The sequence below is a fragment of the Porphyromonadaceae bacterium W3.11 genome, from assembly GCA_030434245.1.
In the GTDB taxonomy this organism is placed as follows: domain Bacteria; phylum Bacteroidota; class Bacteroidia; order Bacteroidales; family Porphyromonadaceae; genus Porphyromonas_A.
The window spans coordinates 1-115,343 of the sequence record JAUISX010000006.1; the positions used below are offsets into that span (position 1 = coordinate 1).

Consider the following 115,343-nt stretch of genomic DNA (forward strand, 5'->3'; position numbering starts at 1 on the left):
ATTAACAAATACCACGCTCATACCAGTATCTTGGCAGAGAGGCTTCTTATTATCACGGGCGATTTCACTATTTTCTAGGAGTGTCCCAAGGATCTCTTGACCCAGAGGAGAACGATCAGAAAGCTTGGACTCCGTCATTCTTTTCTTGATGTCTGGCACCATATAATAGCAGGCATCAATACAAAGCTTCGCTACAAGCTTTGTGATATCTTTTGCTTCAATTTGTCGCATACGAGTAAATAATTAATAATTCTTGCTTAAGAAGTAATAAGAGTTACGATTGTCTATTTCGTTGTGGCTATTAAGATCTGAGTCCATTAAGCCTATCAAGCAGTAGGCACCATATCTGGCATCATAAATAAGCTCTTTATGAAGTGAGAAGTCTTCAATCTCACCAGTCGATCTCACATGAAGTCGGGGTCCATCACAAGGGACAATAGCGTCTCCAATCATGATATGATCTTCATCATAGTAGTCTATTCGGATATCTTCATTGATGATTTCTTTAATCCTATTTTCTAGGCGTTCCAAATCATTGTGATTCAGATTAGGCTTTTCATTGAACTTAAGCACAAATCCTTTGGGTATATCCGCACTATAATATTGAGTCATATCGATACTGAAAAGCTCGTCTAAAGCAAATGACGCTACCTCTTCACCAGAGTGAGCCATCTTTCTGTATTTTAGTGACTGATGAACAATATCATATAGTATTTGAGGTTGTGGACCAAATATTGAAGGGCGAGTAACAATAATCTGTTCGCCTACTGCAAAAATTAGATCCGCATTCCGACCCAAGGCCTGATTGAGAAGATTAAAGTGTTCAACAACAACACGCTTACCACGATCAAGTGCACCTTGAACAAAGTCAACAATCTCATACATTTGAGTGAAGGCTGTCTGAAACCTCATATCAATGTGATACGTTGATGCTTCACGCATTTGATCCAGCCCTCCTCTCACCTGCATTATCTTACGAGGGTTCAGAACATCGTCATCATTTGCCAGTTCAAGACCTGGAAAAATACCACGAATAAGAGACGATTTACCTGACCCTGAATCGCCTATGAAACCAATTAGGCGATCGGTAAAACTCAAGTGGAAATAAGATAATTGCTCCCCGAGCGTAAGGAGTCTCTCCTTACCTCGAGGGGCATAATATTGTGTAGAGACCCAGTGTTCCTGGACTCTCTTAGGTTTTGCAGAGTGTTTACTATGCATCGAATGTAAATCTTACTAAAGGTGCATGTTGCTGTGCACCATAAACGTCAGTTTCTCCTAGAGTACCACTAGGTATTGGGCGTTTGATAGTCGCTTTTACAGCTTTAGCAGGATCGAAGTAAATTACGTGGATAACGTCTTCTACAGGGATATGATACAATTCTGCAAACACTTCTGGAGTAATTGGCTCATGTTCCTTGAAGAAGTTATACTCTTCAAAAGTCTTAAAGATAACATCGAATGTCAATTCATAAGGTCCTGAGTTTTTACTCCGGATCACTGATGCCATATCGATTAGTTTATAAGTTTTCATATCTTGTTATTCCTTTCTCTGATTAATTTACTTTACCATTCTTGAATTCCTTATAGGTAATAGGGAATAGTGATACTGGATCTTCAACTTCCATCAAGTGATAGATATTGAACTCAAATACCTCACCCATGTGTGCATCAGATGGTGAGAATGGCAGTGCTAAGTTACCTGCAGTAGAGACACGACCTTCATAACCAAAGTGAAGCATAGTGCTTCGTGCAAAGCTACAGATGGTGTCTGCTTCTTGCTGAGTAGCTCCTACAGCCTCGATGATGATCAATAACTCACTTCCAGTCTCAAATTCAACCTTAGGGAAAAGTCCCATAGCACCACCTTTACCATAAACCTTAAAGTCTAGGAAATAGTCGCTAAACCCATAATCCTTAAAGTTATTATTGACTCTTGCCTTAACTGCTGCTACAATTTCATCGATCTTGCTGATAAAGATAGGATCTGTAGCTGCTGCACATGAGATGGTACGATATCCAACCTTACGAACACCTTCAAGCTTCACAAAGTAACCGTCAGTAGGTTCAAATACTGTACCTGCTACTCTTACACGGTTCTCAGCAATTTGCTCAAATGTTGTGTTGTGAAGGTTTAGACGACCTCCAGGCCCAGGGAGTAGATAAGGATTAGATTTCTCATATAGAGTATGAGCTGCGATAGATAGTGTAGTACAGATACGATCTGGAGATAGAGTCTCCAATTCGAAGTGATCCTTACGAAGGTATCCAAACATACAGTCACTACCACTACCAGGAAGTGCACAGATAGCTGCACACTCTAGGATCTTACCCATATGGATGGCTAAGCCTTTTGGATAGCCTTTTGAGATAGCTAGTGCAGAGAATACTGTTGGGTCATAAGCACGACCTGCAAGTATTACCTGTGCACCACCCTTTAGTGCTTCCATGAATGGCTCTTCACCCATTTGAGCTACGATACGTACTGATTCGTCTATATCTTTTTCCTGAAGCTCTTCAGCAGGAGCTAGTGGAGTTATTTTTCCATCCTTGAAGTACTTGCGTACCAGTTCTTTATCAAATTCAGATGAGATTTCAGCATACTTAAAGGATAAGCCCTTTGCTTCAGCAATCTCGCGGATGATTTCTCTATTTATCGCTACGTGAGGAGTTCCACCTGAACCACCAGAAGTACCAATGATGACTGGGATACCAGCTTCAATAGCTGCAGGTATCATAATCTCAAGGTCACGTTTCACTGAATTGCGATCTGTAAATGAGATTCCAGCACCAAGGTAGTAGGGACCCGGGTCAGATGAACCTGCATCAACAGCAATCACGTGAGGCTTACGCTTCATCCCTTCCTGGAATGATTCCATTGGGAAACCATATCCAAGGATAGCGGTAGGCGATAACACTCTAATTTCTTCCATCTCTCTTTTCCTTTCTTTATTTTAATTAAAGCACATCTTTAAGTGCTAGTATTCTGCTCATTTCATTGAAAACTAACATATAGCCTTCGTCCACACCCATACCAGGTTTAGCTAGCATTTGCTTAGGTTGAGTAGCCATTGCGATGTGAGCACAGATCTCAGCTGAGCGGTTAGTTTCGTTACATGTTCCACCAAGGTAAGCACCCATGTTGTGTTCCTTGCAATATAGGACAGCCTCGATGGCATTGTTGATACCGCCAAGGTCTGGGGTCTTAATTTGAGCCATGTGTCCAGCCTTTTCCTTAGAGAAGTCAATGATGTCCTCTAGAGTATTACACCATTCGTCAGCTACGATTTCAGCGTCAATACCCTTGTCATCCATAAACTTACGAATGTCATGAAGAGCTTTAATCTGTAGATCCTTATCTTCAACATCCACAGGTCCCTCTATTCTTAGGTGGAAAGGCTTAGCTGCTTCAGCAAGCTCACCAATGAAATCAGCGATCTTTTCCATATCGTTGTCAAATACGATACCAAGAGTACCATATACATCAATGTGGAATGTAGGATTGTATGATTCACTAACTCGTTTCTCAATGATACGATCACGTAGCCACTCAATGTAAGCTTTTAGCTTCTCGCCTTTCAGACCTGTTTTTTCTTCAACATGGTTGAATAATGCGTGAGGAAGTACTTCAGCACCCTTCATGATCATCTTATCCGCATTCAGATAACGGTCGTCACCTGACTGAGTAAAGATAGGAATCATAGTGTCAGAGATCTTAAGATCATACTCCTCTGCAATGACTTGTGCCATTAGTTTATTTTGAGATTTAGCTACTGCATCAAGGCAAGCTTGAGTCACACCATATCTAATAGCAGTATGGAAAGGCTTTCCAGTCTCAGGCTTAATGTACTTATCTACACGATCTGCCATTTCACGGAAAGTGGTAATATCCTTACCTTCATACATCGGTGCGATCTCTTTTAGGATCACAGGGATGAAGTTTTTGGCAAGAAATAAAGGGTCACGACCACCTGCTCCTGAGTATTGTACTGCTGCACAGTCTCCGTGAGCAATGGCTCCATTTTCTAGGATGAAAAGTACTGATATTGATTCACCAGCTTGGCGAACATCCACGAACCCTTCTGTTACTGGTGTGCCAGAGTAAAAGGCACCATCATTTTTCGCACCACGCTTGATTGCACGTTGGTCGTCGAAGTAAAAACCAGTCTTACCAGGTGCACATACTACTTTCTTAATTTTCATGTTTCTCTTTATTTTGTTGATTTTATTTTGTTGATTTTCAGGGTAAATGATTGCATCGTAATATTATTTACGACCAACTAAGAAGCCCTTACCGATTGCATATACGTCATCAATAACCATCTGGAAGTTCACCTCTCTATTTTCGAAGCGAGCTCTCTCTTCAAGTTTTTCCTTGTGTAGCTTTTTGATGTCATCGCTGAATGGTAGGTTACCGGTGTCTAGGAAGCGAACAGCACCAGTATTGTCACGTGCTGGCAGTACCGCTCCAGCATTGTATTTACTTGGGGCAAATGGGATATCAAGTACACCTGCCTCGAATGCAGCTATTGTACCTTGAGCCCAGTCTCCATTTCCAAGTTCTTCAACTTTTGCTAAGATCTGATCCACCTCTGCTTCGATAATCTCAGACTCATTTAGCACCATAGGAATGTTGGTGAAATCTTGGTCGCGAAGCATGCTGATCACCTGCTTTGTAGCACGAAGACCTGCTGCGTTTGCTTCTTTGGTAGGAACACCCATCGCTTCATGAGGAGTTTTCACGATCACCTTTGTTGCTTTCGCAAGTGCAGCAGTTGCTGAACCCCATGAAATTACACCAAATGCCTTAGCTTCGTCCTGTGGGAAACCACCCATCCATTGGTGGAATACTGTTGTTACCTTAACATCGTCATATCCATACTTAGCTAGATACTCCTGTGTTTGCTTCCTAAGTGAGCGAATAGCGGCAACGTCTTGGATTAAGTTACCACACTGTCCATATCCTACAGTGATATCCTTCACACCCTGGGTAGCTGCTAGTAGAGATTCTATAATAGCTACGGCATTAGAAATACATGCTGGGATCAATGTACCTGTTAGTGGACCAAATGGCTCACGGTTGATATCCACACCAGCTTCTGCGTACATACCGCAAAGACGGTCAGTGTACTGCCAATATCTAATAGTACGAGCTAATGAATAGTCTTTAGAGTATGGGATGTTATACGAAATACCTCCACCCTCATATGAAGTAAAACCGCCTGCGATAGAAAGCTCAGTCAGAAGACGAGCATCAGGGGTACCGTGTCGAACCTGTACAGGATTTTTAAGAGCTGATGTTACAGTACGGCAAATATCCACACCATAGTTAACGATTGGGAACCCATTTAGCATGGAGCGACCACTCTCCTTACTTTTTTCAATTCCCACTTCAGCCTCCTTGTAGCGATTAAGACGAGTGTAACTATCAACAGTTGAAGGAAGCAAGTCAGCCTCTCCTTCGTTCTCTAGGAATTGAAGAAGCTTGATGTGCTCATCATAAAGTGCCACACCAGCTCGAGGTTGAATTAAGGTTACTCCCTCTTCTTGTGCTTTTTGAAGTTTTTGGTCAAATCTCTTCTTTGCTGGAATAGACTTTTGGTATTCTACAGCTTCATTGAAGTCCACATGAGCACCTGTAGGCCAAGTGGCTAATACTTCTTTCCTTTCTTTTTGAAATTCGTCGTCGCTAATTCGAACGTTACGGATATCCATAGTTTGTATATTCTTAATAATAAATTTAATCTAATTTCTTTCTCTTATTCCTTTATAGGTACTTAAGCTCTTTTTTCATGATCTGAAGAGCCACATCAGGTAACTCAGCACTCAGAAGTCCCATAGATGCCATTATATATGTACTATCTAGTAGGAACTCTGGCTCCTTAGGTTTAGCAAATTCATAGCAAGCTAGATCATATTTAACTCCAGATAGAATAAATGCTGGGTCTTCGCTGTGTACGAGAGCCCCACCAATTCCTAATACCTTGGACACCTTAGTCAGGTCTTTACCATCAATGGTATAAGCCTGCCCCATAGGCGTAAATACAGAGGTCATTTTCCCAACGTGTCTTTCTGTTGCTATCTTGATGGCACCCTTAGCTAAAGCCATTTCGAACTTTGATTCATGGGTATTTTCAGCCCTTCTTGACTTAACCTCAATACAAGACTTTATCCAATCTTCAAGTTCTTCTTGATTGCTACCTATTTCTTTCGCTGAATCAAAAAGGTCTAGTTCTTCAGCTAGAGAGGATAAGCTATACCTCATGCCTAGATCTCCTTCCACTGTTCTCTTGCTTTCTGGCTCTGGAAGACCCCTCTGCATAATATTCGAGGCTGAAGGCTCTCCTTTCGCTATCGAATAGACATCGGTAGTCGCACCACCTAGGTCAACAGCTAGGAGCTCTCCAATTCCTTCTTCGGTGTGCGTGCCTTTACTGAGCAATTCGCAAGCATTAAGTACCGCTAGAGGTGTTGGGATGATCTCGTTAGCCGCAATGTCTTGAGCTGCTGTTAGTCCTTTTGCTTCGATGATAGAGTCGATAAAGAGCTGCATAATACATGCTTTGGCAGGCAAGATATTTAAAGTGTTAAAGTTGGGCATAACGTTGTCTGTTACGACGAATGGACGCCCAGCCTCCTTTAGTATCTCGCTTACCTCTTCCTCCGCATTCTTGTTTCCAGCAACGATAATGGTGAATTTCCCCTTTATACCAGCTAAGACTTTAGCATTCTTGATAATAGTCTCTTTATTACCGCCATCTGTTCCACCGCAGAGTAGTACTAAGTCAGGTGCAATCTGCTCAATCTCCTGAGCTTCTCTTTTACTGATTTCGAAGGAGTAGGTTTTCATGACCTTAGCACCAGCACTTGATGCCGCCATTCTAGCTGCTTTAGCAGTCAGTTCTGGTACGAGCCCAGATGCCACCATCTTAAGACCACCGGCTGCACTACTGCAGCATAAAAAACGATCGTACTCCCATGTGCTATTCAGCTTGGCATGCAAGCTATCAATCGCAGCATGTAGTCCCTCCATTACATCAGTTTCGATTGTGGTGAATGCAGCCCCCGTTCCAATTATTTCACTCTTTTCAGTGTCAATAGCTGTTACCTTGGTATACGTGCTCCCAAAGTCTGCCGTTAGATATCTCATAAAAAATAGCTTACTATGCTTTTGTACGCAATAAAGCTGAACAAATGTGATTATCTCTCGATTCCAAGAATCTTGTCTAGATCTTCTATAGTGGTCTCAATTGGAGTACCTGGAGGATAAACTTTATTGAAGCCCATATTCATGAATCTCTTTTCTACGTCGGCAAAATCTTGCTTTCCTACGACAAGGTTACCTCCTGCTAGAATAGGTATTTCCTTCAATCCAGCTTCATCACATTTCTCTCTCAGACCATTACAGTCAATTTCGCCATGACCATATAGGGAAGAAACAAGGATAGCGTCAGCATTAGTTTCGATTGCTGCAGAAATGTACTCTTCCTGAGTGACCATTACACCTAAATTTACTACCTTATAGCCAGCTTGCTGCAAAGCAAACGCAATGATCTTATTACCAACTGCGTGAGCATCAGCACCAATGACACCAGTAACTATGGTTTTTCCGTTCATAAAATGATTAACGCCTCTAAATAGCGTTATTATTTAAAGTAAATATAAAAATGAGGGTTAGATTTTGTATGGTTACAAACATACTGGGAAGATGAAGCTTTTTCATCTTTCCACTCGCAAAGGTACAGAAATTAACTAGATTAATACCACAAAAAATGACTGATTGTTACCGAACCTTGCTCAATAGCAACTTTTAGATTCTTAGGCTCTTATCTTCGTTTTTAACTATATTTGACTTATCTATAACCTAAACTAAAAAATTGTAGCGGATGATCCAAATGAGAAACCGAAATGTAATTATTATGCCGTTTTATTTTAAATGTTGTTTTTGAGGTTAGAGGTTATTATTTTATAAGTTTGTGATTTTTATAAAACTTACGTCCTGTTATTCGTTTTTTATTTTTGCCTTCATTACTATCATTTATTTAAGCTGGGTGTAACTTCTCTATTTGATATCTACTTTTGTAGTTATGGCTCTCATACTCTTATGCTCTTCTACTTTGTCGTTTAAACACTTAGCAGAAATATAAGATAAGTATCAATAATGGCATTTTATTTGAGCATTTTATGAGGTAAGTAAAGTATGGCCCTTACTATTTGTAATATAATACTGTGAAATTATTTAGAAAACTCGTATTTATAATGATATAATAGATTTAATTCGTTGATTAATAGTTGTTTCAAATTGGTGATGTTTTGACATCTTTACAATCATTCTAAAAGGCTAAAAGCAGTCAAAAATTAAGTTATATGAAAGAAAAATCTTTCTGATATAAAAAATATATTTTTCTTATGAGAAGCCAAGTGGTTTCTTACAGGAAGAAAAATAGCTGATTATTATAACCTTTTTTTGATGGTACTTTTTATTTAGTCATTGAATCGATAAGTTACAGGTGTTCTGAACTAAATATGTGTCATTTAGGGCTCTTGTGATGTACAGGATGTTTACGATCTTAAGTTTTTTAGCTGTGCTCTCATGCTTATCTATTCTTATTAATTGAATAGAAAAATATATGTAAATTTGCTTAGTCTCTCAGTTGAGACTAATAATATTATGAGATACAGAACAAACTTAAATTTTATTTCGTATTTAACCTTTTTCGCTCTACTTATTATAGTGGGGTGCTCTAGTTGTTCTACTTATAGCCGGTTTATGAGTCGGGATGCAGAGGTTCATAACGTCATCTCTTCTTTGGATCTTGGGATCAGTAGGCAGGATGCTCTGAAAGCTATCAAACACGAACCAGACTATGTAACAAAAGAGTTAATGTCTGATGGTAGTTACGTAGAGAGTCTGGTGTATAAGGGGACTTATTGTAAGGAGATATATGAGTGTACCCCATATATTTATACATTATTTTTTGAAAATGATAAGCTAGTCCTAGTAGATATGCAGGATGATATTGATAAACTTAGAATGGAAGAGTATTATCGAATAGCTAACCAACGGATGAAGAACTTGCGTAGATAAGCTTGTAGCGATTCTTATTGTTTATTATAAGTAATGAAGAAGGGTAAGATAGTTGTCCTTGATGACAATAAAAATGTGCTAAATGCTTTAGAGTTACTTTTTCGAACTTATTTCGAGGAAGCGACATTGATTACTTACCCTTTTGACCTGCTCGATACTATTCGAAAGTCTCAGCCTGATGTGGTACTTCTGGATATGAACTTTAAGGCAGGGATTAATACTGGTAATGAGGGATTGTATTGGCTATCAGAGGTAAAGAAACTTTACCCTGATTTACCCGTAGTCTTATTTACTGCTTATGCAGATATTGATTTGGCTGTTGAGGCATTGAAACGTGGGGCATCAGACTTCGTAGTAAAGCCGTGGGATAATCAGCGATTAATTGATAGCCTATACCAAGCTATGGGAGCAGAGAGTCGCAAGGGTAAGGCTTCGACACATCGTCAAGGTAGAGGTGCTCTAGGTAAAGTCTCATTAGGGCAATCTGCCGCAATGAAAAGGGTGGTGGAGTTGCTGAATAAGGTGGCAGCCACAGATGCTAACTTATTGATTACTGGCGAGAATGGCACAGGGAAGGAGGTCTTTGCTAATTATGTTCATGAGCAATCCTTGCGAAGCCATAAGCCTATGGTTCAAGTCGATATGGGGGCGATCACCGAGTCCTTATTTGAGAGTGAACTTTTTGGCCATGTTAAGGGTGCGTTTACTGATGCCCACTCTAATAGGGAAGGGAAGATTCAAGCAGCGGACGGTGGTACACTTTTTCTTGACGAGATAGGGAATCTGGCTCTGGATATGCAAGCAAAATTGCTTGTGGCACTTCAGAGACGTGAGATAGTAAGGGTGGGGGATAATAAGCCTATTCCCTTTGATGTACGCTTAATTACCGCCACTAATAGTCGTATTTTTGATGCTGTGGCAACAGGTAAGTTTAGAGAGGACTTATTATATCGTATCAATACTATTCACGTAGAGATTCCACCATTAAGAGAGCGTCCAGAGGATATACCTGCATTAGTGCAGCTCTTTTTACAGGAGTATGCTGAGGAGTATGCCAAAGATATATCTGGAGTGAGTGATGATGCTATGCAGAAGCTATGCACACATTCGTGGCGGGGTAATGTCCGAGAATTACGCCATGCTGTAGAGAAGGCTGTTATCTTATCCGAAGGGCAGCAACTAATGACCGATGACTTTCACTTTGAGTATATTCATCAGACTTCTGGTAGTCAGGTGCCTATTACGATAGAAGCCATGGAGTCACAGCTTATTCGTCAAGCCCTCGAAAGGACTAACTATAATATTAGCCTTGCAGCCGATGAGTTGGGTATCTCTCGACCTACGCTTTATTCTAAAATCAAGAAGTACAACCTATAGCTTTTGAAGGTATCATACCAATAGCTATAAATACTTAGAATTCAAGAGTAAAGGTGTTGCCGTGAGGCTGAGCATTATATCTAAGGTTTCCTCCATGTAGTCGCATGATGTAGCGTGAGAGGCTCAAGCCGATGCCGTTGCCATTCTCTTTGGTGGTGAAAAATGGGATGAATATATACTCCTTAATCTCCTCTGGAATAGGTGCACCACTATTATAGATTTTCAGTAAAGGTCGTTTGTTATTGGTATGGTCGGAACTAATAATGATTTCTCCACCGTCTTCTGTCGCCTCTGCGGCATTCTTTAATATATTTTGAAGCACTTGCATTAATAAGCTCCTATCCGCTTCTATTTGCTGTATATCTTGGTTAAGATGCACACTTAATTTGATTTCCTTTTTCAGAACCTCTTCTTGGATAAGAAGTGTCGCCTGGTTCAGTAATTCCTGTATGTCTATTGTTTCGGTGTGAGGTTGAGGGACGGAAGTGAATTTACGATAGTTATCCACAAATGTTATGAGGTGCTCGGAGGTATTATGAATGGTCTGTACCGCTTGGCGAGTAACCTCGTCATGTCCCTCTGGATTATTTAGTAACGTTTCTGAGATGGAGCGAATAGGAGCGATAGAGTTCATAATCTCATGGGTCATTACCCTAATAAGAGAGATCCATGAGTCCGTTTCACGTTCCTCCAGTTCGCTATTGATGTCATTGAGTGTAATGATTATAGCGGTCTCGTACGCTAATTCAGTTGTGTTCTTCTCAACGACTAGTTCTTGAATTTCCTTTTCAGTTTGGATACTGACGCTATTACTCTCATTCTCCTTCATCTCTACTATGGTAGAGTATAGCTCAGGGTACACTTGTCTGATGCGGTGGAGGTGGGTAACGACTGGAAGGGATAGGTAGGATAGTGCAGAGTGGTTAATGAATCGGATCGTGCCTTCAGGTGAAGTGATGATAATCCCTGTAGGGACCTGCTCAATGATTTGTGCAAGAAAGCGTTCGTGGTCCCGTACCTCATCTTGTGTGCGTTGGATCAGCTCCTTGATTTTATTGAGAGTATGATTGAAGTCCTTATTACGTTCGGAGCCACTGCTTTCCTTGAAGTAAAAGGAGTGGTCGCTATTTTCTATAGCTTTTAGGATCGTTATAATGTTTTGTTGAGACTTTTTGAGTGCCAAATAGCTCTTGATCATGAAGAGAATAGCGACCGTTCCACACAACAATGCCACCCACGTAGCTCCTTGGGTGGCAAGGAAGATACCTGCGATAGTAAGGAGTATGCTAATAATTGTATAACTCTTCATATATTATATATCTTTTTAGGGTGGCACGAAGTGCCATCATGTAGAACAAATATAGTGAGATTTTAATTACTATTTTAGGAATAACATGCAGGTATTCCTAAAAGGTTTTAATGTCACTTATGTAGGATTGAGTGATATTGATCGAAAAACAGATTCCAACGAGAGTGAAGGACATTATAGAGCTATTGCATTCAGATTTCGGATTCTAGTTTTGCCCCTTATCATTATTATTAAGAATCCAGTGAAAAAGTATGAATAGAGATAGAAGAGATAGATATATATGTCTTAATAAAAGCGAGGGTGAAAGCATCGCACCTCACCCTCGCAACAATAGACATAGACTCTTTTTTACACTAATCTTTTCTACTCTATGAAAATCATATCACTCTCTGTGTCGGCTTACTCTTCAGTGAGGTACTTTGTTGGGTTCTGATTGGCTGTAAAGTAGCAGTAGATCGCCATGATTAGGCAGGTTGCTACTAATACCCCTAGCCCTATGAGTATGAAATATAGGGGTGATAGGCTGACTTGCTCAGATTGTGTTTCGACCCATGAACGAATGGCAATAAATGCTATGGCCAATCCTAATGTAGTAGATAGGATACCAATCCTGAGGTATCTCGTAATGAATAGCTTCAGTATAGCTCCGAAGGATGCACCATTGACCTTGCGGATAGCTATCTCTTTGCGCCGTCTGGTTACTTCCTCCTCAGTGTATCCTATGATGCCAATGAGTGCGATAATGATGGCAATTGTAGCTCCGAATAGAGTATAATGTCCAAGGTTCTGAATGCCATTAAAGAGATTTCGCATTTCTCTTTCAAGAGAAATTAATTCTGTATCCCCAAAAATGGAGTATTCATTGATGATATCGGTAACTTTCTTCACACTTTCTGGCTCAGAATCTTTAATCCGAATGAGCATGATCTCACAGAAACGGTACCAAGCACCTCCAGCGATGACTACGCTCTCATCACTCAAAAATACTTTTCCAAACCTATTGGTCTTAAAGTCCTTACATACCCCTATGATGGTCATCGGGTTGCTGTGACTAGTGATATTGATTTCCTTACCGATAACTCCATCCGTCCATCCAAAGTCTTCTACTAGATGATGAGCAAAGGTCTCATTAACGATAGCATTCTTGCTGTGGCATGCTGCTGTGTCAAAGCCTTCTCCTTCTACAATAGGAATCTTAAATAGATCGAAGTAGTATTCGTCGCACCAGAAGTAATCCGATACGTTTCTTATCTCTTTGCCACTATCATCGAATAGATTATCACCACTTTGATATTTGTCTATTGGCGTTACTGATGCGAGCGAAACGCTCTCAACCTCGGGAAGGTTACGAAGAACCTCCACGCTATTCTTAATCCCTAAGCTGTCAATAGAGGCGGTGGAAACGCCATACACATTTTGCACATCATATCCCTTATCTAGACGTAGCATGTGGTTGTATTGCTTGTGTACGAAGTAAACGGTACAGAGTAGGAACGTAACGCCGAGTCCTTCAAGGAATAGAAGACCTATTTTCCATCGTCTGTTAGACTGCTGATGATTTCTGATGGTATTCATTAAGGGTTGCTTGGCGATAATTCGCCCTGGTCCCATACTGATGATAAGTCCTGAGACGAATAGTACTCCTAGCATTACTAATGCTGTGGTGGGTGTCAACATCGCTTCTAAAGGTGTATTAAGCATATCACCTATGGTCTTTTTGAAAATCAAGACAAATAGGATACCAGCCAAGAGAGCGAAAAAGAGGTGGGTGATGGTATCTGCTAAGATACCTTTCATGATATCTGACTTCTTCGCACCTAAGCTTTTCCGAATGCCAGTATTTCTGCTACTATTGATGATGGAGGTTATGCGTAGCAGTAAGTAGTTGAATAGTGACATAAGTAGGACTACAATACCTATGATGGCTACTAAGGATAGAGTCGTAGAGACTATATTGTCTTGAAAATGAAGTGACCTTATGGGAAATGGCGTATAAGTCCAGAATGCATTGTATTCTTCTTTTATCTTATCGATATCTTGATATTTCTGTTGCATCCTATAGATGGATTCTTTTATATCCTCTGGATTAGTCCCTTTTGTGAGCTTTATTAGACCAGTGTATCTATCATTGCCTAACCAGTTTTCTGAGCCATCCCAAGTGAAGTTCCCGATAGATGGCATCGAAATAATAATATCCATATCAAAGCTAGAGTTACTTGGTAGTGCCTTAAATACCCCGCCGACAGTGAGATATTTGCCAGGGAAATCTTTGAACTGAATTTGCTTCCCTATGACTTCACCATCAATCTTATCAGCTACCTCATCGCTAATCATACAGTACATAGACTGAGTGAGTATCTTTTTGGGGTCTCCTGATATGATGTCAGTAGTGATGAGGTCAAAAAAGTATTCATCTGCAAGGACAGCTGTATTAAAGGAGATACCACTCTTTTGGTCTGTGAAGATTTTAGAGTCGCCTGTGATACTCGTCCAGCGGGTAGCCACCTCTACCTGAGGGATCTCTTTTTTCATACTCGGTGCTACAGCACCAGATATGCCCATATACTCTTTTGTTTCGCCTCCATTTATAGAGCCGCCGGTGGTTTTCAAGAAGAATACACGGTCACTATCCTTAATATAATCATCATAGGATAGTTCGTAAGCGACCTTAGCCAGCAGGATAAAGCTAATAGCAAAGCCTAATCCCAAGCTAATAATCTTGATGATATTTAAGCGTCCTCCTTTGAAGAATCGCCTAATGGCAAATTTGAATTCATTCATGATACTATTCTTTTACAATGCTACCATCCAATAGGTTAATCACACGGTGTGCATAAGCGGCATCACGCTGAGAGTGGGTGACCATGATGATGGTGGCACCCTCTTTATTGAGGCAGGTTAGTAGCTCCATCACTTCGGTACCATTCTTGGTATCGAGGTTACCTGTGGGCTCGTCCGCAAGGATTAGGTTGGGGTTAACCACTGTAGCTCTTGCAATAGCGACACGCTGTTGCTGTCCCCCTGATAGCTGTCGTGGAAAGTGCTTGGCTCTATGGCTGATGCTCATACGGGACAATGCTTCCTCCACTTTTGCTTTCCTTTCGGCTGACTTCATTCCTAGATAAACGAGAGGTAACTCCACATTTTCCTCTACGGTCATTTCGTCAATAAGGTTGAAGCTCTGAAAGACGAACCCAATCTGACCTTTGCGAATACTTGTCCGTTGCTTTTCTTTAAGATGACCCACCTCATTTCCAGATAAGAGATAACTTCCTGATGAAGGATTATCAAGGAGACCTAAGATATTGAGTAGAGTGGACTTCCCACAGCCCGAAGGCCCCATTATGGCGATAAATTCACCTTTCTTAATTTCTAAAGAGACGTTATTCAGTGCTCTGGTCTCTATCTCATCAGTCCGGAATACCTTTGTAATGTTTTCTAACTTAATCATGATGCTATGTTATTTAATTATCAATTCCAATGCGTTGCCAAAGTCTCTGTATGTAGATACGATTACCTCTTCCCCTTCATCAAGTCCTGATAGTACTTCATAGTACTCTGGATTTTGCCGTCCGATGCGTACCTCTCGGCGATAAGCTTTCTTGCCATCCGAAGAGAGTACGAAAATCCACTGTCCCCCAGTATCTGAGTAGAATGCTCCCCGTGGGATAAGTAGTGCGGTGCTAGACTGCCCAAGCTCTAAGCTAATGTGATAGGTCTGTCCCGTCCGTATATTCTCAGGCTTTTCATCAACGAATACAAACTCAGTCTTAAAGGTCTTGTCTCGCACCTCTGGGAACACCTTTCGTACCCTAAGTTCGAATACTTGCCCTTGTCTTTCACAAGTAGCGGGAAGGTCAGCTCTTACTCTATCAATGTAGTGCTCATCTATCATCGCTTCCACCTTATGATTGCTTAGGACATTGACTTGCCCTATCTTAGAGCCAGCTGCTACCATCTGCCCAATCTCTACATCAAGTAGGCCTAGCTGACCATCGGCGGGTGCTTTGACATTGAGCTGCTGTGTTCGTTCCCGTACCAGTTCTAAGTTACGTCGCATATTGTGCAAGCTCTCCTCCATTTGGCTGACCTGAATACCCCTATAGATTGAGTCCTGCTTTTGTCTGTTACGAATGAGTTCGCCACTTCGTTTAGCAAAAGTATAGTCCTCTTGTGCCTGTAGGTACTCTTCCTTAGAGCAAAGCTCTTCTTTGTAAAGCTCCTCATACTGCTTAGCTTTGCGTAACTTCCGCTCAATTTCCAAATCCACTTGAAGGCTCTCTTTCTGGATATTAAGCTTCTCTTGCTCCATAGTAACTTGCGTGTTTCGTAGGAAGTTTTGCTTTTCAGCTAGCTGTGCTTCGCTATCCAATATGCTGAGGTTAAGAGAGGGGTTGGAGAGTCGTACTATGATGTCACCTTTCTGGACCATCGCACCCTCTTCTACCAGCTTTTCCTCTACCATCCCTCCTTCGAGAGCACTGACTTGAATGCTACTGAAGGGCTGTACTTGACCTTCTACCTTGACATAATCATTAAACTTTGCCTGCTCTACAGTTGCCGTAACTAATTGCTCTTTATTCACTTTTATGGTCTTGCTATTTAGCCCAGTCAATCCCCAGACGAATAGCCCGATGATGACAATACCGCCAAGGATGTATTTGCCATATTTCCCAAGAGGTTTCCTCTTTTGTTCTATTTTTGTATCCATTATATGATTGTCCTTTATGAACTTTGAAAATATTTATTGTATGTAATAGGCGAGCCACTCTTTCTGAATAAGGTATATCGTCAGCTTTCGTGCTACTTCAATCTCTGCATCCTTAGCACGAGTAGCCGTTATACTAAGTTCAACGCTACTGATGTTACCTACGGAATAGTTCTTGAGGGCAGCATCAAAGACCTCTTTTAGGTGATGAGCTTGCTCTGTCGCAGCGTTGAACTCCTCGACCGAAGCATTTAGATTGAGAATAGCTTCCTGAATATCTTTGTAGATCTCATTCCTAGTTTCATCTCTTCTGTTTTCTTCTGCATAATACTCGGCTTTGGCTCGTCTTAGACTGTTGCTTTTTTTTAATCCCGTGAATATATCAAAGCTAAGTGTGGCTCCAACGTATGCACCATATCTATTCTTTATTTGATCTCTGAAGGCTTCATGTGGTGTGCCGTCCATATAAAAAGAGTAGCTGGTATTGACTCCAGCGAAAAGATTAATGCGGGGAAAGAAGGTGCCAATTATACTTTTGTAAGCCGCTTTACTACTCATAAGTTTTTCTTCTGCAATCAGTGCTTTAGGGAGTTTGTGTAAGGCAATAGCATACACCTCATCTGCCTGTAATAGCGTGGGCGTAACATCAGTATATCTAAGGCTGTCATTGATGATTAGCTCCTGATCTATTGGATAGTTCATGATGGCCTTTAGTTGCAGCATTGCCATCTCGTATTGATTGCTTTGCTGTGCCAGTTTGAGTCTATCAGCCGCAGCAAGAGCTTTCATCTCTGATACATCTTGACGTGCTTTCATCCCAAGGTCATACATCTTTTCAACTTGTTTTCTTTGGTGTTCACTATTGGTAAGATGCTCTATCGCTAGTCTCTTGAGTTCCTTTGTGTAAAGAAGGTTATAATAAGCCTCAATGGTCGACATTCTCACATCTTGCTCAGTTTGCTTCATGGATTCTCTGCCTGCTATCTGTTCAAGTCGCTCTCTCTTAATATTAAAAACAGAGTATAGACCATCAAAAATTAATAGTTGGGCTTCGATACCATAGCCATTTCTAAATGAACTGGTATTGGTGTACGTATTAGTGGTAGGGTCAATCCCACGCCCATAACTTATATTTGCTGAGGTGCTTGCGGATATATTTGGCAATAATCGTCCGATAGCATCTCTATAATTTGCCGTGTTAATGTGATCTTGAGCCATAGAGAGATGTATTTTCGTACTATGCTCTAGTGCGTACGATATACAATCCTCATATGTATATATTTCGTTCTGTGCATATGACGAATAGAAAGTGAGAAATAGCAATAAGGTGCTGGTCACGATACGTCGTCTTTTTGTATGCTTCATGATACTCATATTTTAGTTTTCTTTTGTATCTCACTTAACGTACCACAATAGACGTGCCAAATTTATATTTTATTGATTATTAGGTCTTTTCGTTTTCTGTAACTTTCTTCGTTGTAAAGTTTCTTTACACTAAGTGTATCAATTTTTTACAGAGTTATTTTTGTAGTGATGTTTATTGTGATGACCTATAACTCTTATCTAAATTGAATGGTAACGAAACATTCATGATGCTTAGTTTGTGAATTTGAGTTATAAACTTAAGAAAAGCATGGCTGTTTTTCTGATTTATTTGGTTTTATCATTGTTTTTTTGTTACTTAGTACATTAATTTTATTAAAGAATAACATCAATATTATTTTAAACCATTCATAAATTTTAGAAAATGAAATTTTTACGATTTATCTTGGCTGTGATTACTTGTGTCATGGTCGGCACTTCTGTATGGGCTCAGACGATATCGCCTTCTTGGGTACGATATACGGCACTCAGTCCTAAGGGCGATGTGATCGCCTTCTCCTATAAGGGGGATATCTTTACAGTTCCTGTCGGTGGAGGTCTGGCTTCCCAGATAACATCTAATCCAGCCTACGAGAAAAGTCCAGTCTGGAGTCCTGATGGCGAAACATTAGCATTTGCTTCAGACAGAGAGGGCAACTTTAATGTCTATATCACCTCTAAGTTAGGTGGTAAGGCGACTAGACTTACATACAATAGTAGGAATCAAGTCCCAGTCGCATTTAATGGTAATGACAAGGTGATTTATGATGCTAATATTCGTCCTGATGTGAACATGGGGCTTTTCCCATCTGGTACTTTCTCTCAGCTATATTCTCAGGATGTCAAGGGTGGTCGTCCTGAAGTCTTCTCTGCTTGGTCTATGGTGGATCCATCTATAGGAGCTGATGGTAGAATCCTTTTCACAGACATCAAAGGGTACGAAGATCAATTCCGTAAACATCACACTAGTTCGATTACTCGCGATATTTGGATGTTCACCCCTTCGAAAGATGGTGTAGGTACTTATAAAAAATTGACTAGCTTCAATGGCGAGGATAGAAATGCCCTCTGGTTACCTGGTCAGAAAGAGTATCTCTATACTAGTGAACAAGATGGTACACTTAATATATATAAAGGATCAATTGATGGTGGAGCTCCTCAACAATTGACCACATTCACCAAGCACCCAGTACGCTATATGAGTATGGATGACAGGGGTAATGTGGCATTCTCATGGAATGGTAAGCTCTATTATATGCCTCTAGGTGGCACTCCTAAGGAAGTCCCAGTAAGTATCATTGCTGACTATAATGATAGCGAAGTGGACTATAAAACTCTTACTAGAGGAGCAACTGACTATGAACTCTCTCCTAATGAAAAAGAGGTGGCTATCATTGTACGAGGTGATGTCTTCGTGACCAACATAGAATATGGTACAACGAAGCGTATCACTAACACTCCAGATCAAGAGCGAAGCCTTACTATCAGTCCTGATGGACGGAAGCTTGTATATGCAGCTGAGCGTGACGGCCAATGGAACCTATACATGACTGAGTTAGTTCGTAAGGATGATAAGCTCTTCTCTTACGCAGTAGATCTAAAGGAAACTCAGCTTACTGATAGTGAATTGCCTTCATTTCAGCCTGTATTTAGCCCTGATGGTAAGGAGATCGCATTCCTAAGAGATCGCTCTGCCATTTATGTACTCAACCTCGATACTAAGAAAGAGCGTAAGGTGATGGATAAGAAGTTTAACTACTCTTATTCTGATGGAGACCAAGATTTTGCGTGGAGTCCTGATGGAAAATGGATTATTACAGAGTACATTGGTGTTGGTGGCTGGAATAATAAGGATGTCGCTATTATCAAGGCTGATGGTAGTGAAACAGCACATAATCTAACCGAAAGTGGATACTCCGAAGGTAGTGGTCGCTTTGTGATGGATGGCAACGCCATCGTCTTTATGTCTGATCGTGCTGGGTACCGTAGCCATGGTAGTTGGGGTTCTGAGTACGACCTCTATATGATGTTCTTAGATCAAGAAGCTTACGACCAATTCATGTTGGATAAGGAGGAGCGAGAGATCTTTAAGGATGATGAGGAGAAAGATGAAGATAAAGATTCAGAAAAGAAAGATAAAAAGGGAAAGAAAGATAAGAAAGAGGAAGCTAAGAAAGTAGCACCACTGAAATTTGAGTTGGATAATCGGGATAATAGAACTGTTAGATTAACCCGTACCAGCGGTCGCCAAAGTGACTTTGTGATGTCTTCTAAGGGTGATAAGCTCTATTACTTGGCTTACTTTGATAACTCTACTAATCTCTATAGCTTTGATCTCGCTGAGAAGAAGACTGAGTTAATGCTTGAGGATGTGGGATCGGGCAGCCTTGAATTAGGCAAAGATGACAAGACTCTTTATTTATTCTCATATCGTGGTGCTAAAAAGATTGAGGGTAAGAAGCAGACTCCAATTAACTTTGCAGCTAGGTTTGAACACCAAGCAGCAAAAGAGCGTGAGTACATCTTTGATCACGTTGTAAAGCAGACTGAGAATAAGTTTTATGACAAAAATATGCATGGCGTTGATTGGCAAGGTTATGCTAAAGCTTATCGTGAATTCCTTCCACATATCAATAATAATTATGACTTTGCTGAGCTCCTTTCAGAGCTGCTGGGTGAGCTAAATGCCTCTCATACTGGAGCTAGATATAGTGGCTCAAGTGCTAAGCTAGCTACAGCTTCTCTTGGGTTATTTTATGATGAGAGCTATCAAGGCGAAGGTGTTAAGATTGCCGAGGTGATGAAGGGAGGCCCAATGGATAAGGCTAAGTCTATCGCCAAACCGGGTGTGATTATTCTCAAAGTTAATGGAGAGGTTATTGCTGAAGATAAGCCTCTAGAGTTTTATCTCAATGGTATGGTTAATCGTTGGGTGCAACTGACATTGAAGGATACCAATGGCAAAGAGGTTGAGGAATTAGTACGCCCAATCTCTGTAGGTGGTGAAAATAATCTTCTGTATCGCAGATGGGTCGCTCAGCGTGAAGAGATGGTTCAGAAGTGGAGTGATGGCAAGATAGCTTATGTCCATGTTAGAGGGATGGATAGTGGCTCATTCCGTAGTGTGTTCAAAGATCTATTAGGAAAGTATCGTCATTGTGATGCCGTCATAGTAGATACCCGTTTTAATGGTGGAGGATGGTTGCATGAGGATCTTGTGATCTTACTAACAGGTAAGGAATACAGCCGCTTTACTCCAAGAGGACAGTACATAGGTAGTGACCCATTCGGACAGTGGAATAAACCATCTGCCGTTCTGATGAGCGAAGGTAACTACTCTAATGCTCATGGCTTCCCATGGGTTTATAAGACTCTAGGTATTGGTAAGCTGATCGGTGCTCCAGTTCCTGGAACTATGACCGCTGTATGGTGGGAAACTCAGGTGGATCCAAGCATCGTATTCGGTATTCCACAGACTACAGTAAGTGATCTAAATGGTAAGCCATTAGAGAATACTCTACTCGAACCAGATATTTTAGTTTATAATACTCCGGAAGAAAATCTTACTAATTATGATGCCCAGCTCAAAGCAGCTGTGAATGAATTGATGAAGTAAGGACTGATTTATCATACGACAAGGCGTATCAAATGCTCTCTGGGTATTTGATACGCCTTCTTTTTATATGATTTTTATGGGTATAGATTATAGGATATTTTTTATTGAAGTCCAGTAAAAATCAAAAAATCCCCCATAACACATTGGATTATTATATTTCATAAAACGAAGAAAAGAGAGCTTGTCTCATAAACTATTTTGATTCGCAACAAGTTATGTATCTTTATCGGACACCAATATAAACGAATCGTCAAAGAGGTCGGTGAGATCATCATGACATTTAGCTACTGTATCTCAAGTAGGTCAAGATGAACCACCCCTGACCATTCGTAAGCGACTTAATCGGAATAGGGGCCAATACAAACCTAAACATTCATTTTATGACGTCTTAATAATAAAAGAAGACTGCTAATATACCGCTGATAGTCATACATCTTGTTGCATTCCAAAATGAATAATACGAGCTTTCAAAACGCAACTCTAAGTGTAAATTTTGAGCTAAACGACGAGCTAAAAATTTAGTTATATGAAACATCAACGCTTCTCATAGGAAAAATATATTTTTCCTATGAGAAGCCGAACTGTTTCCTATAGGACGAAAATTCACCCTTAATAGGCACTCTTATATATGACGCACCTTTTATTTTGTCACTTGTTTTTAAGCTCGGCAAAGAGGCCATAAAATGTTCTAAATGGCACCAATAAAACCTATTTACAGAAGCAAAAACTCTATTCGCATAAAGTAACTTGAGAAAAGCCAAGATTAGACTCTATATTCAAAATTTCTTTGCCAAACAGCAATGAAGACAGTCCGCTAAAAGACGTACTTTGCTCCGTAGTTAGTTTAGTTTTTCATGAATTACAAGACTAAGCATAAAGGACTAATCCCTAGTAATGGAATCAGCCCTTTTCTTCTTGTGATATAAAACTTTTATCAGCCATCATTTGATATTTTTGAAGGTTGCGTACGCTGTTTGAGACACACACTATGTTTGCCCAGAAATTTGAATAACAACAACTTATTTTCTTAGAGATGGTTACTGTGTTTGATAAGTTATAGATTCTCTAATAAATCACTACTCTATTTCGATGATTGCTCTCTTTTTGACGGGAAGCGTACTTTAGATCGATGAATCTTTTGGGCTCTACACGAAATAGGAAATAGTTCTCTGAAAGAATCAATAAAGAATGATTGTATTTGACTCTTATAAGTAAATGAAAAATCGTTATCTTTGTCTTGTTGTGAATGAACCATTGTTCTGGGAATTATTATTAAGTACAATGGGTAACAAGTAAAGTGCAATTAATTTATGTTGACGACTAAATATCTCCTTGAGGAGACTGATGATGCGATTAAGAGACTAAGGATAAAAGGGGTGGATGCTCGCGAGACTATCGAAAAGGTCCGTGAACTTGATGAAAAGCGTCGTACCTCGCAAAGCCAATTAGATGATTTGCTAGCACAGCAAAATAAGATATCGAAGGATATCGGTCTCCTAATGCGTGAGGGGAAGAGAGAGGATGCTGAGAGTGCAAAGGCTCAAGTATCATCTCTGAAGGATAAAGCGAAGGAGCTAGAAGAGACCAAGAAAGCACTCGAGGAGCAATTGCACCAATTGATCGTGGAGTTACCAAATGTGCCACATATTTCTGTTCCAGAAGGCCGAACAGCTGAGGATAATGTGGTAGAGAAGAGTGCAGGTGATGTGCCTACCTTTGAGGGTTTTGACCCGCTACCACATTGGGAGCTAGCGAAAGAGTATGACTTGATTGATTTCGAATTGGGTGTAAAGATTACCGGTGCTGGTTTCCCTGTTTATAAAGGCTATGGAGCACGTCTTCAAAGAGCACTGATTAACTTCTTCCTTGATAATGCTCGTGAAGCAGGTTATCTGGAAATACAGCCACCTTATATGGTGAATGAGAATAGTGGATATGGTACTGGTCAGTTGCCTGACAAGGAGGGACAGATGTATCATGCTACTTTGGATAACTTATTTTTGATCCCTACTGCAGAGGTTCCGGTAACCAACATATTTAGAGATGTGATCGTGGATGCACAGGAGTTTCCTATCAAGTTAGCAGCTTATTCAGCATGCTTTAGGAGGGAAGCTGGGAGCTATGGAAAGGATGTTAGGGGGTTAAATAGACTTCATCAATTTGATAAGGTTGAGATTGTGCGTATTGATCACCCAGATCATTCTTACCAATCCTTAGAAGAGATGATTGCTTACGTTGAGGGATTAGTGCAGAAGTTGGAATTGCCATACCGTATTCTAAGACTTTGTGGAGGTGATATTAGTTTTACCTCGGCATTGACCTTTGACTTCGAAGTCTATTCAGCGGCTCAAGAGCGTTGGCTAGAGGTGAGTTCTGTGTCTAATTTTGAGAGCTTTCAGGCTAATCGCTTGAAGTGTAGATTCCGTAATGAGCAGAAGAAAACCGAACTCTGCCATACCTTGAATGGAAGTGCACTGGCATTGCCTAGAATAGTGGCTGCCATATTGGAGAATAATCAAACCCCAGATGGAATAAATATTCCAGTGGCTTTACGCCCATATACAGGGTTTGATCGTATACCGAAAACCCAAAAATAGTGATGTCACAGGAGGTGAATTTTATCTTTTCCCTCCTTTTAGCATCTAATACTTAGGTGAGATCTGTATGTGGCAGGCGACCTTATTTTATAAGAATTAAATGTATGATAAAATATAATAGAAGGCAGTTTGCCAAATTTATTCTGCTATTAATAGTAGCTACTGTCGGTTTCCCGAATGTGGTTTCTGCACAGGAAAAGAACGTATTGTCGTCCTCGACAGTATTTAATAATGACGAAACGTTTGAGTATAAATTGATCTTCAAGTGGGGCGTCATTCGTGGTAAAGTAGGTGAAGCAAAGCTATATAATAAAAAGATCAATTCAGGTCAGCAGTATTTCTCTAAGTTGACGTTCAGGTCCGTAGGTATAGGTGATGCCTTTTATAGCCTAAGAGATACATTTGAAACGTTATACTCAAGTAATCGTAAGCCATTGAGATTTGAAAAGCGGGTAAATGATGACGGTTATATAATGTTTGATGAGATTTCATTTAAGCATTCACCAAGTGTTATCCGTGCTTCTGTGAAAGCGTATGTCCCAGATAGAGTAAAAGTAGATACAGTCTATACTTATAATCCTAATGAGATAGAGGTGGTTGATATGCTTTCTACTCTTGCTTTCGTGAGGGGCTTTGACTTAACCAATCCTGAAGCATCTATTAATGGCAAGAGAATTGTAATCCCAATAGGTCGCTCTCAAGTTTATACTGAATGTCAGTATGGAGGTACTGAGGTGCTTAAGAAACCTGACGGGTCTAAAGTGGAGACTGTTATAATTATCTTAAGTATTCAGGATGAAGCGTTCGAGAATAAGAAAGATGCAGTAACAGTATGGGTTTCAAGAGATGAATACCAAATCCCATTAAAGGTTACTGGTAATCTAAAAGTAGGTCGTGTTGTGGTAGAGCTTACCTCATACTACAATAAAAGTGGGTCCTAAGCACCCAGTAACTTTGTGAATATATAATAAGACTTCTCTATATCTTTTGTTTCAAGGTATAGGGGAGTTTTTTGTAAAGGTCGAGTTTATGAAAGCTAATAAATTGAGAAAATCAAAAGCCTTAGTTGAAAAACTTTTACTAAGGTATTATAATCGTGATTCAAAGGCATTTAAGATTCTATTAAAGCATAGTGAGTGTGTCGCAGAGATGGCACTGGAAATAGTGGATAATCATCCAGAATTAGATCTGGATAGAAGCTTTGTCTATGAGGGTGCTATGTTGCATGATATAGGTGTATTTGCGTGTCATGCACCGGGGATAGGCTGTATGGGGGAAGAGCCTTATATACGACATGGGGTTATTGGTTCTGAAATCCTGACAATGGAGGGGTTGCCACTACATGCTTTAGTCTGCGAGCGACATACTGGAGTAGGCCTGTCGTTGGAGGCCATTCTGAGGCGAGGACTACCGCTGCCTCATAGGGAGATGGTTCCTGTATCCTTGGAAGAGCAGGTGGTCTGCTTTGCAGACTGTTTTTTCTCAAAAAGTGGTGATCCCGCTGAAAAGAAATCGATCGCTCAGATCTCCAAAGGGATGGCAAAGCATGGACAGGATCAGGTGAATAAGTTCAATCTTTGGTGTGAGAAATTCCTTTGATATCCGATTTTTAGAAGGATGCTTCTGCCGTGAATGATATTCCAGCTCCTTGGAATCCAGCGATTGGGGGCATCAGTTTGGTTAGAGTAATCTCGGCACTTGTAATCTGCGGAAATCTTATATTGAGATTTTTCAGGATCCTATAGCAAACCTCCTCTAAGAGTGGAGTAGGGGTCGCCATCTCCTCTTTGAGGATTTCATAGATGAGTGCGTAATTGATGGTCTTATCAAGGTCGCCACTCTTCATCGCTGTTACAGCAGAAAAGTGTACTGTGAGATCAATCTCAAAGTCATTTCCAGTGATTTTCTCATGAGGCATTACACCATGATGAGAAAAGAAGCGTACGTGAGACAACTTAATATAACTATCATTTATTTTCATCATTTATCTGTATTTGCTTTTGAATTGAGGTAGAATCCTTATGAATCTCCTCGAAAAGGGTTTGGCTTAAAGTGGTTGGAACATCGTATTTCTCGGATAGCTGGTTGAAGAGACTCTTAGTCCGTCTATACCTTTCGGGTTGGAAAGGGGAGTAGCTGTTAGCTATTTTGACTTCACCTATGGCCTTACTTATTTCTCGACGTTTTGAAATCAGTCTGATCAGCTCATCATCCAGATGGTCTAGTTCCTTGCGATAGAGATTTATAATATCTTCTGGAGAAGCTGGGGTATTGATTAGATGGCTGATCTCTCTGGGAGTTATTTGTTGCTTAGCATCACTCCATGCGACCTCAGGATTGTGGTGGGACTCAATCATAAAGCCATCATAATTTAGACTCATGGCCTTATGAATCAATGGATGTAGAAATTCCCTAGACCCAGCGATATGGCTTGGGTCAAAGTAGAAGGGGATGCCGGGCGTCATTTTCTTAAACTTAATTACCTCGTCCCAAAGAGGAGGGTAACGCAGTTCCTCTTTTTTACCCATATCAAAACCTCGGTGTAGGACTGCAATCTTAGAAAGTCCTGCATTTATCAAGCGAATGATCGCTCCCTTCCATAGATCCAATGAGGGTGAAAGAGGGTTCTTTATTATAATAGGTATATCTGAGTCTTTGAGTAAACTAGCTAATTCCGAAATGGCGAACGGGCTGGATGTGGTGCGTGCACCTATCCATATATAATCCATTTTATACTCTAGAGCCAATGCTGCCTGTGACATGGTACCGACCTCGCAGCCCACTAACATATCAGTTTGTGCTCTTACCTCTTGTAACCAAGATAAAGCTTCCTCCCCAATACCTTCAAAGCTATTGGGGTACGTGCGAGGTTTCCAAACTCCAGCCCTAAAGATATTCACCCCCTCAGCTTTTAATTCACGAGCTGTGGTCAATAATTGCTCCGGACTCTCAGCACTACATGGACCTGCGATAATTATAGGGTGCTGATGACTAATCTTCGCAGGATCCCATAAAGGATCCGAACGAAAGTTCAGCAAACGTTCTTCATTCACCTGCATGACTTACTCTTTATCCTTATTCGTAGGGTGCATAATCTTAAGGGCTTCGCAAACCATCTTATATACTCCACCTATTGAATCATAGACTTCAGCACCTGATGCATTGCAATGTCCACCTCCATTGAAAAACTTTTTGGCAAATTCATTTGTATGAAATGATCCTTTGGAGCGTAGAGAAATCTTAGTGTATTTAGACATCTCATGCAGAAATATCGAAAAGTCAATATCCTTAGCAGATAATGGCTCATTAACAATACCTTCTGTATCTCCAACTTGATAATTAAACATCTGCTTCTCTTTCATACTTATAGTGATAATAGCCGCACGGTATTGAGGAAAAAAAGTTAGATTATTATTTAGAAGATGAGCGTTCAAGCGAATTTTATCAATGGAGAAGCTCCTATTAATGTGATTCGAAATTTTGTCCTTCTCAATTCCTAAATCTAGGAGTTCTGATATGGTTGTATATATCTTTGGGTCTCCAGAATTGTAATTAAATCCACCAGTATCGGTCATCATGCCCGTATATATTGCTTCTGCTATTTCTTTGTCCATGTATCTTTTCCACCCTATCTTTTCTATCAATTGGTATGCTAAAAGGCAGGTGGATGAGAGAGATGGATAAGAGATGATAATATCAACAAAGTCGGATGGATGAAGATGGTGGTCGATTAAAACCTTGAATGCTGATGATGAGGTAACATCATTAGCCAAAAACTCAACACGCTTAGCTTCATTGAAGTCCATGCAGAAGATGGTATCACACGTTTTAAGGAGTCTTTTCGCCTCTTTCTCGTTATCTTTTGCGATGATAGCATCAACAGCACCAGACAAAAAAGAGAGGTTTTCGGCAAAGGAAGTCGGATAGATAACAGATGTCTGATGTCCAAGTTTTTGTAATAATCTTGATAGTGCTAAAGTAGAGCCTAACGCATCTCCATCAGGGGAAACGTGTCCAAGTAATACGATATTACGAGGTGTTGATAAATGGTCTTTAATTCTCTCAAGGTCTTGAATGTTAAATGCTATCTTATGGCTCATATTTTATTACTCTCTTGATTACTTTTCTTTTTCCTGCCCCAATTCTTCTTTTTTCTTTTGGGTGAATGGTGTTCATTAGTAGTCTTATCACTTTCAGCTCTATTACTAGATGACTTTTGTTGTCTATTCTGTTGATTATTAGACTTATGAACGCCTTTCCTTCCAGATGATTGACGGGGCTGACTTTCCTTTTGTTCGGCAAACCCTTTTGGTAATTGATTACGAGTAAGAGTATAGCCGAGAAAGTCCTCTATATCAATAAACCGAGCTTTGTCCTTATTGTTCACAAGAGTGATTGCGGCTCCTGCTTGTTCGTCACCTCTAGCAGTCCTACCAATACGATGCACATAATCTTCAGGGTCGCTTGGGACATCAAAGTTTACAATCAAGCCGATGTCAGTAACGTCTATGCCTCTAGAGATAATATCTGTAGCGACGATGATATTGATGTGTCCAGCCTTGAAGCTGCGCATCACCCCTTCACGCTCCTCTTGTCCTAGGTCTGAGTGCATCTCACTCACCTTAAATTGATTCATGGAGAGCAGCTTCTTTGCCTGCTTGACTCTATCCTTTGAGGCAAAAAATACGATACACTTGCTTGGATTCTTTTGTTTGAATATCTCAATTAATAGTCCTAACTTATCATCATCGTTACAGAAATAAACGCTCTGATCGATGGATTCTGGGGGTCTTGAAATAGCGATATTTACTTCTTCTGCATCCTTTGCGATTTGCTTTGCTAGCTTTCTGATCTTATCAGGCATGGTTGCTGAGAACATGATGGTCTGAACATCGGGGGGAAGTAATTTATACACTTCTAGGATATCATCATGAAATCCCATATCCAACATTCGGTCCGCTTCATCGAGGACGAAGAAGCTCACTCTTGATAGATCTACGGTGTCCAGTCCTATATGAGAGAGCAACCGCCCAGGTGTCGCTATGATTAGATCTGCCCCCATCTTAAGAGCTCTTCGCTGTTGCTCCCATTCAACTCCTCCTGTACCTCCATAGATGGGCACTGCACTAACCCCAACAAAGTATGAGAAAGCATCCACCTGTTGGTCGATTTGTTGTGCTAACTCTCTTGTTGGAGCCATAATGATGACATTGACGTAATCACTAGGATATTCTCCCGTAGCTAATTCGCTGAGGATGGGCAATAAAAAAGCAGCTGTCTTGCCTGTCCCAGTCTGGGCACAAGCGATTACGTTCTTCCCATTTAGTATATGTGGTATGGATGCAACTTGGATGGGGGACGGCTTCTTAAAATTCATTGCATCTAACCCATCTAATACGTTAGGATCGAGTCCAAAATCGTAAAAAGAAATATTATTATTACTTTCCAATGTGATTTTATATCTAATTGTTTTTAAATATCTTTTGCCACTCAGGGCTATTCCTTTTCTCAAGGATTCTTTTATTGAGCCTTTTGAGTAGCAGGGTGTCTTTCTCATTAACCAACCAGACTTGCTGGGTGTCAATGGTTATGTTTTTTGAAAGGTGTAGGGTGGAATCCATTTCGGCAATGGATGTAGCTAATTTGCTATTACATACTAAGTAATCTATATCGCCCTTTACAAGTAGTATGCCTAGCTGTAATGGTGATTCATTCCTCTCGTCTATCTTGATGGCTGGATAGCTTAATTCACTGAGATTTTCTAGCATTATTTTTGCCACTTTATCCTCTTCAGATATAGTTACGATCACCTCTTCGTTACCAGTGAACTTGCTTTCCCAATCGTTGTTTTCTGAATGGTAAAGAAGTGAAAACCTCGAGTGGTAGAGCCATTCTGTTGCGGTAATACCAGGATAATTATTTCTAGCAGAGTAGGGAAGGGAGGTCGCATAAATCTGTATTTCTCTATTCCTAAGGGCTTGGATAGCTTCGCCTCTTGTATTAAATGGCACCCATTCAAGAGAATCATCAGGGAGAAGTATAGTCATGAGTTGCATCTGATTCCCTCTAATCAATCCTATACTATCTATTCCAAATTCATGTGGAAATAAATCAACACCTACATTTATCAGATGATCATCTACTACAATTTTCTTTCGATTGTTAGTGAAAAAGGAGAATGCCCACAGAATAAGAGCAATAGTAAATATCCATACTCCGCTACTAATAATTCTTCTTTTGTCTCTATCTGTCAATGCCATATATTTAATTTCGAAGATCTATGGCTATACCAAGCCTAAAGAGTGGTGGGTAAAGTGGGTAGTAAGGCATAGAGAAATAATTGGGCCTGAACACCAGGGCTCCAATGTTGTAATACTTCACGAAAAATCGTGCACGCTTTAGGTGAACATTAGCGTACGCAGAGAGTAGAGGTGCTTCACCTCCAATCTGTACCTTATCTTGAGGCATAAATAGCTGAGTACTTGGTTCGTAGTAAGGTGCATAATATTTAGTATGCCATTTCGCATCCACTCCGAGTTGAAGGGTCATCACTTTAGCAATTAATGTCTGAATGTAAAAGTTGGAGTATATAGCCCATTCTGGGAGTGGAGTGATATTGTCATTACTTGATTTTTGCCAGACCACATTATTCTCCCAATTCAGAATACTCCATGATAGCTTCTGATCAAGCCCTATTGCTAGCACTCTGGAGTTCGTTTTTACCTGTTCGGGTTCAGCTTTTTCATTCACTTTGATAGGGTTTTGTAGGGTCTCAACATTAGCATGGATCCTTGTCTTCGTAAAAGGAACGATAAGTTCCCCTCCGAGTCTCATGACCTGAATCATATCCAGTTCCTGTTGCCACTCATGGATGCTAGCCTTGTAGTGACGGAGGAAGTAGGATGGGGGAGTGTTTAGGATATCAATGGTTGCTCTTGCGGCCACGTCCTTCTTAAGAATCTTTAGGCTCGTAGTCAACTCGCCACTAATTTCCATTTCACCAGCTTGTGCACCGGCTACTCCTATTTGTCCCCATATGTAGTACTTAAAGTATTTAAAAGAATTACTACTAATCCGACCACCGACATATGTGGTGTTTTGTTTTTCTTTAATGACTTCCTGTTCTACCTCCAGCCTTTCCGCATCATCCTTATTCATTAGCGGTTGTTTATATTCCTCATGGTCGTATGCCACGAAGGCAGCGATACCCATTTTTGCCCACTTATGAAATCCTTCCATTAATTCTATACCTAAGGTATTCGAAATTTTCATCGCGTAAAAACGATCATTTGGGAAAAACTTACTTCCATTAGGTCTTGGGATAATAGGATCAGGATACAACTCAGAGAAGACAGGGTCTTGTGAAACCCAACTTCTACGACCCTTCTGGAAAGAGATATCATGGAATATATTCGTCACAGGTATGAATACCCTTGTCGGCTTCTCCTCCTTATTCTCGTTTTCATCATCATTTTCAGTTAAAGCCTGACCAGATGATTTTCCGGCTCTCTTTCTCACTGGAGGGGCAATTTTTTCATCCTTATCTTTATCCTTTAGTGGTGGTTCATCTTCGGTATCATCAGGTTTACTTGGCACATCATTGAGTGAGTGCTCATCCTCATTCTCTTCATCCTCTGAATCCAGAGTCTTCTTATCACTGGTTTCGGTAGAGTCCTTCCCGAGTTCCTCAGTAACCTCTTCTGGCGGGGTAGGAGCTTCTAATAGTTCGGGGTCGGCACCTGTCTCATCAGGTATTTTAATATCTGGAAGTGGAGGAGTAGACATTTGTCCTCCTTCTTGAGGACCCACTTCATTTACCTTTTGAGTATTGTCAATAATATTGCCATCATCGTCTAGTTTTTTGTAAAAGCCTAGACTATATTTGTGATGAAATCTTCCTTCTCCATATACAACCCTGTTCCATGTGGATTTATATTTAGTAGGGATATCCTTTGGTAATAGTTTCCTTTTACCATCGGCAAAGTCGTTTGGGTTTGTTATGAATCGAGGATCTGTGATTCCCCCATTTTCTTGATTAATAGTATTCGTGTTACCGATAGATGCGTATGCTTTGTATCTATCCCCTTCGTAGGATCCAAACAATCGGTAAGTGATATTTTTTGCCTTTGTAAATGCATAATAGCCGTTAGCATAATCTATATCAACATCCCCTCCAAAAGTCCACTTAGGACCGAGATTAGAACTGAACTTAAAGTTGAAGTTCTGCTCTTTATTTTGATCAGCTCCTCCCTGAGTGTATTTAATAAATGTGTAAGGAACCTTAACATTATACCATTGCTGCTGCTTTCCACGATGAATGAGATGCTCGTATGGATTCGTGAAATAAAACTCGTCCCATTTATTTAGTGGGCGATCAAAGTAAATCTTAGATTGATAAGGCGAAGCATATGTCCCATTGTAGGATTCTGCTATGCTAAGTCCTTCGATGAAGGCTCTATGAAAGTAATTCAGCTTTATAGTATCTACAAAAGCTAACTTCTTATCTCCTAATCTCTTCATCAGATAAAAGGAGGTCATATTATCTCCGTGCCGATCAGCATCTGAATCGTCATACGTATCTTCCTTCTCTCTTCTATTCTTCAGCTGTTTGTCCATATCTATCTGAGCGAAAGATAGATTTGGCACGAATAAGATAAAAGCCATTAGGATAATAGGCTTAAGAAACCATTGTGACCCCTTCATACTTATTGATCTTTGCTAAATGTAAGCGGCATCGCACATCCCTTACTTTCTTCCAAAATTCTACCATCCTCAAGTGATAGAACACCATTAACGAAAACGTGTTGTACACAATTATGGAATGTCTGCCCTTCAAGTGGACTCCATCCACATTTACTTGCGATATTATCTTTCTCAACCGTCCATGATTTGTTTGGATCAATTAAGGTGATATCAGCAAAGTACCCAACATCTAAGTACCCTCTATTAATTACCTTAAATCTATCCGCAGGAGTGTGGCACATCACTTCTACCACTCTCTCAAGTGATAAGATACCCTCTCTGACTAACTCTAGCATCATTAGTAGTGAGTATTGGATGAGAGGTCCACCAGATGCAGCCTTTAGGGCTCCGCCTTCCTTTTCTTCTGCTAAGTGAGGCGCATGATCTGTCGCAACAATGCTTATAACACCATCTCGCACCGCTTCCCTAAGTGCATCTCTGTCTGAAGTCTCTTTTATAGCAGGATTCCACTTGATTTTGGTACCCAACCTATCGTAATCAGATTTATCAAACCATAGATGATGTACACAGACCTCTGCCGTAATATGTGTAGGGGAATTTTTAATCAGTTCTACCTCCTCAGCTGTAGATAAGTGCAGTATGTGCAGGTTGGCATTGGACTCTTTTGCTAAGTTTATCGCCTTAGTGCTACTAGCAATGCAAGCTTCACGACTCCTAATGTTAGGGTGGTACTTTACATCAGGATCCTCTCCGTACATGTCAATGTACTTTCCTTTGTTCTTCCGAATGATCTCCTCGCTTTCACAGTGTGTGGCTACGATGCCGTTAGTCTCTTGAAATATTGACTGCAGAGACCTCTCGTTATCTACCAGCATATTCCCTGTGGAAGCTCCCATGAATACTTTCACCCCTGGTACGTGTTCATTTTTACTCATCTCTTTTATGAAATGGGTATTATCATTTGTCGCCCCGAAGTAAAAGGCATAGTTAGTCCATGCTTTTTCAGCACCGATAGCCATTTTATTTACCCAGTCTTCAGGTGTAGTAGTTTGAGGTTTGGTATTAGGCATATCCATAAAGCTAGTAACACCACCCAATAGAGCAGCACGGCTTTCGGTATATATATCGCCTTTGTGAGTCAGACCAGGATCGCGAAAATGAACTTGATCATCAATAACACCAGGAATGCAGATAAGACCCGTAGCATCAAGTGTTTTCTCAACGTGAGGCAATTCCTCTTCGTTATGATATATATGTCCTATTCTGTTACCTTCTATGAGTATTGAAGCCCCTTCAACTTTCTTACCTCTATTTATTAGAGTGCAATTTTTTATTAATATCTGTGCCATCCTACTAACCCTCTATCATTCTATTTCCTTTCTTAGGATACGTCTTAGTCATTCCCCACCATCTTAATTTTATCACTCCGAAGAATGCTTCACCAAAGATTGAGCTATTCATTTTGCTGGTACCATGAACTCTATTTACAAAGACTATAGGCACTTCCACTATATTAAATCCACAAAGCTTAGCTGTGTACTTCATCTCAATCTGAAAGGCGTAACCCTTGAAGTGAATCTCATCTAAAGGCATTGTCCGAAGTACCTCCGCACGATAACAAACAAACCCAGCAGTGGCGTCATTGATCTTCATTCCCGTAACTATTCTTACATACTTGGATGCAAAATAACTCATGAGGACCCTTCCGAGAGGCCAATTCACAACATTAACCCCTTTGACATACCTTGAACCAATAGCTACATCAGCACCTTTCAACGCACATGCTTCATAGAGTTTAGGTAGATCCTTAGGGTTGTGGCTGAAGTCAGCGTCCATCTCAGTGATGTAGTCATAATTCTTTTCGAGAGCCCACTTAAAGCCTGCAAGATAAGCTGTCCCCAAGCCCAGTTTTCCTGAACGTTCTAGGATGAACACCCTTTTAGGGTACTCTGCCATCATACGCTTGACCTCGTCGGCTGTTCCGTCTGGTGAATTATCATCGACAATTAGGATATCAAAAGTTTCTTCAAGAGAAAGAACTGCCTCTATGATAGCCCTGATATTTTCTATTTCGTTGTATGTGGGAATGATTACTAACTTGCTGTCTGTATTTTCCATGATTTGACGCTGAGATAATTATTTTGATGCTGTGGAATCTTTGACGAATGAAGAGTAAACGAAAAATACTGTAGCGATTATGAATATTGGAAGCCAAGTACCTGATTTTTGAATCATAAACCCACCAGAAACGAAGTATAATAGTGAAGATAAGAGCTGCATGCGTTCTAGTCTCCTAGCCCTAAAGCTTTCTTTCTCTTCCTGCTGAAAGGCAATGATCAGAAAAGATATGGACATTAATAACCCTCCAGATGCCACTAACCATCCTGCTATCCCTTTTAATTCTAGCCAAATAATAGCTCCTACTGCCACTAAGATTGCTCCAATGACAAAAAGGATAGTAATAAATTTGGATGATATTTTTTTGCTACTTTTCATTTATCTCCGTCAATTATATAAATGTCTTCGTCCTTCTCTTTCATCAAAAACTCTTCTCTAGCGAATTTCTCAAGCATTAACTTGTCAGAGTGAAGTTGTTCTAAGCCTTTTTTATTCGTTTCAATATTCTCAATGAGCTCCTTTTTCTCTTTCTCCAGAGAGCTGATCCTACGGCTTAGTTTGATTTGATTCCATACGCTATAGTCACTCGGGAAGACGAAAGTGATCAAAAAAATGATCAATGCCAGAAGATAAGGATTAACCCTTTTTATCCTCTGCCACTTATTTTGAAGCCAAGCTTTCATATCGTGTTTACCTTTTGACATACCTTATAACAAAGGTACCAATTTTTCGCTTTAAATATGGTACACATTTATAGTGCATAACCCAAGCTGTGCTATAAGACTATAATATTATTCACAAGCGATCACACTTTGATGGAAAAGTATGACTTGTTTATATATTACAATTATCTTTAATACAGTGTGTTATTGCTATTTGTTCTTGGTAAAAAGAGGCTCTTTTTCAATAAGATAAGTGGGTGAGATTTTTAGTTATATGAAAGAGAAATGCTTCTCATATGAAAAATATATTTTTCATATGAGAAGGAGAAATGTTTCCTATGAGAAGAATTTCATCCCCTTTATGCTATTCCTGAAAAAAGTGCACAGAAATTAATTAAAAACTGATGTTCTTTACACTATCGATATATTATCCCTAGGTGGGTATACAAATATAGTCATTTATCACGGGTGCCCCACACAAGCGTGCCACCCATTCAAAGGGTAGGCACAGCTTGTGCGTCATATAGATGAATGTCAGAGCTCCCACTATCACCCCCTATCTTATTAGATATTAATGGATTAGGGTGGTTCGCGATAAGCGTCTGCATAGGAGTCCCCATGCTCACACTACTATGTGGACGTGCTGTATTATACATTAACACCGAATTATCCAAGGCTCTTTCTGTCTCTTCAAAGGTCAATAAAGAAAAGTCGTAGAGCCAATCGTTTTTGATAGTACTATTTAGGCGTTCCGCCATTGAGTTATGTAGTGGATCCCCTGTCTGTGTCACGCTCGTTATGATACCCAAACTCGCTTCATACGACGTCATCTCTTTGGATACATACTGACTTCCTCGGTCACTATGAAAGATCAAACCTCGAACATCTAGGGAATGACCTTCATAAAATGACACGGTCTGCTTCAAGGCTTCGTGAGAACCTTTTGTAGTAAGGTTACGTTGTAGGCTATATCCCGTGATTATACGACTATACGCATCCATCGTAAGGGAGAGATAAACAAAACCTTCGGAGCACTTTAGGTGCGTAATATCTGAGACACACAAACGGCAGTGGGTTGGTGGAATATATTTCACCATCCTATTTACATGGTCCTCAAATCCGTGGTTTACTACACCAAACGTAGTTCTCGGGACCCCTCTTTTTCTCTTAGCTCGTAGCAATAAGTTATTGGCTCTAAGAATATCAAAGAATCTATCACGACCTATGACCATCTTCTCTCCAAAGTACTCTTTACAGAGCTGGTAAAGCTGATTTCCACCAGCTTTGGGCAAATGAGCTTTTTGTCTGAGATAGTGACAGTAGTAAACGATGGACCCTGAAAGAGCACTCAGTTCTTCCTCTTTACACTTACGACTGTGATCGTAGTTATAATAGCCACTACGACTAACATTAGCTAGAAGACACAACTCGCTGATACTAAACAGACCATTTTGGTCTTTAAAACCTTTTAGGAGAGTATCGATCACTTCAAATCGCTCTTTTTTTTTAAGTCTATATTATGCTTCTCTGCTACTTTTTCCAACAATGTCTTGTGAAATAATGCGTCCAACTCTGCTGTTCTTTTCGCTACTTTTAAACGAGAGTTTTCACGCTTTAACTCTAATAATTCTCGTCGTAATTCTTTCTCACTTTTGCTCATACCCTCTTCATTTACTAGGTTGTTTGATGGTGTTTCTACTCCAAAGATACTCAACCATTTATAAAGTGTAACACAGCCAATCTTATATCTTTTAGCTACATCTACTACTGAATCTCCAGTACAGAGAAGATCATTTACCACGAGATACCTAAATTCATTACTATAATACCTCGAATGTTGAGGATTCATTCTTTTTGTGCTTTTTTCTTCCATTACTTTTCTTCTTCTGCTTGTCCACTATTTCAGGATAGCACAAAGTCAGCTGGCAAATTCAGATATGTATTTCGCCGATAGTTGGATCTTCGTATTGTGAAGTTATTGAAATGCGTTTATTCATGCATGATTTTTGGGTGTGGGAGGTAACTTTTGTATTAATTGGTTATCTTTGAATTCTGATATACACTATTCTTAGTGCCACATCAAATATGAAGAGCATCCCAGATTGATAGATCATTAGGCTATAAATGGACCGATTGGATGCTAATAATGTTTTGAAAATTATATGCTTGTCAATTTAGATGAAGACTTGTCCCGAGTGGGGGCTTGGGTGTACTATAAGCTCCCTCATCAGGATACTATACATATTATAATCTCTGAGCATGCCCCGCTTGTGGCTGATTCATTTGTTCAGATAAATGATTTTGAAGGCTTTGTTATCGCACCGTTTGCCCTCACTTCTGATACTCCTCTTATATTGATCCATGGAAAAGAGCAAGTCGTGAGATTGGATGATCTTGCTCTGCCTATGATCTTTTCGTACGATCCTCTGGAGAAGAACGTGCAGGCTGAATTTGCAGCATACCAAAAGGACTTCTCTACCTTTATAGAAGCCCTGCACTGTGATATGTATAAGAAGCTGGTATTGGCGAGAAAGCATACAGTCGAATTAGATCGCCCTTTTGAGGCCGACGATCTGTTTGTCAAGGCTTGTCACGCCTATCCAGAGGCTTTTGTTTATCAGTTCGGTACAGAATATACCGGAATATGGATGGGTGCGACTCCCGAACCTTTGCTGGTGCGTGGTGGTGATGGTTCCTGTCATACTGTATCACTTGCGGGTACTGTGGAGCTTATGGACGACGACCTCAAGAGTCGTAAGAATACGCTGGAGCAAGCGGTCGTGACAGATTATATTTCCGATATACTTACTGAATTTGGTATTTCGTTTCAGAGGTCTGATCCATACAGCTTCGCGACAGCTCATCTCAAGCATCTGAAGACCGATTTTACTTTTCGGTTTCCTAATTCGATGCCCCTTCACCAACTTATTGAAGCACTCTATCCAACACCCGCTGTTTGCGGACTCCCTAAAGAGCAGGCTAAGCAATTTATATTAGATCATGAGTCAATGGATCGGAGTTATTATGCGGGATTTTTGGGACCGAAAAAACAAGGCGAAATCAATTTTTATGTCAATCTTAGATGCTTGCAGTCTGCCCCGAACAGCCCACAGATACACATGTATGCCGGTGGCGGACTCCTGAAATCATCTAATCTCAATGATGAGTGGATGGAGACAAATGATAAGATTAATACTTTGCTCTCTCTGATAAAATAGAAATAACAGATGTACTCCGACAAAAAAAAAATTATTCATCTATGTGCATTGCTCAAGGCTCATGGGGTCAATGAAGTAGTCCTCTGTCCTGGTAGTCGTAATGCTCCGATCGTTCATTCATTGTCTCAGGATTCGGATTACAGTTGCTACTCTATAACGGATGAGCGTAGTGCGGGATTCTTTGCTATCGGACGCATCCTGGAGACGAAGCGGCCTGTAGCTATTTGCTGCACTTCGGGGTCCGCAGCTCTCAACTTTCACCCTGCGGTATCGGAGGCTTTTTACCGTAAGCTGCCGCTTATCGTCATCACGGCCGATCGTCCACGTGCATGGATTGGTCAGATGGACGGTCAGACACTCCCGCAACCTATGGTCTATGGCACTCTGGTAAGGATGTCTGTCGATCTACCTGAGGTTCAAACAGCAGAGGATGAATGGTACTGCAATAGACTTATTAATGAAGCACTCCTCGAGAGCACTCATCATGACTGTGGACCTGTACATATTAATGTGCCTATATCGGAGCCTCTATTTCGATTTACGGAGAAGTCTCTTCCTACTGTGCGTGTCATCAGACGATATGATTGTATTGAACAGGACTTGTGTGACATCATATCTTCTGCTGAGCGATTGATGGTTATCAAGGGACAGGATGAACTTAATAACCAGGCAACCTTGCCGAAAAATGCACTGATCCTTTCTGAGCAAATAGGTAATCTCAATGGACAAAGACATATCGACAATTTTGATCAGGTGATCTATGCTTATCCTTCGGATCGTAAAAGTGAAATTGCACCTGATGTATTAATTACTTATGGTGGGTCTATCGTCTCTAAGCGCTTGAAGAAACTGATCCGAAGTTATCCACCTACTCATCATATCCATGTGTCACGTGAAGGGCGTGTAGTGGATACCTTTGCTTGTCAGACGATAGTAGCAGAGGTGCCGGCTGAGGATATACTCGCGGTTATCGAAGATACACATACGCACGAGAAGCCGTACACCCGTTATTGGTGGCAACGCTCTGATGATGTGAAGCGAAAGGGGGCGATGTTTGACTTTGGGTACTCAGAGATGTTTGCAGTAAAAAATCTTTTGAAACATTTACCCCATGATGCCGTCTTGCATCTGGGTAACAGTTCTGCTGTTCGGTATGCACAGCTATTTGAGATAGCAGAGGGCAATGATGTGTATTGTAATAGAGGGACCAGTGGTATCGAGGGGTCTCTTTCTACAGCCGTGGGTTTTGCTGCGGCATCTGATCGGATGAATGTATGCTTGATTGGGGATTTGAGTTTCTTTTACGATATGAACGGTCTATGGAATAGTTATGTTAAACCTAACCTCAGGATCATGATGCTTAATAATGGAGGGGGCGAGATCTTTCAGGCTTTGCCAGGACTAGAGATAACCGAGCGTACGCATGCCTTTGTGACGGCATCACACACGACATCAGCACAAGGGTGGGCAGAGCAGTTGGGATTTGAGTACCATGGAGTCCATTCGTCTAATGAGCTACAGGATGCAACGGAGAGACTGTTGTCTATACAAGCAGATAAGCCTATATTTGTAGAAGTCTTTACAGACAAGGACTCAGATGTGAGAATACTGAAGGACTACTACCATTCACTAAAATAATAACAATAATAATTATAATATAGATATACAAATGAGCACAAAAAGAGACTGGAAGGTCATCAAAGAGTACGAAGAGATTATTTTTGATTACTACGAAGGGATTGGACGTATCACGATTAATCGTGAGCGTTACCGCAATGCCTTTACGCCCACGACAACTGCGGAGATGAGCGATGCAATGCGTATATGTCGTGAGGATCCAGATATTAGTGTCGTGGTGATCACAGGAGCGGGAGATAAGGCTTTCTCATCAGGTGGTGACCAGAATGTCAAGGGGCGTGGCGGATATGTCGGAAAGGATGGTGTACCGCGTCTGAGTGTCTTGGATGTGCAGAAGCAAATACGCTCTATCCCTAAGCCTGTGATTGCTGCTGTCAATGGCTATGCCAACGGTGGCGGTCATGTCCTCCATGTGGTATGCGATCTGAGCATCGCATCGGAGAATGCCATCTTCGGACAGACCGGTCCGAGGGTAGGGAGCTTTGATGCCGGTTTCGGATCATCTTACCTCGCTAGGATCGTAGGACAGAAGAAGGCACGTGAGATATGGTTCCTCTGTCGTCAGTACAGTGCACAGGATGCACTGGAGATGGGACTGGTGAATAAGGTAGTACCTCTAGACCAGCTCGAAGATGAGTATGTGGCTTGGGCTGAAGAGATAATGATTCATAGTCCTCTGGCACTACGCATGATCAAGGCCGGACTTAATGCTGAACTGGATGGACAGGCGGGTATACAAGAGCTTGCTGGTGATGCTACAATGCTTTACTATCTCACTGATGAGGCTCAGGAGGGTAAGCAGGCTTTTTTGGAGAAAAGAAAACCAAACTTCAAACAATATCCCAAGCTACCCTAAATGAAAAGGATAATAAAGGGAGAGGTAATACCTGCAGAGCTGTCATTCATTCGCCCTGCAGGTACCTCCAGAGGTATATATACCAAGCGTAAGCTGTGGTATATATACCTCTATTCGGATGATGGGTCAGTGGGTATAGGGGAGTGTGCACCGCTCCCTCAGCTTAGTTGTGATGATATTCCGGACTATGCAGATAAACTTCGAGAGGTTGTCGCGACCACACTGCGTACGCAAATTGTAGATCGGGAGGGATTACGGTCCTTTCCTTCTATGCTCTTTGGGCTGGAGACAGCCGTCAGACATCTTGAGTGTTCGTCCTTTGCATTGTGGAACACCCCTTTTGCGAGAGGTGAAGAGGGAATCGTTATCAATGGACTCATATGGATGGGGGACTATGACTACATGAAAGAACAGATCGAGGAGAAGATAGCACAAGGCTTTCGGTGTATCAAGCTCAAGATAGGGGCTATTGACTTCGAGAAGGAGCTTTCGCTACTCCAGATGATACGACATGACTTCGACAGGAGTCAGATAGAGCTGAGGGTGGATGCCAATGGTGCTTTCGCCCCCGACGAAGCGTTGAGCAGGCTGGAGCAGCTGAGTGGATTGGACTTACACTCAATTGAACAGCCGATTCGTCAAGGTCAGTATGGTGCGATGAGACGACTGTGTGCTGAGAGTCCACTGCCCATAGGTTTTGACGAAGAACTGATTGGTGTCAATGCCTATAATGATAAGGTGAGACTGCTCGAAGAGCTAAAACCACAATACATCATCCTCAAGCCCTCTCTACATGGCGGCATTAGTGGATGTAATGAGTGGATAGGGATTGCACGGTCTATGGGAATCGGGTGGTGGATTACTTCCGCGCTGGAGTCCAATGTGGGTCTCAATGCTATCGCTCAGTATGCTGAACGTCATGATCTGCAGATGCCTCAGGGGCTAGGGACGGGCAAGCTCTTTACGGACAATGCTACCATTCCACTGGAGATTAAAGGTGATCGGTTGTGGTTTAACCCTCTCGAAGTACTTCCGGCGACTAAGGAAATCCTGCCATTATGATGATTTGATCTGAGTAAAAATGTCTCGATTTGTTACAAATATTGTAGAGCAGATCCTATACCTTAGGGGCGAAGAGTTTACTGCTGAGGACTGTAAAAGGGGACTACAGTGTAGTACTGATGATCGCAGTGTTATTTTGGCCCTTTTCCTTGAAAGGTGGTTTGATGCTAGTCCTACGATTGAGGTGAAGACCTCAGGATCAACTGGGACACCAAAGGTCCTTAAGGTAGAAAAAAAGCACATGATTCAAAGTGCGGTAGCGACCTGTACTTACTTTGATCTACAGAGAGGAGATCGGGTGTTGCTTCCACTTCCTCTGGAATATATATCTGGGATGATGATGGTGGTGAGAGCTCTTGTGGCAGGTCTTGAACTGTACATCGTTCCTCTATCGTCTCATCCGATGTCGTCAGTGTCTGATGGGCAGGATTTTCGGTTTATCCCCATGACTCCTATGCAGCTTAGCTGTACTTTAGAGGTGGACCAAGAGCGTAGTAGATTGGATAATGTGGAGATTATACTCCTTGGTGGAGGAGTGGTGCCAGTGAAGCTCGAAAGAGATGTGGAGACTCTCAAGAGTGCTGTATATAGCAGCTATGGAATGACTGAGACACTGTCTCATATAGCGCTAAGACGGGTTAATGGTTCTGATCGAAGCGACTATTACACACCACTTGAAGGTGTACATCTGTCATTGTCTGAGGATGATACTCTGGTCATCAATGCCCCTAAGATCTCGTCACAGGTATTGGTGACTAATGATATTGCGGACCTATCCTCGGACGGCACGTTTACGATAGAGGGGCGAAAAGATAATGTAGTCAATAGTGGTGGTGTCAAGATTCATCTAGAGAAGGTAGAAGAGATGATCCGTAGGGTGTTGCCCCTGCCATTTGCTCTGACTTCTATTCCTGACGATATACTAGGTGAGAGGTTGGTGATGCTGATAGAAAAGCATAGTGATATCGATCTGCCGATGATCAAGGAAGAAATCAAGGGTGTACTGCCGTCTATCCAAACACCGAAAGAGATCTATCTCATCACATCGATACCGATGACTGAAACGGATAAAATCAATAGGAAGGCATGTAAGGAGATTGCTTATTCTAAGAGTAAGTAAAACGCACTGTTCCTTACTTTAAAGAGGATAGGTAGGGCTTATCGCATCATAAACAGGAAGATAATGTCATAAGGCAAGTAAGTTAGAGGGAATGTTGGCAATCAGTAAAATATAAATATCAGAATGTCAGTGAGGTATAAGTTGCTATGTATTACACTGTTAAAGGTTGATATTTGGCAGTGTAAAAGACAAAAATTTGGACTTATAGGTCGAAATGAATAAGGGATAATAAATAATAATTATGTCAAAAGTTGCAGGTTACTTTTTAATCTTAAATAAAAGCAGGTATTTTTCCTTTCAGGAGAATAAATATGATATATTTGCCGAACCTGTCCCGGAGTTTAGTCATCCGAGGCATGTTCCATTAGTCTGTTTTATTACAAATGAATCTGAGAAAATAACTCATATAGGACTGGGAAAACGTGGCGTACGTGCAGGAACAGACTTACGAAGACTTAATATAGAAAATATATTTGAGCTCAAGAATCCGGTTTCTGCTATCAAGATAGCTAATACTACAGGTTCTAGAGTGAAATCGCATCTGATTAATAAGATAAACTCAGGTGGGCTCTTTTCTCCTAAAAGCTTTGACGAATTTCTTAGTGGATTCTTAAAAAAATCCCCTGAAACAATTTCATTCTTAGATAAATACTCCAAAAGTAGGCAATTAAGGATTTCAAGACTCTCTAAGAATGTAAAAAAATCTTTAGCAGAGCAAAAGGAAGCTGTGTTAACAGAGATGAATATTGCCGGGATAGATAAGGATAATGCACAAGGGTGGGATTATGATCAGACCGAAAAGCCTTCATCGTTTCTTGATGGTATTTCTCAAGTTAGACTTCGGGAGGATTCTATGATAATAAATGATTTATCTAACATTCCTGGCTTTGATTTAATCAAATCAACAAAATATTCATCTTCAGTATTTGAAAATGATAAAACGCGTCTCACAGTCTTACTGGCAAATAGATTACCATTAGAAGAACATTTAGGAACTGATTTAATTTATTTCAATGAAGATTTTAAGTGCTTTATTATGGTTCAATATAAAACTATGGAAATGATAGGAGATAAATTTGTTTTTAGGCTTCCTAATTTGCAATTTACAAAAGAGATATCTCGAATGGATTTAATAATCCAATCCTTAAAATCAACAAGAGGAAATGGATCTATACATGATTATAGATTTAATGAGAATCCATTTTTTATTAAGATTTGCCCAAAGTTAGAATTTGACCCTGATAATGTTGGCTTAAGCTCTGGAATGTATCTACCTCTTGATTACATTAAAATGTTAGAAAAGGATGAGTGTGTTAAAGGTGAACGTGGCGGAAAAGCTATTTGTTACGAAAATGTTGGACGATATTTAGATAATACGAGATTTAAAACTATTGTAGAAGGAGGATGGATAGGAACAAATCAAAATCAATCCTTATTTATTAAAGAAATAATCAAAAATATTTTGGAGGAAGGGAGAACAGCTGTTCTCGCAATTAAGAAAAAGCTTGAAAACGATATTATTTCTGAACAATTTGAAGCAAATGAAGAGGGCTCAGATGATTTAGATAATTTACAATTTTAATGACGACATTAATTGAAAGGCTGGGAAATTGAAAAGAGATAATACATTATAGATCAATGACTAATGGAATATGAGCAACGCCATCTTTAGCATGTATGGGTTGAGGGTGTAGTAATTTACATGACACATATAAAGAAATCAATATAAAGAAAAATCTATATTTTCAGCACGAACGTTATATATTAAGATTTCTCACTTATATTGATTTAATTGAGGAGACTGTGTACTCAATTTGCATCTTTTTCGGATAACGTGATGTGAATGTTCCCACCGATGACAATGTGCAATACTGAATAACCTTTTTGTTGTGTATCCTCCTTGCTTTTGTCAATTATTCCATCGGGTTAGTATTGAAAAACCTGTGATGGGTAAGCCCAAACTGATGTGTGTCGTAACCATAGGCATAAAACTTGTCAAGTTAAGTTTCTTCGTTTTAGGCAGTCAGTCGCTGGGTGATTTGTCCGATGTTGTGTTGGACAAGGCTCACGATTTGGTCGTGGTACTCGGTGGTGGAGTTGCAGACTCCACGACTTTGGATGACTTCTTATAGACTTCGGTGAGAATGGAGGTAATACACTCCTCAATGCTCTTATGCTCCTTTGTTAGATTAGAGGCAAATAGAGGGTCGGTCATAGCCCTCTGATTGAGGTACTCCGTGATTACTCTGGTGAAATGCTCTGAACCTTTCATATCTCTTTCTACTTTCGTGGGTGATTACTGCTTAGGGATTTCTACGATGTGGTTCACCTGTCCAATGAGGAGATTTCTCAGACTGGTGCGGTCAGGGGCGTAATACTCTGCCCAATGTCCATACTGATTGACGAGGTACTTCTTGAGGACATCAAGGAAGTCAAATCTGTAGACTTGAAGCGGGGCGGTGCGGAAGTAGCTGTTACTATTCACTGCTTCAGCGAGCCAATTCTTCTCCTCACGGCTCATCAGTCCGACTTTATTCAGCTTTACCCTTAGCTGGTACACCTTGCTCTCGGCAAGGCTCTCCAATGGGTTGGACTCCCAAGTCACAAACTTAGTCGCTACCTCACTTATCCCACTATTATTGCGGTAATGAGAGGAGGAGCAATTCCCTTTTTCTTTCATTGTCTGTTGCTTATTTACTTTCATCTTATCCATAGTGACATTTTTTTTGCGTCCAAAGGTCGGAGTATGCTGATCCCTTTTTGTGGCAGAGAAAAGGTAGAGGGCAAAGGCAGAGACAAGGTTTTGTGCGGAAATACTACCCCAAGTGGGGCTGGAGATTTCCGCAACAAACCAGAAGGGCATTGACCTTGACGAAGCCGATGCCCAATACTACCTTTGCCACTAAAAAAGGGAACAGCTGATACTCCCACCTACGCAACTCTATGTGGAACGAAATGGGGAGTTAAGAGAAAGCGTGGAGACAAGAAATGAGACGTTATACGCTTTGAATAGCGACAGCACCATGCAAAAACGACCTGCCAATTTGAGCATCGTAGAGAGGCTTGGCAGGTTCTACAGATCAGAAAAATAGTAGATCCTTTTTATGTACAAAATTAGTGTAGCAGAAAGTGTAGCAGAAAATAACCTTTTGATGAATACAAAACCCTATGTGTAGGTATTCAGCGGGAACCACCGTATAAGAGGAAAGTTGTTGTAAAACACTGTTTTACAACGACTTTTCATTGATTTGAAGACCTATTTGAATACCTTGTTGAAACTCAAAATAAGACCTTATCTACCATGTTCTTTAGATAAAGGGTGGCTCCGTTGGTCAGTGCCTGCTGTTGCTTCTCTGATAGATCAAGTCCACAAAGTTTCTTGGGAATACGAGGCATCCCCTCCACCTTAACTGACTTGCCCTCCACAAGATCTTTGTACTGTTGATCGGTTAGTTCTACACTCTTAATCTCCTTTGGAATGGAAACTCGGTCAGCACGAAGAGTAACCAACCCGTTGGCTAGCGGGTCAATAGAGACATAGGCTGAGAATGGTTCGCCGCTCTTGGGTATCAGCTCCACTACCTTACCAAGATTGCCCGTGGTCTGTAGTGTGGTTTTCTCATCATCAGTGAACTTGTATCCCATATAAGGGTAGTCAAGTTGTGGATCTTTACGCATGGAGTGGACTGCCAAACCGATGTTGTCGTTCTCGTCCGTGCAGAAAGCAAGTCGGGCTTCGGTATAGATGGTCATGTCACCAACGGGTCCGGCAATCGTCACAAGGTTACTCTTCTGCCAATTGAGCAGTTTCTCCAACTCTCCGCTTTTTTCCAATCGCTCACGGGATAGTCCGAGACTGTCGAGCATCTTCCAATCCACCTTTTCCGGGTCAATGGCTGTAGTGTTCTTCAGTTGGGATAGAAAGTCCTCAAAAGATATGCCCATCTTCGTCAGTTGCTCCTGCATTTCAGGCTTCCCTCGGCTTTGAAGCATGCTACGGAGATTATCCACGCCTTGCTCCACGTTGTTGGACAAGACCTTGTCTAGTCCGAAACGGGTCGGGTCGTTGAACTGTTTGAGGAAGTTACTCATGAAGGTTTTCAGCATACTATCCTTCTGTTGAACTTCAAGAATGAAGCCTAATTTGCGGCTTCGGTGGTTTTTAGATTGCCCTTCTCGTCAATCCCGGAAACTACGGAGAGCTTACCTGCCTCTTGTTCGCTCTTTACTTCTGAGTGGTCTTCTAAGACCAATACATAGTTGTCACTGATATTCGATTCCATAAATGCTTATTTTAATAATTAAACAATTGTATATCAGCAAAATTAAAGGAATAGAATAGGTATCTGACTAAGTTGAGATAATGCAGGATATGACGAGAAATATTGGGAGTTTTAACTACCTAACACCAGTTAAGTTATATGAAATTTTGATTCTAAATATGTAATATTTGCTAATTTGTGTAGTTATTAATATCTTTGGGGAAAGAGATATCAGAAATACCTAGAGATACTAAAGAAAACATTTTTATACTTTTAAGAAATTATGTTTGATCTTATAAGAAAAAATATTTTTGTTTCTATTTTAGAATTATTGGAAGTTCCTCATACTCGGAGGTACTCCTCAAAATATTATTATGAACATCCTAATAAAAACAATTTATTGTGATTGTCTTCCATGTTATCGTACTATGGCATAAAAAATACAGGCGTCAAACTAACAAATAAAACTGATATTATTCATGTTAAATGTCCTTTTATTGCACATTTAGATGATGGTTTTGCTCTGGTAGTTAGCATAAATGAAAAATATGCCTCTTACATTGAGGATAATTCACTTAAAAATAAGAGGGTGTCTATCGACAGTTTTAAAAGAAGTTGGACGGGAAATCTATTGCTTGTTGAACCACAAACCAATTCACAAGGACCAGGATTCAGAAACCATAGGAATGAAGAATATTTAAGAAATGGAAAAACAATTCTTTTTTTTCTTTCTATTGCATTTGTGTTAATTGAATTTACATATCATAATATCATAAAAGCATCCTCTAAGTTCAGCTTCTGTATTTTATTATTTAGCATAGTTGGAACTTCTATATGCATGCTTTTAGTAAATAGAAAAATAAACAGAGGATTTGCAGACAGATTTTGCTCTCTGTCCAACACTATGAACTGCAACAAGGTCCTAGATTCAAAAATATTCAGCATATCAGGCTTCATAGATTTGACAGATATAGGATTAGGCTTTTTTATCTCAAATATAGTTATTGTTTGCATTTTTCCTGTTTTTACAAAATATCTTGTTGTTATTAATTTATTAGGTTTCCCCTTTACTATTTGGAGTATTTGGTATCAGAAATTTAAGGTTAAAGAATGGTGCCCCCTTTGCCTATCAGTTATTTTCACTTTATGGGGAATCTATTATTCCGCTTTTGCTTTCAATAAATGGATTGGGATTGGGGCTTTTTATTTTATTGATTTTTTGCTTACTGGATCTATTTTTATCATAATTATTTTAGGCATTAGCTACTTAACTTCCATCTTACAAGATAGTAAAGACTTGGTTAAAGCTACGTATGAAATAAAACAGATAAAATTCAATGAAAGTGTTTTTTGGACTCTTTTATACAAACAAGATTATTATCCTGAATCAGAACTCCATCCACATATATTAATTAGTAATACTCAGTCAGATCATAGTATTACGATTTTGGTTAATCCCCATTGTACTCCATGTGCCCTGATGCACCAGCGAATACAGTCTTTCCTGAAAAAGAACCCCAATATCTCTGTTAGATATATATTTAGTTCTTTTCATAACTTCATCGTGTGATTTTGTTATTCCAAACCATGCTTTTTCTTTATTTGTTATGAAATTCTTATCGAAACATCTCATTACAGTCTTATTTTTTACGTTCCTATCTCTGACTGTTCGAGCACAAGTGGTACAGTCATTAGACTCGGCTTATATGAAGGTCGCATATCGCTATACGCACATTCGCAAGCCTCCTCGTCCTCGACCATTAGCTGATAATTTGATTCTATCTGTCGGATATCGAACTTCTGCATTTTTCAGTCCCATTACCTTAGAAATCGATTCGTTATTCGCTTCACAGGAAGGTGAAGAGCTTTTCATGAAACGGTTTAGTGATGCTTTTGACAAAGGGATTATATTATCGAAGAAGTTTTCATCTTATATATTCAAAAATTATCCTCATGAAGGAATTACGACAGTTACTGATGTCATATCTTCAGATGCCTACATATATGAAGACAGCCTGCATGACCAGCAGTGGCAGATGACTGATAGCATAAAAAGCATACTCAACTATCAATGTCAGATGGCTACATGTCAATATCGAGGTAGATCCTGGACAGCGTGGTTTTGCCCCGATATTCCGATCAGCAATGGACCCTGGCTACTCGGTGGATTGCCGGGATTAATTTTGGAGGCTTACGATGCAGAAGATTTATACCACTTTACGGCTGTTGGGATGGAAAACATCAGCAATACACCTATCGTTATCATTCGAAATCCCAATATGAAAGGATATGTACAAACTACAAGAGTGGATTTTTTGAAAGCTAAGGAGCGTTATACACTGAACCCGATGGCGACCATTGAGGCTCAAACGGGTCTAAAGTTGGGGGAAGATCATCCCAATACAGAATCATACGAACCTATAGAATTGGTAGAATAGTATATGTGTAAGTTATTAGGGATTTGGCTGGGATTATTCATCAGTATTCTTTCTTGTGCGGCACAGGAGATAACCCTCACAGGCAAGATAAGCGATAGCACAGAGCACAAACCACTGGAGAGTGCTATGGTTTATGTGCGAACTACATCACAAAAACGAATAGTGGCTTATGCACAAACCAATGCCGAGGGACTATATCATATTACTTGTAGGTTGTCTGATGAATCAGAGTATGAGATACGGGTAACATTGATGGGATACGAAAACCATGTATCTGCTCTTATCCCCCGGCAGACCGTTTATAATGTCTCATTGAAAAGCCGTCCATTTGTTCTGCAAGAGGTGAAAATCAAACCTCGAAGCATTTATGACAAGGGAGACACTGTAGTCTATAATATATCAAGTTTCGGCGAAATTCAAGACCATTCATTGGCGGATGTGCTCAAACGCATGCCGGGAATTGAGGTTAACAAAAACGGTAGCATTAAGTACAATGGGAAACCTATCAATAAGTTCTACATCGAAGGAAAGGATATGCTCGGTAGTCGCTATGGGATTGCGACACAAAACATCCGTCAAGATGATGTAGCACGGGTAGAAGTAATGGAAAACCATCAACCGATCAAAGCACTCCAAGACATTTCATTTTCACAAAATCCGGCGATCAATATTCGCTTAAAGGATCGAGCGAAATCCCGTATTTTAGGTGTTGCACGTATTGCATCCGGATTCTCCCCATTACTATTGAATGGAGATTTTACCCTGATGCGTTTTGCGAAAAAGATGCAGACCCTGAATACTTATAAGGGAAATAATACGGGTAAAGACATTAGGAGTGAGGTGGAGCAATTGGATATGTCAGATTTGACCTCAACATTTGGCAACCACTATAGTCTACGGAATTATTTGCATGTGCACCCGGGGCTACTGACGGACTTAAGTGATGAACGAATTACCTTCAACCGCTCTCATGCACTTACGACCAACAATTTATTTGCATTGAGCGAGAATCGCACCTTGACAGCACAAATCACCTATATCCGTGATCGTCTTCATTCCAATAGGAGATCCGAATCTGAATACTATCTCAAGGATTCTACGGTCATTAATACAAATACGGAAAATGCCGTTAAGCGAGAGCAGCAGTGGACTGCTGATATTGTCTATGAAGATAATAGTCCGAATTTTTATCTTCGCAACAAATTTTCCGGCGAATGGGTATCGAATGGTGTAGATATGTCTTATGCCGGAGACAACGCCAACGAGCAACAGGCATCACTACCGCATGAATCTTATACCAATGATCTCCTTTTGATTAAACGAATAGGCAATCGCTCTTATAGTCTCTCCTCCCTGAATAAATGGGAGCGGAAAAGACAGCAGCTTGACATCCTTCGCCCAATCAGTGACGACCATCAGACCATTCGGTCAGATGCTTTTTATACACATACGAGTTCGAAGTTTTCATACGTACTGAGTCCCTTTGTTGTCTCGATGAAACTCGGCATTGTAGGGGTTATTCGCAATATGAATAGCGAGAGTACTCATTTCTCTCCGAACGATTTGTCTATGAGATATTTTTATCCATACCTATCACCAGAACTATTGCTACATCGTGGTAAATGGGAATTAAAATCTTCACTGCCACTATCGTGGACGTGGTATAGCTATACAAAAAAAACGGATACTCGGAAACGTCAATATGCTGTGTCAAGTTTCTCACCACAAGCTTCCTTGAACTATATCTTTTCGCCTCAAGTAAAGACTTCATTGTCCACTAGCTACACGCAGGAAAAGCCAGACGAACAACTGTTTTTTGAAAATCCGATTTTAAACAACTACCGCACTACCACAGGCGGCATAACGAATTTCAAAAGGGGCAATCGTTGGAATATTGCATGGGGTATGAGTTATAAAAATACCATCAAAGCTCTTTTCTTGAATATGGGGATAAGCTATACCAAGAGTCGGTCACCTTATATCAGTAACAAAATTTTCGGTCCGGACTATATCCAACATATCTATCTGCCCCAATCTTCAAATCAACAATCATGGCAGATAAACGGAAGTATAAACATGGGGATCGATGCCATTAGAGGATATCTATTATTGCGTACAGAATGGGTGAATTTTAAGGGGTCAATGTATCAAAATACGACTCCGTACGCCTATAACTCTACCCTCTGGCGTATCAGTCCCAAGCTGACTACCCGCCCTGCTAACTGGTGTAATATCAGTTACGAAACTACATACGAACGTAGTACCATGAGTATAGCATCTATCGACAACAGACATATATACCAAACATTGAGACAGCAACTGAACTGCACAATCATTCCCACTACCAATCTTTACATTAGTCTGACCGGTGAACATTACTGCAATGAGTATCAACCTCAACGGTTTAAGAATTTTTATTTTTGCGATGCTGATTTAACCTATAGCTTTCGAAATGGCATTGAATTGAATTTGTCCGTACGAAATCTTTTTGACACTCAAGTGTATGACTACATCATACAAGATAATTTGAGCAGAAGCCGGATCAGCTATTTCATCAGACCTCGAAACATATTGGCAGGCATTTATTTTAGATTATAAAAAAAGATTTTTCATTCATAAGACAAAGGGATGTAATTGATTGTGCCCCAACTTGTTTAGCCATGATAATTCGGTATTATGGTAGAGATGTTGATCGAGACCAACTACGAAGCACATGTGCATTTAGTATAGATGGCGTATCTTTACTTGGAATCTGCAAATCGGCTGAAAACGTTGGATTCAAAAGCATTGGCGGAAAGTTGAGCTTTGAGACTTTAACAGATGAAGCTCAATTGCCTTGCATTGTTCACTGGAATCAGAATCATTTTGTAGTTGTTTATAAAATAAAGAAACATAAAAATGGGAAATATATCGTCCATGTTGCAGATCCAATCAAAGGACTTATAACGTATTCTAAGGAGGAATTCTGCGAGCACTGGGTTAGTACAATAACCGATGGTGAAGAACAGGGGGTTGTACTCCTCTTCGAGTCACAAGAACAGTTTTATGTGCAAAATGAGAATAAAAAAGTTCCAACACAGAATCGGACAAAATTTCTTTGGCGTTATCTTAAAAAGTACAAACGTTTCATTACACAAATAACTCTCGGATTATTGCTTAGCTCTTTTCTTCAACTAATTTTTCCTTTTCTTACTCAAGCCATTGTTGATACAGGTATAGGTGGCAAGGATATTAGTTTTATCTGGTTAGTGTTACTAGCAGAGATGATGCTACTTTTCAGTCGTACAGTTATTGATTTTATCCGTTCTAAAATCCTATTACATATCGCTATGATTGTGGTGGTCACTCCAGCGACATCCACAATCCATACAAGTGTACACGCCTTTGATGGTACGCTTTGCAAAATGAGGGAAACAATGCTTATTTGCCCACTCCTTTTGAGTATTGGTTATCTCGGGGAGGTGACGGCTCAATTCCGCCACCTCTTTCTGTAGTTTAGTTCTTGGTTTCATAGGTCAAAGAGTGTCTTCTGAATGGTTACTCTGCTTCTGCTCGTTTGGCTGTACGTGCTTTAGCTCGCTTGGTGAGCTGTTGGTACTGCTCATTTTGGTAGCGATGAAGTGCGGCTCGCCGTGCTTCGGCTTTTTCCTCTTCGGTCAGTTCAATGTGGTGATTGACGACAACGGAGGAAATGGAGGCATTGTCGGTAGTGTCCCCAAAAGTGTGTACGGCAGAATGCGTCTCTGAAAAGCAAACCTACATATTTTTTCGCTTTGTTTTCCATAAACATTAAAGATAGACCAATAAAGAATTAAGGCAAGGCTGTCGTAGCACCGCGGAGACACCGCCTTGCCGTATTCTTTTAGGTTGATATCTTTGTGTTGGAAAATAAAGCACATTGTTGTTATTTACTTTTCATTGTTCTTCCTAAGTCCAAGAGTTAGATCTCCTATTCTTTTCTTCAGATAGTTTGCATTGATTGCAATACTACCTATCAAGTGTAGAGCGGATTCTACGCTAGGTAATGCACATTTATATCGAGCCCCTTTCTTTACCTGTCTATTGAAGCGTTCTATCCAGTTAGTACTATGAATGTACTTGCGAACACTGACGTCGTATTTTAGGTATGTGAAGTAATACTCTATCCTCTGACCGTTAGCTATTTTTGTGAGAAAAGGATAGCTCTTACGCCATCTGAACGCAAAGTTTTTAAAGCTCTCTAGGCCATCTAAAGGTGAGCTTCTTGAGCCGTCTTTACTAAAGACCTCCTGTAGATCACTTGCGATGGCTGACTTATCTCGAGGGCGTATCTTTCGAGTTATTTCTCGCTGTAGATGCACCGTGCAGAGCTGGACTTCCACTTCTGTAAAGTGCTCACGTGCAACCTCTTCAATGTTATTCAACCCGTCTGAAATGATTAGTCCTACCACTTCGAGTCCTCGGCTTTTTAGATCCTCAAAAAACTCGCCCCAGATGCCGCTTCCCTCTGTTGGATTATTATAGACACCCACGATGTCTCGACGTCCTTCGCTATCTAAACTCATCACTACAAAAAATGCCTCCTTGCTCACACTTTCTCCTCTCCGTACAGGAAGATATGTAGCATCGATAACAAGTGCCTCTAAAGTCCTCGGTAGACGTCTTTGACGCCACTCTTCTACTGCTTCTTGGGTCGATAAGGAGAGACGATTGATTTGACTCGTACTATAACGTTTACCATACAAACGCTCGAATACTCCAGAGATATCCTCCATCGTATTACCGCAGCTATATAGATAACCTGCTAGTTCTCCCATCTCTTTCTCTTGATCTTTGAGAACGCCTAAAATCAAGGGCATGAAGCCCTGCTGTCGAGTTCGGGGTACTCGTAATTCTAGCATATTACCACTCGCAAAGATGCGACGGGGGCGGTATCCATTGCTCACATCGCCACTATCTTCTTTATACAGTTCCCTCTCCCCTTGCATCGCTATTTCGATGATTAACTCCATTAAACGACCAACTCCATTTGGCTCTGTCATCACGTTTGATAGAATTTCCTTAAATTGCATTTGTGTAAGTCTCATCTTCTTGTTTATCTTTTGTTTTTAACTTTTCAAAGATAACATTCTTGGGACTTACACACTTTTTGGGGACAGTATCTTTTCTGCTACACTTTCTGCTACACTAATTTTGTGCAACCGAAAAATGTAGCAATGACTACCAAATGACTACCAAAATGACTACAGTAAGTCACTTAGTTTCAGAAATATATTTGCGAACTTTGTGGTGGTAATGCTACATGAATTTTGGCGCTTTTTGCTACAGAATTAATGTGCTTCTGCTACACAAAACTAAGAGTGACATGAGAAGACAATTTAAGATTTCCTCTACCTACGCTCCAACTACGAGACCAAAGAGGGAAAATCACCAATCATGCTTCGCATCTTTCTCAACAGAGAAATGGCGAACTTAGGGACAACAAAACTCTATGTCAAGAAGAGTATGTGGAGTAACTCCACCAGCAGAATGAGAGGACGTACAGCTGAAGCATTGGCACTAAACTCCCCTCTTGACTCTCTTTCCACCTCTTTGTATGAGATGTATAGGAAGATGGAGGATGAGGAAGGTTTGACAGTTGAGAGGCTCAAGCAGGCTTATCTTGGGCGAGACAAGGAGTTTACTACTTTACTCCCAGTCATCAATAAGTATCTGGATCATGTAGCACAGCAGGTTGGGAAGTCGCTAAGTAAAGATAGCCTACAGAAATACACGGTCGTTAAGACTCACTTTATACGTTTCCTCAAAGCTATATACAATAGAGAGGATATTGGACTCTTAGAGTTTACCCCTGCAGTTGTTATGGATTTTGAGTTGTATCTTAGGACAAAAGCCAATCTGGCACACAATACGGCACAAAAGAAGCTCAAACTCTTGAAGACGATGACGATCTTCGCTCAGAAGCGTGGCATCATTATGCACGATCCATTCATGGATGTCAAGTTCCACTCTAAACCCGTGGATAGGGGTTTCTTGACAGAGGACGAAGTCGAAGCAATTGCGAATAAAGACTTGATAGAATTACCACGCTTGGAGCTTGTAAGAGATTTTTTTGTATTCTCTTGCTTTACTGGACTTGCATACATAGATGTATGTAATCTAACTCCAGATGATATTGTGACAATGGACGGCAAAGAATGGGTTATGTCAAAGCGACAAAAAACTAATGTCGCATTCAATTTGTTGCTTTTGGATGCCCCAAAGCAAATCATTGCTAAGTACGACTACAAGACCTATAGAAATGGTAAGCTTTTTCCCGTACTCTCAAATCAAAAGATGAATTCCTATCTAAAGGAAATTGCCGACATTTGTGGAATTAAGAAGAACTTGACCTTTCATCTTGCTCGTCATACTTTTGCGACCCTCTGTTTGAGCAAAGGAGTTCCAATAGAGTCTGTTTCCAAGATGTTAAGACACACAAACATCAGAACTACGCAGATATACGCCCGTATAACCAATAAGAAGATAGAGAAAGATATGATGGATCTTGCGGATAAGCTTGGAGACTTTTCACTGAATAATGTACCACCATTACAACAATAGAATTATGATACAGAAGAGACAGCTATCGTACTTCCTTTTGAAGCTTGAGGAGTATTTGAGTAATTATCATCCTGACAAGGTGCAGGACAAAGCTTTCACCAATGCACGAGCTGAAGAAGCTCTGTCGGTCTATCTTGACGCAGTTAAGCAAGGGTATGACCATTTACAAGCGGAAGAACTTGCTTCTGAGACAATGTTCCGAGGACTTCATTTCTCTGCTTACGATACTATTCGGACGGTTTTAGAAAATGAGTTTGAGACAGAATTACCCGAGCCACTACCTGAGAGATTGGCAAATATCCTACTCGGTAACCAGGCGATTAAGGAGGTGTTACAGAAGTATGACCTGAATGATGAGTTTGACGGCACCTCAGAGTACAAACTACTGTACACCGAACTAACTGGCACGATTGCTCTGCTGATTGAGGAGAATAAGCTCCCAACAGTGGAAGCGTAGCGTGCGAGACATATCATTAACATAAGGAGCTTCTATTGTTCCAAGAGCTAAGATATTCAAGCCGTGACACACGCCAATGAGCTTGCTCTTGTCTTTGTGACACAGCTTTATCTTGTCCGCTCTTGAAACCAATAGAAGCTTCAAGTTATGAATAAGATTGTAACGAATAGAGACCCGAACGAGCCAGCTTTTTCTCCCTTTTGAGAAGCGAGCTCCCCATGCTCCAACAGAACCCGAATTGACCAAGTCACAACTCATCCGTTGGCGACTTAGACAACTCTTTGCTATAGTCCTTTCCATCGGCATCCTTTATGGAGGCTACCGACTTCTTGCCATGATACTCACTCCCGAAGTCCTAACACTCATCGGCATTGTAGCTGGCTTTCTCATCCTGCGTTGGATAGTTCGCATTGTTCTCCGTATCGCCTTCACCATCTTTAGTCTATCTTTAATGTTTATGGAAAACAAAGCGAAAAAATATGTAGGTTTGCTACTCAGAGACGCATTCTGGCGTACACACTTTTGGGGACACTACCGCAGAAAATGACCTTTTGATGAATACAAAACCCTATGTGTAGGTATTCAGCGGGAACCACCGTATAAGAAAAAGTCGCTGTAAAACACTGTTTTACAACGACTTTCCATTGATTTGAAGACCTATTTGAATACCTTGTTGAAACTCAAAATAAGACCTCTTGCGGAAGCGGGGGAAGATGAACTAACCTCCATAACTTCCTATGTCTCATTCTCTTTATACACCCTCTGAAAACCCTGTAGCCGGATTGTAGCCAAGACAGACATTTTTGAGAGTACGCACAGAGTACACTTACTTTGTGTTATCCAAGTTCAAAAGTACTTCTTTTCTGAACAACCTCCAAATATTTGTATCCATCACCTCTCGAAGAGAGGTATGGCTACAATGCAAGTGCACGGTGCAAGTCCCTATATATAGAGGGAACTTGCACCGTGCACTTGCAGTACCTACCCTCTCTTTCGATTATAATGCCTAATGGTTATATATCACCAAATAATAGCATTATAATCTTCGCTCTATATGCACAGGCTTTGCAAATTTGCAGTCAAGAAATAATCACATGAGTTGTATGATGAAATGCAAAGATGAGCAATATGAAAAGACTATACGTTGTGGAGCCTACTTTGGAAACCATCTTGTCCTCTTTGGGGAATGGCAAAGCCTTGGCAATGGATGCAGGCATAGATTATTCGGCGTTTTTGAAACATGCCAAACTTCAGAGCAACTTGACACTTAGCTCCTACCTTAAATGTGCTGGAGCAATGGAGCATACGGTGTTTTTATTGCATATTCCATCAGAAATAGTAGAGTCAGCAGTCCAACAAAAAAGCTCGATTGGCGAGCATCATTGCGTTATAAGCCTTGATGGACTTTTGAGGATATTGGAGGAGGCTTATGATCCACAAAGAAAAGAGATTCTAAAAGAACTAGCAGAAACTTTACTAAGTATGGTTGGTACAGAAAAACTGGTTGACAAGCTTGAAATGATGATAGCTATCTTAAAAGGAGAAGAATTAATCAAAGAGAGTACTCATGAAAGTTGAAGAGCAAAACTATACAGGTGAATTAGTTCATGAAATCAAGCAGTTGCGAAGAGAGGTAGGTGCGGTTTACAACTTTATCTCGGAACTGAAAAGGGACTATGAAGTCCTTGAAGATAAGATTGAATTGAACTCTTCTGATGTAATGAGGCTTCTTGGCATCTCAAGAGCTTCTCTTGCACGCTGGCGAGACTCTAACGCTGTCCCTTTTCGTTATGTCTCTGCGAATCATGTGGTATATCCTTTCAAGGGGCTGTATATAGCTGTCAAGACTGGTAGAGCAACCTTCAAGGGCTTTAGGCGAATTGAGGCTATACAGAGACTGAATGCCTACAAAGATGGGGTCATAAAGGGTTATCTCGGTGAAGAGGAGCCTGAAATGTTGTTTGAAGAGCTATGAACTTCAAGGAGGAAATACTCAATCGCACCAATAGAGGCTTGGACGTATTCACGTACTATATGCCTGTAGACTTTGCGCCTAAGCGTAACTTTCGCAACCCTTTCTATGAGGACAAGAGAGCATCTTGTAACATCTACTTCGATAGCAAGAATGACTGTTACCGCATGAAGGACTTTGGGGACGAACTCTATTCAGGGGACTGCTTCTGGTTTGTAGCAATGGTGGCGGGACTTGATGTTAGGCGAGATTTCCGCAATGTCCTTCAAATGATAAATAGAGACTTAGGACTTAATCTTAGAATCGACCAAGAGACTGTGGTGTCAAATATGAGCAGAAAACGCCCAAGCAATCGAGTGACACCCCAAGTGACCTCTGAAGCTCCAAAGCGATATGATTTTACCTCAAAGGCTTTTAGTCAAAGAGAACTCATGTTTTGGTTTCGTTATGGGATTACAGAGGAGGTACTTCGCCGTTTTCATGTGAAAGCATTGACCTGCTTTAAGTCGGTCAATCGGGAGGGAAAACCTTACTCGATATATTCTAATGATGAGGACCCAATGTTTGGCTATGTCATGCAAGGCTTTATTAAGGTTTATCGGCCTCACAGCAGTGTCCGCTTCCTTTATGGAGGAGAGAAGGTTGATGATTACGTTTTTGGGCTTGAGCAACTTTCCAATAAGGGTGATGTAGTCTACATAACTGGTGGAGAAAAGGATGTGATGAGCCTCTCCGCCCATGGCTTCAATGCTATTTGCTTTAATAGTGAAACTTCCGATATTCCAAAGCCTCTGATGGAACTCCTGAGTCGAAGATTTAGGCATATCGTCATCTTGTACGACGTAGACGAAACAGGTATTCGGGCTTCATATAAGGTTTTACAAACCTTTTCAGAGCTACCAATTCTTAGGCTGGAACTGCCATTAGATGGCGGTAAAGAGCAGAAGGACATATCGGATTTTTTCTCAATGGGGCGGATAGCGACTGACCTCAAAGGACTATTAGCCAAGGAACTTAACAAGCTATATGCAAATACGCTTATGATGATGAAGTCCTGTGAGATAGACTATAATAACCCGCCTGAGGTCTCCAACTCCATTGTGTCCGTCAATGGTGTTCCATTGGGGACACAGGATAACCTTTTCTGTATTACAGGAGGTGAAGGTACAGGAAAGAGTAATTACATTTCTGCCATCCTCTCAGGGGTTATTAGCAACGAGCCATTAGAAGCAGAGTCGACCTTAGGACTACGTGTCTCAGCTAATCCAAAGAAGTATGCTGTCCTGCATTATGATACAGAGCAATCAGAAGCCCAATTACATAAGAACTTAGGGCGGACACTCTCACGTGCAGGGTTAGATAGGGTTCCTTCCTTCTTCCACTCATTTTACTTGGCTTCTCTTTCTCGCCAGGAACGTCTGAAGCTCATTCGCGATAGTATGGATATGCTTTATCACAAATACAATGGTATTCAGCTAGTCGTTATTGATGGGATTGCGGATTTGATCCGTTCTGCCAATGATGAAAGCGAGAGTATAGCAGTAGTTGACGAACTATATCGTCTTGCGGGTATTTACAATACTTGCATCATCTGTGTACTTCACTTCGTGCCCAATGGTGTGAAGTTACGAGGGCATATCGGCTCTGAACTCCAAAGAAAAGCAGCAGGCATTCTTTCGATTGAGAAGGACGATAACCCTGAATTGTCTGTGGTTAAGGCTCTCAAGGTGAGGGATGGTAGTCCTTTGGATGTCCCGATGATGCTCTTTGGGTGGGACAAAGAGTTGGATATGTTTGCTTATAGGGGTGAGAAGTCCAAGGCGGAAAAAGAAAAGCGTAAGACTGTAGACTTGGTCTCTGTAGCTAAAGAGATACTAAAAGAGCAAGAGCAGGTGCCCTACAGCGACTTGGTTGTCGCTGTGATGGAGGAGATGGATGTCAAGGACAGAACGGCGAAGAAGTATATCGCCTATATGAGAGAACAAAATATCTTATCTCAAGACAGCACAGGAAACTACATAAGAGGAAAGCTATGTCATGCTTCTTGAAAGAACCGCCAGAGTCCTCTGAACATAAATCAGAGTTTGAGCTTCTAAAGGAGATGCTTGTCAATATGGAGGGTAAGCTAAATCAATTGCTTGCCCTTCAAGAGACAACCATTCACCCTCCGATGCGACCAGAATACCTCGATATTATAGATGTCTCAAAGCTCCTCAAGGTGGAGCAAAAGACCATCTACAATTGGGTTTCGCTCGGTAAGATCCCATTTATCAAAGCCAATGGACGCCTGCTTTTTCTAAGGCACGAAATAGACGAGATGCTCCGTCGACGAGAGGAGTGGTAGAGTTAATCACATAAGTATGGTCAGAAGAGAGATTAGTCGGGGATTCTTTTGCTACAAGTTTATTTTGCCGTATATTTGTAAGCAGAATAGCGTGCAAATGTCGACTAAAATAAAGAAGCTGCAGAGACAATCTCAAAAGACTCCAGTTCTCTTCTCAGCTTGGTTGGAGCAACAAGGGCTTACAAGGTCAGAGTTGGCTGACTTTGTTAAGAGTAATTGGCTACAACGAATAGCAAATGGAGTATATTGTTTTGATGGATATACTCCGACCCTATATGCCGTTCTCTATTCCTATTACGAACTTTTAGGCAAGAAATATGTTTTAGGAGCATCTACTGCTTTGGGATTAAGGGGGTTTTCTCATTATGGATATGTAGGAGATGAACCTATATTCTTATATGAACAAAATGGTGAGCATATCCCAAAATGGCTTAAGACAAGTGCCCTCTTTGAGAATCTACTGGTATATAGTAGCAATCTCTTTGCTGGTAGTGAATTGGGTATAGAGTTACTTGAAGTGGGAGGCTATGAAGTATTTGCATCCTCTCCAGAAAGGGCTATACTTGAAACTTTGTCATTGTCACCTAAGTTTTATTCTCTTATGGATATATACTATGTAACAGAGATGCTTACTACATTAAGACCCAAGTTGTTACAAGAGTTATTGGAATTGAGTCGTTCTGTCAAAGTCAATCGATTACTCTTATACTTTGCAGACAAAGCTCACCTACCATGGTTTAAGCAGCTTGATGTTGCAAAAATCAATTTGGGAAGCGGGACAAGAGCCTTAGCAAATCCTGGTGTCTATGTGGATAAATATCAGATAACTGTTCCTCAAGAATTATATGATTACGAATAATTATAGAAGTAAAGTAGAGCTTCTTATACGCATTATTCCAGCCGTAACAGAGGAAGGGGATTTGGCGATACATGGTGGCACAGCCATCAATCTTTTTGTCAAAGACCTTCCTCGCTATTCAATAGATATTGATCTAACCTATATCCCAATATTAGATCGTAAAGCCAGCCTTGACAACATCAACGCCTGTTTAAGAAGAATCTCAGAAAAATTGAGACAATCTATTAAGGGCATTCAAATTACTCATCGTCCAGAAATTTGCAAGCTTCTTTGTAGCTTCAGAGGATGTCAAGTCAAGATTGAAGTTAATCAGACAAAGCGTGGCCTTGTTTCTGGCTCTCCTAAGTTAACCCCTTTGTGTGCTAAGGCTCAAGATGAATTTATGATGTACTGTGAAGCTAATGTTGTTCCTATTCCACTTTTATATGGAGGAAAGATAGCTGCCGCTCTTTCTCGACAACATCCCAGAGACCTCTTCGATGTGAAGTACATGGATTATTCCTTGTCTGATGTGAAAGAAGGGATACTATATAGTCTTCTTGGTAGTGATCGTCCAATCTCAGAGTCAATTGCTCCTAACCTAATTGACCAGACTAAGGTTATGGAGACACAATTCATGGGGATGACCGAGATACCCTTTACTTATCAAGACTATGAAGCTACTCGTATTAATTTAATCCAAGGGCTCCAAAATCTATTCTCTGAAACAGAAAAAGACTTCTTGATTTCGTTTGAAAGCGGAGAACCTCAATGGTCTCTGCTCTCCTACCAAAGCTTTGAGACTTACCCCTCAGTAGAGTGGAAACTTTTGAATATTGAAAAATTGAAACAAAGTGATCCTGAGGGTTTTGCCAAACAAATCAAGAAGTTAAAAGAGGTACTCGGTAGATAACACCTATTGTCACTTGAAATCCGAGGCCTTCTTACTGTATCCTTCAAACAGGCATATATTATCATCCATAATGCACAAAATCACTCACATATGATTATGTGCAAATACACTGATTATATGTTTATGCGCAAAAGGATCGTAGGTTATTGTGGGTTAGAAAGTTTAGGACACACCAAAAAGCCCCGAGTGAAATACCTCAAAAACACTGAATAACAGGGGCAAATATAATTTGCCTGTCGCAAATGTATGGTGAGTTTGCGACCAGAAAGGCGGCGTAATCATATTTTTTACTGCTGTTTACAGAGAGTTGTTTGCCTCAATAAAAAGAATTTCATCTAATGCCACTTGGGGCGGTAGCTGTTCTTGGGAGAGTCGTTGTCGGGGTTTTGAGATTGGTTCGCTTGTGGCTTTATCGCTCCTTGCTCAGACACTCGGGACGACAATGTGGGACTTTCATCGACTTCGTTAGACTGCTGTTGTTCTGGAGTGTCGTCGGCATCAGAAGGAGGGGTGAGAGAGAGTGCTATTTTACGGTCAAGTTCGGAGGCTTGGCTTTTTAGAAAGCGAAGTTCCTCCTCTTTCTTCCAGGAGCCATTGGCTATCTCCCTATAGGTAGAGATAGAAGCGGTCACCTTAGCGAGTTCCTTTTGGTGGCTCTCAATGACCTTTGGGATACGCTCCAGAGCATTAACGAAGTTACGACAAGCCAGCTTTGGGTCAGTTGCCAAGGCCCCATTGTTATAGGTGTAGTAGATATTACCCTCGCCCTTCACGAAGAATCTGTTTTGGGTTAAACCAAACAGCCCATCCTTAGCTGAACTCTCCGACTTTACAAGAATTGGGAAGCCATACACCTGCCCAATTTCACGATACTCATCGCCTGTTCGTGCCTTATCTGCTATTTCATGCAGTCGCTCCGCTATCCGCTTCTCATCGGTCACGCCTTCTACGCCCTTTATCACAATGGAGTTAATGGGTAGCCCTGCTTCATCACGTTGCACCATACTGTTGTATTTGCTCCAGTCACTCTCCGCTTGAGCAATCCTGCCCTTATGAATATTCGCCTTAAACTCAATCTCTCCAACCATATTCATTGCCTGGTCACGTTCCCGATTGAATGCCTTACGCTCCGATTCCAAGGTGGTAATTTTCTTATCCAGCTTCGCTTTCTCCAGTAGGTCAGTATTACCCGAAAGCACAGCCACATACTCCGAGAAGTTAAGTCCACTATCCTCATCCATGGCACCCTCATCAATCGTTCGGTTTCCGAGCGAATTACTCTTGAGCTGATTGATAAAGAGCTGTTTATTATGTAGCAGATTGAACTTATAGCTATCGAGTGACCGCTCCACAGCATAGATAATGACATCCACCTTGTTGTCTGCGTATAGCTTTGCCACCTCGTTACCTTTACGAATGGCACGCCCATTGCGTTGTTCCAAGTCGGAAGGACGCCAAGGCGTGTCGAGGTGATGCACTGCGACGGCTCGTTGCTGTGCATTCACTCCAGTACCCAGCATCTCCGTTGAGCCGAACAACACCCGCACCTCTCCCCGATTCATTGCCTCCACTATCGCTTTCTTTGCTCGTTCCGTCTTGCACTCTTGAATAAACCTTACCTCCGATGGGGGGATGCCATAATCTTCCACCAGTTTCCGCTTAATCTCCGAATAGACTGACCACTCATTGGGCTTGTAGGTCCCCAAGTCAGAGAATACAAACTGTGTTCCCTTTTGCTTCTCAAACTTCTGATAGTACTCCGAAATTAACTTGGCACAATGCGAAGCCTTATTATCCACATGGTCAGAGTACCCCTCAAGGTCTATCATTCTCATATCAAGGCTCATCTTGCGGGCGTAGTCTGTAGCTATCAACATCTTTGCCTTCTCCTCCCTTTCTGAGAGAGCTGCTCGACCAAGCAGTGTCGCATCGCCAGTCTTGGCAAATTGCATCAGCTTCTCAATGAATGCTTCTTGCTCAGGTGTTGGCGGTATATTATGTAGCACCTCATTCTTTTCAGGTCTATCGATACCAATCTCCTTAGCCGTGCGGTAGTCGCAAATCTCCGCATAAAAGGAGGCAAGCTCTGGTACCTTAATGAATGTTCTGAACCTCTCCTTCTGAATGATTTCATTGGTGACAGAGAATTCATAGTCGGTAGACTTCTTAGCAAAGACTGCCGCCCAAGCATCAAAGGTATTGATCCCCTGCTTCTCGAGTGCCTGAGGTCTTAGGTACTTAAAGAGCAGATACAGCTCCGTAAGCGAGTTGCTAATGGTTGTACCAGAGAGGAATGTTGCCCCCAAGTCTTTCCCCGACCTCTCCTGAATCGTGCGTATCGCAAAGAGCAAGTTAAGAGCTCTCTGCGAGCCGTCAGGGTTACCGAGTCCGCTCACCCGATTGTGACGGGTGTTAAAGAGCAGGTTTTTGAAACGGTGACTCTCGTCCACAAAGAGGTGGTCAATCCCCATCAGCTTAAAGTCTACCGCTTCATCCTTACGCTCCGAGAGGTCGTCTGCAATGGTTTTGAGCTTTACCTCTAAGTTCTCTTTCCGCTTCTCAAGTCCCCGCAACATCGCTCGAGAGACCTCTATGCCCTGCTCGCGGAGCACCTCGAGGTTTTCCTCTACTGAGTCCAGCTCCTTTTGTAGTATCGCCTCCTGTACCTCCAAGGACTGAGGTATCATTCCAAACTGTTCGTGTGTCAAGATGATACAGTCCCAGTCATTGTTCTTGATGTCATTGAAGATCCGCTGTCGGTTTTGCTTCGTGAAGTCATTCTTGCCTGGATATAGCACCTTTGCATTGGGGTACGCTTTCCGAAAGGTGTCCGCAATGTCGAAGACATTCGCCTTCAGTCCTATAATCATCGGCTTATTTGCCAGCCCTAACCTCTTCATCTCATACGCCGCTACACACATAATAAGCGTCTTCCCTGCACCCACCTCGTGGTCGCAGATACCCCCACCATTTGTTTTCAGCATCCAGACGGCATCCTTTTGGCTCTTGTAGAGTTCAGGAATACCCAGCCCTTTGAGGTCAAGATGAGGAAAGGTTTGGTGTGAGCCATCAAAGTCAGGGCGGACAAAGCAATTAAATAGCCTGTTGTATCGCTCTGCCATCTGCTCCTTAAAGGTCTCAGGCTGTCTCTCCAGCCAATCTACATACCCCTGCCTTATCTCCTCAATCTTAGAATTGGCTTGTTGAATTTTCTCCCCATCCCGCACTTTGATGGTTCTGATTTCCCCAGTGGTAGGGTCTAAAACCTCTTTATTTTTATTGATTTCAGGAATGGTGTTCTGCAAAGCATGCCCAAGCAGTTTAATGCCGTCATAGCGCCTAAACTCCCCTTGCACCGCATACTTACTCCAGATATTGGCATTCTTTCGTTCGCACTGTATGGCATACTCATCCATATTGGCGTGGTGGGCGATATGAACCTCTGTGCCAAAGAAGTCAGTGGCAAATAGCGAATAGACTTTGCTGGGTACCCATCGCTCTCCAAGGTTGAAATCTAAGTCGGCAAATGGTACTGGTGTTGGGACAGCTGCTTTTAGAGCCGAAAGGCCTCGTTGTGCCTCCTCATGCTCGGGGTGGTCCAAGAGCCAAGACTCCAGCCGCTCCGCTTTCTCAATCACATTGCCTGAAATATACTTGTCTGCAATCTCATAGCTGCCCACTTCTGGATTGTAAAATATGCGGTCTTCTAATTCAGTAATGAGGTCGTCCTCCTCTGTTTCGGGCAGGAGTGAAGCCATATAGCCCAAGTCCACTTCCCCAAACTTATTGAGTGAAGCCGAAAGAGCTTCCAATGGATTTGCCGCAAGTGTTATCTCCTCATTAGAAAATGCCGTAGGATGGTCAAAGATATCTGCCTTCACCAGCTTGCCATCGATGCTCCGCTCCAAGAAGAGCATCTCCACTCCTGTAGCATCCATCTTGATGAGGTCCACATTAGAGCGGTCATTGAAGTGTCCTCGCTCTGCTATAAAGGCGTCATAGAGGCGATTGAGCTTCTGTCGCTCTTCCTTATCCTCTATACGGTTGTGGGCTTCATAGTCATAGAGACGGTGGTAACAGTCTCGTATCTCCACATACGCTTTCAGTTTGGAGAGCTGACTAAAAGATAAGTCCATAGGATTGAATAGAGGGTTGCTCTTTATTCCCGACAAGAAACCAACCTGCCCATTCTGTACCACAATAGAGCCATCACGAAGATGGCTATCGGGGAGTGAAAGAAAAGGGCGGGGAGAACTATCAAATACCTTCTTGACCTCTTGAATCGGCTTACTTATGTTGGGAATGATACCTCCTTCCTCGTCAAAGGTGAAGAGAGAGGCTTGCGTTAATGGAGTCGTTTTCTTTTTCTTGGTGGCTCTTTTGGTAGCTGTTTGTTTTCGTGCTGTTGTCTTAGTTGTGGCTTGCCCCCTCTCTTTTTTCTCCTTCTCTAACTCCCGATTTACCCGATGAACCTCACGAGTCCAAAGCATATACTCTTCAGGAGCAAAGAGTGGTAGAGCTTGAGTCGGTGCTTCACCATCATCATAGAGATTAGGATTGTCGATGGGATGATGTTCATCATCAAAGTAAACCATCCTGCCATCCATCTCTCTTGGCTCCTCAAAGTCTGGTCGGATAATGGGTTCCTCCTGCTGTCGCTTGTATAGCTTTTGAAGGGATAGTACTGGGACACCATCTGGGACGACCTCTTCCAACTCCTCTGTCTTTTCTATCTTTTCCGCGTCCTCTTTTGACTCTTTCTCTTCGGGAGTGACCGTCTCTATCCCTTGTTCTTGATTCGCTTGATGGGTGTAGGCTTCTCCTACAAATTCTTTTAGCTCCTGGATCTGATGAAGAGGAGTGGGCTGAAAGTAGAGGTCTCGCTCAATGCCAAGCCCCATCACTTTGACCGCCCTCATCTCTGCCAATGACATATAGCCCATCTCCCAGTCATACCCCATAGTGGTTATTCCGAAGCCCAACTCCTCTTTTGGGTCATACTCAAGAAGGTAAGCGGTATAGGCTCCAGCAGGAAAGAAGTAACGTCCATAAGCGACCTTATCTCCTATCAGTTTGACCTTTTCTGTAGCATAGAGCTTGGGCAGTTGTCGCTCCAGCTCCTTAGGCATCAAGTCATAGGCATTTTCAGGCGTTTCTATTTCCGCCTCTATAGACATGGATTGTTGAATGGCTTCCGTTTGAAGGATGCCTATTTCATAAAGAGAGCGGTCAAATCGCTCTCCCATATCCAAGGTTAATTGCTCCCGAATATCATTGGCGATACCCTCTATCCCTCCGTTGTGGGTGTAGACCCAGGTCGGTTTGCCGTAGGGATTACTGCCCAGACTTTTCTCTGTGGCGATGATGCGTGGACGAGCCACCTCACCCTCAAAGAGTGTGTTGTGGTTAAAAGCGATACCAAAGCCGTCACCTTTAGGTACAGCTATGGTTTGTATGAATTGCTCCTCTAACGGTGAAAGCTCCTCCTTATGCCTCTGCTTCTGCAAGATAATAAGGTCGCTGCCCACTTCTGTACCTGCATTCTCTGAGAACATACCTGAGGGCAATCTCAGTGCGGAGACGAGGTTACTATGCTCCATCAAATACTTGCGAATAGGCTCATTCTTGGGTGAGTCCAAAAGCCCTTGCGAAGTGATGAAAGCGAGCAAACCGCCCTCCTTCAGCACATCAAGTCCCTTGACGAAGAAATAGTTGTGGATTGACTTGGTAGAAGTCTGCTTAATCACCTCATCACTCTTAAGGAAACCTCGGTCGTAAACCAAGAAATCGCCAAAGGGGATATTGCTGGTGATAAGGTCAAAGACTCTCCCTTCTGCTCCTAAGTCATCCACCTGCTCAAAGGGCTTCTGATAGACTTGGATATTCCCCTCACCCATCGGGTGGAGGGCTTGCATTATACGAGCGGTTAAGAGGTCTTTCTCCAAGGCATACACCGTGGTTGTTGGCGAAGTGGCAAAGGCAGTGGTGAAAGCTCCCATACCTGCCGATGGATCGAGCACACGATTGAGCCGAATGCCACTGCTCTCTATCCCCTGAGCAATCGCATCTACTATCCGCTGGTCGGTATAAAAGGAGGTCAAGACACTCGACTTAATGCTATCCCAATACCGCTTCGCCATATTCGCATCCAGAGCATCCCGATAGATGAGTTGCTTCAGCTGACGAGTCGGTTCAAAGAGCGACTGCTCGCTCATAGCCCAATAACGGATATCCTCATCGCTGTCGGTGCGACTGAGGATACACTTTAGCCCTCCGAAGCCTTGATAGCGGAGCAGTTGCTCCCGCTCTTCAGTAGTCGGTAGTCTCCTCTCTTTTTCCAGTCTAAGGATCACTCGTATTGCCTCACTATTCTCTTGCAATATCTTTTTCTTATTGTACGACATATCTAAATCTTATCTATGGAATTGCAATAGTTCCTAAGTACTGGGAACAGAGTTTCTATATATTGGGAGTAGAGTCCCACTGTGTTGGGACTTGAGTTTTCTATATAAAACTTTTAGGAGGTCTGCTATTTCTTACTTTTCTTGTCTCTTGCCTCAAATTCAAAAGCAGTGGTAAAATCCTCCCTTAGCACCAATCGGGCATTGAACTTCTTACCTGCCTTACTGGTCATCCCTTTGAGGATGGGAGTCTTGCCCTTGGTGATAAGGTCTTGGATATTGCTGTCAGAGAGGAATGTGCCACACAGCTGTCGGAATACTTTGAAGCCACAAGTGTCGTCTTTGCACTTTGCCACCTTATTGTAGATGGCGAAGCTCTCCTTACCACACTTAGGACACTTATAAGTTGGGTACTGCTTAGTCGGAGCTGTCAGTGCCAATAATTCAGTGCAGATTTGGCGAGTGTACTCCTTAATGCCCTTCTCAAACTCACCTATCTCTAAAGCTCCAGCTTCAATTGCTGTAAGAGACAACTCCCAATTGCCTGTCATCTCGGCATTGGCAATCTTCATCTCCTTGACAATCTCATAGACTACAAGCCCCTTATCAGTAGGTACAAGTGACTTCTTTTCTCTACGAACATAGTCTCTGAGGATAAGTGTCTCAATGATATTAGCTCTTGTTGCTGGAGTGCCGATACCGCACTCTGCCAACGCTTTCTTACTCTCGGTATCCCCCACCTCTTTGCCAGCGTGTTCCATAGCTGAGAGCAGGGTTGCCTCAGTATAGAGTGGTTTTGGCTTGGTAGATTGTTTCAGGAGTTCGGCACTTTGCAATGGTAGGGTTTCCCCCTCCAAGATGGTTGGGAGCTTCTCAAGCTCCTCCTCTTCACCCTCTTTTCTTTCATTGTTGGACTTGTCTTGAACAACCTTCCAACCAAGGGAGACAGGTCGCTGACCTTTCCAGACGAAGTGATGCGTACCATCTGTCATCTCTACCTGCATACGCTCCTCCTGGGAGGGTGGCAGGAATGCCTCGACAAAGCGATGGGCAATCATCGTGTAGATGGTTTGCTCATCAGCGGAGAGCATCGGATACTCCTCGCCAGTCGGGATGATAGCGTGGTGGTCAGTCACCTTGCTGTCGTCCACAGATTGGCGATTGAGATTGGTGGGAATGGTCTGCTTCCGTACCTTGGTGATGAGCTTGGGCACTTCTTCAAAGATGTCCTCGGAGATGTACCTACTACCTGTGCGTGGGTAGGTGGTTACTTTCTTCTCGTAGAGGCTCTGTGCAATAGACAAAGTCTTATCGGCAGAGAAACCGTGGCGACTATTGGCTTCCTTTTGGAGTGCGGTCAGGTCGTACAAGAGTGGTGGTGGAGTTTCCGTCACCTTTCTTGTGACCTTAGTGACCGTAAGCGAGCCGTGAGTGCGAAGCTGTGCGAGCATGCTCTGGGCGTCCGCTTCATTGTCGTACTGCTCTTGCGAATTGGCTCGAATCGTGAGGTCGGTGTGACTAACGGAAGCGGTGAGTTTCCAGTAAGGCACCGACTGAAACGCTTTGTTCGCTAGGTAACGAGAACAAATCATAGCCAAAGTGGGTGTCTGCACTCGTCCCAATGAGTAACCGCCACGCCTTGCAATAGACAAGGCTCTACTGGCATTGATACCCACGCACCAGTCCGCTTCGCTCCTTGCTTTGGCTGAAAGGTAAAGGTTGTCGTACTGCCTGCCTGACTTTAGATGGGCAAGCCCCTCTTGGATAGCCTTATCGGTCAATGAGGAAATCCAAAGCCTTTGAAATGGCTTTTGACAACCTAAGTAGTGGTAGATGTAGCGGAAGATAAGCTCTCCCTCTCGTCCTGCATCGGTAGCCACAATGATTTGGTCTGCCTCGGTGAAGCAGTGACGAATCACCTTAAGTTGTTTGATGGCTGACGGGTCATCGTGGTACTCTTTATCCTTACGGACTTGTCGCACTACTAATTGGTGGGGATTGGGGAGTATCGGCAGGTCATCAGCTCGATACTCACGAAATCCGTACACTTCAGGCATAGCTAGTGTGACAAGGTGACCAATCGCCCAAGTGACGAGGTAGCCACTCCCCTCGATGTAGCCCTCCTCTTTACGGTTTGCTCCAACAATTCGGGCAATATCACGAGCCACAGAGGGCTTCTCTGCGATGATACATGTAGTCATAGTCTGCCGGTGATATTAAAGTTTACGACCTCGTGAGGTTTTCTTCTTCTGTGTGGCGTTCTCCGCCTGCTTCTCAGTAGGCTGGATCTGCTTAGACTTAAGAGGCTCTTGTACCTTCTTAGTCGCCTCGTTGGTCTTACCCTCGTTATTGACCGCCACTTGGGTCTTGTGTTCTTCTGCGACAGCTTCCACTTTATCTGTTGATTGCTTCTTGTCGGGATTGAAGCGGAAGAAACGAAGTCTATTCTCATCAGGCATCAGCTTCACATAGGCATTGAAAGATTGCCCTTGCTTATCCACCATATTCTTTAGATAAAGTGTCGCTCCATTGGTGAGTGCCTGCTGTTGCTTCTCAGATAGCTCTAGTCCGCAGAGCTTCTTAGGGATGCGAGGTTGATTCTGTTCTTGTGACTGCTCATGTCGCTGTTTGTAGTTTTGGGAGTTGTCAAAGATGAACTCGATGCCTTTCTTCTCTGCATTGACTTGAAGTGTAGCATCAAAGGGCTTGTTGTTCCTTGAGAGCATACCCTCCACTTTGACTGCCTTCCCCTCCACGAGCTCTTTATACTGTTGGTCGGTTAGTTCTACACCCTTAATCTCCTTTGGAATAGAAACTCTATCGGCACGGAGAGCAACCAACTCATTAGTCAGCGGGTCAATAGAGACATAAGCTGAGAATGGTTCACCATTCTTCGGTGTCAGCTCCACCACCTTACCAAGGTTACCCATTGTCTGTAGTGTGGTTTTCTCCTCATCTGTGAACTTGTATCCCAGATATGGGAAGTCCAGTTTTGGCTCCTTGCGGATATTGTGAATCGCCAAACCGATTTCACCATCTTCATTGGTGCGAAGTGCGAGCCGAGCATCTGTGTAGATGGTCTCACTACCAGCTTTCACCGCAATGGTCACAAGGTCGGACTTCTGCCAATTGAGTAGCTTCTCTAATTGTCCGCTCTCTTCCAATCGCTCCTTAGTGACTCCAATAGTTTCCAACTGCTTCCAATCTACCTTGTTTTTGGGAATGGCCGTAGTCTTCTTCTGCATTGGTAGGAAGTCCTCAAAGCGAACCTGGCTCTTCTCCAATTCTGCTTTAATCTTCGGGTCTTCACGCTCAGGCAACATAGTCTTGAGAGCCTCCACGCTCTTCTCCACTCCGTGAGCTGCTACCTTGTAGAGTCCAAAGTGGGTAGGATTGTTGAACTGCCTGAGGAAGTTGCTCATGAAGTTCTTGAGCAGACCATCCTTGTTGTTGAACTTTAGGAAGACAGCTTGATTGGCATCTATCGGCTCAGCCGTCTTGAGCTTGCCCAACTCGTCCATTCCTGTTACCACAGAAAGCTTACCTGCCTCCTGCTCATTCTTCACTTCAGTGCGATCCTCCAAAATCAGCACATACTCCTGTTGTCCATTGTCATTCTGTTCCATAACACATATTATTTTGGTTATCAATCATATTACCAAGCAAATATATTCGCTAAGGCAATACGATTTTCCAAATCGTGAAACAGAGGGAACTAAAATTATAAGGTCGGAAAAAAGCACCACTTTCCTCCGACCTTATAACGCGAATTGATACTGTCCCGAAAAAGTGTGTAAGTCGCAAGAATATTATCTTTGAAAATAGAACTAATAAAAGAGAACAAACATGAAACTTACACAGGAGCAATTTAAGGAAATTCTAACAAATGAGATGACTGAGCCTAATGGTTTGTCTCGTTTAATGTCGTTAATTATCGAGATAGCGATGGACGGTGAGCGAGAGCTGTACAAAGAGGCTAGTGGGGATGTGAGTAATGGGTACCGCCCTCGCCGAATCTTTGCAAGCGGTAATATGCTTGAATTACGAGTTCCGAGGACACGCCAGCGAGGATTTATGCCATTGATTCTAGGGCTTCTGAAGGACCAAGAGAAAGAGATGGCGAGTTGGCAGGGTATCTGTATAGCTGTGGGAATACAATGGAAGATATCTCTGGAGTTTTTGAGCGGCTCTATGGTAAACGATATAGTACGAGCCAAATCAATCGTCTTTCTCTATCAACACAAGAAGCCGTTGAAGCGTGGCGTCATAGACAACTCCCAAGAACACTTGAGGCACTTATGATTGATGCTACATTTCTCCCCGTTCGTAAAGGAGATAGCGTGAGTAGGGAGGCGTTCTTTGTGGTAATGAGTTTAGATAGAGAAGGTCGTCGAGATGTTATCGGAGTATACAATAACCCCACCGAGGGTAGTGGTATTTGGGGCGAGGCCTTTATGGATATTAAAAGAGGATTAGAGGAGGTTGGCTTGATTGTTTCTGATGGCCTTAACAACATAGAGGAGGTGGCACAGCAACATTTCTCGGGAGTGGAGGTACAGCTTTGTACAGTCCACCTTCAAAGAGAAATAGCTCGTAAAGTACGACCGAAAGATAAGTCCGCCATCGCAAGTGATCTTCAAGAGGTCTTTAGGAAAGAGGATTCAAGTCGCTCTTCAATTGATGGTTTGGCGAGTTTCAGAAGCGTTGCAGAGAGATGGAGTAAAAGCTATCCCTTTCTCTGTAAGATGGCTTACGGCAATCGGATAGAGTATTACTTCACCTATCTGAAATACGAAGTGGGTGTTAGGAAGTACATCCATAGTACCAATTGGATAGAACGTTTCAATAGACAAATAAAGAAAGGTGCGCGATATAAGTGTGCCCTCCCCAGTGTAGACTCAGCTCTGCACCTGATCGGGAGCATAGGAATAAATGCGACCTATCTAAGAAAAAGGATAGGAGATTTAACCAGTGGACTGAGGAAAATAAATAATTGAAGACCTGATAGATATGCGCTTTATTCCCAACACAAAGATATAAACCCAAAGAATACGGCAAGGCGGTGTCTCCGCGGTGCTACGACAGCCTTGCCTTAATTCTTTCTTGGTTGGGGTTGGTTGTTTATGGGAAGCAAAGCGAAATAATAAGTAGCTTTGCAATTCAAAGAAGCGTTCTAGTATACACACTTTTTTGGGGACACTACCCCTCATTGTATACTTTTAAAATTTTATCGGACACCAGTAATATGTTTATATCTTTTTGTTTATTATAGTTGGTAATATAATGATAGTTTATATTACAATACTTTTCTAATACACGCTAATTATTTTATTTACTAAAGTTACAAACTTTTCCTTATCTGATTCATAAACATTTAATAAGAAATGATCAAGAATAAAATATAGATACTCTTCCTTTGATATCAAAACCTGGTAAAGGTATTTCTGTTTTAATGATGTTGGAACTAGGCTAACAAACCTTTTCTCCTGCAATCGTTTGACAATTGATGCAGTAGTTGTATAAGGGAAGTTTACGGGTATATCTCCAATCGAAAACGGAGAAGGAGACTTCCAAATACCTATTAAAACAAGTTCTTCTTTTTCTGTAAGCATAAATTGGCTTCTATGTACTGAATGTTTTCTTTGTAATTATTGCAGAGTTTATGAAGGCTGGAATAGATTGATAACGATCTGATAAATATGTACGCAAGTCTAAATAGGCACTCATTAATATCTGGTCATTATGTATTGGAGTAATTTTTGAAACTACTAGAGGTATGGAATACCTATCGCTATTTAACAAGATATGACTATTTAATTCAAGAAATCTATCATTACTATTGTTAGAAACGAATTCGCAAGTAATTTGCAAATCAGATGACTTTAGCAAGTTGCTAACATAGAATTTATTTCCATTACAAATTAAAAGGTTGAACATACTATGATCATCATACTTAAAAAGAAAGTATATATCCGTAAAATCACCGAACAAGTGACTTCCGTACGCAACATTATCACTATTAATAGATGTAAAGCAGACCGCTTCTTCATTAAAAAAAACAATTTTAAATTTCACATCATTTGCAACCGCATTTTTAAAGTCTTTTTTTAACGATATTAACATTATACCCAATAGAACCAACAAAGCACACAAGAATAACATACCAATTTTATAATATCTACTTTGTTTTTGGCTGAGTATATTCTGTACATTTGGACTATGTTTAATGTCTTCAACGCTATTTCTGTTTATATTCGTCATATACTAATTACCCATTTCTAATTGATTTTTCACAAGCTTGTAGTAATACCCCTTTAGACGTGTCAATTCTTGATGTGTTCCTTGTTCTACAATTCTACCATTATCCAAAACAATAATATTATCTGCATTCATAACGGTACTTAATCTATGAGCAATAACTACTGTCGTTTTATTTTTAAAAAAATCATTCAAATTATCCATTATCTGCCTTTCATTATTTGCATCAAGTGAATTTGTCGCCTCATCCAAAAAAATATAGCTGGGGTTTTTATACACCATTCTAGCTATCAAGATTCTTTGTTTTTGACCTTGACTAAGTCCAACTCCCTCCATCCCAATTCGTGTGTCATATTTTAAAGGAAGAGTATCTATATAATCATTAATGCATGCTACTTTTGCTGCATGAATAACCTGTTCCATATCTACAGTCTCCCAATCAGAAAGAGCAATATTTTCAGTAATTGTATTTGAAAAGATAAATCCATCTTGTAGAACTGCACCTATTTTAGACCTCCAATAATAAGGATCGATTTCAGAGAGAGTGATTTCCCCTATATTTATTTGACCTAAAGTAGGTGTATAAAAACCCAGCAATAATTTCATCAAGGTTGTTTTTCCACTTCCACTTGCACCTACTATAGCAGTTACCTTATTATTTGGAATAAAAAGGCTTAACTCCTCAATAACCATTCTAGATTCTGGATAATTATATGAGAATGAGATATTGTCTACTCTTAAATCGCAACTTTGTATAGTATCGGGGACTACCCTTTTATTTTTGTATTCATCATCACACTGAATTACCTCATTAATTCTACTTATACTTATTGATGCATCTTGAGCTGATTTGACAAACTGAATAAGTTGTTCTATTGGTGCTGATAATTGACCAATAACAAACATTATTGACATCATAGCACCAATTGAAATTTCCCCATCTACTACAGATCTAGCCGCAAAATAAGTAATACTCATATTAACAAATTGTCCAAAAAAAAGCCCCCCTGTTCTCTGAATTTGTGCTAATAGTAAACTTTTTATACTGATTTGATATAAATTAGCTTGGATATTTTCCCAACTCCAAATTTCTTTTTTTTCGCTCCTATTGATCTTAATTTCCGAAATACCACTTACAATCTGAATTAATTTAGCTTGTTCGCCTGAAGATTGAGCAAACCTCCTATTGTCAAGTTCTTTTCTATATTTTAAGAAAAACAGCACCCACGTAACATAAATAAAATTACCTATTGCAAAAATAATAAAAAAAGAAAGCTTATAGTATGCAAGAAGTATAGAAAAGACGATAAAATTCAGAATTGAAAAGATTGCTAAAAAAGATTCCCCTGTAAGAAATCTCTCTACACGATAGTTATCTTCAATTCTTTGCATAATGTCGCCAACATTCTTCTTGTCAAAAAAAGATATAGGTAACCTCACTAACTTTTTCAGAAAGTCTGAAATAAATAAAATATTTATCTTTGAATTTATCTGCAGCAAAGCCCAAGAACGCATAAAATCAATCAGAAATCTAGAGAGTACTATTCCTAATTGTGCCAATATGATTATCCAAATAACATCTTTTTTCTCAAGTTTTATTCCAACATCAACTATTTTTTGTGTCAAGAGAGGAAATATGAATCCCAATACACTAGATATTGCTAAAAACACTAATATTTGTAAAAATAAGCCCTTGTATCCTTTAGCATATGGGATAAAAGTCGTCCAAGCAGATTTTTTACCATCGTTTTTCTTCTCTTGCTGAAAATTATTACTCGGAGATAATAATAAGACAACTCCTTTCCCATTTTCTGTTTCAAAAGGGGAACGAAACTCATCATAAGAAAATTTACAAAACCCTTGTGCTGGATCAACCATATAAAAAAATGAAGCACTTTTCTTGTTTTTTATTTTATAACAAACCATAAAGTGCTTCTGATTCCAATGAACAATGCAAGGACCATTAAAATGAGCTTCCAATTCTTTAGCTGTTACCAGCGTTGGAAACGTCTCAAATCCCAATTTCTCTGCTGCTGTATTCAGCCCATACAAAGAGACCCCATCTTTAGCGATTCCACACCAATCTCGAAGAATTTCAAGCTCTGTGTCTTTCCCATAATATTTTGCTATTATTTTTAAGCATGTTGGACCACAATCCATTGAATCATGTTGTTTATAAGCATGTATTCTATTACGAAATAAAATGTTAAAAACGTTTGCTCTCATTGCTACTTACTCTATTCCTATAGCTAGGTCTTACAGAATTAAACCGGTAAGAGATATTCATACTCACTCCAGAAAAATCCTGATATTCAATCTCTTGTGCAATAATTCCTGACATCGCTCGTGTCCTATAAAGTTTATTGTTAAGAAATAAGTTTTGTAGATTAAAATCAAAAGTGAAATCTTTATAGCTCTTTGACAGCATTAAACGATAATTCCACCTTTCAGATAAAGTTACAAACAAACTATTACTTTTCGTGATATAACTCGCATACAAGCCGAGTCTAAAATCATGTCCCAAATCAAAGTAATGATCAGTTGAAACCATAAGTCTTGGCTCAGCATATGTAATATCATCATATTTCAAAAATTGTTTTTGAAAGTTCAGTTTCAACGAAGGGGAATAAAAGCCGAAAGAATCTCTCCAGTTTAATCCTATGTTAAGCACCGTATAGCTAGGGATATTTATTGTCCTCTTTAAGATTATGCTTTTATTATCACCATATTTCTCAAGTGATGTTGTGGCTGTATTATGTATAAAGTTATAACTTGCATTTAATGAAAAATTCTTATACGATGCAAGAAGTTGTATTAAATCAGTAGTTTGGTTAAATAACAAAGGATTACCCTGTTGATATACATACTGATTCTCAATGATTATAAAGTTGTTCAATGATGCATATGATGGCCTATTAATACTCTTTCTATAAGAAAGCGTAGATCGTATGTTATTAGCGGAATATGTAAGAGACGCAGTTGGATTGAAAAAGTGCGGTGTCGGCTTTTCCAAAGATTTCCTTACCCCTTTTTCTTCATATGATGACTTTTCGTACTCATATCTTATACCTCCATATACTGAGAATTTATTCCATTTTGCTCTTATGTCTAAATATACCCCTAAAAGCGTCTGTTTATTAAAGACATTAGAATTAGTAATATTTGTTGCTATACCCTCTTCATCTTTTATAAGATCACTTTTGTTGGAGCTAATAGTTATTTCGGAACCATATCCTATAGTTATATTCCTGATTGGAGTCTTAAAAGAGATCATTGAAGAATTCATTATAAAGTTTTGATTACCTTTTGTAACTACAAATGCGGATGTTTTATCTTCATTGTATGCAAATTCCTTTGACGTCTGTCCAAATAAGAGTTCATCCGTTACATTTATGCTAGTATTTCCTATTTTCCCATTATAATATATACTAGAGGTTGACCTTAAAGGTTTGGTATTAAGTTTAGATGTAATCGGAGTATTTAATAATTCGTCTCCATTTATAATGTGCTTGAGACCTTTAGAAAATATATCGAAATTTGATTTGCCAATATTCAAATTAGTGACAAAGCCCACATTAGTATTTTTTGATGGTTCGTAGTTCATTGTTAATCCTGCCATTAAGAAATTACTTCTGTTCCTAATATCAGAATTATTTGATGTCTCAATTAAATTATCTCTTTCGTTTTTTATTGAATAATAATCCTCACTTCTATTTGATATAGCGGTATGACTATATCCTACATTAAAGTTCCAATAACTTTTTTCGGTACCATGAGAAACATTGACCCCCGTATACGCACTAAGGTTATTTTGCATAAGCATATACTGATTAACGGAAGCACTTGTATTATTTTCTTTTTTGATTGTATTAATCTTTATTATAGATTTCGTTGATGCTTTATATTGCACCCCAGGAGTATTAATAACCTCTACACTAGCAATATCTTGTGAGCGCAATCTTTGTAAAACTGAGGGATCTTGCACTTTTTGACCATTAAGGTAAATCGTGGCATTACCACCAGTACCAAGAACAGTATATGATCCCCCTCCACCTTGAACAAAGGGAATTCTATTAAGCAAGTCATCAATGGAACCACTATTTTTTAATGATGGTATTGATGAGATATTTGCAATGAAAGTACCATCATCCTTTAATGAGAAAGCTTTTTTCTTACCTATTACCATGATTTCTTGTAACTGAGTAGTTGAGACATCTAAAACTACCTCTATTTCGCTATCTGAGAAAGCTTCTAACGAGATAACCTTAGGCTCATAGCCAATGCAAAAAAACTTTATTAGCTTAGGAATTAGCTCTGTTTGCTCCTTTTGATGAGTTGAAATTACAAACTTACCCAGTTCATCAGTAATGCCACCGGTAATATAGGATGAATCCACAGACAATAAAATAACATTCGCAAACTCTATTGGGCTTCCATCCTCTTTTGAAGTTACTCTACCTTGGTAAGTTTGTGCAGATCCTAATACTTGACCAAGGACCAATATAAAAAGGAACACAATCAATCTTCTATTCATAGCATTTATTTCCTTTCAATAAAAAAACACTCTTCGCAATATTGTAACTAATAGGGTTAATTCTATCTATTATATAGTTTGACGTAGTTATAAAACTACTAAATTCAACTGGATTCCAAGCTTTTGTAGTATAAAAATCAGTCGCACTATCTACGCCTTGAATAACATATAGAATTGAAAATGTATCAAAATAATCTTTTATTATCACTCTATTCCTTTTCTTTGTCATATACACTTCTCGTTGGAAAAAGAATGTATCAGATAAAGACTTTATGCCTATATCAATGTTGCTATTATATTGACATACCCATTTATTGCTATCAATATCATAAGAGTACAAGTAATGAGCGTTTGACTTATTATCTCTTATACTTGACTTCAAAATCATAAAATCATTGGAGAAAGCGATGATTGTGTCATTGTGTGAATTACAATCTCTTAATACATCTTCAAGGTAATTTAATTTCTGAGAAGAAATTGAATCACTACAAAATAACAACTTTTTTGTGGTAAGATCTATTGTCCACAAATCAGCTTTGAAAAGAGTTTCATTATTTAAGAACAATGAGTTGTCAGCAATTTGTGCGTTATGACACTTTGGTACAAAGCAAAGTTTTTGAGACACACAGGATGACATAACACATAAAGTCAGACAAAAGAAAAAACATACTGATTTATTCTTGCACATAATACTAAATTTAAGGATTATATTCGCATTTTATTTGTTTTGTAAATGTATTATTTTGATTTTTAGCTTGACAGCGACAGTCTAAACATGCATATCTAAATTCACAATTTTTGCAATCGTCAACTGAATCTTTAGTTATAGACCAGTATTCTTGAAATTTCTCCGACTTCATTATTGAGCGAAATTGATGTGAGTGGTCATCAAGATGGCCATAATTATTAGTCATTAATGGGCAGTTTTTTATTAATCCATTTTCATCAATGCAAATCTTCCTATATAAACAATTGTTAAATGTTTTTGATTCTATGTAAAACTGTGTTTGAGCTCTCATGTTAAACTCTGAGACCCCACCACACATATTTCTTTTCAATAACGGCTTATCTATTGTTACTACCGTGAGATTACTCCCAATATGATTCACTTTTCTTTCACGTTCTTCGTAAAAAACAAACGAACATACTCGTCCATATCGCCTTTTAAAATCTTTGATGTTCTCAATTGACTTTCCTTCCAAAATATTACAATGAATTTCTATATCCCTTACGGTCGAATTGTTAAATTCAATAACATCACGCTCTATTTCAGTAAGTTTAACTGGATAAAGATAACGAATACTTATAGCTCCACAGCCTACATCACTGAGTTTTTCAGCTAAGCTACTCATGGAGTATGAGGAATATTTATCTCTATCAATGATTGCATTTTCACAAATCCTTTGGGGATAATATGTTAAATCTATGGGTCTAAAAAAATGATTTACTGTTGTAGATATGCAAAGTTGATTGGAAATTAAAGTGTCAATGAACGCTTGACTGTTATCAAAGTTAGCATCGATAGAATTTACCTTATAAATTCCAGTTTCTTTATCAACCTCAAAGAGACAAAGATATTTATTTGGGAAGCGATATATTCCATTCCTCTGCAGGTCATAAATACAAGAATTGTTGTGCCCAATAACTAAAACACAACAAGGAGCTAAAATTTTATCTGTAGTAGGCATATACGATAAGATTTATTTTACGTAAGACAAAGAGTAGTAGGTTAGTCACAATCAGGTATGATTATGTCCTTATAGTATGGATAAGCAACATGATCTGCATTATTATAGTAAGAACAATGCAATGATTTATAGTTAACCTCTACAATAGTGTTCTTGTCTGATTTATTTATCTCTTCAGCCAACAGAGCATTCAACGATAAGGATGAGAGAATATCGTCATCTAGGTCATTCCTATTAAGCATTCTTTTCATGATACTCGATATCTTTTTTGATAAGTACTTCAGCAACCTTATTATGTAATCCGTAATTACAAGAATAATCAACCATTCCAAATTGACCTGTAGGATTTACCTCTAAAAAGACAAGCTGGTCGTCTGGAGTAAATATAAAATCAATTGAACCTGTATTTAAAGATAACCGACTCATTAGCTGATTTATTTTTTGTTCATATTGAGAAGGTAACTGAATTGGAATAAATCTATTTGGATTATTGAAATCGTATTTCCTATAATCGATGGACGTTTCAGCATCTTCTTGTGACATTATAGCCATTGAATAACATCTCCCCATGAGATAAAACACCCGCACTTCAAATTGTTTAGGAATCGCCTTCTGTACCATAGAGGGCATAAAAGTACGAGGCAAATCATTTAAACTACACTCGTCAATGAGTGTAGTATACATAGAATAACTGCTACCTTCAGAAAAAATAATCAGAGGATCATAAATAGATTTTGATATAAGCACACCTTCTTCTTGATTAATTTGAGACAATTGAAATTTATTGTTTACAATATACGTGGGCGGTACTGTAAACCCCAAATCTTTTGCAATCTCAAGAACGATAAACTTATTAACATTGATTTTTCGTGGGTTTGTCAACCAAAAAGAATCCTTAAAATAAAATTCAAAGACTTCAATCACTTTTGAAAACTCTGTAGATAAATACGATTGAGCAGTAGGCTCTAAAACCTTTTGCATGTTCTTGTACTGTCGACTCTTTCTAAAGAAGCCAAACTTTCTAAACCAAACTGCACCTATGTCCTTTGGATTTATGGTTTGCCCATCAACCTTAATATACTTACTATGAGCAGAAATTTCAAGTGGATAGTCTAATAAATCAAACGAATTAATACGAATGCAATCCGCACCTAACATCTTAAGGTGATCAATAACAATATCGGCAGAATAATCACCATGGTTCGATAAAAGCAAAATCATTATAAGGAATCTTTTGTCAAAAGAGAGGGGTGTAAATAAGCGAAATAAAAAAGTCAAAAAGCTAACTGAAAATATCAATTAACCAGAAGAAAAGACTATATTCACCCGCCTACTTACACTCCTCTTCACATTTTAGTCGTTGTGGATTCCATCATCACCATCACAGCCATTACCATGATCTGGACAGCCGTCAGGGGTATCTACACTTAATTCTTCCTCTTTTGGAGTTACGGTTACAGTGTGAAGGGTATAGCCACCTTTCATTGACTTCATACCTTCATTGTTAATCTTTAAAAGACCTTCGGTTGTTCTTTTTAGTGTTTTCATTGAAGTAAATTTTAAAATACCTACTCTATTATTCATCTTTTCGGTACCTGACTAGTTACCCTCTAGTAACGCCATAAATTTAGTGATTATTTTTTTAAGTGCCAAATATCCCGTCAATTTTCTTCATCCCTAGATTCAAGTACCAAGTAAATCAATAATTCTCGCTTTTATATTTTCATATGTCGTATTTAACTTGTTCTTCGCGTTTTTTATTAATCTGGATGTATGCGACATCGCATCTCTTATAGGTTTATATTCTTGTGCATCTCTATGTAAAGACGCTTTTCTGACATCGCCTTTAGATATAGTTTCAGCAATATATGTTAAATCATCCATTGCAAAGTATAATAAATCGCTATCATCTTCCCGAATGTTAAAGTTGATATTGGCAGCTTCTTTTGCATCATTTGCTTTTTTACGGTATTTATCAATATCCTGTTTCCTCTTCTCATCTAGAACAATATCTTTTTCTGTTATATATTTTCTTAATGGATTTTCCGAAATAAAACATTCTCCGTATGAAGGAATGTTAAATACGGCATCCTCTTCTAAATCAGACACCCATCTTTCCACTTTCTCTTTGTTGTCATTATCACTGTCTACAGGAACAAAATCTCTTGAGATTTCATTAAACAACTCTTTGGATTTTCGTTCTCTTGCTGATATTCAATGGTATATGCAATATCTTGAGTCTTTTTCTCGTGCAACATTCTCAACATACTGACTCCCTCTGTCACTATGAAAAATCAGTCCTCGAACATCTAGGCCATGTGTTTAGTCTGCTTTTAACAAACATCTCAGAGAGGGGCTGATTTGATGCGGGTGATTTCGCTGTCCACGAGAGCGAGGACTTCTTGCTTGACTTGACGATAGTTGGCATTGATGGCTTCTTGGAGACCATCGGAGCCATCTTCTTTAGTGAAGTCTGCAATTGTGGGGATGGGTTGGTACTGCTGCATTTCCGCAGAGACTTTGGCTGAGTCCACTACAATCTCAGCGTGGAATATTTTCTGCTCAATACGCTCATCAAAGTTGTCAGAGACTGCACCCACAAACATACCTTGTGTGAGGTTGCTGATTTTGGAGGCAGGAATAAGGCTATCCATCTGAGTAGAGATAGAGGTGGACTTATCATTGCGGTTAATGGTCATTGATTGACGCTGTTGTAAGACTTTGCCAAAGCGCTCAGAGAGGGTCTTGGCGGTTTCACTAACCACTTGACCTGAGAATACATTGCCCACCGTATTCTGTATCACCTTACTCTCCTTATCCCCATAGTCACGAGTGAGCTGCGAGAAATCCTGAAAGCCCAAGCAAACAGCAACCTTATTACTTCGGGCTGTTGCGATTAGGTTGTCCAATCCACGGAAGTATATGGTCGGCAACTCATCTATAATCACCGAACTCTTTAGTTGGTGTTTTTTGTTGATGAGCTTCACAATACGGCTATTGTATAGCCCGAGAGCCGCAGAGTAGATATTTTGGCGGTCAGGATTATTACCTACCACAAGTACCTTTGGCTCTTTCGGGTTATTGATGTCGAGCGAGAAATCATCGCCTGTCATTACCCAGTAGAGAGCAGGTGAAATCATACGAGAGAGCGGTATCTTGGCTGATGCAATCTGCCCTTGTAGCTGGTCCTGAGCTCCACCCTCCCAAGCATCCATAAAAGGCGAGAGATAGTTAGCAAGTTCATCATAAGCAGTCAAGATGGGGAATATCTGAGCATAAGGGCGATTGAGGAACTCAATAGCATGTGGAAACGTGCAGTACTTCCCGTGCTCGTATATCTTTAGATACCAGATGATAGCCGCAAGTAAGATGATAGGTGACTCCACGAAGAAGTCCCCCTGCTTTTGTATCCAAGTTCGGTTGAGGTTAAGCATAATGGTATAGGCACTCTCATACGCATCCGAGATGTCCGTCATGAAAGCAGGATTGATTGGATTACACCGATGGGACTTGCGAGGGTCATCAAAGTTGATTACAAAGAACTGAGGCTGCACTTCATACGCATCAAGGTGATGACGCAGATGGTTATAGGCAATCTCGGAGAGGTCTGGAAATTTATAGTCGTAGATATACATAGCAAAGCCTTTCTCTATCTGTTGCTTGATGTAGTTATTGACAATGGCATACGACTTACCCGAACCAGGTGTCCCCAGCACCATAGAGGCACGAAACGGATTAACGATATTGATCCACCCATCATTCCATTTCTTCTTGTAGTAGAAGCGAGTGGGCAGATTGATCGAGTACTCATTCATCATTAGCCTGGTCTCCTGCTGAAAGCTCTCATTCTCAATATTGAAGACATCGTCCATCAGGTTGTTTTTCAAGAGACGACTCATCCAAACTCCACCCATTAGTAGGCAGATATAACCTACCGAAAGCGTAAAGATATAGAGTGTGGCATTGCCTACACTACTAAAGGGCAGTGCTAATAGCCACCAATTGAGGAAAAAGAGTACAAACCCAACGGCTAACACCGTCCATATCTTTGTCCAAGTAATCTTCTCCTCTTTAACCCCTCTTGTCCCTAAGCAAGAGAGTCCAAGGAATAGCACACTAAAGAGCTTCGTCCAGAGAATCGAGCTAAACAGCCCAGTAGTTTTCTGGAAGTTCATCAAAATGGCATCCACCACACCAATGGTAAAGTGCCACTCCCGAAAAGCTTCGTAGCAAAACCAATAGTAATTGATGATGACGAAGAGAATAGAAATCCCCCTCATAAAGTCCATCACCTTACCTAATCCCCTCAAGTCATCTTCCTGTCCCATAATTATATATCTCTTATTATATCAATAGTTTACCCCCCCTGTCACAAATATGAGCGATATTTGTGACAGACTACCTTCTCTTGCCTCTTAAGCGAGGGCGATTTTGTCGTCTTAGTTTGCGTTGCCAAGCCGCCTCTTTCCAGTCCCCATCGCCACTACTTATTGGCAGGTCATCTATCAGTTCGCCGATAACATCACCAATGAGTTCATCACCACCGCTCTCCACTGGTGCAATACTCTTAGAAATGTCCGTAGACTGTTCAGGTGCTTTCGCTGTGCGATATAGCGTCTCATCAAGGAAAGGATTAAGGTCAGGATTAGCGAAGTAGCTATTAAAGACATTAGCAGAGTACCCTTTGCCCAAGCGAGAGCCATTGACCACTATCCTATGCTTATCGTCTATAAAAGTAATACCAAAGAGCCGTCCGCTCTCACTTCTTCGGATATAAGCTCGTAGTCCTACCTTCTCCAAACCTTTCTGAAGCTCCTCTGTTGTCTTTGGAGACGAACGCATTACCTCTAAAATACGACCTCGCACATCTCCAAGGTATGGAGCAATTAGAGCTTTTGACTTATTCATCCTCCGTTGCAGGGCGTCATAGCCAATTCCACGCCCCATTTCCGAGGCGTGTATGGGCGTACCTATCTTATTGCCCTTGTCATCTATAGGCATATAAACAACTCCATCATACTGCTTACCTCTAAATCCCCTTTTGACCTCTTCCGCAGTAAGCTGGTAATTAGCGAGGAGAGCATTAAGTTCACCTAACGATTGAAAGGCATAATGCTTCAGTACAAATCTCATCACTTCCTCTATTCTATTAGCCCCCCAGCCCCCTAAAGGGGGAGTATCATCAACTAAACCCTCTAAAGATGGAGCCATATCTGGGGACTTATTTGTCATCTTACTGCTTGGAATCAGTCCATACTTCAATTCTAAGGCATCAGTTATCCTTTTGCTTCTACGTCTTTCAAATTGGTCGTTTATCTTTCGTCCCTCGCTATCCACCCTAAGCGAAACGATATGGATATGCTCCCGAGCGATGTCCGAGTGCTTAAAGACGATATAGGGTTGCTCCCCATACCCCAGCTGCTCCATATACTCCTTGCCAATAGCTCTCAAAGTCTCATCATCCAAACGCTCATCAGGATGCGGATTGAGTGAGCAGTGAAAAACCACCTTCTTTGTTCTGCACCTATCTGGGATAGCCAGCTGCATATCAGCCAATACCTGCTCCATCGTGTAAGGCTGACCTTTCTGCTGCAGGTAGAGACCATTTGCCAATAGCACAGAAGCCTCCTCACGCTCCACCTTCTTAAAGTTGTAGCCAAGCGTACCCCCAAGATTAGCCGTGGCCGAAATCTTCGCAATCATCGCTTCTCCCGAAAGTCAATCGTCAGAGCTATGGCCTGCTCCTGCAGAGCCATTATCTGCCTCGATAGCCCCACCAATTTCCCCAGTAATATCTGAGCCGTCTTGACCGAGTTATAGCTATTGATTGCCCTAACTGCTTGATTATACAGCACCCCAATCTTATGAATTTGGGAGGTCAATTCGGAGAGTTTACGGTGATAATCCACAGCCGATTTATCTACAGTAATCACCTTAAACTCCTCCCCAAACAGCCTCGCTCGCACGAAATCTGACTTCGTTTTTGCACCAGAACGCTGGTACATATCAATCAGCTTAAGCTGATCTTTTGGGTTGGGAATCCGTGTATCCCAGCGATCCCATCGCTCCTTTTTCTTATCCATCTCTTTATTCTCTTCTCATCACGACTTTGGAGTGATTTCTCTCCCCTGTGGGGCAAGGTCTTTTGTCGGAAAAACGGAGTTTTGTCGGACAAAAACACACCTTGCCAGTATCAACAAGATAGAGAGATGAAGTGTGAGCCCTGCGAGCTCTCACTTCGGGTGAGCAACACCCCTCCAATCAGTCATAAACCTTTGCTTCACAAAGGTACAAGGATAAGTAACCACCTCAGTATAAGTTGGTTTCTTGTGTTGTCCCTCTACGCCCCTATACCTCCCGAGTGATAGTTACCTACCTAATTAGTGAGTTACTTTGTGGTGTAACTCATCAGTTAGTGAGCTCACTAATGAGCCAACTCATGAGATAGCGATATAGATAGCTCACTCATGATACTGTTCACTAAGTATTGAGTGAGAAGGATAGTTAGAGAGTGAGTTAGTGGATGAGTGGATTAGTGAGAACGTGAGATGATGAGTGAGATGATGAGCTCACTCACTAATCGACTAATCGATTTTTAACAATTAAACAGGATAGGTATGAGTAAGACCAAAACGGACAGAAAGCGACCCATCTATGTAGGCTTTGCCTCTCAAAAAGGAGGCGTGGGAAAGAGCACCCTGGCGGAACTCTTCTCCGCAATTCTCTATTATGAAAGAGGCATAGACCTTCTTGTGGTAGACTGTGATGGACGGCAGGAGTCATTCCTCAAGTTGCGAGAGCGTGACCGTGACACCATAGAAGAGTACCCCGAAATAGCACAGGGGATGCAACTGCATTTTAAGAAGTTTGGGAAACCCTCCTATCCCATATCTGCTGTACCCGTAGAAGAGGCATTGAAGGAGGTCTCAAGACTGATTGGTACTGAGAAGGTGCTAACCCCAGAGTTGGTCATATTCGATTTCCCTGGTCACGCCAGTACCTTAGAGTTACTCAACCTCTCTATCGAGATGGATTACATTATCTCACCCATAGAGCCAGACGTACAGTCTTTGGCCTCCTCCTTAGCCTATGCCAAGACCATTGAAGACATAGGTGTCTCCACAGACGACGCACGTATAAAGGAGCTCTTTCTATTTTGGAACAAAGTAGATCGCCGTGCCAAAAATAGTGTGATAGAGGAGTACACCCGCTACATCAAGGAGCATGGCCTCTCACTCTTAGATGCCAAAGTGTACAGCTCCGTAAAGTTCTCAAGAGAGCTTGCACTGGGAGGCGTAAAAGGTGTCTTTCGCTGCTCTTACCTGCCACCTGCTCCCGCACTCCGTATCGGCACAGGAATAGATGAGTGGGTCACAGAGCTACTCAATCGGATTCAACTAACTACCATAAGAGACGAGCAAGATGGCAACCATTGAGGAGAGGCGAAAAGCCCTATTGACCAAGAAGCTTGACGAGATGGGTAAGATGGGGGTCACCCATAGGACTGCAGAGAATAGCCCATTCTATGACCAACCCATCGAGGAGGCTTCTGCTCAAGGATTGCTGGAGGACCGGGATGAGGTAGATGCCTTAGATACTGAGACCTCATCTCCACCTAATCCTATTGAGAAAACAATGCCTTCTACAGAGGCGTCCTCCAAGCAGCAGAAGCGGAGTAAAACGACTAAGAGCAGGGAGGACTTTGTCGAGTATCAGCAAATCTTCCTGGCGCCCAAAGTGCTTGAGAGCAAGACCCAGTTTTCACTCAGTCGGGACACCGTGACCCTCCTTAAGATTATTCTGCAGGACTTAGGAAGTAGGACGACCCTCACCGCCTATATTGAGAACATCCTAAGGGACCACATCAGTGAGTATAGAGATTTGATTAACCAAGTCACCGCTAAACGACGACGCAAAGAGACCATACCAGAATGAATACCACTACCCTACTCAATACACTCCTTATCTTAGCTGTAGTCTGGCTAAGTGTAGCGATCCTCTACTTGATAACAGGTTTACTCCTCAAGGTTGTAGCGAGATACCGTTCCGACATTCGCTACAAGAAGCTATTAAAGCAATTAAAGCACTCAGACCGAAAGTCTGATGGGGATTTAGGGCAAAGAACAGAGCGTAGTCCCTCCTCCAGAAAGGAGGAGCAGCTCGCTCGCTTAGTAGGCAAGAGTCAGCCCTTTATTCCCCAAGAATTCCCCTCACCTCTCTTGACTTCCCCATCCGAAAAAGCAGTAGAAAACATCCCTATATTTGCCCCTGAATCACCCGAGATAGCAGGTGTTTCAGAGCATGAAATGGAGCTGGAGGAGCTTGATGTGGATTACTCTAACGACATGGAAGAGGTGGATCCAGAAGAAGAGGAGCGAGAAGCTCTACTGCTCTTTGACGATGCTTCAGCGACTGAGCCGTCCCCTTCAGGTGGTGTACTGGTTAAGGAGCTTGCTCGCCTCCAAGGCGCTACTCAGAAAGAGGAGTTAGGAGAGGAGGAAGCCGAAGCAGTCAAAGCAACTGTAAGAGCACTTCGGGGCACCGATATGCTGGAGCAGTTGAACAAGAACTTGGCTCACTTTAATGAGACAGGCAAAGCCATTATGAAGGTGATAAGAGAGGTAGAAGAGGAGCAACTTGAAGTAGCGGTTCAAGAGACGCCTATGATAGAAGAGAAATTAGAGGAGACAGAAGAGCGACCGCTCTCATACTATCTCTAATCTTACAGAGGACGATAGATGAATAGATAACGAATAGAAACAGACGTATGAACAGAAAGAAATTAATGCTGGCACTGCTCCTCATAGCAGGGACTACTATGGGAGCTTATGCGCAGGGCAATGGGATGGCTGGTATTACTGAGGCGACTAAGATGGTCACCTCCTACTTTGATCCAGCCACCAAGCTTATCTACGCCATCGGGGCAGTAGTGGGCCTGATTGGTGGGGTGAAAGTGTACAATAAGTTCTCTAGTGGTGACCCTGACACCAGCAAGACCGCTGCCTCTTGGTTTGGAGCTTGTATCTTCCTAATCGTTGCAGCTACGATCCTTAGGAGCTTCTTCCTCTAAACATCATCATATCAGAATCATTTAGCGGGTATGGCTGAGTGGGAAATCAATAAGGGTGTTGGACGTAGCGTTGAGTTTAAGGGACTGAAAGCTCAGTACCTCTTCCTCTTCGCAGGAGGATTACTGGGTACATTCATTACCGTTGTTATCCTCTACCTGATTGGCGTCCATCAAGTGGTCTGTCTGGTCATAGGCTTAGTGGGTGCCACCGTTGTGGTGTGGCAAACGTTTGCCATGAACCGTAAGTACGGACAATATGGATTGATGAAGCGAGGGGCGATTAAAAGTCACCCCCGCTACCTCATCAATAGACGCTCCGTCGCACACCTCTTCAATAACCTCAAGTCTACACCACTACGCAGATGAGAAACAGCAGTAAGATAAGCACATTAGAGCGTAAGTTCCCGCTATTGGCGGTGGAGCACGACTGCATTGTCTCTAAGGATGCAGACATTACAGTCGCTTTTCGTGTGGAGCTTCCTGAGCTCTTCACCATCACCTCTGTAGAGTATGAGGCGATGCACTCTGCTTGGCATAAAGCCATTAAGGTGTTGCCCAATTACTCCATCGTGCATAAGCAGGATTGGTTCATCAAGGAGAACTATCAGCAAGAGCTGACCAGTAAGCAAGGCGGGGAATGGCTAAGTTTCCTCTCACGAGCTTCGGAAAGGCACTTCAATGAGCGTCCCTTCCTCAATCATAGCTGTTACCTCTTCCTTACCAAGACCAATAAGCAACGAATGCAAAGACAGAGCAACTTTTCTACGCTGTGCCGTGGGCATATCCTGCCGAAAGAGATTAGTGACAAAGAGGAGGTCACCAAGTTCTTGGAGGCAGTAGACCAGTTTGAACGAATCATTAATGATAGCGAACAAATCAAGCTGACTCGGCTTACTGAAGAGGAAATAGTCGGTAGCGAGCATCACTACGGGCTATTGGATTGCTATTTCTCTTTGAATGGTGATAGCAACCCATCCCTTCAAGACATCCGATTAGGAGCAGATAAGGTGCGGGTTGGGGACAATATCCTTTGTCTCCATACCCTCTCTGACACTGATGACCTACCCACCTCCGTGAGTACCGATAGTCGATACGAACGGCTCTCTACAGATAGAAGTGATTGCCGATTGAGCTTTGCTGCTCCAGTCGGTCTATTGCTTTCCTGTAATCACATCTACAACCAGTACCTCTTTATTGAGGATAGTGATGAGAACCTACAGAAGTTTGAGAAGTCGGCCCGCAATATGCACTCCCTCGGTCGCTATAGCCGTAGCAACCAAATCAATGAGGAGTGGATACAGGAGTACCTTAATGTAGCCCACTCCCAAGGTCTCACTTCCATAAGAGCCCATTTCAATGTGATGGCTTGGAGCGATGACCCCGAAGAGCTACGCAATATTAAGAATGATGTTGGCTCTGCCCTTGCACTCATGGAATGCAAGCCAAGGCACAACACCGTAGATACAGCCACCCTCTACTGGGCGGGTATGCCTGGTAACGCTGCCGACTTCCCCAGCGAGGAGAGTTTCTATACCTTCATCGAGCCTGCACTCTGCTTCTTTACAGCAGAGACCAACTATAAAGATTCGCTCTCACCTTTTGGAATAAAGATGGCAGACCGTCTGTCTGGCAAACCCATCCATTTGGATATCTCAGACCTGCCGATGAAGAGGGGGATTACCACCAACCGCAATAAGTTTATCCTTGGTCCGTCAGGTTCGGGAAAGTCTTTCTTTACCAACCACATGGTACGGCAATACTATGAGCAAGGGGCTCATGTCCTTTTGGTAGATACCGGTAACTCTTATCAAGGACTATGCGGTTTAATCCATCAGAAGAGCAAGGGTAAGGATGGCGTTTACTTCACCTATACCGATGAAAGCCCTATCTCCTTCAACCCTTTCTACACCGATGACAATGTCTTCGATGTAGAAAAGCGTGAGAGCATCAGTACCCTCCTTCTAACTCTATGGAAGAGTTCTGATGAAAGGATTACCAAAACGGAGGCAGGAGAGCTGGGCTCTGCCGTCAATGCCTACATTGAATTTATCAAGGTTACTCCTGTGCATACGCCCTGCTTCAATGGCTTCTACGAATTTCTCCGTGACACTTACCGTGAGGAGCTGAAGCAGAGAGACATTAAGGTAACCAAGGAGGACTTTAATGTTGATAACCTCTTAACGACACTCAAGCAGTATTACAAGGGTGGTCGCTATGACTTCTTGCTCAATTCGGATAAGAACATCGACCTCCTCACGAAGCGATTTATCGTCTTTGAGATTGATGCGGTCAAAGATAACAAAGATCTATTCCCTGTCGTCACCATCATTATTATGGAGGCTTTCATCAATAAAATGAGGCGACTTAAGGGGATCCGTAAGATGATCCTTATTGAGGAGGCGTGGAAAGCGATCGCTAGTGCCAGTATGGCAGACTATATCAAGTACCTCTACAAGACGGTGCGTAAGTTCTATGGTGAAGCCATCGTGGTGACACAGGAGGTAGATGACATCATTCAGTCTCCCATTGTTAAGGAGAGCATTATCAACAACTCTGACTGTAAGATTCTCTTAGACCAGCGTAAGTACATGACCAAGTTTGATGGCATTCAGGAGATGCTCGGTCTCTCCGAAAAGGAGAAAGGACAAATCCTCTCCATCAATATGAACAATGACCCGAACCGCCTCTACAAGGAGGTGTGGATAGGGCTGGGTGGTGTGCAGTCTGCCGTTTATGCTACAGAGGTCTCTATGGAGGAGTACCTCACCTATACCACTGAAGAGTTGGAGAAGGTGGAGGTGATGAAACGTGCTGAGCAACTGGGTGGCGACATTGAGGTGGCGATCCGTCAATTGGCACAAGAGAAACGAGAAAAACGAGAGAATAAGTAACCCTATAAACGACAAAGAGATGATGAAACAGAAGCTATGGATTTTAGGCGTTTTGCTCTTCGGGCTAATCGGCAGAGCCAACGCTCAGTGGGTGGTTGCTGACCCCACTAACTTCGCTGGAAATATCGTTAATACGATTAAGGAGATCACAACCGCCAGTAAGACGGTTAAGAACACCCTGGACAACTTCAAGGAGGTGGAGAAGCTGTACAATGAGAGCAAGAAGTACTACGATGCCCTTAAGAAGGTGAATAACCTCATTGGGGATGCATACAAGGTCAAAGAGACCATCTTGATGGTGGGCGACATCTCGGAGATTTATGTCACCTCTTTCAGGAAAATGCTCAATGATTCCAACTTCAGACCTGCAGAGTTGGCTGCGATGGCTTCAGGGTACACCAAGCTCTTGGAACTGAGTGGTGAGAGCCTACGTGAGCTAAAGCAGGTCTCTAAGAGCAATATCTTCTCTATGAGTGACCATGAAAGGATGCAGATGATTGATCAGATCTATAACACCGTACGTGAATACCGCTCGATTGTCTCTTACTATACCCGTAAGAATATCTCGGTTAGCTATGTCCGTGCCAAGCAGAAGGGGGAGCTTCAGCAGGTGCTGTCTCTATATGGGGGTGATGATGTACGGTATTGGTAATAGGTAACAGTCGATGGACTTTTCAAGTTTACATGAACTCCTTCGTAGCACCTACGAGGAGATGATGCCGCTCTGTAGCAATATGACTGGTATTGCTAAGGGGATTGCTGGTTTGGGGGCGCTTTTCTATATCGCTATACGTGTTTGGGCTTCATTGGCAAGGGCAGAGCCCATTGACCTCTATCCTCTGTTGCGTCCTTTTGCTCTGGGCTGCTGTATTATGTTTTTCCCAACCTTGGTTCTTGGGACGATGAATACCATCCTCTCTCCTGTGGTCAAGGGAACACAACAGTTGGTTGTGATGCAGGAGGGGGAGCTGGGCAGTCTCAGAGCCAAGAGGGACAAGCTACAGGAGGAGGCTCTCCTTAGAGACCCTGAGAAGGCTTACCTCGTCTCTAATGAACTCTTTGATGCCAAGATTGATGAGATGGGGATTATTGGTCCCTCGGACGCCATCACCATTGCTGGGATGTATGCGGAGCGAGCTGCCTATAAGACAAAGCAATGGATCATGAAAGCGATACAGGACATCTTGGAGTTCTTTTTTCATGCGGTTGGACTCATCATTGATACGCTACGCACCTTTATCCTGATTGTCCTCTCTATATTGGGACCTATCGTCTTTGGCATTGCGGTGTGGGATGGTTTAGGGGGTTCCCTATCGGCTTGGTTTAGTCGCTATATCTCTGTTTACCTATGGCTGCCAGTGAGTAGCATCCTCACAGCTCTACTGACCAAGATTCAGGTCTTGATGCTTCAGAAGGATATTGCTCAACTGGCTGACCCCAACTTTATTCCTGAGGTGGGAAGCTGGTACTATATGGCTTTCTTCCTCATCGGTATCGTGGGGTACTTCTCTGTCCCTACAGTGGCTGGGTGGATTATCGAGGCTGGTGGTGGCATTGGCTCTTATGGTCGCAATGTCAATCAGGCTGGAAAAGCTGGTGCACAGAAAGCATATGCTGGTGGAAAGCAGGTGGCAAGTGCTGGTGGAGCTGCAGTAGGTAATGTAGCAGGAAGGATTAAGGGAATGCTTACTAAGAAATAACAGGCTCCCCCTTTTAGGAGGCTGGGGGCTGATAACAAACAGATATAATGGAATTCAAATCACTAACAAATATAGAGAGTTCTTTTAAGCAGATTAGGCTCTATGCCATACTCTTTGTGCTTTTTTGCCTTGGGGTATGTGGTTATGCCCTCTACAGCTCTTATGCCTTTGCTCGCGAACAGCGGGAGAAGGTATATGTGCTGGACAATGGCAAGTCGCTCATCTTGGCACTGAGCCAGGATGCCGCGACCAATCGACCTGTAGAGGCGAGGGAGCATGTACGGCGGTTTCACGAGCTTTTCTTTACGATAGCTCCTGATAAGGAGGCCATCGAGAGCAATATGGCTCGTGCCTTTATGCTGTGCGACAAGTCTGCCTTCAACTACTACAAGGACTTGGCGGAGAAGGGGTACTACAATCGGATTATCTCGGGCAATATCAATCAACGGGTGGTACTGGACTCTATCCAGTGTAACTTCGAGGTCTACCCTTATGAGGTGCAGACCTTTGGGCGACAATACATCATCCGGCAGAGCAACATCACGGAGCGTAGCTTGGTGACGAGGTGTACCCTCCAAAACTCGGTCCGCTCGGATAATAATCCGCAGGGCTTCCTGATGGAGCAGTTTGTTGTAGTGGAGAATAGGGACTTACAGACCATAAAGCGATGAGACGTAGGCGTAGTCAGCTCTTAAGGAGGGGGGAGGTTTGGTTGAGGAGGCAATGTGGTAGGCTCACCCCAAAGCAGCAGACCACAGTAGTCTACTTACTGAGTGGTATCTACCTAGTGGTTTCTCTCTATATGATGGCTCAGCTATTCATCAAGAAATGTGACACCCCTGCTATCATCAGGGAGGGCGAGACACTATGGGATAGCCCCATCGAACTGAAACAAACTGACTCTATCGCTTCTGTGGTGGCGACCCAGATATTAGCCATGGAGCAGGATAACTTTAATCACAATTTAAGCAATGGGAGATAGTAAGAACGGAGGTCTACCACAAGTGAAGCGGGAACAGGTCAAGAAGTGGCTCATCTTCTCTGCCCTGGGGCTTATCTTTGGGCTCTCCATGTGGTTTATCTTTAAGCCAAGTGGTGGCAGTAAGACCTTGGAGCAGTCGGGGCTGAATGATGTGGTACCCCAAGCTTCGGTAGAGCAGTTGGAGGAGAATAAGCTGAAGGCTTATGAATTGGGAAGCTATGAGGAGAGTGTAGCTGAGCAACGCAAGGAGATCGGCAGGCTCTCGGACTACTTTAGCCAAGGAGAGCAGGAGGAACTACTGCGTGAAGAGGAACCTGTCTCTACCAAGATTGGCTCTTCTCTGGAGCAGTACGAGCGAAATAATGAGTTGTTGGCTTCTTTTCATGAAGCGGAGGACTATTATGAGGGGGAGATAGATTACCTGCGTGAGGAGGTGGAGCGACTTCAGCAGAAGCTGAATGATAGGGAAAGAGACATCGTAAGCGAGGAGGATCGTCAGCTGGCTCTGATGGAGAAGAGCTACCAGATGGCTGCGAAGTATTTGCCTAATAGTGGGGGAGCTATACCTTCCCTTGAGGGTAACTCTGAAGAGGCAGACGATACTTCTAAACCTATGGATAGCGGTATGCCGACAACTGAGCTACCTCAGATGGAGGTGCTGGCGGATCGGAAGTCGGTGGTCTCAAGGCTGGACCGACCGATGACCGACTCGGCCTTCATCGCTACCTACGGGGCGAGTGAGCGAAATTGGGGATTTCACTCTGTCGCCACCGTACCAGAGCAAGTTGTACCACGAAATACGCTTAAAGTGGTGGTCGATAAGACGACGACCTTACAGGAAGGTAGCTTTGTACTCCTTCGGCTCTCAGAGCCTGCTCTCTTATCGGGTATTCGACTTCCTCGAAATGCTCCTCTTGTGGCTCAAGCAAAGATTGAGGGGTATAGGATGAGGCTATTTGTTCGCTCCATTGAGGTGGGGGATAGAATATTCTCAGTTGCTCTCTCCGCTTTTGACCTCGATGCTCAAGAGGGCATTGCGATACCTGGCATTGAGGAGGTGATGGCACTTAAGGAGGTGGGAGCAACTGTAGGTGGCTCTATGGGTACTTCCTTCACCTTTGCTTCTTCTGCCAAAGACCAAATCATCTCTGAGGCTGCTCGAGGTGTGATGCAGGGGGCAAGCCAACTGCTCCAAAAGAAGTTGAGAGCCATTAAGGTGACGATTAAGGGTGGGCATCAGCTCTACTTAGTGCAGAGTAAATAACAAACGATATACTAACGAATAAATATGAAGAAAGTAATGCTAATGGCGGTGCTGGCACTCGGACTTGGTATGAGTGCTGTAGCACAAGATTCAGGAGACCTTTATCAAGGGATGAGTCGAACGATCCCCGATGGTCGTGTAGTAGTGCCTTATGGCTTGGAAGTAACCTTTGACAAGACGGTTCACTTGATTTTTCCTGCTCCTATCCGTTATGTGGACTTAGGAAGCAATGCCTTGGTCGCTGGGAAAGCGGACGAGGGGGGAGGGGCGGAGAATGTATTGAGGGTGAAGGCGGCCGTAAGGGACTTTGAAAGGGAGAGTAATCTCTCGGTGATTTGCGATGACGGCTCGTTCTACAGCTTTAATGTGAAGTATGTTGATGAACCCGAAAAGCTCAATATTGAGATGAAGGATTTCCTTAGTCCAACAAATGGTCGCTTGCCCTCCAATAGAGCAGACATCTACTTTAGAGAGCTGGGCAATGAAAGTCCAGTACTGGTGAAATTGATTATGCAGACGATTTACCAGAACAATAAGCGGGAGGTGAAGCATATTGGAGCCAGGCAGTTTGGCTTACGTTTTCAGTTGCGTGGTCTCTATGCTCATAATGGCTTGCTCTACTTCCACACGCGCATTGACAATGAGAGTAATATGCCTTTCTCGGTGGACTTCGTCTCTTTTAAGGTGGTGGACAAAAAGGTGGCGAAGCAGACGGCTATTCAGGAACGAGTACTTCAACCACTCCGTGCCTATCATCAAATCATGCAAGTGCACCCCAATGGCAAGGAACGAACGGTCTTTGCTCTGGAGCAATTTGCCCTCACGGAGGATAAGCAACTGGAGGTGACGCTCTATGAACGTAATGGTGGGCGGACGCTCACGTTTTATATGCAGAATGAGGACTTGCTAAGAGCAAGGCGCATTGATAACCTAAAGCTGAAGTGGTGATGAAAAGAGTAATGGTATTTCTGGCTCTGATTATTGCGGTAGCGATGCCGTCACAAGCTCAGAGGCTTATCCCCAATCAGAAGGGACTGGAACTCTTTGGCGGGGTGCCTATAGTCCGAGCCGAGAAGCTTTTTCGAGCTGAGAACTATACGGCTGGAGTGTCGCTGGTGCGTTACTTCAAAACCGCCAACTATGCCTTTCTCGCTCTGGAGTGTGAAGGGCAAACTTACGACTATCGCTCATCTGACGTGGCTGTCCTCGGTGGACTGCTTCAAGTGGGGTATATGCACCCGATACTTTCGGACGGAGGAAAGAATATCTTCTTCTATCTCGGAGCTACAGGATTAGGTGGCTATGAGGAGGTGAATGGTGGGAAGGCTGATTTGCCAGATGGTGCAATATTGCTGGACAAATCTCGCTTAGTATATGGTGGTGCTTTGCAGGCTTCGGTGGAGCTATTCTTAACGGATAGCTGGCTATTTGTGGTGAAAGGGCAAGGGCGAATGCTCTTTGGCTCAAACTTGAATGCTTTTAGACCTAATGTAACTATTGGATTGAGGGTGAATTTATGAATAAGATAAGAAGAATGATATGGGTAATGGGGGTACTCGCGTTGGCTGGGTTTTGCCTTAGTAGTTGTGATCGTACTCTGGATGTGCAGACGGTTTTCCCATTTGAGGTGGAGACGATGCCAGTACGCAAGGCGATTGGACTAGGAGAGACGGCTGAAATCCGTTGTTTCCTCAAGTCGGAGGGCAACTTCTCAGACACTCGCTACACCATCCGCTACTTCCAGCCCGAGGGTGAGGGCGAACTCAGACTTGATGGAGTTGTTTTTGAGCCAAATGACCGCTATTCATTGGAAAGCAAGTCCTTTAGGCTCTACTACACCTCACGTTCCACCGACCGCCAACTAATCGACATCTACATCGAGGACAACCACGGTCAGCTCCAGCACCTCTCCTTCGACTTCAATAATAAGCGTACTAAATAAACGGTTTCTTTATAGTTTGAATGAATAGGTGATTTTTAAATTGTCAACCAATAAGGCGACTAACTGTGATAGCCAGTCGCCTTGATTTTTATTCTATCGTTGCTGTTCGAAAAATATAGAATGTGCGTAGTAATATGTAGGAAAGCAGTATCTTTGTTGTGTTAATTAGAAGTTTACTTTCTGTTTCAGAGACTGTACCACTATCAACTAAGTTATTTTTATGGAGGCAAAAGTATCAAAAGCTGCTATTTATAGAGAACAAACTCAACGTAATGACTTAAAGCAACACGCAGATAAGATTATTCAGGGCATAAAGAAAATTGGACCTAACCATGCCAAAAGAGCTATTTGGGAACTATTCCAGAATGCGGTGGATTTAAGTCCTTCCTGTGAAATTGAGATAGAGTTACGAGAAGAAGAATTGGTTTTTTCTCATAATGGGGAGCCATTTACAATGCACACTTTAGATTGTTTATTTACACAAGTGAGTTCAAAAACTCTTACGGAAAAGAAAGAAGAAAGAGAAGAAGGTGATCCTATAGGACAGTACGGAACAGGCTTTATGACATCACACTCTTTTGGTGACATAGTGGAAGTAAGTGCTGCTATTCAAGATGAAACTGAAGAAGGTTCAGGACACATAAAATTCAGCAACTTAAAAATAGATCGTAGCACGCAAGATTGGGAGAAATTATGTGATGAAATAAAAGATCTAAGAGCTCAAGTAGAAGAATTACTGAAGAAGAAACCGACTTTTGACGAGTTGCCAAAAACTGTTTTTAAATTCAGCTTTAACAATGAACTCAATAAAACAAGAGCACTTGATGCAACCAAGTCACTCAATGTGATTTTGCCCTATGTGATGGTTTTTAATGACAGGTTAAAGAAAGTGACTGTTACAGATAATGAAGGTGTAACAACAACTTACCTCAATAAAGAAGCTGAAATAGACAACGGAGATTTTTACACGAGAGTAATACAGATAAATGACAAGGAGAGAAGGATTAACTACCTTAAAACTGATAGATTAGCCATTGTTTTACCCATTGAAAGTAATTCACCTGCTGATGGAAGCATTGGAGAAGCAGTGAATTTGCAAGACACTCTGCCACGACTTTTTTTGTTTTACCCATTAATTGGTACAGAGCATTTGGGGATTAACTATATAATTCATTCAAAAAACTTTCATCCTACTGAACCGAGAGACGGCTTACATCTTAATTCACAAAATGAAAAAAACGAGGCGGAAGAATTAATCAATCAGAAGCTTATGAAAGAGGCATTTGATTCCATTAACTCTTTTCTTAATCGGAATCTTTCGAAAATCCAAAATCCTCACCTACTTTCTCAAGTCAATTTTCCAGTTAATTCTGACAATGAAGAGCTAAACGAATACTTTAAAAAAATCAAAGAAGAGTGGACGGATAGCTTTAAGACTCTTCCGCTTGTTGAAACGCCAACCGGTCGACTATCGACACAAGACGTATCTTTTCTTAAAAATAATATAATACATGAAGTAGATGAACCCACGCTGGAGGCCATCTACAACGTTGTTAGTGTGTTATATGAAAAGATTCCTAAGTTAGACCTCATACGAAGTTGGACAAAACTAGTAGATGATTGGGATATCCAAGGCACAGAATGGATTGAATTTAATGACATTGCTGAACGGCTATCGGAGAAGGGAAAAATTGAATCATTCAAGAAGGAAGATTTAATTCTATTGTATAATGAAATGATTCGTAAAGGGAAGGGAGAATTGTTCGCAAATAATAAATTACTACCCAATATTAAAGGTCAATTTAGGAAGCAAATAGAGTTAAAAAAAACTATTGAATTGCCTGAAGAACTCTTTGATATAGCAAATGCGATTAATCCAGAAATAACTAATAGCCAAATTGATCCTGATTTTTTACTTGAAGGTTTGGAGTTTTCAGACTTTGACAGAAAAAAATACATGGAGTTTATCAATGCTTCATTAGATGAACATATAAAGGATAATACACGTTCAAAAGATCTGCCTGAAGGATACTTAAAATATTTGATTCAGTATGCTAGGATTATCCCACGTGAAGATTCAACAAGTGGTCCTGTGCAAGTGACAAAACTGATTGAAGAGTATTATGATTTAGCTTCAGAACCGATTATTCTTCCTAATATTTCAAAGGACGAAGGAAACAATTTAGATACCAGAAAAGGACAAAACGATTTATTCAGAGTGTTTTTGAATGACATTAGTAATAAAGACTCTAAATGGACAGAAGAACATTTAACCGAACTAGTCACTATTTTAAAAGAGGCTTTCAAGTATGCGGAAATAAAAAGGATATTTTGGGAATATCAGATTTTTCCAAATCAACTTTACCAACTAAAAAAGATAAGCAATCTTAAAAGGGATGATAAAATACCAGAGTCTGTAAAGGATTTATACGACAAGATAGTTGAGCCAGAAAATCCAATAAGAAACGAACTAGCACATTCGTTAATTGCGTCAATTGAAAATATTCACAATGATTTGGATACTATCGAAGCTTTGGATTTGACGTCTAAGATAGAGAAACGGTTCTTTGGGGAATCTGGAAATGAAATTGACATGAAAGATAACCCTTTTAAAAGTGATATTATAGACATCATTAGGAGTTTTAATTCTGAGCAGGAAAACAATGAAAAGCTATATCCAGCAACATCAAGAAATAAATCGGCGATATTGGCTCAGTTGGCAGACCAAGAAGCATCCTTCACTATTTTAAGTCAGACTGATACTGTAATAAAAAAGTTAGCGGAAATAGCTGGACATTCAGATCCCTGTGAATTGATAAGATTGGCTGAAGAGGCATGGCAGACTCAACAGCAAGAGAAACTCGATCTACAATTTAAAATGCAAATTGGGAATCACTTGGAAGATGTGTTGCAGAAAAGATTAAAGGAACACTTAAAAGCAAATGTGGTAAACGAACAAGATGGTCAAGACCTTGTAGTTTATGTCAATGGGAATCCAGTTTATTACATTGAGGTTAAATCAAAATGGAAAGAAGAAACCCCAATAAGGATTTCAAGAAATCAGACATTAAAAGCTCACGAAAAGCGTGCTTGCTTTGCCTTATGTTCAATAGATATGACTAAATACGAAGGAGAAGACAGACTTAAAATTGAAAACATTGAAAGTGTGGCTGAATATATGAAATTCAACACTGACATAGGTGATCATGTAGAACACTTAGTAGAGATTTATGATAGTGCCCATCAAGAAAATGAGTTCTGTTTAGATGGTGACTTTAGGACACGAATACCAATGAATTATATAAAAAGAGGTATTGATTTAGAGCGATTTGAAAAAGGACTCTTGGAGAATATAAATAATAACATTCATGTCCAATAAAGCCCTTTACTTTAATTTCTAACTAAAAAGCTTTATCGGACAGCAATGATACTATATGGATTTTTATAGCCTTATTAACCTCCAAAGAGAGATTGGGAAGTTTGCCTCAATCGACATTTGCTGAGAGTGAGCAACCAACTTTTAGTCGCTGTACGATGAGGTGGCTATTTTGCTGGACAAGTTGTAGGATTTGGTCGTGGTACTCGGTAGTGGAGTTACAGATGCCACGGCTTTGAATGACTTTAAGAGTCTCAAGATCGAGTTCAATGGTTTCTATTCGTTTGCCATTTATAGTAGCAGAAAGGATAAGGGAATTGGGCTTCAGGTGGTATTCGCTAGCAAAGAAAGAGACAGTGGTGCATGGAAGTACCTTCCTCTACGTATTCTTGTACACTTTCTAACACTCGTACTTGAATGGTACCGTCTGTGAAAGCGATGCCAAAGAATTGGCTCTTTTGCTCTCTAAAGAGTGCTTCGGCTTCTACTGCTTTGAGTCGTCTTTTCTTCTGCTGCTCCTGCTCTCTTTGTCGCTCTACTGCCTTGACGGCTTGGTCGTGAGCTTCTTGAAGGTTGCTAGGACATATGTACTTTGGGCTGTGCAAGTCTTTGCTCAAGTACATACAAAACGACCTGCCAATTTGAGCGTCAGTGAGAGGCTTGGCAGGTTCTACACATCGCTAAGATACTGATTATTTCAAGGTGATATCTTCATTATTTTAAAGGACAACAAAGAGGAGGGCACAAATAATGATGAACCAAAAGATGAAGCTGAGGATGGTGAAAGCTATGCGGAGGACGATGCGGACTACCCAGCGGAGGATAAGGAAGCTTACGATGATACCGATGATGGTCAGAACTTCGGGCGTAAGTATCTTGACAAGGAGTCGGTAGCCACCATAGAGGATGCCGGCAATGAGAGCAACGTAAAAGAGCTGTCGAAGTCGACAACGGATGAACTGTGACTTGGTCAATTCTGGCTCTACTGGAGCTTGGGGAGTTGCCTTCTCAAAAGGAAGGAAAGCTGGCTCGTGCGGGTCTCTATTAATAATGTTCTTATTCATAACTGGAGCTTCTATTTGGGTTTCAAGAGCGGACAAAATAAAGCGGTGTCACAAAGACAAGGGGGAACCCCCATTGGCGTGTGAAACGGCTTGAATATCTTAGCTCTTGAAGCGATAGAAGCTCCATAGGTTAATGATTAGTTCCGCACGCTATGCTTCCATAGTAGGGAGCTTATTCTCCTCTATCAGCAATGCAATCGTGCCAGTGAGTTCTGTGTAGAGCAATTCATACTCTCGGGTACCATCAAACTCATCACTGAGGACATACTTTTGTAATACTTCCTTGATGGCTTGGCTTCTGAGTAGAATAGGTGCTAACTTTTCAGGCAAAGGCTCAGGTAGCCCTGATTCAAACTCATTCTCCAAGATCGTCCGAATGGTATCATAAGCAGAGAAATGAAGTCCTCGAAACAAGGTCTCTGAGGCGAGTTCTTCTGCTTGTAGGTAGTCGTGTCCTTGCTGAATAGCCTCATAATAGATAGTCAGAGCCTCTTCGGCTCGTGAGTTGGTGAAAGCTATATCCTGTAACTTTTCAGGATGATAGTCACTCAAATACTTCTCTAACTTCAAAAGGAAGTACGATAATTGTTTCTTCTGTGTCATAATTCATTCATCATCATCTGTTGTTACATATCCTATTGCTTGATAGGGTATCACAATTTGTGACACCCCATGATGGGCTAAACTCTGCAATTATATTCATATTGCGGTTGATTCTAATGGTGGTACATTATTGAGTGAGAAGTCGCCAATCTTATCAGCGAGTTCCATCATATCTTGCTCAATTTTCTTATTTGTAATACGAGCATATAGTTGAGTGGTCTTGATGTTAGTATGACCAAGCATCTTAGATACAGATTCCATAGGAACTCCCTTACTCAAACATAGAGTTGCAAAGGTATGACGGGCCAAGTGAAAAGTAAGGTTCTTTTTGATACCACAAACATCAGCAATCTCCTTCAAGTACGAATTCATCTTCTGGTTGCTAAGTATAGGGAAAAGCATCCCCTCTCTTGTCGTCTGTCCCTCATATTTTGAAATGATACTCTTAGGGACATCCAGTAGTAAAACGTTGGATTCTACTTTAGTTTTTTGTCGTCTTGTTATAATCCACTCCTTGTCATCCAGAGTGACGATATGTTCGGGCTTGAGATTGGCGACATCAATATAGGCAAGTCCAGTGAAGCAGGAAAAGACAAAGATATCTCTTACTAACTCCAAGCGTGGTATCTCACTTAAGTCTTTAGTTGCTATAGTCATCACTTCCTCCTCTGAAAGAAATCCTCTATCTACAGGCGTAGAGGTGAATTGATGGTTTCTAAATGGGTCGTGGTGGATAACCCCAATACCCTTTCCAAAGAGTACTATTGTCTTGAGTGTTTTAAGGGTCTTATTAGCTGTATTTTGATTCTGTTTTCCTACAGTCCTTAGATAGAGCTCGAAGTCGTGAATTACCAAAACTGTCAGCTCACTGATTTTTAGGTCTGACCTGCGATACTTGCTTTTCAGGAAAGCCTTAAAGTGTTTCCTGCATGCCTCATACTTTTGAAGCGTTGCAGGTGTCTTGGTGTAACCTACTTGCTGTCGTACATCATTATTGTACTTCTCAAAGAGAGTCATAAAGGTATCTACATCTTCCTTCTTGCCGAGGTATTCCGATTTTATCCTCTCTAATGAAAGCTCGTCAGAGAACTCTAATCTTCGGAAGATGTTCTGTAGCCCATTTTGAATGTTGTCTAACTGTAGATTTGTACTGAGAGCTTCTGTGCTACGCCCTTTCATACGTTCCTTCTCCTTATCCCACGACTTCGCGTTAACGGAGATGCCAGTGGAACCAATGGACAAACGCTCACTATTGAGGTAAATCCTTGCCATTACAGAGGTGTTACCCTCTTTGTTTACATAGTTGCTTCTGAGATAGAAAGCAGTTCTGAAAATTGTCTTCATACATCTTGTCGTTAAAGTGTAGCGATAGCAGAAGAAAAATTGTAGCCAGAAACCACTCCCTGAGTCCAAAATTGTAGCCAATTGTAGCCAAGAATACAGGGTGCTTTTTGATTACTTTTTTCTCTGTAGCCACGCTACAAAGTTCTACATAATCGTTTGAATAGCAACAAAATGTATGTACTCTATGTGTGCTCTGTAAGTGCTCTTGGCTACAATTTTTGGCACACTCGTTTTTCTGTAGCCAGATTGTAGCCAAAGTAGAGTATTTTGGGAGTTTTGACCGTCTCTGGAGGTGCTCTGAGGAGGGGCTTAGCACCAAAAGAAAAGTGTCTTAACTCGTTGAGAATTAAGACACTTTCTGTTTTGTTGTACTGGTAGGCTCGTCTTTGCCAGAGTACTTAAAGCGGAAGCGGGGGGATTCGAACCCCCGGTACGGTTGCCCGTACGTCAGTTTAGCAAACTGGTGGTTTCAGCCACTCACCCACACTTCCTCTTGTATGTTGTTCTTATTTGATTGCAAAGATATATATATTATCTGAATTAAGCAACCATATTCCCTATTTTTTCAACTTTCTTTTATATAAGAAGTGTTGCCATCTTTCTTCTGGTGCTCCTTGTTTATGCATCTCATATCTTCCCATGATAAAAAAGAGATCGGAAAGACGATTCATGAGTACTAAAATTTGGTTTGGAACCTCATCTTCTCTATTTAGTGTCCATAAATGTCGCTCAGCTCTTCTGGCAATGGTTCGAGCTAACTGAAGATGTGAAGAAACTAAATTACCACCCGGTAGGATGAAGTATCTACTCTCTTCCCCTAATGCCTCTTTATACTCATCAATTTTAGACTCAACCCAATTAACCATATCGTCTTCCAGCTTATTGGGATTCTTGTCTCTCTCAGAATGAGGTGTCGCTACAAGTGACATCACTATCATTAGCTCTTTTTGGATCTTATATAAGAGTTCTTGCCATTCATGATTATCTTCTAGGTAAGCACGAACGACCCCAAGCATACTATTTAGCTCATCAATGGTTCCATTGGCCTCAATTCTTATATCATCTTTGGGAACACGAGTCCCACCATGTATTTTTGTCATCCCTTTATCCCCGCTTCTTGTATATATGCTCATAGCTATCAAAATATTGTCATTAAATCTTCCATCTCAGCCCAATAAAGGTGGGTGTAGCTAGCTAATACATTCTTGTATCGTATTAGTTTAGTCTCTACTTTTCTACCTGTGGCACTTTTTTGCTGAGCTACACTTTCTAAATTTCCTATGGTTTTCGAGTAATGAAATTCATGTCCTTTTAGCTGTAGACCATTATATTCCAGTTGTCTATATCCTAGTTTTAATTTCATCTCTTCCAATGTTGCTTCTTGGTCTAATATGCCAACCATCGGGTATCTGACCCCATCTTCGTCTATTATTACTTTGGATAGGTACATCATTCCACCACATTCAGCGATGACTTTTCCTCCATTTTCGATATATTCCCTTATGCTTTCCATCAGCTTATGATTGTTGCTGATTTCGTTTAAATAATTCTCTGGGTACCCTCCAGGTAGGTATAGAAAGTCAGCTTTAGGTAATATAGTATCCTTAATTGGACTAAAAAAAGAGACCTTACCTCTCTCTTCTAGGTATGCAATATTTTCTCTATAAACGAAGGAGAAGGCTTCATCATAAGCAACAGCAGATGTAAACTGTCTTTTAATAGAGTGGGGGGCTTCAATTGATTTTTCCTCTATCCTTTTTTGTGTTCGTTGGAGAATACCATCAACATCAAGGTTTTTCTCAATATGGGCAGCCGCCTTTTCTGCTAATTCGTCAATTACTTGTTCACGATCGGCTACTAATCCTAGGTGTCGAGAGGGAATGATGAGTTCATCATTTGAAGGAAGGTACCCGAATGAATGTATCCCGACGGCGTCTGCTGCTTCTTTTAGGATATGATAGTGGCTCTCACTATTTATTTTATTGAAAATAACACCTATTATATTTAATGAGGGGTCAAAACTTTTAAATCCGTGTAGAATCGCAGCTGCTGAGTACGCCATGGCTTTAGGGGATATAACTAATATGATGGGCAATTCAAGCTCTTTGGCAACTTCAGCACTACTGCCATTTGCTTTATCATACCCATCGAAAAGCCCCATAACACCCTCTGTTATTGATACATCTGAATTAATAGAGTGCTTGTTATAGATTTGCTTAACGTGCTGAGAAGAGGATAAGAATAAATCTAGATTGATGGAGTCATTTCCAGATGCTATTTTGTGCAATTTAGTATCTATGTAATCGGGGCCACATTTATAGGGTTGTACCGAAAGGCCTCTGTTACGAAAGGCTCTTAATAAGCCTAGGGTCAGAGTCGTCTTACCACTGCCAGAGGAAGTGGCACCAATTAAAAAATGTGATGATTGCTTCATAATAAAGTGAATTTAAATATTTTCTTCATCCAAAAAGTTAGGTAGCATCAGGTATGGAGCTAATCTCAGTGAGTCATCTTGTGAAAAAGCTCCACTATCCATTAGCATTTCCCATGTCACCGTTGCATGCTTTCTAGCTAAGTCCTGCAGGACGTGTTGATGTCGATACTGTAGATATGGATGACGAGGAATACTATCCTCAGTGATTATCAACGGTCTTACTGCTGTTTTTATAACGAAGAAGGGAGCTATCTGGTCATAACGCTCTCTATCCATTCCGTACACCTCTTGTAGCTGTTCGACCACATAATATCCTCCAAGTAACTCTCTGTACTTGTATATACGCCTTGAGAATGACACCCCTATGCCAGGCACTCTTCTCAATAACAATGTATCTGCACTATTTAGGTCTATAGTGGCACCCGCCTGAAGCTTACTAGGGTATTTAATTCGTTCGGGAGGTCCAGGGTACCTGTCTGTACGTATTGGTAACGTATCCTTATTGATATACTCCTTTTTAGAAATGGAGTGTTGAGGGGTAGGGGATACAGTGTCTGTTGAAAGAGCTGTTAGCTCTTGAGGTGCTTCATTTTTTGAATCGGCAATACTTGGGGTAGGACGTAAGCCGAGATAGAGTACAAAAGCAATCAATACACCAGCCAGTGCTAATAATACTTTACGATCCTCTCTGTCTATCCTAACCCTTTGGTTCATATCACCAGCCCATCTTGTAGATGAATAGTCCTATCCGCGATATGAGAAATCTCTGGGTCATGCGAAACAATCACAAATGTTTGTCCGCTATCCTCCCTGAGCTGTCTGAAAAGGGAGTGCAACTCTTCCTTATTTCCACTATCTAAAGCACCAGTAGGCTCATCTGCAAAAATTAACGTAGGATTATTTATCAGAGACCTTGCCACTGCTACCCTCTGTTTCTCTCCGCCACTTAATTGGGCAGGTTTGTGATTCAATCGATTTCCAAGGCTTAGCTTCTTTAAAATAAGAGTAGCCTTTTGTAAAGCTTCTTTCTTGTTCAGTCCACCAATCATCGCAGGGATAGCAACATTCTCAACTGCATTAAATTCAGGCAGTAATTGATGAGATTGGAACACAAATCCCATTTTTTTATTGCGGAAATCAGCTTGTTCATTGCTGCTTAGTTTATGAACACTTACTCCATCGATAAGAACTTCGCCATCATCTGGCTTATCCAAAGTCCCTAATATTTGTAGTAAAGTCGTTTTTCCCGCACCACTTGCTCCTACGATGGCTACGATCTCATGCTCTAGGACCTCCATAGAGATCCCCTTCAGTATCTCTAGAGTGCCATAACTCTTACGGATTCCTTCAGTCTTGATAATGATTTTATCCATTGTTATTCATCCCTATATAAAGTTCCTCCCTTTGTAATCCAATCTAGTGCCGCGTAGGCTGCATAACAGCCTGCTACAGCTGGGTTCTGAGCGATAGTGCCCGTGATTGATTTCTTATTTTGTTCGTCATCTGTCAGTAAAATAGCCCTATCATCGGGTAATTCCTCAGAGTAAACAACCTGAAATTTAAGAGGGATATCTAACTTCCTTAGGCGTTTTCTTATAAATCGAGCAAGAGGACAGTTTTTTACTCGATCCATACGGTCTATCTTAATTTTTCGAGGATCAAATTTAGCCCCCATACCCATCACGCTTATAAATGGCAAATCATGCTCAACCAATGATTTGATAAGGTGTACTTTCGGACTGAGAGTATCTATAGCGTCAATCACATAGTCGTATGCATCACTAGCTAATAAACGCTCTGTCTCCTCATCTCTAATGAATACGTCATTGCTGATGAGTTCTAAGTTAGGATTAATATCCAACAAGCGTTTCGACCACTCACTAACTTTTGAATGTCCCACAGTAGAGTGAAGTGCGATTAATTGACGATTGATATTCGTTTCATTAACGCTATCCATATCTATAATGGTCAGTTTGCCAATGCCTGACCTCACTAATATCTCAGCAGCGTAACCTCCTACGCCACCCAATCCCAATAAGAGGATATGAGATTCTCGGAGACGCTTGATCCGTTCCTCACCTAGCAGAAGTTCACTTCTTGCTTGCCATGAATATTGTTGGTTCATATTCTTCATATCTAATAAACAAATATACCCTTTTTCATTTATTTGATGTGCATCAAAGACAAAAATGAAAGAGCCGCAGATCCAAATAGATTTGCGGCTCTTTCATTAAAAAAAGTGCGCCGGGGAAAGTGTCAAAACTCCGAAAATAAGGATTTGAGAATGGCCAATGCTCTGAAATCCACTGGTACCCATAAAGAGTACATCTCCCGAAAGAGATCGAGGCCAGTCATTACATTAGTCCAAGGATCTCGGAATTGTAATATATGATGAGTTTCCCATTTGCCCGACGCACAAATATCATTTATCCCCTCTTAAGAAAAGTCCTCACTAGGCTTTCTTGTATAACAAAGGTAATAAAAATTCTCTTAGTTAACAAGTGTGTAATATCATATGATTTGCAAGAATTGACCTCCTATTCATCGATGAAAGCTATTTGGTCTCAAATTTTTGTGACAGTTTCAAACACCTAATTTCCAAAGAAAGAGAGCATTGTACGATCCCTATAAACTGGATTGTTGTCAACATTAGTGTTTGATGGCGTCCATTATTTTGGGCACTCTTTTTCAGTATGCTGAGGATTGACATCGCTCGATATTCTAAAGGCAATCATTATATGCTGAGCTACGAACCCTCTATATATTACGAAAAGAGACAAAAGGAGGCACATCACCTATCCAATAAAAAACTTGGATTCATGATGTGCCTCTTACTCTCGATTATCTTAATACTTACCTAATGAAAGACATTAAGAAAAAGAAGTATCTGACTCTTTTATTGTTCGTTAAGTAGAAGGCCATCTGCGACTTCTTCTGCAGCTTCTTTGTCAATAAGAGTTCCTAAAATAGCGACTCCGAAATCAAGTGCATAAGCTGGTCCACGTCCAGTAATAATATTATCATCAACGCAAACGGGTGCATTAAATATAGTAGCTCCTTTGAGTTCTTCTTCAAATCCAGGATAGCATGTAGCTTTCTTTTTTTCTAGCAATCCCATACGACCCAAGACGAGAGGAGCTGCACAAATGGCAGCAATGACTTTGTCATCATCGTAGTGCGCTTGGATAATCTCCTTAACTTTATCACTCTCATAAAGGTTCTTTGCTCCAGGCATTCCACCAGGTAGCACTATAGCATCAGCCCCAGAATCTTTGATATCGATTATATTTAGGCATGCGTTTAGCCTATGACCATGGGCACCTTCTACTTCATAGTCGTTATAAATAGATACGAAACTGGCTTCTACGCCACCTCTAATAAGGGCATCCCACGTCCCCATTGCTTCAGTTTCTTCAAATCCTGAAGCCAATAAAATATATGCTTTCTTTTTCATTCTAAAAATTCTTACGTGTTACTTAATTTAATACATATCGATAGGTAATGGTACCTATCTGGTTATTAAGTCCATCAATAGGGGTGAATTTTGCTCTTTTCGCCGCCTTGATAGCACTATTTTTCATTTGATAGTTGTCAATATTAGTTCCCACTGTGGGATTAGCTTCAAGTACGTTTCCCTCTGGGCTCACAATGATTTCTAGGACAATAGTACCTTCAATCTGTGTGTCGTAGCTAGGTCTTGGTAAGGCATTGCCTACCAACTTTCTCCCCTTTAAGGAAAAGCTACCGCCAAAACCTCCAACTCCAGTATTAACGCCCCCAGAAGAAACATTACCATCGGGTGATCCCTGTACCCCTGGCTCAGTGTTCGGAGTATCTCCAGTCCCAGATTTGTTTTCGGCATTTCCGAAAGCACCAGCTACACTCTTTCGTATCTTTTCTTTGCGTCTTTGCTCCTCCAGCTCCTTCTGGATTCGTTGTTCCTTCTCAATTTCTTTTTGTTTACGAAGTAGTTCTGCCTCATCTTTCTTTTTTTGCTCCTTCTTTTTTTCTTCTTGCTTGATAGCTGGAGCTTCGGAGTCTTCTTGAGTTAGGAACTCATCCTCTATTATTTCCTGAGGGGTAGGAGGCGTCGCTGGTTCATAATCTGGATCTAGCTGATGAGGAGTAAACATTCCGGAGGCAAATTCAGTATCTCCAATATTGACCAAAATACCCCCTTCCTCTTCATGCTGAATTCTTGGTAAGAACATGAAGAATAGAGCTATTACGAGTGCTGTGTGCACTAGTATTGTGATCACAGAGGCGATAATCTTATGTTTTTTATTCCTATCCTCTTTCATGCTTATTAGTCAATAGGTCGAGTGGCCAAAACCATTTGGTACTTATTCTCAACCGCAATATTAAGTACCCTTACAATTTCGCGATAAGGCACCTCTTCATCCGCATAAAGTGCAACGTACATTTCTGGGTTACTTTCTTTGGTCATCTCTAGAAATGGAGCAATGTCCTCAAACCCAACCTGTTGGTCTTTACCCTCTTCGAGTCCAACAAAAAAGTTTAGATCCTTGTCTATCACAATCCTAGTGACAGGGCGTGTAGCACTCTGCTTGCTAGACTGTGGTAAAGTAACTTTGAGTGAGCTGGGTACTATGAGAGTACTGCTTACCATGAAGAAGATGAGCAGAAGAAAGACGATGTCTGTCATGGACGACATACTAAAGGCTTCTATAGCCTTACTTTTTCGCTTTAGTTTCATCTTCTACTATTGCTTGGTTCGTTAAGCAAATCCATAAATTCAAGAGCTTCCTGTTCGGATTTCGTAATTACTGAATCTAATCTTGTAGCCAGGAAGTTATAAGCAAAGAGTGCTAAGATTCCTACGATAAGTCCACCAAAAGTTGTGACGAGTGCCTCATAAATTCCTGATGAGAGTAAAGAGATATCGACTCCAGATCCAGCACTTGCCATATCGTAAAAAGCCCTAATCATACCAGCAACTGTTCCTAAGAACCCAATCATAGGGCCTAGCGATGCTATGGTTGATAGTATTGGTAGTCTCTTCTCAAGTTTAGAGATTTCAATATTTCCCACATTCTCAATGGCTGCAGAAATGTCTTGCATCGGGCGACCAAGTCTCTGGATTCCCTTTTCGATCATTTTAGCACCAGGTGTATTGGTCTTATTACACAGATCTATGGCTGACTGAATCTTACCTTCATGTATGTAATCTCTAATTTTACTAGAAAATGATGGATCAGATTGTGAAACGGCTCTCATCAAGAGGAGACGCTCAACAAAAACATAAAGGGCTGCTATAGAAAGAAGAAGCAATACGATCATGATCCACCCTCCCTTTGTAGCTAATTCCCATACCGAAAGTTTATCTACGGTATCAGCAACACTTATTGGAGTCTCACTCGAAAGTGTGCGACTTAGTGTATCAACAGCAACTTGTAGTAACATATTTAGCATATAATATTGTATTTATAAATTATTTGAGGCAATTTAGATACCTCTTAATGGTTTCTTCTAACCCGATGTATAACGCATCGCAGATAAGGGCATGTCCGATCGACACCTCAGATAGCTCAGGCAAGGATTTATCCAGATAGGCAAGGTTGTTTAGGTCAAGGTCATGACCAGCATTAACACCAAGGCCCAGCTCATGAGCTAGCTTAGAAGCTTCTGCAAAGGGAGCCACTGCTGAAGATTTATCCTTATTATAACCAACGGCATAAGGCTCTGTGTAAAGCTCTATTCTATCTGTTCCTACCTCTTTTGCCTTCCGAATATTATCAAGGTCAGTATCAACAAAAATAGAAGTTCGGATGCCGTATGATTTCAGTTTATTGATGATGTTACTAAGAAAATCAAAGTTATCCGCTACCTTCCATCCGGCATTACTTGTCAGGGCACCAGGAGGATCAGGTACAAGTGTCACCTGAGTTGGGACGACAGAAGTAACCAGATCCATAAATCGATCATTCGGGTACCCTTCGATATTGAATTCTGTGGTAACTATCTTTTTAAGGTCATAAACATCGGCATATCTGATGTGGCGTTCATCAGGACGTGGGTGTACGGTAATACCTTCACCACCAAATCGTTCTACATCCTTTGCTACCTGAAGCAGGTCTGGGTTATTACCACCTCTTGAATTTCGGAGGGTGGCAATTTTATTGATATTTACGCTTAATCGAGTTCTCATTTCTATCAATTACATTAATTTATAGTTCATGAAGGTCATGTCCCATGCGTTCTTTTTTGGTCTTCAGGTAGTTGATGTTATACTTATTGGGCTTAACTTCAATAGGTACTACTTCAGATACCTCTAATCCGAAGCTCTCTAGACCAATTCTCTTCACTGGATTATTGGTCATTAGTCTCATCCGATGAACCCCTAGCTGACGAAGAATCTCAGCACCTACACCATAGTCACGTTCATCGGCACGGCAACCGAGGTGAACATTTGCTTCGACGGTGTCTAGTCCTTCTTCTTGTAACTTATAGGCTTCAATCTTTTTCATTAAGCCTATGCCACGTCCTTCTTGTTGAAGATAGACGATAACGCCTCTCCCCTCTTCTTGTATC

The 115,343-nt window shown here is 41.3% G+C and carries 96 protein-coding genes, 1 tRNA gene and 5 pseudogenes (1 of these 102 running past the window's edge); 41 read left to right on the top strand and 61 right to left on the bottom strand.

Translation table 11 applies throughout. The features are described 5' to 3' along the window. The 8 genes from QYZ87_09575 to glmS form a co-directional block, all read right to left on the bottom strand. A partial coding sequence (locus QYZ87_09575; protein MDN4754762.1) for a fumarate hydratase occupies positions 1-231 on the bottom strand: 231 nt, incomplete at its 3' end. A gap of 12 nt (positions 232-243) precedes the next feature. Then, the gene (locus tag QYZ87_09580) at positions 244-1,221 is read right to left on the bottom strand and encodes an alanine-tRNA synthetase second additional domain-containing protein (GenBank protein MDN4754763.1); all 978 of its coding nucleotides are present in this window, start codon (positions 1,219-1,221) and stop codon (positions 244-246) included. Then, on the bottom strand, positions 1,214-1,534 hold the full coding sequence (locus QYZ87_09585; GenBank protein MDN4754764.1) for a DUF4387 domain-containing protein: 321 nt from the start codon (positions 1,532-1,534) through the stop codon (positions 1,214-1,216). Before QYZ87_09585 ends, QYZ87_09580 begins: the two co-directional genes overlap by 8 nt. Positions 1,535-1,556: 22 nt before the next feature. Next, the gene (locus QYZ87_09590) at positions 1,557-2,933 is read right to left on the bottom strand and encodes an acyclic terpene utilization AtuA family protein (GenBank protein ID MDN4754765.1); all 1,377 of its coding nucleotides are present in this window, start codon (positions 2,931-2,933) and stop codon (positions 1,557-1,559) included. Positions 2,934-2,958: 25 nt separating this feature from the next. Further along, entirely contained in the window at positions 2,959-4,203 is a 1,245-nt protein-coding gene (locus tag QYZ87_09595; GenBank protein ID MDN4754766.1) for a methylaspartate ammonia-lyase, read from the bottom strand. A gap of 63 nt (positions 4,204-4,266) precedes the next feature. Then, positions 4,267-5,715, bottom strand: coding sequence for a methylaspartate mutase subunit E (locus QYZ87_09600; GenBank protein ID MDN4754767.1), 1,449 nt, complete (start codon positions 5,713-5,715; stop codon positions 4,267-4,269). 52 nt (positions 5,716-5,767) lie between these two features. After that, positions 5,768-7,150 (bottom strand): methylaspartate mutase accessory protein GlmL, encoded by a 1,383-nt coding sequence (gene glmL, locus QYZ87_09605; protein ID MDN4754768.1) that lies wholly within the window; start codon positions 7,148-7,150, stop codon positions 5,768-5,770. Between the two features lie 50 nt (positions 7,151-7,200). Beyond that, positions 7,201-7,617, bottom strand: coding sequence for a methylaspartate mutase subunit S (glmS, locus tag QYZ87_09610; protein MDN4754769.1), 417 nt, complete (start codon positions 7,615-7,617; stop codon positions 7,201-7,203). Between the two features lie 1,153 nt (positions 7,618-8,770). On the opposite strand from glmS, the gene QYZ87_09615 reads away from it, so the two are divergent. Then, complete coding sequence (locus tag QYZ87_09615; protein MDN4754770.1) at positions 8,771-9,088, top strand: hypothetical protein; 318 nt, start codon at positions 8,771-8,773, stop codon at positions 9,086-9,088. A gap of 33 nt (positions 9,089-9,121) precedes the next feature. Beyond that, positions 9,122-10,465: a sigma-54 dependent transcriptional regulator gene (locus QYZ87_09620; protein ID MDN4754771.1), complete on the top strand. Its 1,344-nt coding sequence runs from the start codon at positions 9,122-9,124 to the stop codon at positions 10,463-10,465. A 34-nt stretch (positions 10,466-10,499) separates the two neighbouring features. Here the strand turns inward: QYZ87_09620 and QYZ87_09625 are convergent, their stop codons facing one another. From QYZ87_09625 to QYZ87_09645, 5 genes are all read right to left on the bottom strand, one after another. Further along, positions 10,500-11,774 carry an ATP-binding protein gene (locus tag QYZ87_09625; GenBank protein ID MDN4754772.1) on the bottom strand — a complete coding sequence of 425 codons (1,275 nt, stop codon included), beginning with the start codon at positions 11,772-11,774 and terminating at the stop codon, positions 10,500-10,502. Between the two features lie 399 nt (positions 11,775-12,173). Next, positions 12,174-14,555: an ABC transporter permease gene (locus QYZ87_09630; protein ID MDN4754773.1), complete on the bottom strand. Its 2,382-nt coding sequence runs from the start codon at positions 14,553-14,555 to the stop codon at positions 12,174-12,176. A 4-nt stretch (positions 14,556-14,559) separates the two neighbouring features. Beyond that, positions 14,560-15,225 carry an ABC transporter ATP-binding protein gene (locus tag QYZ87_09635; protein ID MDN4754774.1) on the bottom strand — a complete coding sequence of 222 codons (666 nt, stop codon included), beginning with the start codon at positions 15,223-15,225 and terminating at the stop codon, positions 14,560-14,562. Positions 15,226-15,234: 9 nt separating this feature from the next. Further along, complete coding sequence (locus tag QYZ87_09640; protein ID MDN4754775.1) at positions 15,235-16,485, bottom strand: efflux RND transporter periplasmic adaptor subunit; 1,251 nt, start codon at positions 16,483-16,485, stop codon at positions 15,235-15,237. A 33-nt stretch (positions 16,486-16,518) separates the two neighbouring features. Further along, a complete protein-coding gene (locus tag QYZ87_09645) occupies positions 16,519-17,856 on the bottom strand; it encodes a TolC family protein (GenBank protein MDN4754776.1) in 1,338 nt (445 codons plus the stop codon). Positions 17,857-18,229: 373 nt separating this feature from the next. Here QYZ87_09645 and QYZ87_09650 point away from each other — a divergent pair, with 373 nt between their 5' ends. The 4 genes from QYZ87_09650 to QYZ87_09665 all read left to right on the top strand — a co-directional run bounded on the left by QYZ87_09650 (position 18,230) and on the right by QYZ87_09665 (position 25,656). After that, the gene (locus QYZ87_09650) at positions 18,230-21,460 is read left to right on the top strand and encodes a S41 family peptidase (GenBank protein MDN4754777.1); all 3,231 of its coding nucleotides are present in this window, start codon (positions 18,230-18,232) and stop codon (positions 21,458-21,460) included. A gap of 1,310 nt (positions 21,461-22,770) precedes the next feature. Next, positions 22,771-24,057 carry a serine--tRNA ligase gene (gene serS / locus QYZ87_09655; protein MDN4754778.1) on the top strand — a complete coding sequence of 429 codons (1,287 nt, stop codon included), beginning with the start codon at positions 22,771-22,773 and terminating at the stop codon, positions 24,055-24,057. Positions 24,058-24,161: 104 nt separating this feature from the next. Next, positions 24,162-24,998: a DUF3108 domain-containing protein gene (locus QYZ87_09660; GenBank protein MDN4754779.1), complete on the top strand. Its 837-nt coding sequence runs from the start codon at positions 24,162-24,164 to the stop codon at positions 24,996-24,998. 88 nt (positions 24,999-25,086) lie between these two features. Further along, positions 25,087-25,656: an HDIG domain-containing protein gene (locus tag QYZ87_09665; GenBank protein ID MDN4754780.1), complete on the top strand. Its 570-nt coding sequence runs from the start codon at positions 25,087-25,089 to the stop codon at positions 25,654-25,656. A gap of 10 nt (positions 25,657-25,666) precedes the next feature. On the opposite strand, the gene folB is transcribed toward QYZ87_09665, so the two are convergent. The 12 genes from folB to QYZ87_09725 all read right to left on the bottom strand — a co-directional run bounded on the left by folB (position 25,667) and on the right by QYZ87_09725 (position 37,413). Further along, positions 25,667-26,041, bottom strand: coding sequence for a dihydroneopterin aldolase (folB, locus tag QYZ87_09670; protein ID MDN4754781.1), 375 nt, complete (start codon positions 26,039-26,041; stop codon positions 25,667-25,669). Further along, positions 26,025-27,116: a bifunctional 3-deoxy-7-phosphoheptulonate synthase/chorismate mutase type II gene (locus tag QYZ87_09675; protein ID MDN4754782.1), complete on the bottom strand. Its 1,092-nt coding sequence runs from the start codon at positions 27,114-27,116 to the stop codon at positions 26,025-26,027. Before QYZ87_09675 ends, folB begins: the two co-directional genes overlap by 17 nt. Positions 27,117-27,119: 3 nt before the next feature. Then, positions 27,120-28,157, bottom strand: a complete 1,038-nt coding sequence (locus QYZ87_09680; GenBank protein ID MDN4754783.1) for a DHH family phosphoesterase — start codon at positions 28,155-28,157, stop codon at positions 27,120-27,122. Next, on the bottom strand, positions 28,154-29,434 hold the full coding sequence (locus tag QYZ87_09685; protein MDN4754784.1) for a DEAD/DEAH box helicase: 1,281 nt from the start codon (positions 29,432-29,434) through the stop codon (positions 28,154-28,156). Before QYZ87_09685 ends, QYZ87_09680 begins: the two co-directional genes overlap by 4 nt. An 85-nt stretch (positions 29,435-29,519) precedes the next feature. Continuing rightward, complete coding sequence (locus QYZ87_09690; protein MDN4754785.1) at positions 29,520-30,317, bottom strand: hypothetical protein; 798 nt, start codon at positions 30,315-30,317, stop codon at positions 29,520-29,522. A 4-nt stretch (positions 30,318-30,321) separates the two neighbouring features. Further along, positions 30,322-32,760, bottom strand: a complete 2,439-nt coding sequence (locus tag QYZ87_09695) for a putative porin (GenBank protein ID MDN4754786.1) — start codon at positions 32,758-32,760, stop codon at positions 30,322-30,324. A 2-nt stretch (positions 32,761-32,762) separates the two neighbouring features. Next, entirely contained in the window at positions 32,763-34,109 is a 1,347-nt protein-coding gene (locus QYZ87_09700; GenBank protein ID MDN4754787.1) for a dihydroorotase, read from the bottom strand. A 4-nt stretch (positions 34,110-34,113) separates the two neighbouring features. Further along, the gene (locus QYZ87_09705) at positions 34,114-34,878 is read right to left on the bottom strand and encodes a polyprenol monophosphomannose synthase (protein MDN4754788.1); all 765 of its coding nucleotides are present in this window, start codon (positions 34,876-34,878) and stop codon (positions 34,114-34,116) included. Between the two features lie 18 nt (positions 34,879-34,896). Then, positions 34,897-35,256 carry a hypothetical protein gene (locus QYZ87_09710; protein MDN4754789.1) on the bottom strand — a complete coding sequence of 120 codons (360 nt, stop codon included), beginning with the start codon at positions 35,254-35,256 and terminating at the stop codon, positions 34,897-34,899. Next, positions 35,253-35,582: a septum formation initiator family protein gene (locus QYZ87_09715; protein ID MDN4754790.1), complete on the bottom strand. Its 330-nt coding sequence runs from the start codon at positions 35,580-35,582 to the stop codon at positions 35,253-35,255. Before QYZ87_09715 ends, QYZ87_09710 begins: the two co-directional genes overlap by 4 nt. Before the next feature lie 452 nt (positions 35,583-36,034). Continuing rightward, on the bottom strand, positions 36,035-37,027 hold the full coding sequence (locus tag QYZ87_09720; protein MDN4754791.1) for an IS3 family transposase: 993 nt from the start codon (positions 37,025-37,027) through the stop codon (positions 36,035-36,037). Continuing rightward, the gene (locus QYZ87_09725) at positions 37,024-37,413 is read right to left on the bottom strand and encodes a transposase (GenBank protein MDN4754792.1); all 390 of its coding nucleotides are present in this window, start codon (positions 37,411-37,413) and stop codon (positions 37,024-37,026) included. Before QYZ87_09725 ends, QYZ87_09720 begins: the two co-directional genes overlap by 4 nt. Before the next feature lie 289 nt (positions 37,414-37,702). Here QYZ87_09725 and QYZ87_09730 point away from each other — a divergent pair, with 289 nt between their 5' ends. From QYZ87_09730 to QYZ87_09755, 6 genes are all read left to right on the top strand, one after another. Further along, positions 37,703-38,758 (top strand): chorismate-binding protein, encoded by a 1,056-nt coding sequence (locus tag QYZ87_09730; GenBank protein ID MDN4754793.1) that lies wholly within the window; start codon positions 37,703-37,705, stop codon positions 38,756-38,758. A gap of 9 nt (positions 38,759-38,767) precedes the next feature. Further along, positions 38,768-40,396 carry a 2-succinyl-5-enolpyruvyl-6-hydroxy-3-cyclohexene-1-carboxylic-acid synthase gene (gene menD / locus QYZ87_09735; GenBank protein MDN4754794.1) on the top strand — a complete coding sequence of 543 codons (1,629 nt, stop codon included), beginning with the start codon at positions 38,768-38,770 and terminating at the stop codon, positions 40,394-40,396. A gap of 31 nt (positions 40,397-40,427) precedes the next feature. Beyond that, positions 40,428-41,252, top strand: a complete 825-nt coding sequence (gene menB, locus QYZ87_09740) for a 1,4-dihydroxy-2-naphthoyl-CoA synthase (GenBank protein MDN4754795.1) — start codon at positions 40,428-40,430, stop codon at positions 41,250-41,252. After that, positions 41,253-42,314, top strand: coding sequence for an o-succinylbenzoate synthase (locus QYZ87_09745; protein MDN4754796.1), 1,062 nt, complete (start codon positions 41,253-41,255; stop codon positions 42,312-42,314). A 19-nt stretch (positions 42,315-42,333) separates the two neighbouring features. Continuing rightward, on the top strand, positions 42,334-43,434 hold the full coding sequence (locus QYZ87_09750; GenBank protein MDN4754797.1) for an AMP-binding protein: 1,101 nt from the start codon (positions 42,334-42,336) through the stop codon (positions 43,432-43,434). A gap of 241 nt (positions 43,435-43,675) precedes the next feature. Then, positions 43,676-45,016, top strand: a complete 1,341-nt coding sequence (locus tag QYZ87_09755; GenBank protein MDN4754798.1) for a hypothetical protein — start codon at positions 43,676-43,678, stop codon at positions 45,014-45,016. Between the two features lie 543 nt (positions 45,017-45,559). On the opposite strand, the pseudogene QYZ87_09760 reads toward QYZ87_09755, so the two are convergent. From QYZ87_09760 to QYZ87_09770, 3 genes and pseudogenes are all read right to left on the bottom strand, one after another. Further along, positions 45,560-45,706 (bottom strand): annotated as a pseudogene (locus tag QYZ87_09760) (Cas9 inhibitor AcrIIA9 family protein). Between the two features lie 24 nt (positions 45,707-45,730). Further along, entirely contained in the window at positions 45,731-46,297 is a 567-nt protein-coding gene (locus tag QYZ87_09765) for a hypothetical protein (protein ID MDN4754799.1), read from the bottom strand. A 416-nt stretch (positions 46,298-46,713) separates the two neighbouring features. After that, positions 46,714-47,717: pseudogene (locus QYZ87_09770) on the bottom strand (DUF3945 domain-containing protein). 394 nt (positions 47,718-48,111) lie between these two features. On the opposite strand from QYZ87_09770, the gene QYZ87_09775 reads away from it, so the two are divergent. The 4 genes and pseudogenes from QYZ87_09775 (at position 48,112) to QYZ87_09790 (ending at position 53,463) form a co-directional block, all read left to right on the top strand. After that, on the top strand, positions 48,112-49,266 hold the full coding sequence (locus tag QYZ87_09775) for a vitamin K epoxide reductase family protein (protein ID MDN4754800.1): 1,155 nt from the start codon (positions 48,112-48,114) through the stop codon (positions 49,264-49,266). 37 nt (positions 49,267-49,303) lie between these two features. After that, positions 49,304-50,134, top strand: coding sequence for a GLPGLI family protein (locus tag QYZ87_09780; GenBank protein ID MDN4754801.1), 831 nt, complete (start codon positions 49,304-49,306; stop codon positions 50,132-50,134). Between the two features lie 3 nt (positions 50,135-50,137). After that, positions 50,138-52,732 carry a hypothetical protein gene (locus tag QYZ87_09785; protein ID MDN4754802.1) on the top strand — a complete coding sequence of 865 codons (2,595 nt, stop codon included), beginning with the start codon at positions 50,138-50,140 and terminating at the stop codon, positions 52,730-52,732. Between the two features lie 17 nt (positions 52,733-52,749). Further along, a pseudogene (locus QYZ87_09790) lies at positions 52,750-53,463 on the top strand (cysteine peptidase family C39 domain-containing protein). A 208-nt stretch (positions 53,464-53,671) separates the two neighbouring features. Here QYZ87_09790 and QYZ87_09795 read toward each other — a convergent pair. Both QYZ87_09795 and QYZ87_09800 read right to left on the bottom strand, forming a co-directional pair. Then, positions 53,672-53,794, bottom strand: coding sequence for a hypothetical protein (locus tag QYZ87_09795; GenBank protein MDN4754803.1), 123 nt, complete (start codon positions 53,792-53,794; stop codon positions 53,672-53,674). 248 nt (positions 53,795-54,042) lie between these two features. Beyond that, positions 54,043-55,185 (bottom strand): IS256 family transposase, encoded by a 1,143-nt coding sequence (locus QYZ87_09800; protein MDN4754804.1) that lies wholly within the window; start codon positions 55,183-55,185, stop codon positions 54,043-54,045. Between the two features lie 293 nt (positions 55,186-55,478). On the opposite strand from QYZ87_09800, the pseudogene QYZ87_09805 reads away from it, so the two are divergent. The 9 genes and pseudogenes from QYZ87_09805 (at position 55,479) to QYZ87_09845 (ending at position 63,240) form a co-directional block, all read left to right on the top strand. Continuing rightward, positions 55,479-56,716: pseudogene (locus QYZ87_09805) on the top strand (site-specific integrase). 4 nt (positions 56,717-56,720) lie between these two features. Further along, a complete protein-coding gene (locus QYZ87_09810) occupies positions 56,721-57,173 on the top strand; it encodes a DUF1896 family protein (protein ID MDN4754805.1) in 453 nt (150 codons plus the stop codon). Between the two features lie 238 nt (positions 57,174-57,411). Next, positions 57,412-57,720 carry a hypothetical protein gene (locus QYZ87_09815; protein ID MDN4754806.1) on the top strand — a complete coding sequence of 103 codons (309 nt, stop codon included), beginning with the start codon at positions 57,412-57,414 and terminating at the stop codon, positions 57,718-57,720. A gap of 581 nt (positions 57,721-58,301) precedes the next feature. Next, entirely contained in the window at positions 58,302-58,751 is a 450-nt protein-coding gene (locus QYZ87_09820) for a hypothetical protein (GenBank protein ID MDN4754807.1), read from the top strand. Then, a complete protein-coding gene (locus QYZ87_09825; GenBank protein ID MDN4754808.1) occupies positions 58,741-59,148 on the top strand; it encodes a hypothetical protein in 408 nt (135 codons plus the stop codon). Before QYZ87_09820 ends, QYZ87_09825 begins: the two co-directional genes overlap by 11 nt. Further along, positions 59,145-61,193: a bifunctional DNA primase/helicase gene (locus QYZ87_09830; protein MDN4754809.1), complete on the top strand. Its 2,049-nt coding sequence runs from the start codon at positions 59,145-59,147 to the stop codon at positions 61,191-61,193. The genes QYZ87_09825 and QYZ87_09830 overlap by 4 nt, the downstream gene beginning before the upstream one ends. A gap of 53 nt (positions 61,194-61,246) precedes the next feature. Next, positions 61,247-61,489 carry a helix-turn-helix domain-containing protein gene (locus QYZ87_09835; GenBank protein ID MDN4754810.1) on the top strand — a complete coding sequence of 81 codons (243 nt, stop codon included), beginning with the start codon at positions 61,247-61,249 and terminating at the stop codon, positions 61,487-61,489. A 97-nt stretch (positions 61,490-61,586) separates the two neighbouring features. After that, positions 61,587-62,348 (top strand): type IV toxin-antitoxin system AbiEi family antitoxin domain-containing protein, encoded by a 762-nt coding sequence (locus tag QYZ87_09840; GenBank protein ID MDN4754811.1) that lies wholly within the window; start codon positions 61,587-61,589, stop codon positions 62,346-62,348. Then, the gene (locus QYZ87_09845) at positions 62,335-63,240 is read left to right on the top strand and encodes a nucleotidyl transferase AbiEii/AbiGii toxin family protein (protein MDN4754812.1); all 906 of its coding nucleotides are present in this window, start codon (positions 62,335-62,337) and stop codon (positions 63,238-63,240) included. Before QYZ87_09840 ends, QYZ87_09845 begins: the two co-directional genes overlap by 14 nt. A gap of 335 nt (positions 63,241-63,575) precedes the next feature. On the opposite strand, the gene QYZ87_09850 is transcribed toward QYZ87_09845, so the two are convergent. The 3 genes from QYZ87_09850 to QYZ87_09860 all read right to left on the bottom strand — a co-directional run bounded on the left by QYZ87_09850 (position 63,576) and on the right by QYZ87_09860 (position 73,267). Beyond that, positions 63,576-69,644: an N-6 DNA methylase gene (locus QYZ87_09850; protein ID MDN4754813.1), complete on the bottom strand. Its 6,069-nt coding sequence runs from the start codon at positions 69,642-69,644 to the stop codon at positions 63,576-63,578. A 125-nt stretch (positions 69,645-69,769) separates the two neighbouring features. Beyond that, on the bottom strand, positions 69,770-71,842 hold the full coding sequence (locus QYZ87_09855; protein ID MDN4754814.1) for a DNA topoisomerase 3: 2,073 nt from the start codon (positions 71,840-71,842) through the stop codon (positions 69,770-69,772). Positions 71,843-71,857: 15 nt separating this feature from the next. Further along, positions 71,858-73,267 (bottom strand): DUF3945 domain-containing protein, encoded by a 1,410-nt coding sequence (locus tag QYZ87_09860; protein MDN4754815.1) that lies wholly within the window; start codon positions 73,265-73,267, stop codon positions 71,858-71,860. A gap of 531 nt (positions 73,268-73,798) precedes the next feature. Between QYZ87_09860 and QYZ87_09865 the strand changes: the two genes are divergently transcribed. Beyond that, positions 73,799-74,638: a transposase gene (locus QYZ87_09865; protein ID MDN4754816.1), complete on the top strand. Its 840-nt coding sequence runs from the start codon at positions 73,799-73,801 to the stop codon at positions 74,636-74,638. A 312-nt stretch (positions 74,639-74,950) separates the two neighbouring features. Here the strand turns inward: QYZ87_09865 and QYZ87_09870 are convergent, their stop codons facing one another. The 12 genes from QYZ87_09870 to QYZ87_09925 form a co-directional block, all read right to left on the bottom strand. Continuing rightward, complete coding sequence (locus tag QYZ87_09870) at positions 74,951-75,253, bottom strand: BlaI/MecI/CopY family transcriptional regulator (GenBank protein MDN4754817.1); 303 nt, start codon at positions 75,251-75,253, stop codon at positions 74,951-74,953. A gap of 652 nt (positions 75,254-75,905) precedes the next feature. Next, positions 75,906-78,125: a peptidase domain-containing ABC transporter gene (locus tag QYZ87_09875; protein ID MDN4754818.1), complete on the bottom strand. Its 2,220-nt coding sequence runs from the start codon at positions 78,123-78,125 to the stop codon at positions 75,906-75,908. Beyond that, positions 78,106-80,433, bottom strand: a complete 2,328-nt coding sequence (locus QYZ87_09880) for an outer membrane beta-barrel protein (GenBank protein MDN4754819.1) — start codon at positions 80,431-80,433, stop codon at positions 78,106-78,108. The genes QYZ87_09875 and QYZ87_09880 overlap by 20 nt, the downstream gene beginning before the upstream one ends. Further along, positions 80,426-81,121, bottom strand: a complete 696-nt coding sequence (locus QYZ87_09885; GenBank protein MDN4754820.1) for a hypothetical protein — start codon at positions 81,119-81,121, stop codon at positions 80,426-80,428. Before QYZ87_09885 ends, QYZ87_09880 begins: the two co-directional genes overlap by 8 nt. A gap of 10 nt (positions 81,122-81,131) precedes the next feature. Continuing rightward, positions 81,132-82,121, bottom strand: a complete 990-nt coding sequence (locus tag QYZ87_09890) for a hypothetical protein (GenBank protein ID MDN4754821.1) — start codon at positions 82,119-82,121, stop codon at positions 81,132-81,134. Between the two features lie 41 nt (positions 82,122-82,162). Next, the gene (locus tag QYZ87_09895) at positions 82,163-82,372 is read right to left on the bottom strand and encodes a hypothetical protein (GenBank protein MDN4754822.1); all 210 of its coding nucleotides are present in this window, start codon (positions 82,370-82,372) and stop codon (positions 82,163-82,165) included. Further along, the gene (gene gwsG, locus QYZ87_09900; protein ID MDN4754823.1) at positions 82,356-83,342 is read right to left on the bottom strand and encodes a grasp-with-spasm system ATP-grasp peptide maturase; all 987 of its coding nucleotides are present in this window, start codon (positions 83,340-83,342) and stop codon (positions 82,356-82,358) included. The genes QYZ87_09895 and gwsG overlap by 17 nt, the downstream gene beginning before the upstream one ends. A gap of 132 nt (positions 83,343-83,474) precedes the next feature. After that, positions 83,475-83,669, bottom strand: a complete 195-nt coding sequence (locus QYZ87_09905) for a hypothetical protein (GenBank protein ID MDN4754824.1) — start codon at positions 83,667-83,669, stop codon at positions 83,475-83,477. A 135-nt stretch (positions 83,670-83,804) separates the two neighbouring features. Then, positions 83,805-84,305, bottom strand: coding sequence for a hypothetical protein (locus QYZ87_09910; protein MDN4754825.1), 501 nt, complete (start codon positions 84,303-84,305; stop codon positions 83,805-83,807). Between the two features lie 161 nt (positions 84,306-84,466). Beyond that, the gene (gene mobC / locus QYZ87_09915) at positions 84,467-86,449 is read right to left on the bottom strand and encodes a conjugal transfer protein MobC (GenBank protein MDN4754826.1); all 1,983 of its coding nucleotides are present in this window, start codon (positions 86,447-86,449) and stop codon (positions 84,467-84,469) included. 70 nt (positions 86,450-86,519) lie between these two features. After that, positions 86,520-87,824, bottom strand: coding sequence for a relaxase/mobilization nuclease domain-containing protein (locus QYZ87_09920; protein ID MDN4754827.1), 1,305 nt, complete (start codon positions 87,822-87,824; stop codon positions 86,520-86,522). Continuing rightward, a complete protein-coding gene (locus tag QYZ87_09925) occupies positions 87,821-88,204 on the bottom strand; it encodes a hypothetical protein (GenBank protein MDN4754828.1) in 384 nt (127 codons plus the stop codon). The genes QYZ87_09920 and QYZ87_09925 overlap by 4 nt, the downstream gene beginning before the upstream one ends. A 534-nt stretch (positions 88,205-88,738) precedes the next feature. On the opposite strand from QYZ87_09925, the gene QYZ87_09930 reads away from it, so the two are divergent. The 15 genes from QYZ87_09930 to QYZ87_10000 all read left to right on the top strand — a co-directional run bounded on the left by QYZ87_09930 (position 88,739) and on the right by QYZ87_10000 (position 103,349). Continuing rightward, positions 88,739-89,557 (top strand): ParA family protein, encoded by an 819-nt coding sequence (locus tag QYZ87_09930; GenBank protein ID MDN4754829.1) that lies wholly within the window; start codon positions 88,739-88,741, stop codon positions 89,555-89,557. After that, positions 89,544-90,056: a DUF3408 domain-containing protein gene (locus QYZ87_09935; protein ID MDN4754830.1), complete on the top strand. Its 513-nt coding sequence runs from the start codon at positions 89,544-89,546 to the stop codon at positions 90,054-90,056. The genes QYZ87_09930 and QYZ87_09935 overlap by 14 nt, the downstream gene beginning before the upstream one ends. After that, the gene (locus tag QYZ87_09940) at positions 90,053-90,841 is read left to right on the top strand and encodes a hypothetical protein (protein MDN4754831.1); all 789 of its coding nucleotides are present in this window, start codon (positions 90,053-90,055) and stop codon (positions 90,839-90,841) included. The genes QYZ87_09935 and QYZ87_09940 overlap by 4 nt, the downstream gene beginning before the upstream one ends. A 47-nt stretch (positions 90,842-90,888) precedes the next feature. Further along, positions 90,889-91,191 (top strand): DUF4134 domain-containing protein, encoded by a 303-nt coding sequence (locus QYZ87_09945; protein ID MDN4754832.1) that lies wholly within the window; start codon positions 90,889-90,891, stop codon positions 91,189-91,191. Positions 91,192-91,221: 30 nt separating this feature from the next. Continuing rightward, positions 91,222-91,557 carry a DUF4133 domain-containing protein gene (locus QYZ87_09950; GenBank protein ID MDN4754833.1) on the top strand — a complete coding sequence of 112 codons (336 nt, stop codon included), beginning with the start codon at positions 91,222-91,224 and terminating at the stop codon, positions 91,555-91,557. Continuing rightward, the gene (locus QYZ87_09955) at positions 91,554-94,082 is read left to right on the top strand and encodes a TraG family conjugative transposon ATPase (GenBank protein MDN4754834.1); all 2,529 of its coding nucleotides are present in this window, start codon (positions 91,554-91,556) and stop codon (positions 94,080-94,082) included. Before QYZ87_09950 ends, QYZ87_09955 begins: the two co-directional genes overlap by 4 nt. Before the next feature lie 22 nt (positions 94,083-94,104). After that, a complete protein-coding gene (locus QYZ87_09960; protein MDN4754835.1) occupies positions 94,105-94,734 on the top strand; it encodes a DUF4141 domain-containing protein in 630 nt (209 codons plus the stop codon). A gap of 13 nt (positions 94,735-94,747) precedes the next feature. Then, positions 94,748-95,782 (top strand): conjugative transposon protein TraJ, encoded by a 1,035-nt coding sequence (gene traJ, locus QYZ87_09965; GenBank protein ID MDN4754836.1) that lies wholly within the window; start codon positions 94,748-94,750, stop codon positions 95,780-95,782. 47 nt (positions 95,783-95,829) lie between these two features. Further along, the gene (gene traK, locus QYZ87_09970; protein ID MDN4754837.1) at positions 95,830-96,453 is read left to right on the top strand and encodes a conjugative transposon protein TraK; all 624 of its coding nucleotides are present in this window, start codon (positions 95,830-95,832) and stop codon (positions 96,451-96,453) included. Continuing rightward, positions 96,450-96,764 carry a hypothetical protein gene (locus QYZ87_09975; protein ID MDN4754838.1) on the top strand — a complete coding sequence of 105 codons (315 nt, stop codon included), beginning with the start codon at positions 96,450-96,452 and terminating at the stop codon, positions 96,762-96,764. The genes traK and QYZ87_09975 overlap by 4 nt, the downstream gene beginning before the upstream one ends. Continuing rightward, positions 96,754-98,028 (top strand): conjugative transposon protein TraM, encoded by a 1,275-nt coding sequence (gene traM, locus QYZ87_09980; GenBank protein MDN4754839.1) that lies wholly within the window; start codon positions 96,754-96,756, stop codon positions 98,026-98,028. Before QYZ87_09975 ends, traM begins: the two co-directional genes overlap by 11 nt. A 24-nt stretch (positions 98,029-98,052) precedes the next feature. Beyond that, a complete protein-coding gene (gene traN / locus QYZ87_09985) occupies positions 98,053-98,976 on the top strand; it encodes a conjugative transposon protein TraN (protein MDN4754840.1) in 924 nt (307 codons plus the stop codon). Next, positions 98,976-99,548 carry a conjugal transfer protein TraO gene (locus tag QYZ87_09990; protein ID MDN4754841.1) on the top strand — a complete coding sequence of 191 codons (573 nt, stop codon included), beginning with the start codon at positions 98,976-98,978 and terminating at the stop codon, positions 99,546-99,548. Before traN ends, QYZ87_09990 begins: the two co-directional genes overlap by 1 nt. Beyond that, positions 99,545-99,970: a DUF3872 domain-containing protein gene (locus tag QYZ87_09995; protein ID MDN4754842.1), complete on the top strand. Its 426-nt coding sequence runs from the start codon at positions 99,545-99,547 to the stop codon at positions 99,968-99,970. Before QYZ87_09990 ends, QYZ87_09995 begins: the two co-directional genes overlap by 4 nt. Positions 99,971-100,190: 220 nt before the next feature. Next, positions 100,191-103,349: a DUF3883 domain-containing protein gene (locus QYZ87_10000; GenBank protein MDN4754843.1), complete on the top strand. Its 3,159-nt coding sequence runs from the start codon at positions 100,191-100,193 to the stop codon at positions 103,347-103,349. Positions 103,350-103,455: 106 nt separating this feature from the next. Here QYZ87_10000 and QYZ87_10005 read toward each other — a convergent pair. From QYZ87_10005 to QYZ87_10080, 16 genes and pseudogenes are all read right to left on the bottom strand, one after another. Beyond that, a pseudogene (locus QYZ87_10005) lies at positions 103,456-103,963 on the bottom strand (PcfJ domain-containing protein). A gap of 102 nt (positions 103,964-104,065) precedes the next feature. Then, the gene (locus QYZ87_10010; protein MDN4754844.1) at positions 104,066-104,410 is read right to left on the bottom strand and encodes a hypothetical protein; all 345 of its coding nucleotides are present in this window, start codon (positions 104,408-104,410) and stop codon (positions 104,066-104,068) included. A 150-nt stretch (positions 104,411-104,560) separates the two neighbouring features. Next, on the bottom strand, positions 104,561-105,013 hold the full coding sequence (locus QYZ87_10015) for a DUF1896 family protein (protein MDN4754845.1): 453 nt from the start codon (positions 105,011-105,013) through the stop codon (positions 104,561-104,563). Positions 105,014-105,109: 96 nt separating this feature from the next. Then, positions 105,110-106,357, bottom strand: coding sequence for a site-specific integrase (locus tag QYZ87_10020; protein ID MDN4754846.1), 1,248 nt, complete (start codon positions 106,355-106,357; stop codon positions 105,110-105,112). A gap of 404 nt (positions 106,358-106,761) precedes the next feature. Further along, a tRNA-Ser gene (locus tag QYZ87_10025) sits at positions 106,762-106,848 on the bottom strand. Between the two features lie 66 nt (positions 106,849-106,914). After that, positions 106,915-107,490, bottom strand: a complete 576-nt coding sequence (locus tag QYZ87_10030) for a cob(I)yrinic acid a,c-diamide adenosyltransferase (protein MDN4754847.1) — start codon at positions 107,488-107,490, stop codon at positions 106,915-106,917. Between the two features lie 5 nt (positions 107,491-107,495). Next, positions 107,496-108,791: a cobyrinate a,c-diamide synthase gene (locus QYZ87_10035; protein ID MDN4754848.1), complete on the bottom strand. Its 1,296-nt coding sequence runs from the start codon at positions 108,789-108,791 to the stop codon at positions 107,496-107,498. A 12-nt stretch (positions 108,792-108,803) separates the two neighbouring features. Further along, positions 108,804-109,505: a helix-hairpin-helix domain-containing protein gene (locus QYZ87_10040; protein ID MDN4754849.1), complete on the bottom strand. Its 702-nt coding sequence runs from the start codon at positions 109,503-109,505 to the stop codon at positions 108,804-108,806. Further along, positions 109,502-110,152, bottom strand: coding sequence for an ABC transporter ATP-binding protein (locus tag QYZ87_10045; GenBank protein MDN4754850.1), 651 nt, complete (start codon positions 110,150-110,152; stop codon positions 109,502-109,504). Before QYZ87_10045 ends, QYZ87_10040 begins: the two co-directional genes overlap by 4 nt. A gap of 14 nt (positions 110,153-110,166) precedes the next feature. Then, positions 110,167-110,925, bottom strand: a complete 759-nt coding sequence (locus tag QYZ87_10050; GenBank protein MDN4754851.1) for a tRNA threonylcarbamoyladenosine dehydratase — start codon at positions 110,923-110,925, stop codon at positions 110,167-110,169. A 762-nt stretch (positions 110,926-111,687) separates the two neighbouring features. Next, positions 111,688-112,245, bottom strand: a complete 558-nt coding sequence (locus tag QYZ87_10055) for a DJ-1/PfpI family protein (protein ID MDN4754852.1) — start codon at positions 112,243-112,245, stop codon at positions 111,688-111,690. Positions 112,246-112,267: 22 nt separating this feature from the next. Beyond that, positions 112,268-113,092: a TonB family protein gene (locus tag QYZ87_10060; protein ID MDN4754853.1), complete on the bottom strand. Its 825-nt coding sequence runs from the start codon at positions 113,090-113,092 to the stop codon at positions 112,268-112,270. Between the two features lie 5 nt (positions 113,093-113,097). Continuing rightward, positions 113,098-113,508, bottom strand: coding sequence for a biopolymer transporter ExbD (locus QYZ87_10065; GenBank protein MDN4754854.1), 411 nt, complete (start codon positions 113,506-113,508; stop codon positions 113,098-113,100). After that, positions 113,505-114,224, bottom strand: coding sequence for a MotA/TolQ/ExbB proton channel family protein (locus QYZ87_10070; protein ID MDN4754855.1), 720 nt, complete (start codon positions 114,222-114,224; stop codon positions 113,505-113,507). Before QYZ87_10070 ends, QYZ87_10065 begins: the two co-directional genes overlap by 4 nt. Before the next feature lie 19 nt (positions 114,225-114,243). Further along, a complete protein-coding gene (locus QYZ87_10075; protein ID MDN4754856.1) occupies positions 114,244-114,960 on the bottom strand; it encodes a pyridoxine 5'-phosphate synthase in 717 nt (238 codons plus the stop codon). Positions 114,961-114,979: 19 nt separating this feature from the next. Then, positions 114,980-115,343, bottom strand: partial view of a bifunctional 3,4-dihydroxy-2-butanone-4-phosphate synthase/GTP cyclohydrolase II gene (locus tag QYZ87_10080; protein MDN4754857.1) — the final stretch only. 848 nt of this gene lie beyond the right edge of the window; the window shows 364 of its 1,212 coding nt (coding positions 849-1,212); its start codon lies beyond the right edge, outside the window; the stop codon is at positions 114,980-114,982.

Coding starts and splice junctions, on each gene's coding strand:
- QYZ87_09580 (MDN4754763.1), bottom strand. CDS start 1,221: ATGCATAGTAAACACTCTGCAAAACCTAAGAGAGTCCAGGAACACTGG.
- QYZ87_09585 (MDN4754764.1), bottom strand. CDS start 1,534: ATGAAAACTTATAAACTAATCGATATGGCATCAGTGATCCGGAGTAAA.
- QYZ87_09590 (MDN4754765.1), bottom strand. CDS start 2,933: ATGGAAGAAATTAGAGTGTTATCGCCTACCGCTATCCTTGGATATGGT.
- QYZ87_09595 (MDN4754766.1), bottom strand. CDS start 4,203: ATGAAAATTAAGAAAGTAGTATGTGCACCTGGTAAGACTGGTTTTTAC.
- QYZ87_09600 (MDN4754767.1), bottom strand. CDS start 5,715: ATGGATATCCGTAACGTTCGAATTAGCGACGACGAATTTCAAAAAGAA.
- glmL (MDN4754768.1), bottom strand. CDS start 7,150: ATGAGATATCTAACGGCAGACTTTGGGAGCACGTATACCAAGGTAACA.
- glmS (MDN4754769.1), bottom strand. CDS start 7,617: ATGAACGGAAAAACCATAGTTACTGGTGTCATTGGTGCTGATGCTCAC.
- QYZ87_09615 (MDN4754770.1), top strand. CDS start 8,771: ATGAGTCGGGATGCAGAGGTTCATAACGTCATCTCTTCTTTGGATCTT.
- QYZ87_09620 (MDN4754771.1), top strand. CDS start 9,122: ATGAAGAAGGGTAAGATAGTTGTCCTTGATGACAATAAAAATGTGCTA.
- QYZ87_09625 (MDN4754772.1), bottom strand. CDS start 11,774: ATGAAGAGTTATACAATTATTAGCATACTCCTTACTATCGCAGGTATC.
- QYZ87_09630 (MDN4754773.1), bottom strand. CDS start 14,555: ATGAATGAATTCAAATTTGCCATTAGGCGATTCTTCAAAGGAGGACGC.
- QYZ87_09635 (MDN4754774.1), bottom strand. CDS start 15,225: ATGATTAAGTTAGAAAACATTACAAAGGTATTCCGGACTGATGAGATA.
- QYZ87_09640 (MDN4754775.1), bottom strand. CDS start 16,485: ATGGATACAAAAATAGAACAAAAGAGGAAACCTCTTGGGAAATATGGC.
- QYZ87_09645 (MDN4754776.1), bottom strand. CDS start 17,856: ATGAGTATCATGAAGCATACAAAAAGACGACGTATCGTGACCAGCACC.
- QYZ87_09650 (MDN4754777.1), top strand. CDS start 18,230: ATGAAATTTTTACGATTTATCTTGGCTGTGATTACTTGTGTCATGGTC.
- serS (MDN4754778.1), top strand. CDS start 22,771: ATGTTGACGACTAAATATCTCCTTGAGGAGACTGATGATGCGATTAAG.
- QYZ87_09660 (MDN4754779.1), top strand. CDS start 24,162: ATGATAAAATATAATAGAAGGCAGTTTGCCAAATTTATTCTGCTATTA.
- QYZ87_09665 (MDN4754780.1), top strand. CDS start 25,087: ATGAAAGCTAATAAATTGAGAAAATCAAAAGCCTTAGTTGAAAAACTT.
- folB (MDN4754781.1), bottom strand. CDS start 26,041: ATGATGAAAATAAATGATAGTTATATTAAGTTGTCTCACGTACGCTTC.
- QYZ87_09675 (MDN4754782.1), bottom strand. CDS start 27,116: ATGCAGGTGAATGAAGAACGTTTGCTGAACTTTCGTTCGGATCCTTTA.
- QYZ87_09680 (MDN4754783.1), bottom strand. CDS start 28,157: ATGAGCCATAAGATAGCATTTAACATTCAAGACCTTGAGAGAATTAAA.
- QYZ87_09685 (MDN4754784.1), bottom strand. CDS start 29,434: ATGAATTTTAAGAAGCCGTCCCCCATCCAAGTTGCATCCATACCACAT.
- QYZ87_09690 (MDN4754785.1), bottom strand. CDS start 30,317: ATGGCATTGACAGATAGAGACAAAAGAAGAATTATTAGTAGCGGAGTA.
- QYZ87_09695 (MDN4754786.1), bottom strand. CDS start 32,760: ATGAAGGGGTCACAATGGTTTCTTAAGCCTATTATCCTAATGGCTTTT.
- QYZ87_09700 (MDN4754787.1), bottom strand. CDS start 34,109: ATGGCACAGATATTAATAAAAAATTGCACTCTAATAAATAGAGGTAAG.
- QYZ87_09705 (MDN4754788.1), bottom strand. CDS start 34,878: ATGGAAAATACAGACAGCAAGTTAGTAATCATTCCCACATACAACGAA.
- QYZ87_09710 (MDN4754789.1), bottom strand. CDS start 35,256: ATGAAAAGTAGCAAAAAAATATCATCCAAATTTATTACTATCCTTTTT.
- QYZ87_09715 (MDN4754790.1), bottom strand. CDS start 35,582: ATGTCAAAAGGTAAACACGATATGAAAGCTTGGCTTCAAAATAAGTGG.
- QYZ87_09725 (MDN4754792.1), bottom strand. CDS start 37,413: ATGGAAGAAAAAAGCACAAAAAGAATGAATCCTCAACATTCGAGGTAT.
- QYZ87_09730 (MDN4754793.1), top strand. CDS start 37,703: ATGCTTGTCAATTTAGATGAAGACTTGTCCCGAGTGGGGGCTTGGGTG.
- menD (MDN4754794.1), top strand. CDS start 38,768: ATGTACTCCGACAAAAAAAAAATTATTCATCTATGTGCATTGCTCAAG.
- menB (MDN4754795.1), top strand. CDS start 40,428: ATGAGCACAAAAAGAGACTGGAAGGTCATCAAAGAGTACGAAGAGATT.
- QYZ87_09745 (MDN4754796.1), top strand. CDS start 41,253: ATGAAAAGGATAATAAAGGGAGAGGTAATACCTGCAGAGCTGTCATTC.
- QYZ87_09750 (MDN4754797.1), top strand. CDS start 42,334: ATGTCTCGATTTGTTACAAATATTGTAGAGCAGATCCTATACCTTAGG.
- QYZ87_09755 (MDN4754798.1), top strand. CDS start 43,676: ATGTCAAAAGTTGCAGGTTACTTTTTAATCTTAAATAAAAGCAGGTAT.
- QYZ87_09765 (MDN4754799.1), bottom strand. CDS start 46,297: ATGCCCTTCTGGTTTGTTGCGGAAATCTCCAGCCCCACTTGGGGTAGT.
- QYZ87_09775 (MDN4754800.1), top strand. CDS start 48,112: ATGTTATCGTACTATGGCATAAAAAATACAGGCGTCAAACTAACAAAT.
- QYZ87_09780 (MDN4754801.1), top strand. CDS start 49,304: ATGAAATTCTTATCGAAACATCTCATTACAGTCTTATTTTTTACGTTC.
- QYZ87_09785 (MDN4754802.1), top strand. CDS start 50,138: ATGTGTAAGTTATTAGGGATTTGGCTGGGATTATTCATCAGTATTCTT.
- QYZ87_09800 (MDN4754804.1), bottom strand. CDS start 55,185: ATGCAATTTAAGGAAATTCTATCAAACGTGATGACAGAGCCAAATGGA.
- QYZ87_09810 (MDN4754805.1), top strand. CDS start 56,721: ATGATACAGAAGAGACAGCTATCGTACTTCCTTTTGAAGCTTGAGGAG.
- QYZ87_09820 (MDN4754807.1), top strand. CDS start 58,302: ATGAAAAGACTATACGTTGTGGAGCCTACTTTGGAAACCATCTTGTCC.
- QYZ87_09825 (MDN4754808.1), top strand. CDS start 58,741: ATGAAAGTTGAAGAGCAAAACTATACAGGTGAATTAGTTCATGAAATC.
- QYZ87_09830 (MDN4754809.1), top strand. CDS start 59,145: ATGAACTTCAAGGAGGAAATACTCAATCGCACCAATAGAGGCTTGGAC.
- QYZ87_09835 (MDN4754810.1), top strand. CDS start 61,247: ATGCTTGTCAATATGGAGGGTAAGCTAAATCAATTGCTTGCCCTTCAA.
- QYZ87_09840 (MDN4754811.1), top strand. CDS start 61,587: ATGTCGACTAAAATAAAGAAGCTGCAGAGACAATCTCAAAAGACTCCA.
- QYZ87_09845 (MDN4754812.1), top strand. CDS start 62,335: ATGATTACGAATAATTATAGAAGTAAAGTAGAGCTTCTTATACGCATT.
- QYZ87_09850 (MDN4754813.1), bottom strand. CDS start 69,644: ATGTCGTACAATAAGAAAAAGATATTGCAAGAGAATAGTGAGGCAATA.
- QYZ87_09855 (MDN4754814.1), bottom strand. CDS start 71,842: ATGACTACATGTATCATCGCAGAGAAGCCCTCTGTGGCTCGTGATATT.
- QYZ87_09860 (MDN4754815.1), bottom strand. CDS start 73,267: ATGGAACAGAATGACAATGGACAACAGGAGTATGTGCTGATTTTGGAG.
- QYZ87_09865 (MDN4754816.1), top strand. CDS start 73,799: ATGGAAGATATCTCTGGAGTTTTTGAGCGGCTCTATGGTAAACGATAT.
- QYZ87_09870 (MDN4754817.1), bottom strand. CDS start 75,253: ATGCTTACAGAAAAAGAAGAACTTGTTTTAATAGGTATTTGGAAGTCT.
- QYZ87_09875 (MDN4754818.1), bottom strand. CDS start 78,125: ATGAGAGCAAACGTTTTTAACATTTTATTTCGTAATAGAATACATGCT.
- QYZ87_09880 (MDN4754819.1), bottom strand. CDS start 80,433: ATGAATAGAAGATTGATTGTGTTCCTTTTTATATTGGTCCTTGGTCAA.
- QYZ87_09885 (MDN4754820.1), bottom strand. CDS start 81,121: ATGTGCAAGAATAAATCAGTATGTTTTTTCTTTTGTCTGACTTTATGT.
- QYZ87_09890 (MDN4754821.1), bottom strand. CDS start 82,121: ATGCCTACTACAGATAAAATTTTAGCTCCTTGTTGTGTTTTAGTTATT.
- QYZ87_09895 (MDN4754822.1), bottom strand. CDS start 82,372: ATGAAAAGAATGCTTAATAGGAATGACCTAGATGACGATATTCTCTCA.
- gwsG (MDN4754823.1), bottom strand. CDS start 83,342: ATGATTTTGCTTTTATCGAACCATGGTGATTATTCTGCCGATATTGTT.
- QYZ87_09905 (MDN4754824.1), bottom strand. CDS start 83,669: ATGAAAACACTAAAAAGAACAACCGAAGGTCTTTTAAAGATTAACAAT.
- mobC (MDN4754826.1), bottom strand. CDS start 86,449: ATGGGACAGGAAGATGACTTGAGGGGATTAGGTAAGGTGATGGACTTT.
- QYZ87_09920 (MDN4754827.1), bottom strand. CDS start 87,824: ATGATTGCGAAGATTTCGGCCACGGCTAATCTTGGGGGTACGCTTGGC.
- QYZ87_09925 (MDN4754828.1), bottom strand. CDS start 88,204: ATGGATAAGAAAAAGGAGCGATGGGATCGCTGGGATACACGGATTCCC.
- QYZ87_09930 (MDN4754829.1), top strand. CDS start 88,739: ATGAGTAAGACCAAAACGGACAGAAAGCGACCCATCTATGTAGGCTTT.
- QYZ87_09935 (MDN4754830.1), top strand. CDS start 89,544: ATGGCAACCATTGAGGAGAGGCGAAAAGCCCTATTGACCAAGAAGCTT.
- QYZ87_09940 (MDN4754831.1), top strand. CDS start 90,053: ATGAATACCACTACCCTACTCAATACACTCCTTATCTTAGCTGTAGTC.
- QYZ87_09945 (MDN4754832.1), top strand. CDS start 90,889: ATGAACAGAAAGAAATTAATGCTGGCACTGCTCCTCATAGCAGGGACT.
- QYZ87_09950 (MDN4754833.1), top strand. CDS start 91,222: ATGGCTGAGTGGGAAATCAATAAGGGTGTTGGACGTAGCGTTGAGTTT.
- QYZ87_09955 (MDN4754834.1), top strand. CDS start 91,554: ATGAGAAACAGCAGTAAGATAAGCACATTAGAGCGTAAGTTCCCGCTA.
- QYZ87_09960 (MDN4754835.1), top strand. CDS start 94,105: ATGAAACAGAAGCTATGGATTTTAGGCGTTTTGCTCTTCGGGCTAATC.
- traJ (MDN4754836.1), top strand. CDS start 94,748: ATGGACTTTTCAAGTTTACATGAACTCCTTCGTAGCACCTACGAGGAG.
- traK (MDN4754837.1), top strand. CDS start 95,830: ATGGAATTCAAATCACTAACAAATATAGAGAGTTCTTTTAAGCAGATT.
- QYZ87_09975 (MDN4754838.1), top strand. CDS start 96,450: ATGAGACGTAGGCGTAGTCAGCTCTTAAGGAGGGGGGAGGTTTGGTTG.
- traM (MDN4754839.1), top strand. CDS start 96,754: ATGGGAGATAGTAAGAACGGAGGTCTACCACAAGTGAAGCGGGAACAG.
- traN (MDN4754840.1), top strand. CDS start 98,053: ATGAAGAAAGTAATGCTAATGGCGGTGCTGGCACTCGGACTTGGTATG.
- QYZ87_09990 (MDN4754841.1), top strand. CDS start 98,976: ATGAAAAGAGTAATGGTATTTCTGGCTCTGATTATTGCGGTAGCGATG.
- QYZ87_09995 (MDN4754842.1), top strand. CDS start 99,545: ATGAATAAGATAAGAAGAATGATATGGGTAATGGGGGTACTCGCGTTG.
- QYZ87_10000 (MDN4754843.1), top strand. CDS start 100,191: ATGGAGGCAAAAGTATCAAAAGCTGCTATTTATAGAGAACAAACTCAA.
- QYZ87_10010 (MDN4754844.1), bottom strand. CDS start 104,410: ATGAATAAGAACATTATTAATAGAGACCCGCACGAGCCAGCTTTCCTT.
- QYZ87_10015 (MDN4754845.1), bottom strand. CDS start 105,013: ATGACACAGAAGAAACAATTATCGTACTTCCTTTTGAAGTTAGAGAAG.
- QYZ87_10020 (MDN4754846.1), bottom strand. CDS start 106,357: ATGAAGACAATTTTCAGAACTGCTTTCTATCTCAGAAGCAACTATGTA.
- QYZ87_10030 (MDN4754847.1), bottom strand. CDS start 107,490: ATGAGCATATATACAAGAAGCGGGGATAAAGGGATGACAAAAATACAT.
- QYZ87_10035 (MDN4754848.1), bottom strand. CDS start 108,791: ATGAAGCAATCATCACATTTTTTAATTGGTGCCACTTCCTCTGGCAGT.
- QYZ87_10040 (MDN4754849.1), bottom strand. CDS start 109,505: ATGAACCAAAGGGTTAGGATAGACAGAGAGGATCGTAAAGTATTATTA.
- QYZ87_10050 (MDN4754851.1), bottom strand. CDS start 110,925: ATGAAGAATATGAACCAACAATATTCATGGCAAGCAAGAAGTGAACTT.
- QYZ87_10055 (MDN4754852.1), bottom strand. CDS start 112,245: ATGAAAAAGAAAGCATATATTTTATTGGCTTCAGGATTTGAAGAAACT.
- QYZ87_10060 (MDN4754853.1), bottom strand. CDS start 113,092: ATGAAAGAGGATAGGAATAAAAAACATAAGATTATCGCCTCTGTGATC.
- QYZ87_10065 (MDN4754854.1), bottom strand. CDS start 113,508: ATGAAACTAAAGCGAAAAAGTAAGGCTATAGAAGCCTTTAGTATGTCG.
- QYZ87_10070 (MDN4754855.1), bottom strand. CDS start 114,224: ATGCTAAATATGTTACTACAAGTTGCTGTTGATACACTAAGTCGCACA.
- QYZ87_10075 (MDN4754856.1), bottom strand. CDS start 114,960: ATGAGAACTCGATTAAGCGTAAATATCAATAAAATTGCCACCCTCCGA.